At 49.5% G+C, this 114013-nt stretch carries 120 protein-coding genes and 1 riboswitch (2 of these 121 running past the window's edge); of the genes, 39 read left to right on the top strand and 81 right to left on the bottom strand.

Annotated elements, in window-relative coordinates; genetic code table 11:
• The 8 genes from pyk to BO53_RS0101015 form a co-directional block, all read right to left on the bottom strand.
• Positions 1–170: the beginning of a pyruvate kinase gene (pyk, locus tag BO53_RS0101050; RefSeq protein ID WP_031544524.1), read on the bottom strand. 1591 nt of this gene lie to the left of the window's left edge; 170 of the gene's 1761 nt are visible here — the first part of the coding sequence; its start codon is at positions 168–170; the stop codon falls past the left edge of the window.
• Positions 171–181: 11 nt separating this feature from the next.
• Positions 182–1141 carry a 6-phosphofructokinase gene (gene pfkA / locus BO53_RS0101045; RefSeq protein WP_031544522.1) on the bottom strand — a complete coding sequence of 320 codons (960 nt, stop codon included), beginning with the start codon at positions 1139–1141 and terminating at the stop codon, positions 182–184.
• A gap of 110 nt (positions 1142–1251) precedes the next feature.
• The gene (locus BO53_RS0101040; RefSeq protein WP_031544520.1) at positions 1252–2205 is read right to left on the bottom strand and encodes an acetyl-CoA carboxylase carboxyltransferase subunit alpha; all 954 of its coding nucleotides are present in this window, start codon (positions 2203–2205) and stop codon (positions 1252–1254) included.
• A gap of 2 nt (positions 2206–2207) precedes the next feature.
• Positions 2208–3059, bottom strand: coding sequence for an acetyl-CoA carboxylase, carboxyltransferase subunit beta (accD, locus tag BO53_RS0101035; RefSeq protein WP_031544518.1), 852 nt, complete (start codon positions 3057–3059; stop codon positions 2208–2210).
• A gap of 18 nt (positions 3060–3077) precedes the next feature.
• Positions 3078–3503 (bottom strand): FadR/GntR family transcriptional regulator, encoded by a 426-nt coding sequence (locus BO53_RS13270; protein ID WP_031544517.1) that lies wholly within the window; start codon positions 3501–3503, stop codon positions 3078–3080.
• A gap of 11 nt (positions 3504–3514) precedes the next feature.
• Positions 3515–4738, bottom strand: a complete 1224-nt coding sequence (gene ystJ / locus BO53_RS0101025) for an NADP-dependent malic enzyme (protein ID WP_031544516.1) — start codon at positions 4736–4738, stop codon at positions 3515–3517.
• Positions 4739–4809: 71 nt separating this feature from the next.
• Positions 4810–7950, bottom strand: a complete 3141-nt coding sequence (locus tag BO53_RS0101020; protein ID WP_031544514.1) for a DNA polymerase III subunit alpha — start codon at positions 7948–7950, stop codon at positions 4810–4812.
• Positions 7951–7964: 14 nt separating this feature from the next.
• Positions 7965–8927: a DHH family phosphoesterase gene (locus BO53_RS0101015; RefSeq protein ID WP_051682960.1), complete on the bottom strand. Its 963-nt coding sequence runs from the start codon at positions 8925–8927 to the stop codon at positions 7965–7967.
• Between the two features lie 77 nt (positions 8928–9004).
• On the opposite strand from BO53_RS0101015, the gene BO53_RS0101010 reads away from it, so the two are divergent.
• Complete coding sequence (locus tag BO53_RS0101010; protein ID WP_031544510.1) at positions 9005–9352, top strand: YtpI family protein; 348 nt, start codon at positions 9005–9007, stop codon at positions 9350–9352.
• A gap of 19 nt (positions 9353–9371) precedes the next feature.
• On the opposite strand, the gene BO53_RS0101005 is transcribed toward BO53_RS0101010, so the two are convergent.
• Both BO53_RS0101005 and BO53_RS0101000 read right to left on the bottom strand, forming a co-directional pair.
• On the bottom strand, positions 9372–10637 hold the full coding sequence (locus BO53_RS0101005) for a DRTGG domain-containing protein (RefSeq protein WP_031544508.1): 1266 nt from the start codon (positions 10635–10637) through the stop codon (positions 9372–9374).
• A gap of 79 nt (positions 10638–10716) precedes the next feature.
• Positions 10717–11403, bottom strand: coding sequence for a metal-dependent hydrolase (locus BO53_RS0101000; RefSeq protein ID WP_031544506.1), 687 nt, complete (start codon positions 11401–11403; stop codon positions 10717–10719).
• Between the two features lie 99 nt (positions 11404–11502).
• Here BO53_RS0101000 and BO53_RS0100995 point away from each other — a divergent pair, with 99 nt between their 5' ends.
• Positions 11503–12081 carry a hypothetical protein gene (locus tag BO53_RS0100995; RefSeq protein WP_031544505.1) on the top strand — a complete coding sequence of 193 codons (579 nt, stop codon included), beginning with the start codon at positions 11503–11505 and terminating at the stop codon, positions 12079–12081.
• A 62-nt stretch (positions 12082–12143) separates the two neighbouring features.
• Positions 12144–13274: an alcohol dehydrogenase catalytic domain-containing protein gene (locus BO53_RS0100990; RefSeq protein WP_031544503.1), complete on the top strand. Its 1131-nt coding sequence runs from the start codon at positions 12144–12146 to the stop codon at positions 13272–13274.
• 67 nt (positions 13275–13341) lie between these two features.
• Here BO53_RS0100990 and ald read toward each other — a convergent pair whose 3' ends face one another.
• Positions 13342–14454: an alanine dehydrogenase gene (ald, locus tag BO53_RS0100985; protein ID WP_031544501.1), complete on the bottom strand. Its 1113-nt coding sequence runs from the start codon at positions 14452–14454 to the stop codon at positions 13342–13344.
• A 156-nt stretch (positions 14455–14610) separates the two neighbouring features.
• Between ald and BO53_RS0100980 the strand changes: the two genes are divergently transcribed.
• Positions 14611–15108, top strand: coding sequence for a universal stress protein (locus BO53_RS0100980; RefSeq protein WP_031544499.1), 498 nt, complete (start codon positions 14611–14613; stop codon positions 15106–15108).
• Positions 15109–15172: 64 nt separating this feature from the next.
• Here BO53_RS0100980 and BO53_RS14095 read toward each other — a convergent pair whose 3' ends face one another.
• The 6 genes from BO53_RS14095 to sppA form a co-directional block, all read right to left on the bottom strand.
• Complete coding sequence (locus BO53_RS14095; RefSeq protein ID WP_245608166.1) at positions 15173–15946, bottom strand: Ltp family lipoprotein; 774 nt, start codon at positions 15944–15946, stop codon at positions 15173–15175.
• A gap of 211 nt (positions 15947–16157) precedes the next feature.
• Positions 16158–17348, bottom strand: coding sequence for an acetate kinase (locus BO53_RS0100970; protein WP_031544495.1), 1191 nt, complete (start codon positions 17346–17348; stop codon positions 16158–16160).
• A gap of 17 nt (positions 17349–17365) precedes the next feature.
• Positions 17366–18262, bottom strand: a complete 897-nt coding sequence (locus BO53_RS0100965; RefSeq protein ID WP_031544493.1) for a class I SAM-dependent methyltransferase — start codon at positions 18260–18262, stop codon at positions 17366–17368.
• 69 nt (positions 18263–18331) lie between these two features.
• Positions 18332–18829 carry a thiol peroxidase gene (gene tpx / locus BO53_RS0100960; protein WP_031544491.1) on the bottom strand — a complete coding sequence of 166 codons (498 nt, stop codon included), beginning with the start codon at positions 18827–18829 and terminating at the stop codon, positions 18332–18334.
• Positions 18830–18852: 23 nt separating this feature from the next.
• Positions 18853–19392, bottom strand: coding sequence for an RDD family protein (locus BO53_RS0100955; protein WP_031544489.1), 540 nt, complete (start codon positions 19390–19392; stop codon positions 18853–18855).
• Between the two features lie 12 nt (positions 19393–19404).
• Positions 19405–20403, bottom strand: coding sequence for a signal peptide peptidase SppA (gene sppA, locus BO53_RS0100950; RefSeq protein WP_031544487.1), 999 nt, complete (start codon positions 20401–20403; stop codon positions 19405–19407).
• 83 nt (positions 20404–20486) lie between these two features.
• Between sppA and BO53_RS0100945 the strand changes: the two genes are divergently transcribed.
• Complete coding sequence (locus tag BO53_RS0100945; RefSeq protein ID WP_031544484.1) at positions 20487–21287, top strand: NAD kinase; 801 nt, start codon at positions 20487–20489, stop codon at positions 21285–21287.
• An 18-nt stretch (positions 21288–21305) separates the two neighbouring features.
• Here the strand turns inward: BO53_RS0100945 and BO53_RS0100940 are convergent, their stop codons facing one another.
• From BO53_RS0100940 to BO53_RS0100925, 4 genes are all read right to left on the bottom strand, one after another.
• On the bottom strand, positions 21306–22079 hold the full coding sequence (locus tag BO53_RS0100940; protein ID WP_031544482.1) for a TSUP family transporter: 774 nt from the start codon (positions 22077–22079) through the stop codon (positions 21306–21308).
• Between the two features lie 5 nt (positions 22080–22084).
• Complete coding sequence (gene thiI, locus BO53_RS0100935) at positions 22085–23284, bottom strand: tRNA uracil 4-sulfurtransferase ThiI (protein ID WP_031544480.1); 1200 nt, start codon at positions 23282–23284, stop codon at positions 22085–22087.
• Positions 23281–24399, bottom strand: coding sequence for a cysteine desulfurase family protein (locus BO53_RS0100930; protein WP_245608175.1), 1119 nt, complete (start codon positions 24397–24399; stop codon positions 23281–23283). Before BO53_RS0100930 ends, thiI begins: the two co-directional genes overlap by 4 nt.
• 64 nt (positions 24400–24463) lie before the next feature.
• Complete coding sequence (locus BO53_RS0100925; RefSeq protein ID WP_031544477.1) at positions 24464–26158, bottom strand: septation ring formation regulator EzrA; 1695 nt, start codon at positions 26156–26158, stop codon at positions 24464–24466.
• A 103-nt stretch (positions 26159–26261) separates the two neighbouring features.
• Here BO53_RS0100925 and BO53_RS0100920 point away from each other — a divergent pair, with 103 nt between their 5' ends.
• Both BO53_RS0100920 and rpsD read left to right on the top strand, forming a co-directional pair.
• Entirely contained in the window at positions 26262–26732 is a 471-nt protein-coding gene (locus tag BO53_RS0100920) for a GAF domain-containing protein (protein ID WP_031544475.1), read from the top strand.
• Between the two features lie 225 nt (positions 26733–26957).
• Entirely contained in the window at positions 26958–27560 is a 603-nt protein-coding gene (gene rpsD, locus BO53_RS0100915) for a 30S ribosomal protein S4 (RefSeq protein WP_031544473.1), read from the top strand.
• Positions 27561–27789: 229 nt separating this feature from the next.
• Here the strand turns inward: rpsD and BO53_RS13530 are convergent, their stop codons facing one another.
• The 9 genes from BO53_RS13530 to BO53_RS0100865 form a co-directional block, all read right to left on the bottom strand.
• Entirely contained in the window at positions 27790–28671 is an 882-nt protein-coding gene (locus tag BO53_RS13530) for an N-acetylmuramoyl-L-alanine amidase (protein ID WP_051682959.1), read from the bottom strand.
• Positions 28672–28724: 53 nt separating this feature from the next.
• On the bottom strand, positions 28725–28976 hold the full coding sequence (locus BO53_RS0100905; protein WP_031544469.1) for a phage holin: 252 nt from the start codon (positions 28974–28976) through the stop codon (positions 28725–28727).
• 16 nt (positions 28977–28992) lie between these two features.
• On the bottom strand, positions 28993–29250 hold the full coding sequence (locus tag BO53_RS0100900; RefSeq protein WP_169738718.1) for a hemolysin XhlA family protein: 258 nt from the start codon (positions 29248–29250) through the stop codon (positions 28993–28995).
• 259 nt (positions 29251–29509) lie between these two features.
• Positions 29510–29962 carry an ArpU family phage packaging/lysis transcriptional regulator gene (locus BO53_RS0100895; protein ID WP_031544465.1) on the bottom strand — a complete coding sequence of 151 codons (453 nt, stop codon included), beginning with the start codon at positions 29960–29962 and terminating at the stop codon, positions 29510–29512.
• Positions 29963–30086: 124 nt separating this feature from the next.
• On the bottom strand, positions 30087–30386 hold the full coding sequence (locus tag BO53_RS0100885; RefSeq protein ID WP_031544463.1) for a hypothetical protein: 300 nt from the start codon (positions 30384–30386) through the stop codon (positions 30087–30089).
• Between the two features lie 4 nt (positions 30387–30390).
• Entirely contained in the window at positions 30391–31659 is a 1269-nt protein-coding gene (locus BO53_RS13525; RefSeq protein ID WP_051682958.1) for a DnaB-like helicase C-terminal domain-containing protein, read from the bottom strand.
• The gene (locus BO53_RS13985) at positions 31652–31996 is read right to left on the bottom strand and encodes a hypothetical protein (RefSeq protein WP_031544459.1); all 345 of its coding nucleotides are present in this window, start codon (positions 31994–31996) and stop codon (positions 31652–31654) included. Before BO53_RS13985 ends, BO53_RS13525 begins: the two co-directional genes overlap by 8 nt.
• A gap of 8 nt (positions 31997–32004) precedes the next feature.
• Positions 32005–32709, bottom strand: coding sequence for a helix-turn-helix domain-containing protein (locus tag BO53_RS0100870; protein ID WP_031544457.1), 705 nt, complete (start codon positions 32707–32709; stop codon positions 32005–32007).
• Positions 32710–32838: 129 nt separating this feature from the next.
• Positions 32839–33048 (bottom strand): helix-turn-helix domain-containing protein, encoded by a 210-nt coding sequence (locus BO53_RS0100865; RefSeq protein WP_031544454.1) that lies wholly within the window; start codon positions 33046–33048, stop codon positions 32839–32841.
• A gap of 173 nt (positions 33049–33221) precedes the next feature.
• Here BO53_RS0100865 and BO53_RS0100860 point away from each other — a divergent pair, with 173 nt between their 5' ends.
• From BO53_RS0100860 to BO53_RS0100850, 3 genes are all read left to right on the top strand, one after another.
• On the top strand, positions 33222–33551 hold the full coding sequence (locus BO53_RS0100860) for a helix-turn-helix domain-containing protein (RefSeq protein WP_051682957.1): 330 nt from the start codon (positions 33222–33224) through the stop codon (positions 33549–33551).
• A 57-nt stretch (positions 33552–33608) separates the two neighbouring features.
• On the top strand, positions 33609–34016 hold the full coding sequence (locus tag BO53_RS0100855) for an ImmA/IrrE family metallo-endopeptidase (protein ID WP_245608165.1): 408 nt from the start codon (positions 33609–33611) through the stop codon (positions 34014–34016).
• Between the two features lie 297 nt (positions 34017–34313).
• Positions 34314–34970: a potassium channel family protein gene (locus BO53_RS0100850; protein ID WP_031544448.1), complete on the top strand. Its 657-nt coding sequence runs from the start codon at positions 34314–34316 to the stop codon at positions 34968–34970.
• 505 nt (positions 34971–35475) lie between these two features.
• Here the strand turns inward: BO53_RS0100850 and BO53_RS0100845 are convergent.
• From BO53_RS0100845 to BO53_RS0100835, 3 genes are all read right to left on the bottom strand, one after another.
• Positions 35476–36654 (bottom strand): M20 metallopeptidase family protein, encoded by a 1179-nt coding sequence (locus tag BO53_RS0100845; RefSeq protein WP_031544446.1) that lies wholly within the window; start codon positions 36652–36654, stop codon positions 35476–35478.
• Between the two features lie 87 nt (positions 36655–36741).
• On the bottom strand, positions 36742–37431 hold the full coding sequence (locus BO53_RS0100840) for a DUF421 domain-containing protein (protein ID WP_031544444.1): 690 nt from the start codon (positions 37429–37431) through the stop codon (positions 36742–36744).
• Between the two features lie 113 nt (positions 37432–37544).
• The gene (locus BO53_RS0100835; RefSeq protein ID WP_031544442.1) at positions 37545–37925 is read right to left on the bottom strand and encodes a YndM family protein; all 381 of its coding nucleotides are present in this window, start codon (positions 37923–37925) and stop codon (positions 37545–37547) included.
• A 124-nt stretch (positions 37926–38049) separates the two neighbouring features.
• Here BO53_RS0100835 and BO53_RS0100830 point away from each other — a divergent pair, with 124 nt between their 5' ends.
• Positions 38050–38802, top strand: a complete 753-nt coding sequence (locus BO53_RS0100830; protein ID WP_031544440.1) for a YqjF family protein — start codon at positions 38050–38052, stop codon at positions 38800–38802.
• Here BO53_RS0100830 and BO53_RS0100825 read toward each other — a convergent pair.
• The gene (locus tag BO53_RS0100825; RefSeq protein ID WP_031544438.1) at positions 38793–39149 is read right to left on the bottom strand and encodes a SpoIIAA family protein; all 357 of its coding nucleotides are present in this window, start codon (positions 39147–39149) and stop codon (positions 38793–38795) included. The two genes, BO53_RS0100830 and BO53_RS0100825, sit on opposite strands and share 10 nt — an antisense overlap.
• A gap of 153 nt (positions 39150–39302) precedes the next feature.
• On the opposite strand from BO53_RS0100825, the gene BO53_RS0100820 reads away from it, so the two are divergent.
• Positions 39303–40835, top strand: coding sequence for a BCCT family transporter (locus BO53_RS0100820; protein WP_245608164.1), 1533 nt, complete (start codon positions 39303–39305; stop codon positions 40833–40835).
• Positions 40836–40858: 23 nt separating this feature from the next.
• Here the strand turns inward: BO53_RS0100820 and BO53_RS0100815 are convergent, their stop codons facing one another.
• Positions 40859–41485 (bottom strand): GNAT family N-acetyltransferase, encoded by a 627-nt coding sequence (locus BO53_RS0100815; RefSeq protein ID WP_031544432.1) that lies wholly within the window; start codon positions 41483–41485, stop codon positions 40859–40861.
• Between the two features lie 90 nt (positions 41486–41575).
• On the opposite strand from BO53_RS0100815, the gene BO53_RS0100810 reads away from it, so the two are divergent.
• The gene (locus BO53_RS0100810) at positions 41576–41782 is read left to right on the top strand and encodes a hypothetical protein (protein WP_031544430.1); all 207 of its coding nucleotides are present in this window, start codon (positions 41576–41578) and stop codon (positions 41780–41782) included.
• 12 nt (positions 41783–41794) lie between these two features.
• Here BO53_RS0100810 and BO53_RS0100805 read toward each other — a convergent pair whose 3' ends face one another.
• The 3 genes from BO53_RS0100805 to BO53_RS0100795 are packed head-to-tail and all read right to left on the bottom strand — an operon-like array spanning position 41795 to position 43953.
• Positions 41795–42715 (bottom strand): alpha/beta hydrolase, encoded by a 921-nt coding sequence (locus BO53_RS0100805; RefSeq protein WP_051682956.1) that lies wholly within the window; start codon positions 42713–42715, stop codon positions 41795–41797.
• A gap of 17 nt (positions 42716–42732) precedes the next feature.
• Positions 42733–43227, bottom strand: coding sequence for a GNAT family N-acetyltransferase (locus tag BO53_RS0100800; RefSeq protein ID WP_156956069.1), 495 nt, complete (start codon positions 43225–43227; stop codon positions 42733–42735).
• Between the two features lie 3 nt (positions 43228–43230).
• A complete protein-coding gene (locus BO53_RS0100795) occupies positions 43231–43953 on the bottom strand; it encodes a metallophosphoesterase family protein (RefSeq protein WP_031544425.1) in 723 nt (240 codons plus the stop codon).
• A 116-nt stretch (positions 43954–44069) separates the two neighbouring features.
• On the opposite strand from BO53_RS0100795, the gene BO53_RS0100790 reads away from it, so the two are divergent.
• From BO53_RS0100790 to BO53_RS0100780, 3 genes are all read left to right on the top strand, one after another.
• Positions 44070–44660, top strand: a complete 591-nt coding sequence (locus tag BO53_RS0100790) for a histidine phosphatase family protein (protein WP_031544423.1) — start codon at positions 44070–44072, stop codon at positions 44658–44660.
• Between the two features lie 15 nt (positions 44661–44675).
• Positions 44676–45728 (top strand): C45 family autoproteolytic acyltransferase/hydrolase, encoded by a 1053-nt coding sequence (locus tag BO53_RS0100785; protein ID WP_031544421.1) that lies wholly within the window; start codon positions 44676–44678, stop codon positions 45726–45728.
• An 88-nt stretch (positions 45729–45816) separates the two neighbouring features.
• Positions 45817–46278 carry a DUF421 domain-containing protein gene (locus BO53_RS0100780; RefSeq protein WP_051682955.1) on the top strand — a complete coding sequence of 154 codons (462 nt, stop codon included), beginning with the start codon at positions 45817–45819 and terminating at the stop codon, positions 46276–46278.
• A gap of 13 nt (positions 46279–46291) precedes the next feature.
• Here the strand turns inward: BO53_RS0100780 and BO53_RS0100775 are convergent, their stop codons facing one another.
• On the bottom strand, positions 46292–47482 hold the full coding sequence (locus BO53_RS0100775) for a DUF418 domain-containing protein (protein ID WP_031544417.1): 1191 nt from the start codon (positions 47480–47482) through the stop codon (positions 46292–46294).
• A 160-nt stretch (positions 47483–47642) separates the two neighbouring features.
• Positions 47643–49088, bottom strand: coding sequence for a cardiolipin synthase (gene cls, locus BO53_RS0100770; protein WP_031544415.1), 1446 nt, complete (start codon positions 49086–49088; stop codon positions 47643–47645).
• A 187-nt stretch (positions 49089–49275) separates the two neighbouring features.
• Between cls and BO53_RS0100765 the strand changes: the two genes are divergently transcribed.
• The gene (locus BO53_RS0100765; protein ID WP_031544413.1) at positions 49276–49632 is read left to right on the top strand and encodes a hypothetical protein; all 357 of its coding nucleotides are present in this window, start codon (positions 49276–49278) and stop codon (positions 49630–49632) included.
• Entirely contained in the window at positions 49629–50015 is a 387-nt protein-coding gene (locus tag BO53_RS0100760; protein WP_031544411.1) for a hypothetical protein, read from the top strand. The genes BO53_RS0100765 and BO53_RS0100760 overlap by 4 nt, the downstream gene beginning before the upstream one ends.
• 52 nt (positions 50016–50067) lie before the next feature.
• On the opposite strand, the gene BO53_RS0100755 is transcribed toward BO53_RS0100760, so the two are convergent.
• Together BO53_RS0100755 and BO53_RS0100750 are read right to left on the bottom strand one after the other, a co-directional pair.
• A complete protein-coding gene (locus BO53_RS0100755) occupies positions 50068–50367 on the bottom strand; it encodes a hypothetical protein (RefSeq protein WP_031544409.1) in 300 nt (99 codons plus the stop codon).
• Between the two features lie 31 nt (positions 50368–50398).
• Entirely contained in the window at positions 50399–51538 is a 1140-nt protein-coding gene (locus BO53_RS0100750) for an MFS transporter (RefSeq protein ID WP_031544407.1), read from the bottom strand.
• A gap of 95 nt (positions 51539–51633) precedes the next feature.
• On the opposite strand from BO53_RS0100750, the gene BO53_RS0100745 reads away from it, so the two are divergent.
• Complete coding sequence (locus tag BO53_RS0100745) at positions 51634–52128, top strand: hypothetical protein (RefSeq protein ID WP_031544405.1); 495 nt, start codon at positions 51634–51636, stop codon at positions 52126–52128.
• Between the two features lie 17 nt (positions 52129–52145).
• Here the strand turns inward: BO53_RS0100745 and BO53_RS0100740 are convergent, their stop codons facing one another.
• Positions 52146–53096, bottom strand: a complete 951-nt coding sequence (locus BO53_RS0100740; RefSeq protein WP_031544403.1) for a dipeptidase — start codon at positions 53094–53096, stop codon at positions 52146–52148.
• Positions 53097–53283: 187 nt separating this feature from the next.
• Between BO53_RS0100740 and BO53_RS0100735 the strand changes: the two genes are divergently transcribed.
• Positions 53284–54612 (top strand): YjiH family protein, encoded by a 1329-nt coding sequence (locus tag BO53_RS0100735; protein WP_031544401.1) that lies wholly within the window; start codon positions 53284–53286, stop codon positions 54610–54612.
• 67 nt (positions 54613–54679) lie between these two features.
• On the opposite strand, the gene BO53_RS0100730 is transcribed toward BO53_RS0100735, so the two are convergent.
• From BO53_RS0100730 to tyrS, 3 genes are all read right to left on the bottom strand, one after another.
• Positions 54680–55546, bottom strand: a complete 867-nt coding sequence (locus tag BO53_RS0100730; protein ID WP_051682954.1) for a TPM domain-containing protein — start codon at positions 55544–55546, stop codon at positions 54680–54682.
• Positions 55546–56130: a LemA family protein gene (locus BO53_RS0100725; RefSeq protein WP_031544397.1), complete on the bottom strand. Its 585-nt coding sequence runs from the start codon at positions 56128–56130 to the stop codon at positions 55546–55548. The genes BO53_RS0100730 and BO53_RS0100725 overlap by 1 nt, the downstream gene beginning before the upstream one ends.
• Positions 56131–56241: 111 nt before the next feature.
• Positions 56242–57501: a tyrosine--tRNA ligase gene (gene tyrS, locus BO53_RS0100720; protein WP_031544395.1), complete on the bottom strand. Its 1260-nt coding sequence runs from the start codon at positions 57499–57501 to the stop codon at positions 56242–56244.
• A gap of 414 nt (positions 57502–57915) precedes the next feature.
• On the opposite strand from tyrS, the gene BO53_RS0100715 reads away from it, so the two are divergent.
• A complete protein-coding gene (locus BO53_RS0100715) occupies positions 57916–60465 on the top strand; it encodes a transglycosylase domain-containing protein (protein WP_031544393.1) in 2550 nt (849 codons plus the stop codon).
• Between the two features lie 60 nt (positions 60466–60525).
• On the opposite strand, the gene BO53_RS0100710 is transcribed toward BO53_RS0100715, so the two are convergent.
• Together BO53_RS0100710 and acsA are read right to left on the bottom strand one after the other, a co-directional pair.
• The gene (locus BO53_RS0100710) at positions 60526–62193 is read right to left on the bottom strand and encodes a formate--tetrahydrofolate ligase (protein ID WP_031544390.1); all 1668 of its coding nucleotides are present in this window, start codon (positions 62191–62193) and stop codon (positions 60526–60528) included.
• Positions 62194–62290: 97 nt separating this feature from the next.
• Positions 62291–64003 carry an acetate--CoA ligase gene (acsA, locus tag BO53_RS0100705; RefSeq protein ID WP_031544388.1) on the bottom strand — a complete coding sequence of 571 codons (1713 nt, stop codon included), beginning with the start codon at positions 64001–64003 and terminating at the stop codon, positions 62291–62293.
• A 104-nt stretch (positions 64004–64107) separates the two neighbouring features.
• Between acsA and BO53_RS0100700 the strand changes: the two genes are divergently transcribed.
• The 3 genes from BO53_RS0100700 to BO53_RS0100690 are packed head-to-tail and all read left to right on the top strand — an operon-like array spanning position 64108 to position 66540.
• Positions 64108–64740, top strand: coding sequence for a GNAT family N-acetyltransferase (locus BO53_RS0100700; RefSeq protein ID WP_031544386.1), 633 nt, complete (start codon positions 64108–64110; stop codon positions 64738–64740).
• Between the two features lie 10 nt (positions 64741–64750).
• Entirely contained in the window at positions 64751–65392 is a 642-nt protein-coding gene (locus tag BO53_RS0100695) for a CBS and ACT domain-containing protein (protein WP_031544384.1), read from the top strand.
• Entirely contained in the window at positions 65389–66540 is a 1152-nt protein-coding gene (locus tag BO53_RS0100690) for an acetoin utilization protein AcuC (RefSeq protein WP_031544381.1), read from the top strand. Before BO53_RS0100695 ends, BO53_RS0100690 begins: the two co-directional genes overlap by 4 nt.
• A gap of 53 nt (positions 66541–66593) precedes the next feature.
• Here the strand turns inward: BO53_RS0100690 and ccpA are convergent, their stop codons facing one another.
• From ccpA to BO53_RS0100640, 10 genes are all read right to left on the bottom strand, one after another.
• Entirely contained in the window at positions 66594–67583 is a 990-nt protein-coding gene (gene ccpA, locus BO53_RS0100685) for a catabolite control protein A (protein ID WP_031544380.1), read from the bottom strand.
• A gap of 70 nt (positions 67584–67653) precedes the next feature.
• On the bottom strand, positions 67654–68673 hold the full coding sequence (locus tag BO53_RS0100680) for a bifunctional 3-deoxy-7-phosphoheptulonate synthase/chorismate mutase (RefSeq protein ID WP_156956068.1): 1020 nt from the start codon (positions 68671–68673) through the stop codon (positions 67654–67656).
• Positions 68674–68742: 69 nt separating this feature from the next.
• Positions 68743–69219, bottom strand: a complete 477-nt coding sequence (locus tag BO53_RS0100675) for a YtxH domain-containing protein (RefSeq protein WP_031544376.1) — start codon at positions 69217–69219, stop codon at positions 68743–68745.
• 14 nt (positions 69220–69233) lie between these two features.
• On the bottom strand, positions 69234–69797 hold the full coding sequence (locus tag BO53_RS0100670) for a DUF948 domain-containing protein (RefSeq protein WP_031544374.1): 564 nt from the start codon (positions 69795–69797) through the stop codon (positions 69234–69236).
• A gap of 77 nt (positions 69798–69874) precedes the next feature.
• Positions 69875–71173: a UDP-N-acetylmuramate--L-alanine ligase gene (gene murC / locus BO53_RS0100665; protein WP_031544372.1), complete on the bottom strand. Its 1299-nt coding sequence runs from the start codon at positions 71171–71173 to the stop codon at positions 69875–69877.
• Between the two features lie 28 nt (positions 71174–71201).
• On the bottom strand, positions 71202–72935 hold the full coding sequence (locus BO53_RS0100660) for a DNA translocase FtsK (protein ID WP_031544370.1): 1734 nt from the start codon (positions 72933–72935) through the stop codon (positions 71202–71204).
• An 11-nt stretch (positions 72936–72946) separates the two neighbouring features.
• Positions 72947–73537: a YtpR family tRNA-binding protein gene (ytpR, locus tag BO53_RS0100655; protein WP_031544368.1), complete on the bottom strand. Its 591-nt coding sequence runs from the start codon at positions 73535–73537 to the stop codon at positions 72947–72949.
• Positions 73534–74346 (bottom strand): DUF1444 family protein, encoded by an 813-nt coding sequence (locus BO53_RS0100650; protein WP_031544366.1) that lies wholly within the window; start codon positions 74344–74346, stop codon positions 73534–73536. The genes ytpR and BO53_RS0100650 overlap by 4 nt, the downstream gene beginning before the upstream one ends.
• 16 nt (positions 74347–74362) lie before the next feature.
• Positions 74363–75358 carry a PTS sugar transporter subunit IIC gene (locus BO53_RS0100645; protein ID WP_031544365.1) on the bottom strand — a complete coding sequence of 332 codons (996 nt, stop codon included), beginning with the start codon at positions 75356–75358 and terminating at the stop codon, positions 74363–74365.
• Complete coding sequence (locus BO53_RS0100640; RefSeq protein ID WP_031544363.1) at positions 75358–76440, bottom strand: M42 family metallopeptidase; 1083 nt, start codon at positions 76438–76440, stop codon at positions 75358–75360. The genes BO53_RS0100645 and BO53_RS0100640 overlap by 1 nt, the downstream gene beginning before the upstream one ends.
• Positions 76441–76511: 71 nt before the next feature.
• Here BO53_RS0100640 and BO53_RS0100635 point away from each other — a divergent pair, with 71 nt between their 5' ends.
• Positions 76512–76811 carry a hypothetical protein gene (locus BO53_RS0100635; protein WP_031544361.1) on the top strand — a complete coding sequence of 100 codons (300 nt, stop codon included), beginning with the start codon at positions 76512–76514 and terminating at the stop codon, positions 76809–76811.
• Here BO53_RS0100635 and BO53_RS0100630 read toward each other — a convergent pair.
• The 8 genes from BO53_RS0100630 to BO53_RS0100595 form a co-directional block, all read right to left on the bottom strand.
• On the bottom strand, positions 76798–78000 hold the full coding sequence (locus BO53_RS0100630) for a MalY/PatB family protein (RefSeq protein ID WP_031544359.1): 1203 nt from the start codon (positions 77998–78000) through the stop codon (positions 76798–76800). The genes BO53_RS0100635 and BO53_RS0100630 overlap by 14 nt on opposite strands.
• Positions 78001–78092: 92 nt before the next feature.
• Entirely contained in the window at positions 78093–78725 is a 633-nt protein-coding gene (gene trmB, locus BO53_RS0100625) for a tRNA (guanosine(46)-N7)-methyltransferase TrmB (RefSeq protein ID WP_031544357.1), read from the bottom strand.
• Between the two features lie 43 nt (positions 78726–78768).
• A complete protein-coding gene (locus BO53_RS0100620; protein ID WP_031544355.1) occupies positions 78769–79560 on the bottom strand; it encodes a phosphotransferase family protein in 792 nt (263 codons plus the stop codon).
• A 222-nt stretch (positions 79561–79782) separates the two neighbouring features.
• Positions 79783–80631, bottom strand: a complete 849-nt coding sequence (gene dat / locus BO53_RS0100615) for a D-amino-acid transaminase (protein WP_031544353.1) — start codon at positions 80629–80631, stop codon at positions 79783–79785.
• The gene (gene pepV / locus BO53_RS0100610) at positions 80612–82042 is read right to left on the bottom strand and encodes a dipeptidase PepV (protein ID WP_031544351.1); all 1431 of its coding nucleotides are present in this window, start codon (positions 82040–82042) and stop codon (positions 80612–80614) included. Before pepV ends, dat begins: the two co-directional genes overlap by 20 nt.
• A gap of 112 nt (positions 82043–82154) precedes the next feature.
• Positions 82155–82916: a hypothetical protein gene (locus BO53_RS13520; protein WP_156956067.1), complete on the bottom strand. Its 762-nt coding sequence runs from the start codon at positions 82914–82916 to the stop codon at positions 82155–82157.
• Positions 82917–82982: 66 nt separating this feature from the next.
• Complete coding sequence (locus BO53_RS0100600) at positions 82983–83675, bottom strand: pseudouridine synthase (RefSeq protein WP_031544346.1); 693 nt, start codon at positions 83673–83675, stop codon at positions 82983–82985.
• On the bottom strand, positions 83676–85310 hold the full coding sequence (locus BO53_RS0100595) for a putative polysaccharide biosynthesis protein (protein WP_031544344.1): 1635 nt from the start codon (positions 85308–85310) through the stop codon (positions 83676–83678). It abuts the gene before it with no gap.
• Positions 85311–85389: 79 nt separating this feature from the next.
• On the opposite strand from BO53_RS0100595, the gene BO53_RS0100590 reads away from it, so the two are divergent.
• A complete protein-coding gene (locus tag BO53_RS0100590; RefSeq protein WP_031544342.1) occupies positions 85390–86640 on the top strand; it encodes a BaiN/RdsA family NAD(P)/FAD-dependent oxidoreductase in 1251 nt (416 codons plus the stop codon).
• A 57-nt stretch (positions 86641–86697) separates the two neighbouring features.
• Here BO53_RS0100590 and leuS read toward each other — a convergent pair whose 3' ends face one another.
• From leuS to BO53_RS0100570, 4 genes are all read right to left on the bottom strand, one after another.
• Positions 86698–89109 (bottom strand): leucine--tRNA ligase, encoded by a 2412-nt coding sequence (leuS, locus tag BO53_RS0100585; protein ID WP_031544340.1) that lies wholly within the window; start codon positions 89107–89109, stop codon positions 86698–86700.
• A 257-nt stretch (positions 89110–89366) separates the two neighbouring features.
• Positions 89367–89867 (bottom strand): methylated-DNA--[protein]-cysteine S-methyltransferase, encoded by a 501-nt coding sequence (locus BO53_RS0100580; protein WP_031544338.1) that lies wholly within the window; start codon positions 89865–89867, stop codon positions 89367–89369.
• A gap of 5 nt (positions 89868–89872) precedes the next feature.
• Positions 89873–91417 (bottom strand): hypothetical protein, encoded by a 1545-nt coding sequence (locus tag BO53_RS0100575; protein WP_031544336.1) that lies wholly within the window; start codon positions 91415–91417, stop codon positions 89873–89875.
• Positions 91418–91419: 2 nt separating this feature from the next.
• Positions 91420–92145 (bottom strand): ABC transporter ATP-binding protein, encoded by a 726-nt coding sequence (locus BO53_RS0100570; protein WP_031544334.1) that lies wholly within the window; start codon positions 92143–92145, stop codon positions 91420–91422.
• Positions 92146–92305: 160 nt separating this feature from the next.
• Between BO53_RS0100570 and mnmL the strand changes: the two genes are divergently transcribed.
• Together mnmL and mnmM are read left to right on the top strand one after the other, a co-directional pair.
• Entirely contained in the window at positions 92306–93259 is a 954-nt protein-coding gene (gene mnmL / locus BO53_RS0100565; RefSeq protein WP_031544332.1) for a tRNA modification radical SAM protein MnmL/YtqA, read from the top strand.
• A complete protein-coding gene (gene mnmM / locus BO53_RS0100560; protein WP_031544330.1) occupies positions 93252–93812 on the top strand; it encodes a tRNA 5-(aminomethyl)-2-thiouridylate-methyltransferase MnmM in 561 nt (186 codons plus the stop codon). Before mnmL ends, mnmM begins: the two co-directional genes overlap by 8 nt.
• A gap of 16 nt (positions 93813–93828) precedes the next feature.
• Here mnmM and BO53_RS0100555 read toward each other — a convergent pair whose 3' ends face one another.
• The gene (locus BO53_RS0100555) at positions 93829–94632 is read right to left on the bottom strand and encodes an alpha/beta fold hydrolase (RefSeq protein ID WP_031544328.1); all 804 of its coding nucleotides are present in this window, start codon (positions 94630–94632) and stop codon (positions 93829–93831) included.
• Between the two features lie 81 nt (positions 94633–94713).
• Here BO53_RS0100555 and BO53_RS0100550 point away from each other — a divergent pair, with 81 nt between their 5' ends.
• From BO53_RS0100550 to BO53_RS0100535, 4 genes are all read left to right on the top strand, one after another.
• Positions 94714–95214 carry a gamma carbonic anhydrase gene (locus tag BO53_RS0100550; protein ID WP_031544326.1) on the top strand — a complete coding sequence of 167 codons (501 nt, stop codon included), beginning with the start codon at positions 94714–94716 and terminating at the stop codon, positions 95212–95214.
• A gap of 85 nt (positions 95215–95299) precedes the next feature.
• Entirely contained in the window at positions 95300–96289 is a 990-nt protein-coding gene (locus tag BO53_RS0100545; protein ID WP_031544324.1) for a proline dehydrogenase family protein, read from the top strand.
• Positions 96290–96657: 368 nt separating this feature from the next.
• Positions 96658–97023, top strand: a complete 366-nt coding sequence (locus tag BO53_RS13515) for a fluoride efflux transporter FluC (protein WP_051682952.1) — start codon at positions 96658–96660, stop codon at positions 97021–97023.
• Entirely contained in the window at positions 97020–97379 is a 360-nt protein-coding gene (locus tag BO53_RS0100535; RefSeq protein ID WP_031544320.1) for a fluoride efflux transporter FluC, read from the top strand. The genes BO53_RS13515 and BO53_RS0100535 overlap by 4 nt, the downstream gene beginning before the upstream one ends.
• A 48-nt stretch (positions 97380–97427) precedes the next feature.
• On the opposite strand, the gene BO53_RS0100530 is transcribed toward BO53_RS0100535, so the two are convergent.
• On the bottom strand, positions 97428–98807 hold the full coding sequence (locus BO53_RS0100530) for an NAD-dependent succinate-semialdehyde dehydrogenase (protein WP_031544318.1): 1380 nt from the start codon (positions 98805–98807) through the stop codon (positions 97428–97430).
• A gap of 79 nt (positions 98808–98886) precedes the next feature.
• Positions 98887–99795 (bottom strand): nuclease-related domain-containing protein, encoded by a 909-nt coding sequence (locus BO53_RS0100525; RefSeq protein WP_031544316.1) that lies wholly within the window; start codon positions 99793–99795, stop codon positions 98887–98889.
• 316 nt (positions 99796–100111) lie between these two features.
• On the opposite strand from BO53_RS0100525, the gene BO53_RS13980 reads away from it, so the two are divergent.
• Entirely contained in the window at positions 100112–100264 is a 153-nt protein-coding gene (locus BO53_RS13980) for a hypothetical protein (RefSeq protein ID WP_169738717.1), read from the top strand.
• A 64-nt stretch (positions 100265–100328) separates the two neighbouring features.
• Here BO53_RS13980 and metK read toward each other — a convergent pair whose 3' ends face one another.
• Entirely contained in the window at positions 100329–101522 is a 1194-nt protein-coding gene (metK, locus tag BO53_RS0100515) for a methionine adenosyltransferase (RefSeq protein WP_031544314.1), read from the bottom strand.
• 91 nt (positions 101523–101613) lie between these two features.
• A riboswitch (SAM riboswitch) is annotated at positions 101614–101719 on the bottom strand.
• A gap of 151 nt (positions 101720–101870) precedes the next feature.
• Between metK and pckA the strand changes: the two genes are divergently transcribed.
• The gene (gene pckA, locus BO53_RS0100510; RefSeq protein WP_031544312.1) at positions 101871–103451 is read left to right on the top strand and encodes a phosphoenolpyruvate carboxykinase (ATP); all 1581 of its coding nucleotides are present in this window, start codon (positions 101871–101873) and stop codon (positions 103449–103451) included.
• A gap of 48 nt (positions 103452–103499) precedes the next feature.
• Here the strand turns inward: pckA and ytkD are convergent, their stop codons facing one another.
• Complete coding sequence (gene ytkD / locus BO53_RS0100505; protein ID WP_031544310.1) at positions 103500–103961, bottom strand: RNA deprotection pyrophosphohydrolase; 462 nt, start codon at positions 103959–103961, stop codon at positions 103500–103502.
• 76 nt (positions 103962–104037) lie between these two features.
• On the opposite strand from ytkD, the gene yidD reads away from it, so the two are divergent.
• Entirely contained in the window at positions 104038–104280 is a 243-nt protein-coding gene (gene yidD / locus BO53_RS14080) for a membrane protein insertion efficiency factor YidD (RefSeq protein ID WP_031544308.1), read from the top strand.
• 1 nt (position 104281) lies between these two features.
• Here yidD and menE read toward each other — a convergent pair whose 3' ends face one another.
• Genes menE through BO53_RS0100475 form a run of 5 tightly spaced genes read right to left on the bottom strand, consistent with a single transcriptional unit; the run spans position 104282 to position 110370 of the window.
• Positions 104282–105685, bottom strand: coding sequence for an o-succinylbenzoate--CoA ligase (menE, locus tag BO53_RS0100495; RefSeq protein ID WP_031544306.1), 1404 nt, complete (start codon positions 105683–105685; stop codon positions 104282–104284).
• Positions 105686–105735: 50 nt separating this feature from the next.
• Positions 105736–106554, bottom strand: coding sequence for a 1,4-dihydroxy-2-naphthoyl-CoA synthase (gene menB, locus BO53_RS0100490; RefSeq protein WP_031544303.1), 819 nt, complete (start codon positions 106552–106554; stop codon positions 105736–105738).
• A gap of 3 nt (positions 106555–106557) precedes the next feature.
• Positions 106558–107343 (bottom strand): 2-succinyl-6-hydroxy-2,4-cyclohexadiene-1-carboxylate synthase, encoded by a 786-nt coding sequence (gene menH, locus BO53_RS0100485; protein ID WP_031544301.1) that lies wholly within the window; start codon positions 107341–107343, stop codon positions 106558–106560.
• Positions 107333–109009: a 2-succinyl-5-enolpyruvyl-6-hydroxy-3-cyclohexene-1-carboxylic-acid synthase gene (gene menD, locus BO53_RS0100480; protein ID WP_031544299.1), complete on the bottom strand. Its 1677-nt coding sequence runs from the start codon at positions 109007–109009 to the stop codon at positions 107333–107335. Before menD ends, menH begins: the two co-directional genes overlap by 11 nt.
• A complete protein-coding gene (locus BO53_RS0100475) occupies positions 109006–110370 on the bottom strand; it encodes an isochorismate synthase (protein WP_031544297.1) in 1365 nt (454 codons plus the stop codon). The genes menD and BO53_RS0100475 overlap by 4 nt, the downstream gene beginning before the upstream one ends.
• A 119-nt stretch (positions 110371–110489) precedes the next feature.
• Between BO53_RS0100475 and BO53_RS0100470 the strand changes: the two genes are divergently transcribed.
• On the top strand, positions 110490–111407 hold the full coding sequence (locus BO53_RS0100470) for a 1,4-dihydroxy-2-naphthoate polyprenyltransferase (RefSeq protein ID WP_031544295.1): 918 nt from the start codon (positions 110490–110492) through the stop codon (positions 111405–111407).
• A gap of 29 nt (positions 111408–111436) precedes the next feature.
• Here the strand turns inward: BO53_RS0100470 and BO53_RS0100465 are convergent, their stop codons facing one another.
• On the bottom strand, positions 111437–111946 hold the full coding sequence (locus BO53_RS0100465) for a hypothetical protein (protein ID WP_031544293.1): 510 nt from the start codon (positions 111944–111946) through the stop codon (positions 111437–111439).
• A gap of 162 nt (positions 111947–112108) precedes the next feature.
• Here BO53_RS0100465 and BO53_RS0100460 point away from each other — a divergent pair, with 162 nt between their 5' ends.
• The 3 genes from BO53_RS0100460 to BO53_RS0100450 all read left to right on the top strand — a co-directional run.
• On the top strand, positions 112109–112831 hold the full coding sequence (locus BO53_RS0100460; RefSeq protein WP_031544291.1) for a hypothetical protein: 723 nt from the start codon (positions 112109–112111) through the stop codon (positions 112829–112831).
• Positions 112832–112888: 57 nt separating this feature from the next.
• Positions 112889–113668: a class I SAM-dependent methyltransferase gene (locus BO53_RS0100455; protein WP_031544288.1), complete on the top strand. Its 780-nt coding sequence runs from the start codon at positions 112889–112891 to the stop codon at positions 113666–113668.
• A gap of 91 nt (positions 113669–113759) precedes the next feature.
• Positions 113760–114013, top strand: partial view of a four-helix bundle copper-binding protein gene (locus BO53_RS0100450; protein WP_031544286.1) — the 5' portion only. The gene runs 73 nt beyond the window's last position; the window shows 254 of its 327 coding nt (coding positions 1–254); it begins with the start codon at positions 113760–113762; its stop codon lies beyond the right edge, outside the window.

Here is a 114013-nt window from a genome sequence, read left to right as displayed (position 1 = left end):
AGCTTGTCCGCTGCTTTCCTTATATTGGTGATTCTTGCCCGATGTTCTTCATGATCACCATGGGAAAAGTTCAGACGGGCGATATTCATGCCTGCATCCATCAGCTTTTCCAGCATTTCAGGTGATTCGGAAGCCGGTCCTATCGTACATACTATCTTAGTGTTGCGCATGTCAATTCCTCCTATATGGATAGCTCTCTTGAGAGCCTGTATAGACCTTCGTCTATTTTGTGGGTTTCTTCGAAAACCTTGTCGAAACTCGTCTTCGTCATGCGGTTGTTTTCAATGCCGACCGCGTGTCCGTGAATGTCATTCAGGAGCAGTTCGACTGCATACGCCCCCAGGCGGGAGGCCAGGACACGGTCGCTGCCCGTCGGTTTTCCGCCACGCTGCATATGCCCAAGTACACTCTCACGCGTATCTACATTGATGTATTTCCGCAGTTCCTCAGCACACTCCGCGGCGCTCATCACACCTTCTGCAACAATGATGATGGAGTGCTTCTTGCCGCGCTTCATGCCGGTTTCAATCCTTTCGGCAACCTCTTTGATATCGGAAGGGGCTTCCGGGATGAGGATCGTCTCAGCCCCTCCTGCCACCCCGGCCCACAGTGCCAGGTCACCGGCGTCCCGGCCCATGACCTCGATGATGAAGGTCCGTTCGTGGCTCGTTGCGGTATCCCTAATCCTGTCGACCGCGTCAATGATGGTGTTGAGGGCCGTATCGAATCCGATCGTATAGTCAGTACCGTTGATGTCGTTATCTATCGTACCCGGAACACCGACTGTATGGATTCCCTCTTCATTCAGCCGCTGGGCGCCTCTATAGGAACCGTCCCCGCCGATGACCACGAGGGAATCAATTCCGCGCTTCTGAAGGTTTTCAATCGCCTTTTTCCTGACGTCGGGCTCTATGAATTCCGGGCACCTTGCAGAATAGAGCTTTGTACCCCCCCGCTGGATGATGTCGCCCACATCCCCCAGTTCGAGTCTCTTTATATTGTCGGTGACGAGGCCCTGGTAGCCCTGGTATACACCATAGACTTCTATGCCTTCATATATGCTTTTTCTTACTACGGCTCTTACTGCGGCATTCATGCCGGGAGAATCGCCTCCGCTAGTCAGTACTGCAATTTTCTTCATAGTTCCCTCCGTTAAAACATGATCTTATCTTTAAAATAGCACAACTGCTTATCCTTAGCCATAATTTGAATGGTTGAAACCGTTTTAAAGCCAAAAAAGAACAGTCGGAATCAGGACTGTTCGGTAAACACGCCAATATTCATGTATTTGTCGTAACGGTCATCCATCAATGTCTGGCCATCCATGGACTGGAGTTCATCCAGATGCCTCTTGACTGCTTCGTCAAGGGAGGAGATGACCGCTTCCCTGTCATTATGGGCGCCCCCTTTGGGCTCCATGATGACTTCATCTGCAATGCCGAAAGACTTCAGGTCCGCAGCAGTAATCTTCAGGGACTCCGCCGCAATCTCCTTGAGGGAGGCATCCTTGAACAGTATGCTCGCTGCACCTTCTGGAGAAATGACGGAATATGTCGCATTCTCAAGCATCAGGAGGCGGTTGCATACACCAAGGGCCAAAGCCCCCCCAGAGCCGCCTTCCCCAATGACGATGCTGATCACGGGCACTTTGAGCCCAGCCATCTCCACAAGGTTCCTGGCAATGGACTCGCTCTGGCCGCGCTCTTCTGCCGCTTTCCCCGGATATGCACCCTTCGTATCGATGAAGCATATGACCGGACGGTTGAATTTATCCGCCTGCTTCATCAGGCGCAGTGCCTTTCGGTAGCCATCCGGATGCGCCATGCCGAAGTTCCGGTGGATGTTGCCCTTCGTATCCCGGCCCCGCTGATGGCCGATGACCGTAACAGGAGTGCCATGATATGATGCGATTCCGCCTACGATGGCGGCATCATCACTATGGACACGGTCCCCGAAGAATTCGATGAAATCCTCGAAGATTTCTTCAATATATTCCAATGTCGTCGGGCGTTTGGCATACCTGGCAATTTCCACACGCTGCCATGGTGTCAGGTTGCTGTAGACCTCGTCTTTCTTATCATTGACCTTCTTCTCCAGGAAACTGATTTCCTTCGTCAGATCAAGCTTGTTCTTCGCAGCATATTTCTCGAGTTCTCCAATTTTGTCTTCGAGCTCATATATCGGCTTTTCAAATTCAAACGCCATGGTCACACCCCACTATGCAGTTTCAGTATTCTTCCGAGATAGTTTTTCATATCCCTGCGGTTGACGACCTCATCCAGCTGTCCATGCTTCAGCAGGAATTCGGCTGTCTGGAAATCGTCCGGCAGTTTTTCCTTGATGGTCTCCTCTATCACACGTCTGCCGGCAAAGCCGATGAGCGCACCCCGTTCAGCAAGGTTGATATCCCCGACGGATGCGAAGCTTGCAGACACCCCGCCCGTCGTCGGGTTTGTCATATAGGCGATATAGAGGAGCCCGGCCTGGTTATGGCGCTCAATGGCCACGCTCACTTTTGCCATCTGCATCAGTGAGATGATTCCCTCCTGCATGCGTGCCCCGCCGCTTGCCGTAAAGACGATTACGGGCAGACGGCGTTCGGTCGCATATTCGAAGGTTCTTGCCAGCTTTTCGCCGACGGCAGAACCCATGCTGCCCATTCTGAAGCGCGAATCCATGATGGCCACCACAGCGGGGGTATCATCTATGGTGCCTTCTGCACAGATGACTGCCTCATTCAATCCCGTCTTCTCCCTGTCCTTGTTCAGCTTCGCTTCATAGTTCGGGAAGTTCAGGGGATTGGCCGATGTGATATTTTCCAGGATCGGTTTGACCGTGCCTTCATCCATGAGTGCCTCCATCCGGTCCGGCGCAGTTATGGGCAGATGGTGCTCGCAGTTCGTGCAGACATTCAATCTTTTATAGAGTTCCTTGGAATACAGTATTTTCTTGCAGTTCGGGCACTTTGTCATGATTGACTCGCTGTTTTCAAAAGTGCCGTCATTGCGGTTGGTTTCATTGACTTTTTTATTCAGTTTGGAGAACAAGTCTTTTAGCATAATAAACCCCTTGCTTCTTTACGATTTGAAAGCTTTTGAATATTTGTCTAGCAGGACATATATCTTCTTCATGATCTGATTGTCGTCATCCAGGACAGTCATTTTGTCATCATGATGCTTTGATTTCACATATGCCTCGATCATCTGTTTTATTTCTACTATTTCATTCTGTTGTCTTTCGGTTCTGATCAGATATCTGCCGATGAGCTGGAAGAGCTGGTGACTGTCGATGTCAGCCAAAAAGGTTCCTTCTCCACGGCGGACATAGATGATACCGAGCAGTTCAAGTGCCCGCAGCGCCTCTCTCACACTCTGCCTGCTTACATTCAGCTTTTCTTTCAGATACCTCTCACTCGGCAATTTTTCGCCGACCTGGATATTTTCAGATTCGATGAGATTGTGGATTTCTTCAACGATATTTTCCAGACCTTTTTTTTCCGTCATTTCATCTGACACTATAACGTCAACCTGCGCGCTTTCTCGTAGACTTCATCCGGGTCCACCTTGATGCGGCTGACACCCGTCTGCATCGCAGCTTTCGCCACCGCCCTCGCCACATTGGGCGCCACTTCCTTATTGAATGGTTCGGGGATGACATAGTCGCTGTTCAGGTCACTCTCATCGATCAGGTCGGCAATCGCAAGGACAGCAGCCTTCTTCATCTCATCATTGATATGCGTCGCCCTGACATCGAGCGCCCCTCTGAAAATGCCCGGGAAGGCCAGTACATTGTTGATCTGGTTCGGAAAGTCACTGCGTCCCGTACCGACTACGAGCGCGCCCGCAGCTTTCGCATCTTCCGGCATGATTTCAGGGTTGGGGTTGGCCATGGCGAATATGATCGGATCATCTGCCATGCTTTCCACCATCTCGCCTGTCAATGCGCCTGCAACGGATACACCGATGAATACATCGGCATCTTTGATGACATCACCGAGTTCCCCTTCCTTGCGGGCGTGATTGGTGAAGCGGCTGACCTCATTCTTTACAGCGTTCATGCCGTTGGGCCTGCCTTCATAGATGGCGCCTCTTGAGTCGCACATGATCATCTCTTTGACACCGAAACTGTGCAGCAGCTTCACGATTGCCACACCTGCAGCGCCGGCACCATTCAGGACCACCTTGATCTGGTTGAGGGATTTGCCGGTCAGTTTCAAGGCATTCATCAGACCACTTAGAGTGACGATTGCTGTGCCGTGCTGATCATCGTGGAAGACGGGTATGTCGGTCTCACGGCCAAGACGCTCTTCAATCTCGAAACATCTTGGGGCGGATATGTCCTCCAAGTTGATGCCCCCGAAGACAGGTGTGAGCAGCTTCACAGTCCTCACGATTTCATCCACGTCATTCGTGTCCAGTGCGAGCGGGAAGGAATCCACTCCGGCGAAGTTTTTGAACAGGGCGCTTTTGCCTTCCATTACAGGCAGACTCGCCATCGCACCGATATTGCCCAGGCCGAGCACAGCAGAGCCATCGGTGATGACTCCGACAGTATTGCTCTTGATTGTATAGTCGAAGACGGTGCGTTCATCCTCATAGATCTCCTTGCAGGGTTCAGCGACCCCCGGGGAATAGGCGAGGCTCAGCGCCTCCTTGTCTTTTATCTCCACTTTGGAGTTTACGGAAAGTTTTCCTTGCTTTTCTCTGTGCATTTCTAGTGCATCATCTCTTAGGGACAATATGATCTTCCTTTCTTAAGTGGTCATACCACCAATTATATTAACATTATCCAATTTCCATGACAACAGATTCACCCAAGCAGACGGATATCAGTCAGGCTGATGTGCTGCAGCAGCTTATGGATATTCGATGTTTCAATATTACCAAGCTTTTCCTTCCTGTCAAAATCATGGACGGGGATGCCTGATGCCTCGAGGAGCCCTGAGAGGTCATAATTCTGGGAGTTGCGGATGACGACACGCTTGGCCGAACGGATGCCATTCTCCCGGAACGTCTCCACGTCATCCACTGCATCTATGATCAGTTGCGGCTGCGACTTCCTCGTTTCCATCCTTCCTGTCACCGCAACGATTTTGCGGGACAGTTTCGGGTGTACATTGAAATAGACTTTCGGGAAGATCACACCTTCCATCTCCTGGTATCCATCGGATATTCTGACGAAGGCCATATTCTGTCCCTTTTTTGTCCGTATCGTCTTGATATTTTCAAAAAAGACGAGATACGTCCCCTGCTTCCTCTGATGGAGCAGGGAAAAAGGGATGTACTGCAGGGATTTCTGCAATGAGATGATGGGATGGTCCGACAGATGGAAACCGAAGACTTCCTTTTCCCCTTCCATCTTTTCAATCTCATCCATTTCATCCACATAGTGGTATTCCTTTTTTATATTGAATCCCAATGTGCTCAAAAATGAATCGTGGGCGTACTCTTCCGAATTCAGTTCATCAAGCATGGGCAGTGATTGAAGCATCGTCTTCCTGTTTTCCTCAAACCCGTCCAGGGCACCGGAGAGGATGAGCTGTGTCAGCACCTTCCTGCCCAGCACCACATCCTTCACCCGCGTCTTCAGATCGTATATATCCTCAAACGGCCCTTCTTTCCGCGCTTCGATTATCGCTTCCGACATCCGGTATGTCACCCCCCGGATCATTGAAAAACCGAGCTGGATGCCATCCACGCTTCTATTGCTCCATACCGAGCGGTTGATATCCGGCGGATGCATTCTGATGTGCCTCTGCTTCACTTCGTTGATGACCTGCTTGGTTTTCGTATCGTTGCCGAAATGATGGGACAGGATGACCGAGTAGAAGATCTCCGGAAACTTCGTCTTGATGTAGGAGAGCATATAGGAGATCCTGCTGTAGGCGACGGCATGGCTTTTCGGGAATCCATAATCAGCAAATTCGAGGATCAGATTGAAGATATGGTGTCCGACATTGCTGCTGTATCCGCGCTCTGCCGCGCCCTTCTCGAAATGTCCACGTTCCCGCTCCAGTGTTTCCCTGTCCTTCTTGCTCATCGCCCGCCTCAGAATATCCGCTTCTGCATAGGAATATCCCGCAATTTTGGAGGCGATCTGCATGATCTGCTCCTGATAGACGATGACGCCGTAAGTTTCCTTGAGGATATCCTTTATATCGGAATGGGGGTATTTGACGGAGGAGGGATTCCTTTTGCCGGCGATGAAATTGGGGATCTCCTTCATCGGACCCGGGCGATAGAGGGCATTGACGGCTACGATATCCAGAAACTGTTCGGGCTTCATTTCCCGTATGACTTTCCGGATGCCGTCCGACTCCAACTGGAACACGCCCAGGGTCATTCCGCGGCCGAGCAACCGGTATACATCGGGGTCGTCCGGGATGCCGCCCAGAGTGAATGCATCGTCCAATCTCTTTATCTGGTTCACCATATTTTTGAGCAGTGACAGGTTTCTCAGGCCGAGGATATCAATCTTAAGCAGCCCCGACCCCTCCACTTCGTTCATCGGCCACTGGCTCAGGGTATGCCCTTCACTGAAGATGACCGGCACATTGTCCGTCAGCCTTTCCTCACTGAGCAGCACCCCTGCTGCATGGGTGGAAGTATGGCGTGGCAGCCCTTCAATCTTCCGGCACATCGTGGCGTAGACGCTGTACCTTTCATCTGCCTCTACGAGTGACTGGAATGCTTCCGTGGCAAACGCCTCTTCCAATTTCGTCCCCGGGGCATCGGGGATGATGCCGGAAATCATTTTCAATTCATCGTCGCTGAATCCCAGCACCCGTCCCACATCACGTGCCGCCATCTTGGCGCTCAGCGTCCCGTAGGTGACGATATGGGCGACATTCATCTCTCCATATTTTTCAATGAGGTATTCAACCACTTCGTCCCTTCTCGTATCCTCGAAGTCAATGTCGATATCCGGCATCGTGACACGCTCCGGGTTCAGGAAACGTTCGAACAGCAAGTTGTATTTCAACGGGTCAATTTCAGTGATGTTCAGCAGGAAGGAAACGAGGCTTGCACTCGAAGATCCCCTGCCCGGACCGACATATATCCCCTGCTGCTTCGCATGGTTTACTGCATCCTGCACAATGAGGAAATAGTCTTCATAGCCCATTTCCACGATGATTTCGTATTCATATTCAAGCCTTTCCACATATGCATCGCTGCCATCGGTCTTCACTTCAAGCTGTTCCTGCAGCATGTTCCATAAAAATACTTTCGAGTCATGATTATCTGCATGTGGATAATGCGGCAGCGTCCGCTCGGCCCGGGGCAGTGTGACATCACACTTTCCGACCAGTGCCCTGTTATTTTCCAGGTGACGCCTCTCCGCCTCATCCAAATCTTCAGACGTCCTTACGAAATCCGCTCCCCGTGCATCCCGTATATCTGCCGGGTCGATCCTCCCATTGTCGCGGATGGCGTTCAGCACTTCTTTTGCAGGCAGATCTTCCGGGGATATGTAGTTGGCCTGCTTCATGAATACGCTCTGGTACGGTGAATCCTGTACTTCATGGCTTGTGTATTTGTCCGCTTCATCAACGGCCATCGTCTCCAGCACCCCGACGCCGGAATCATCTTTGGCGATCATCAGGCAGTGATGGATATTTTTGGCCAGGAAGTTCTGTGGTGTATAGTGGAGGTCCTTATAGGAGAGCATGGCTGAAAGCCGGATCAGCTCCCGGTATCCCGATGTGTTTTTTGCAATCAGGACCACCGGGATGCCGTTCAGCTGGTTGTCGACGGATATTTCCATGCCGATCAGCGGCTTCACACCGAAATGCTCTGCCCGCCTGACGAAGTGGTAGATGCCGTGGAGACGGTTGAAATCAGTCAGTGCTACAGCCTCCTGCCCATCCGAAGACACCTTTTTAAGCAGCTGATCAATTCTGATATTGCTATTCAGAAATTCATAACAGCTGTGCACATTCAAATTGATCATAGGGCTGCCCCCCTTTAAAGTTTGCTGTCCAACGCTTTGACCAAAGCATCCAGTTCATCACGCGAGGCGACGCTCACGCCGCTCGCCAGAGGATGCCCACCGCCGCCGAACCTTTCTGCCACATCATTGATGACGGTTTTTCTGGAACGCAGCCTGACTCGGATTTCATCCTCCTCCTCGACCGCCATGAGCCATATGGCCGCTTCCTCTATCTCCCTGTAGAGGTTGACATGCATGCTCGCCTCGTTGCTGTTGATATCATATTCTTCGAGGACATCTTTTGGCACCCATACGGAAAGGACGCCCTTCTCCGTCATCTCGAAATTGTCGATGAGGTAGCCTTTGAACTTGAACTGCCTGATGGACTGCCTGTTCATGTCGCTCATGTCCTTTGTTGCGTCAAAATTGAACTTCTTCAGTTCAGATGCCACCAGATGCGTCATGCTGCTCGTGTTGTCGAACAGGAACCTGCCGGTGTCGCCCACGATGCCGGCAAACAGCAGTCTGGCTGAAACATCATTGATGTAGTCATTGTCGAAGCCCCAGACAAAGGACAGCAGGAAGATCAGCTCCGAGGTGGATGATACGCCGTTCTCCACAATATTGAGGTCCCCGAACGGATCGTGGTTCGGATGATGGTCTATTTTGACGACCTTGTCCCCGAGGGACAGGTCTCCATCAATCCGGTCCACGCCTGCAGTATCCACTACGATGAGAAGCGGTTTTTCGACTGAGGCTGCGGTATCCATTTCCCCGAGGAATGCCAATGAAGGTTCCGTTTCCCCAAGTGCCGTCACTTTCTTGTTCGGAAAGATCGATTTCAATATCGCCTTGAGCCCCAACTGGGCGCCGATGGCATCTGGGTCAGGCCTCACGTGCCTCAATATGATGATTTCATCGTATTCGTTGATCATGTTGAGAAGTGCTTTATGGTTGCGTTTTAATGTTGGAAATCTATTTATATATTCTGTGAACAATTGAAAATCTCCCTCTGTTTGGATTTACTTGGTCAGTATAATAAATTATACTACAATATGGAATGGAGTTGTATCCGATGGAAATGATGTATCAGATTGCTGTCTCCTTTCTCGTCACCGTGCTCCTACTCAGTTTTTTCATGTTCATCCTCTATAAAGTAAGGATGGTCAGGAGCGGCCGTGATGTCAGAAAGGCATACTACAACAGCATATCAAGAATCTGGCTTGGTGTATTGATCCTGTCGTTCGGCCTTAACACAATGTTCCAGTTTCCTACAGCCGTTTCATATATTATTGGCGTACTGTTCATTGTGGTCGGTGCATATAATATATGGCATTTCAATGCTGCAAGGAAATACTTCAAAGGCAATCTGCCAATTGAAGACAAGGCATGGGCAGACTTCAATCGCAAGTCCGGAAAATAGACAAGTGGATTCCACTTGTCTATTTTTCTTTATAATGCTGGATGAGCAGCATCGCCTTCGAATATGTCTCCCCATTTGACAGCGCCTCAATTTCAAGCCTCAGGAACTGATCCCCCAAATCCAATATATGCCCTTCTATGATCAGTTCCTGATTCATCTGGACCAGTTTGATGTTCATCACATTGAGCGTGTCGATATGATAGCTGTGGATGCCGTTGTTATTGAGCACCACTTCTGCGAGGCGTTCGATGAGCCGCATGAATTCGGACTGTGCGATACTGCCATATTCATCCGTCATGAAGGGCATGACCTTGATGTGGATGCTGTTCTCCCCAATCCTCATCTCCCGATCCATCAGCGTATCCGAGGAAAGGCCGCTGCCAAGCTTGCTTGACTCCCTTTGCTTGAATACATCCCGACGGTGCACGATGCCCACCAGTGTGCCGTCCTCTTCCACGACAGGGACGATATTCAGCTGGTGCCAGCTCATCAGCTGCCTTAGGCGCTGCAGTGTGCTGGAAGTGGTCGCAACTATGTCGGAAGCGATGGCATCCATCCCTCTTTCAGTAAGCCCCGGCAGTTCGGACGACTTCATCACACCCTTGTATTTTCCATCTGCCGTAACTATTGTAGTCTTATCCGCCGGAAAATACTCCTTCCCGGCATCCCTCCTGATATCATAGACGTACTCGTCCTGCCTGATGACGAGGTCGCCTGCAGTGATGACACTCGTCATCATGAGCATGCTGTAGAGTTCCCTTTGGATGATCGAAGCAACCGAGAATGTATCTGCTGTGGTCGATATGACCGGCAGCTCCAGGGCGTCGGCTTTCTGGAGTATGGCAGCATCTGCTCCGAAACCGCCGGTGATCAGTATGCCGGAGTGGTTTTCGAGCGCACGCCACTGGGCATCCTCCCGATTCCCGACGATCAGAAGCGCCCCCTCCTCCAGATAGGTTTCCAGGGCGTCCGTACGCATCGCACCGATGATGAATTTGCTGATTTCACGACTGAGCCCTTCCGCCCCGGCCAGCACCTTGCCCTCTATCACCCGGTTCACCTGCTCAAAACTCAGATTGCCTTCTATGTATTGTTCCTTCGGGGCGACCCTGATGGTGCCGACCCTTTCTATTGTTTTGACCAGCCCTTCTGTTTCTGCATCCTTTATCGCCCTATAGCTCGTTCCGTCCGAAACACCAAGATGGGCGGATATCTGCCTGACCGAAATCTTCGCTCCTTCTGGAAGGCTGTATATATATTCAATAATTTCATCATGTTTTGACATCCAATCACCTGCGATTCCTTTTATAAAAATGAGGAACACCATTCCTGGTGTCCCCCACCTGCCATTATATTCAGAACTGCTACTGGAAATCCACCGTTTCTCCCGGTTTCAGCACCTGAACCTGTGTCTTCGCCCTGTTTTTGAATGCTTCCGCATCCTGTTTAATCGGTGGGAAAGTATCGTAGTGCACCGGCACGGCAACTTTTGGACGAATCAGTTCGTCTGTTGCGTAGGCCGCATCCTCTATGCCCATCGTGAAGTGGTCGCCGATCGGTACAAATGCGACATCAAACGGCCCATTAAGGTTGGAAATGAGCTTCATGTCGCCGAAGATGCCTGTGTCGCCGGCATGATAGATCTTCTTCTCCCCCGCTTCGATGATGATGCCAGTCGGCATTCCGGTATAGTGTACATTACCGTCATCATCCGTGAAGCTGGAACTGTGGAAGGCATGTACGAATTTTACAGTCCCGAAATCAAATGACTTGCTGCCGCCGATATTCATTCCTATCGTCTCAAGGCCCTGGCCTTCGAGGTAGCCGGCAAGCTCGACAGGGGCGACGACTGTTGCATTATTGTTTTTCGCAATCTCGACTGTATCCCCCACATGGTCGTTGTGTCCGTGTGTCAGCAGGATATAGTCCGCCTTGACTTCACCTGCATCGAGATCCGTCAGTTCATTGCCATTGATGAATGGATCCACAATGACTTTTGAATCATTATTTTCGAGTTGGATGATTGAATGGCCGTGATAGCTTAGTTTCATGAAACCCTTCCTTCCTTAATGATTATTGCATGTTACTACTTTACCCGAAGCACTTCGATTCATTCATTATTATGATACAATTTTTATGAGGTGAAATATATGAAAACGATTCATCTGAATCATGAACTTTCCAAAGACTACACATCTGAAATATTGGCTAAACCGGATTTCAGCACGCCAAACCTGGCGCTCCCGGGCATGAAGAAGGCGCTGTATCCAGGCAGTGAACATTTCGTTTCCATCAACCACTGGGAGGAAACGGATTCCTTCCTCCAGAAGAACATCATCATTGAAACCGTGCGCATGCTGGAGGACGCCGACGGCTTCATCATCGATCAGATCTTCGAAGACCGGCATCACCATATCAACCTCCAGTTTGTCGGCGAACTCTCCAACATCATCGGCAGCCGCCATTTTATTGCCGGTCCGAGCTTCAGCAGCGTGCCGCCCTTCCTTCAGAGCCGCCTGCTCGACGAACTCGTTTCACAAGATGTATCAGGCGTGATGTATGACGTAAGGGATATCGACCCGGATGACTTCAATGCCCTGCAGCCCTTGGCGAAACTGAAGATCCATGCTAAAAAACGCATTGTCCTCATACCGCTCGTAAAGGATGAGGCGCAGAAGAAGGCGTTGATGCGCAACATCCCTTTTGAGGTCGTCTGTGTTGCCGGGTGATGTTTATAATCACCTTATAGGGGAATAAAGTATGCAACACTCACGCAAAGGATGTGTCAATATTGCAAGCTGTTACTGTACAGGGAAAAAACAAAGTCAAGGTCAAGAAGATGAAAGCGCCCGAAATCCAGGAAGGAACGGACATGATTATCAGAGTGACGTCAACAGCCATCTGTGGCTCGGATCTGCACCTTTATAGAAAAAGCATGCCGATATCAAATGACTACATCATCGGCCATGAACCGATGGGCATCGTCGAGGAAGTCGGACCAGGCGTCCAGAAGATCAAAAAAGGAGACCGTGTAGTCGTTCCATTCAACGTCAGCTGCGGAGAATGCCACTTCTGCCAAAATCAGATGGAAAGCCAGTGTGATAATGCCAACCCGCACTTCGATGCAGGCGCATACTTCGGCTATACCGAGATGTTCGGCAACTATCCGGGTGGACAGGCGGAATATTTAAGAGTACCCTATGCCGACTTCACTTCATTCGTCGTTCCTGAAGAAAGCGAACTCGAAGATGAAAGTCTGCTGTTCCTCTCCGATGTCATGCCTACAGCATACTGGAGCGTCGAGCACAGCGGCGTCAAACAGGGAGATACTGTGGCGATACTGGGGTCCGGCCCCATCGGTCTGATGACCCAGAAATTCGCCTGGATGAAAGGTGCAAAACGGGTCATCGCCGTAGACCACGACCAGGTGAGACTGAATCATGCAAAACGTACAAACAATGTTGAAATATTCAACTATAAGGAGTATGGTGACATTGGTGATCATCTGCATGAAATCACAAAAGGCGGCGCTGATGTCGTCATCGACTGTGTCGGCATGGACGGGGAAAATACAGCCAAGGACCGCATAAAGACACTGGGTGGACAGATTGGCACCATTGATCCGATTATCACGGCTGCCCATGCTGTCAGAAAATTCGGTACCATCCAATTGACAGGTGTGTATGGTGCGCCGGCCAACGGTTACCCGCTCCATAGAATCTTCTCCAGAAACGTGACGGTCAAAAGTGGGCAGGCACCAGTCATCCACTACATGCCTGAACTCTACCGAATGGTGGAGAATGGAAAGATCGATCCGACGGATATCATCACGCATAATGTTCCGCTTAAAAAGGCGGAGAAAATGTATAAGATTTTCGATGGCCATGAAGATGACTGCATAAAAGTCGTCATGAAGCCTTAGGCCTAATGTCAAAAAAGTCCTGAAGGGCACTTTGCCCTTCAGGACTTTTCTATGGGTCATCGCCACTTTACAAAAGTTCGTTCACATCTTTGTATTCAAGATTCTGCGCTTCCGCCACTGCCTTATAGGTTACATGACCACCCAGCGTGTTGAAACCGCTGAGCAGTGATGGATTGGATTTCGCTGCTTCCCTGTAGCCTTTGTTTGCGATCTGGAGACCGTATGCCATCGTCGCATTCGTCAGAGCGATTGTGGAAGTACGTGGTACGGCGCCCGGCATGTTTGCTACGGCGTAGTGGACAACGTCATGCTTGAAATAGATTGGATCATCATGCGTCGTCACCTTGTCGGTCGTCTCGAAAATGCCGCCCTGATCGATGGCAATATCCACAATTACCGACCCGGCATTCATGGACCTGATCATCTCTTCAGTGACGAGACGGGGTGCACGTGCACCCGGGATAAGTACCGCTCCAATGACAAGATCACTGTTTTTGACCGCCTGGGCGATGTTCAACGGAGAGGACATGAGCGTCTGGACACTTGTACCGAACAGATCATCCAGTTCCCTCAGACGTTTTGGATTAAGATCCAATATCGTCACATCAGCTCCCAGTCCGACAGCCATCTTGGCTGCATTGGTTCCAGCCATGCCGCCGCCGATGATCGTCACCTTACCGCGGGAAACACCCGGTACGCCACTCAGCAGGATACCTTTCCCGCCGTTGATCTTCTGCAGGTATTCTGCACCAATCTGGGTCGCCATCCGCCCCGCCACTTCACTCATCGGTGACAGTAATGGAAGGGAGCCATCCGGCAGCTGTATCGTTTCGTAGGCGATGGCAGTAACCTTCTTCTCAAGAAGCGCTTGTGTCAGCTCTTTTTCAGGAGCGAGGTGAAGATATGTAAACAGGATCATTTCTTCCTTGAAATATCCATATTCTTCAGCCAGCGGTTCTTTGACCTTGACTACCATTTCCACATCCCACGCTTCAGCGGCAGTATCTACAATCTCTGCACCCGCATCAGTGTAGTCCACATCCTCAAAATAGGAGTCTGCCCCTGCATTCTTCTCCACCAGCACAGTATGGCCTGCTTCAACAAAAGCATGCACCCCACCTGGCGTCAGACCAACTCTGCTCTCATTGTTCTTGATTTCCCTAGGCACACCAATTTTCATTACTGAAACCCCTTTCATTTATAAACTTAGCAACGTGACAATTATATCATAGAGTTAACAAATTAGTCATGAACTTCCTTTGCAAAAAGTTATAATTTTCTCAAAATGTGGTATAGTATATATGAAAGCGATACAGCAAGGAAAGGGGTACTTAAAATGCTCAAGTATGATAATATTCTTATCGCAGTAGACGGATCCAGAGAAGCTGAATGGGCGTTCCACAAAGCAATCGACATCGCAAAGCGTAACAACTCCAAGCTTTCCATCATCAACGTAATCGATACGCGCTCCTTCGCTTCAGTAGAAGCCTATGACCGGACCATTTCCCAACGTGCCAATGATTTCGCCCAGAAACTGCTTGATGGCTACGAAGCACTTGCTCTGGACAGGGGCGTCGAGGAAGTCGATAAGATCATCGACTACGGCTCTCCAAAGTCCATCATCCCGAAAAAAGCAGTCAAGAAGACAGGCGCCGACCTGATCGCCTGTGGTGCCACGGGTCTCAATGCTGTTGAACGCTTCATCATCGGCTCCGTGTCAGAAGCCATCGTCCGTCATGCACCTTGTGATGTACTCGTCGTCAGAACTGAGACACTGCCGGATGATTTCGAACCTGTTGTCGCAACGGAAGAATTCATGAACGAAAACAAATAACTGGCATTGAAAACACCCCTGGAATGCTGGGCATTCCAGGGGTGTTAAATTTGCATAGGCCGGTCTACTCCAAATTTTCTACGGCATAGGCCGCCTCCTCCTCTGTAAACTTGTCCCCATAGTCGGAAATCAGTTGATCATAGATGGCGGCGTGCGACATATCCATCAGGTCCTGGTAGGACCTTGCAGATTCCAAAGCATTATTTTTCCAGTCATATTCGATATTATCAATCGCATATTGTGCAGCTTCTTCAGGGAAGTTCTCTCCATATTCGGAAACCAGCTGGTCATATATCCCGGCTTTGGACATATGCATGATCTCAGCATAGCTATAGGCACTGTTCAAAGCAGATTCCCATTCCCTCGGAACATCATCCCCTTCTGCAGCCTCCTTTTCAGCCGGTTCCTCGAGAACCGCTTCTGTGGATTCCTCAGCCGTATTGTCTTCATATTCTTCCTGTGCCGAAGCCAGATCTTCTTCAGCCTGGACGAGTTCAGATTCAAGCGTTTCATTCTCTTCTTTCAACGCCATGACTTCCTCTTCCTGCTCCTCTGCACTGGACAGTTTTTCTTCCAGTTCTGAGACCCGATTATTCAGCTGTTCATTTTCCTCCTCCAGTTCCGCCACCTCAGCATCAGCAGTTTCCGAATCCCCAGTTCTATCAAATGCTTCCAGTTCATCTTCCAGCTCTGAGACCCTTTCTTTGAGCGCTTCATTCTCATCCTGTACAATTTTCATCTCATCTGTATCTGCAGTCTCGGAACTCACCTCTTCTTCACCACAGGCAGACAAAAGAATTGCGGCTGCCATGCCGATCATAAACAAGTATTTCTTCATTGCTCCCTCTCCTTCCACCACTGTAATCTTAAAATGGAGATTGTCCCTAGATAATCCATTATCTATAATTTTCTGTATATTCAGTCTATATTATAATTTAGTAAACTTCTACCAGTTATCCATTATTTATACAAAATAAAAACCACCTTCTATTATGAAATGATAGAAGGTGGTTACACGTTTTTAACGCATTAAATATAGATTTGACCCGCTACAGCCCGGCTATCCTCATGACATCCCTTGCAATCATGACTTCCTCATCTGTAGGAATGATGATGATTTTGACCGGTGAATACGGGTGGTTGATGAACTTCTCCTGCCCTCGTACATTGTTCATTGAAGGGTCGAAATAGACGCCCATGAATTCGAGTCCTTCAATGACCTTTTCGCGGACGATATTCGAATTTTCCCCGACACCGGCTGTAAAGATGATGGCATCGAGTCCGCCCATACGGGTGGCGTATGAACCCATATACTTGTGGATCCTTTCACCAAAGACTTCGAGCGCCAGAATGGCTCTTTCGTTGCCCTTCTGCGCCTCGCTTTCTATATCACGAAGGTCGCTTGAGAAACCACTCACACCGAGGAGACCGGATTCCTTATTGAGGACGTTCAGTACTTCCACTGCCGATTTACCGGTCTTCTCCATGATGTAGGGGATCAGCGCCGGGTCGATGTTGCCGGAGCGTGTCCCCATCGTCACACCCGCAAGTGGTGTAAAGCCCATGGAGGTATCCACCGATTTGCCGCCTTTGACTGCAGCGATGCTTGCGCCATTGCCGAGATGGCAGCTGATCAGCCTCAGCTCCTCGAGTGGTCTGCCGAGGAGTTCGCTGGCACGCTGCGTCACATATTTATGGCTCGTGCCGTGGAAACCGTATTTTCTGATGCCGTAATCCTTGTAATAGTGATACGGCAGACTGTACAGATAGGAGCTCTCAGGCATGGTCTGGTGGAATGAAGTATCGAATACCGCCACATGCGGCACATCCGGGAGCAGCTCCCTGAATGCATTAATTCCCATCAGGTTTGCCGGGTTGTGCAGAGGCGCGAGCTCACTGAGTTCCTGGATATGATGGACCACTTCATCGTCTATCAGCACGGAATCATCGAATGTTTCGCCGCCATGGACCACTCTGTGGCCACTTGCTTCAATATCATTGATGTCCTTGATGACACCGTATTCCACAAGCTTCTTCAGCATGAGGTTCACGGCTTCTTCGTGGTCTTTGAAATCCTGTTCCAGTTTATGCTTCTCTCCATCGATGGTGATGGAGAAGATGCCATTTTCAAGGCCGATGCGTTCGACAAGGCCCTTCGCGATTTCTTTCTCTTCGGGCATTTCAAACAATTGGAATTTAAAAGATGAACTGCCCGCATTTATAGCAATAATCTTAGACATAACTTCCTCCCGATATATTAATTCCTAGCATAACTATCATACCATGACTCCGTCTGTTCCAAGAAGTGTTTGAATTGTGATGCATTCTTGAAGTCCGGGACATCCCCGATGAGCACTTCGTTGTTTTTAAGCGGTGAGAAGTTCTTCTTAATAACGATGATGGACTTCCGCTGATTTTCAGTCTTGAAAATGCTCTTCGGCAGGTTGAGGAACATGAGCAGTGTCGCACTTTCCGACAGGTACTGCTTGATTGTTTCATTGTCCTTCTCCAGCATATCAGATGGTACGACGAATACACCGATGCCATCATCCTTGACGTAGGTCATGGCACTCTCAAGCATCAGGAGGTGTGCAAAACTTCTCCCCTTTTTGAAAGCGGTGGTGAATCCATCAACTTCCAGTGGGTAATAGCCGATCGGCAGATCCCCGATTGCTGCATCCATCTGGTTTATACGTGCAGGCTCGATGATATCCTGCGGGTAGATGTTCATTGGGACTTCCAGGAATTCGCACAGATTTGCATTCAGACGCGCCAGCACAGGATCCACTTCGATGCCATTCAATCGGGCTTCATCCACCTGCTCCTTCACTGTCATGGAAAGGTGTCCCGTACCGCTTCCTGCATCAACGATCTCCACCGATTTTCCGTTGAAGAGCTGAACCAGGTGCGCCACCATGTAGCCGATCGAGTCGGGAGTCAGCTGGTGGTTCGGCTGGATTTGTTCCTTCTGCGCCTGATAGAGATAGGCGAACTGGAACGCTTTCCTCCGTTCATCGAATGACCCTTCGCCTTCGACATACAAAAGCGCTTCTCCGAGCGCTTCCAGCCTCGAGGCATCAGGATTTTCAGCTATCAGCTGGTCTGCTTCCTGTACGATTTTCTGATACGTTTTTTCCATATTTGTCTGTTCCATAAAATCTCCTCATTGCCATAAAATATGGACTGCCAAGGAGCGGCAGTCCAGTGTCTTTTTACTATTATATTACATTGATTGCAATGCTTCAATTGCTTTGTCGTAATTCGGATGATCTGTGCCTTCAGGCACATATTCGACATATACTACTTTGTTATTTTCATCCAAGATGAATACGCTGCGGGCGAGAAGCCTCAGCTCCTCCATCACAACCCCGTAGTTTTCACCGAAGGAGAGGTCTCTATGGTCACTCAGCGTAACTGCGTTTTCCAACCCTTCATCCGCCGTCCATCTCTTCTGTGCAAATGGCAGGTCATTGGAGATTGTCAGAACTTCGACATTGTCAACACCAGCTGCCCTTTCATTGAACGTCTTCGTCTGTGTGCTGCAGACGCCTGTATCAATTGAAGGAATCACGCTGATAAGCTTTCTCTTTCCTTCATAATCACTGAGGTTGACTTCTTCCAAGCTTGTGTTGAGTACCTTGAAATCCGGCGCCTGGTCCCCGACTTTCAATTCTTTTCCTGTCAGGGTCATAGGATTTCCTTTAAATGTTACGTTTGCCATGTCCAATCATCCTCCTGGTATTATTACTGTCCATCATATGTTTCCCTCAAATAGCGGGCTTTAATCATGTTCTTATAACTTTGGTAGTTGTTCTTGACGACATACGTGTCAGCAAAGAAGTCATGCAGCCCGATTCGATTCTCCGTGAAAATGACCATCAGGTATGGCAGGTAGAAGAGCTGGTTGTTGATGAACCGTCCAACCAGTTCACGATAGACCACTTGTGCAAAAGTCAATCTTCTGCCGTCCTGGGAGATTACGCTGATGCCGGTGATCATCTTGCCGAGCGTCTGCTGGAAGAAATGCGTCATCAACACAAAATAGGAGAAATATATGAGTGCTGTCATAATGTTATCAATACTGAAGAATGGTATCCACAAATATGCATCCCTGATTTCAAAAACATTCAGGATGGGATAGACGAGGATCTGTGACACCGCCCACAGTATGATGATATCGATGATATAGCTGACGAACCTTGTGAAAAAATGCGCCGTGGTCATATAGTCCAGCTTATCTGACAGTGTATCATGTTCTGGTCCATACCTTTCATCATGTTCCAAGCAGATCCCCCCTTACTGTTCATACAGGTACATCGGTTGGACGCCCTGTCTGTTCTTGAGTAGTGACTCTATCTGTGCAATTTCCGTATCTCCAATGAACCCATTGATGAATTCCTTCGCCTTATAGCTGAAGGAGAGCTGATTGCTCCCCCCGCGTCCGTATTCTATGACTTCGGGGTTGCCTCCGATATTCTCCTTGAGTCCGGCCAGCGCATCTTCAAGATACCCCATCTGGTCGACGAGACCATTCTCCATTGCATCCTCACCAAGGTAGATCCGGCCGTCTGCAAGGTTCTCGACCTCACCTTCACTCATGTCCCTGCCTTCTGCAACGACATTGACGAAGTCCTGATACATGCTGTCGACCATGCCCTGGACATATTGCTCCTCCTCTTCAGTCGGGTCCCTATGGCCACCAAGCATCTCCTTCATATCCCCGCTTGCATATGTTTCAAATTCAATGCCGTAATCCTCTGCAAGCTGGCTGTAGTTGATGCTCTGCATAATGACGCCGATCGACCCGGTGAGTGTCTCGTCAGAAGCATAGATCTGGTCGGCGGGTGCTGATACGTAGTATCCGCCCGATGCCGCCATCCCTGCCATGGAACTGTAGATGGTCTTGCCCGCTTCCTTCGCCTCCACCAGATACTTATGTATCTCGGCACTTTCGTAGACACCACCACCCGGGGAGTCGACGTTAAGAAGCACACCTTTGATGCTGTCGTCACCTATTATTTCCTTGAGGGCCTCCACCGTCATCGTGTGATCATATGCTTCAGTGTTGAACATGTTCGTCGAACCTGAATCCATGATCGTTCCTTCGATGTTGAGGATGGCAATCCTGTTGTTCGCGTCCCCTGCTTCCACTACGAAGGAAGGTGGAAATTCACTGCCTGCATACTCTTCGAATACATCTTCCCAATTGCTTGCCCACATGGCGTTGAAAATGGATGCGATGACACCGGAGACAAGCAGGGCCAGCGCAATAACAACTGCAATTATTCTTTTCACATTAACATCCCTTTCTGATTATGTTATATACTGCTATTATGATACCATATACTTATTATTAACAGGAAACGGGAGTGAACTGCTTGATCAATTATAAAACCGTCTACTTCTATGCTCCTCATGGAGAAGAAACACAGGAAATCAGAGAAGAGCTTTCAGAGCTGTTCAACAGGCTCGGCATCAGCACTGTCGAATCCGATCAGGAAGCGGACATAATTGCCTCACTCGGTGGCGATGGCGCCTTCCTACAGGCAGTCAGACGCAGCAATTTCAGGGAGGATTGCGTCTACCTGGGTATCGCAATCGACAACGCCAGATACTTCTATGTGGATTTTCATTATCAGGATATCAGGAGCCTTGAAGAGGCTTTTGAAAAAGATGACATCGATGTCAGGAACTACCCAGCTCTGGAAGTTAAAGTGAATGACAACAAACCGAGCTATTGCCTGAATGAATTCACACTCCGCTCAAGCATTGTCAGAACGATAAAGATGGATGTATACATCAATGACTTCCTCTTTGAACAGTTCAATGGGGATGGCATACTCGTCTCCACTCCGACCGGTTCGACCGGCTACAACAAATCAATCGGCGGCGCGGTCGTCGACCCGCTGATCCATGCCATGCAGGTGACGGAACTGGCAAGTGTCAACAACAATACCCACCGTACACTCGGCACAAGCTTCCTCCTGAACAGGGAGCGTCCGCTGACCCTGCTGATCGACAAGAATACCGACTACTATCCGGTCATGTCCCTGGATAATGAGGCGCTGAGCGTGCGCAATACTGAAAAAGTTGAGCTGAAGATGAGCGATAAGCTGATCAAGACGCTGAAACTGAAGAACAATACATTCTGGCATAAGACACAAAGAAACTTCCTCTGATGAATCAGAGGAAGTTTCTTATATGTTCGACTGGAAAAAGTCATATAGGTTGGCAAGGATAAGTACCGATGTAACGATGATGAACAGTGCCTTCACATAGCCGACACCTTTGGAAATTGCCATATGGGCACCGGCATACGAACCGAGGACCATGCTTGCTCCCATGGCGAGGCCATATGTGTAATTCACTTCGCCCATAATAATGAAGAGCAGCAGTGCACCGATGTTGCTGCCGAAGTTCAGTACTTTGGCGTTCCCGGCAGACCTCAGAAAATCGAAGCCGGAAAAGAGCATCAGAAACATCAGAAACGATCCTGTACCTCCGCCCATGAACCCATCATAGAATCCGATGAGAATGACGAAAAGCACGAGAAAAACAATTTTTTTCGGGGTGAATACCGCCTTCTTCTCAATACCCCCCCAATCTTTCTTAACCAATGTATAGATGAGCACGAAAATAAGCATGATCAAAACGAGAGGCTTCAGTATCTCCCCCGGCATTCTCACCGCCAGCAGAGCCCCACATACAGAAAGCAGGAAACTGAGCGGGAAAAGTTTCATCACCATGCGAAAGTCGACATGCCGCGCCCTCAGAAACTTAAGTGAACTCGTCAATGATCCGAACGATGAGGCGAGCTTGTTTGTACCAAGTGCAGTGGCTGGACTCATTCCAGTTGCCAGCAAGGCCGGGATTGAAACCAGCCCGCCTCCGCCGACCACAGCATCGATGAACGCCGCGAGAAAACCAAGGGCGATGACAAGCAGCAGGGCAGAAAGTTCGATATCCGGCATCTGTCCTACAGCAAGGATTTGAATGCTTCATTTTCTTCTGCATCATTCACAGAATAGCATTCAATACCAGCCAGCGCCTTTTCGATCATCGGTTCGAAATCAACCTTGGATTCGAACTTCTCGACCTTCTCCACTACAGGCTTCGTCTTCGGCGATTTGGGCTTGAATATTGTACAGCAGTCTTCATAAGGCAGTACGGATGTCTCGTAGGTTCCGTACTTGCGTGCCATTGCTACAATTTCATTCTTCTCCAGTGTCAATAATGGCCGGAGGACCGGGAAATTTGTAACTGCGTTGATTGCATGCATGCTGGCCAGCGTCTGCGAAGCGACCTGCCCGAGGTTTTCACCATTGACGATTGCCTTCGCATCGAGCTGTTCGGCCAGACGCTCTGCGATGATGAGCATGATCCGCCGTGTCGTCGTCATGGACATGTTGTCCGGAATCCAGTCATATATCTTCGTCTGCAGTTCAGTGAACGGCACAATATGGAGTTTTATGTCTGCCCCCGTCCGTTTCGACATGATGTCGATCAGCTGCTTGACCTTTTCCGTCGCCTGTGGGCTCGTATAAGGTGGGGAGTGGAAATGGACTGCTTCAATCTCGACACCCTTTTTCATCACTTCCAGCCCCGCAACCGGCGAATCGATGCCGCCCGAGAGCATCAGCAGTGCCCGGCCGCCTGTTCCAATCGGCAGCCCGCCGATGCACGGCCTCACCTCATGATACATATATATGCCGTCAATCCTTACCTCCACCATGATCTGATGGTCCGGATGTTTTACATCGACATCCAGCTTCGGTACATTATCCAGCACATGGCCGCCGAGCATCTGCTGGATATCGAACGTCTTCAGATGATAGCTCTTATCTGCACGCTTGACTTCAATCTTGAAGGTATCCCCTTCGTCGAACCCGTCTGCGAAATGCACGGCCGTGTCCTTCATCGCCGCTTCGGACCGTTCGAGCTTCGCCACTGGGGATACGCTCAGTATTCCGTTTACATTCTCCAAAGCATCCATCACTGCATCAGGTGCCTCGTCACCCAAAGTAATATAGGCACGGTCCCAATGTGCATTGAGTTCGACGTCAAAATCCGACAATGCGCGCTTCATATTTTGTCTCAATGCGTTGATGAACATTTTCCTGTTTCTCGTCTTCAGGGTGATTTCACCGTATCTCACCAGAATATGATCATAAATCATTTCAATACATCTCCTATTTCATTATGCACCGCATGCAGTGCGGTGATCAGTCTTTCCACTTCCATATCTTCAGTCTGGCTGCTGAAGGAAATTCTTATGCTGCCTTCTATCACCGGTTGTGCATTCCCCATTGCCAGCAGTGTCTCGTTCAGCTTCTTCAGCTTCGATGCACAGGCACTCGTTGTTGAAACGAAAATATCGTGGCTGCCAAGCGCATTGACCACGACTTCCCCCTTCGCACCAGTAAATGAGATATTCATGATATGCGGTACACCGGAAGGCTGGACCTGAATCGCATGGAGCCCGTCCAATGCGGCTCTGACTCTTCTATTATAGGCAGTCACCCGTGTATATGATCCGTCCAGCTCCTCATCACTTATCCTCAGTGCCCGGGCCATCGCCGCAGCACCCGGCAGGTTGACGGTGCCGCTCCTGATGTTCCCTTCATGCCCACCCCCATATGTGATGGCGGACAGTGTCTTCACTTCCTTCACCATGAGTGCCCCAATACCTTTCACACCATGGAATTTATGGGCACTGATGCTGATGGAATCCACTTCACTGTAGTCCATCCGGATCTTTCCGACAGCCTGGGTGGCGTCGACATGGAAGTGCACCCTCGGGTATTGACGCAGCGCTTCACAGATCTCTTCAATCGGCTGGATGCTGCCGACGATATTGTTGACTGCCATTACAGTGACGAAGACGACGTCATCATCGAGCAGCTCCGCGAAATGCCTCATATCCACCGTTCCATCAGGCAGGGTGCGGATATACCGCACGTTGAACCCCTCGTCTTTCATCGCTTCCGCCACATTGATGACACTCGGGTGTTCAAGTTCACTGATGAGCATCGTCCTGCCGAAGGGCTTCTTATGACGGAGTACGCTCTGTATTGCGATATTGTTGCTTTCCGTTGCACCAGAAGTGAATATGCACTCATGATTCCCGAGACCCATCAGGTCGAGGACCTGTCTTCTTGATGCTTCCAGCAGCTTTGCCGCTTCGCGCCCCGCCTGGTGGATGCTTGCTGTATTGAAATAGTACGACCTGTTGACGTTCATATATGTGTCGAGCACGTCCTCATACGGACGCGTCGTTGCTGCGTTATCCATGTATATCAAAATATCACTCCTTACACAAAAGGGACTCGGGATCTGTCATCCCAAGTCTCCTATTCTACCGCTTATCAAATTCTTTCTCAATACGTTCCGCTGCACCCGGCTCCACTTTATCGAGGGCCATTCTGACGATCTCCAGTGCACGCTTGTAGCGATTTTCCCTGAAGAGGCGTTCCGCTTCATTCAGCTTATGGCTGAAATCCGGGTCGTCCCTTCTGTAGCGGTTGCCATATTGGATCATCACTTCCGTCAGGCGGGCTTCCTGGAGTATTTCATATGCTTCCTGCTCATATTTATTCATCAGGACTACGGTGCGGTTCACCTTGTCCTTGATGTACTGGACATTCAGAGGTCGCCGCTTGAAATACTTGTTGATCTCTTTGACATCTATGTCGAGTTCATTCTTCATGACCAGGAACTTCTCAGGAACGCTTGTAAGGTTGGATCCGAGGAGCTCCCTGTAGATTTCTTCCTTGCGGTCCTGTACCAGCAGGGCATTCTCCCGGGCCTCCGCTTCGTCTTCACGCAGGTTGATCAGGTACTGCTGGATCTGCTGCTGCTCTTCGTTGATGGAGCCGATATTGTCCTTAATGTACTCCAGGTTATCCAGGACCTCGCTGTATCGCGCCATCGATTTGGAAGTTTCGGAAATGATCTCATCGTAGACTTCAATCATGCTTTCGATTTCATGCTCGTACTTCTGGACCTGATGGATGTCCGTTTCATTGATATGGAACTGCTCTTTGACATAATCAATCTCCGTGCGCAGCGTATAGTTCATATCCTTTGCATGGAAGAGATTGTCCGTAATGATATCCTTTTCGTGGTCGACCTTCGTCTTCGCCATGACTTCATGCTCCACGAGTTCGAGCATGTCATCGAGCTGGGTATTGATGTCATCCAGGATATCCCTCGCCTCATCGAGCTCAAGGCGTGTGATCAGCGGCTCCACAAGGTTCAGCTTTCCTTTGAGTGTGGCCAGCTTGCCCTCCACTTTGATGTGCTCAAGGTCATATCCCTCCGCTTTCAGATCACGGCATCCGAAGCGCACTTCCTGGAACTGCTGGGGCAGATCCTTCTGGACCTCTTTGATCAGTAGCGGAATCTCATCCATGTTCTCCTTGAGGATGGAGAGCTCCTCATGCACTTCATCGATCTCCTTGTTTGCAGTGACATAGTTGCCCTGGTTCACCTGCTTTTCGTACGCTTTCAGTTCGGGTTCATATGTCTCTATCAACTTTTCGAGATGGGGCTGTGCATCACCAAACTGATGTCCGTTCGCAAGTACGTCACGCTTCGCTTCGCGATAGAGCCGCTCCGCTTCATTGTACTTCCTCTCGCCCTCCTTGTTTGCGTCGATCAGTTCATGGATTTCACCAGAGAGTTCCTTGTACTTCTCCTCGACGCTCTCAAGCTTTGCATTTGCGCTTTCAGTCTTGGCACGGCTGTCATTGAAACGAAATTTCTCAACATCTTCAGTAGCCTGATCCAGGTCATTTTGGGCCTCTACCAGAGAATGTTTAAGAACGTTCTGCCAGTCCGACTGCCAAGTCTTGTACAGTGACCGCGCTTCGCCATGGAGATTGTAGTCCTTGACTTTGACAAGCTCGTCCTGAAACGGCAGATTCCGCATTCCCTCGAGTTTTACATATTGCGTTTTTATGTCATCTTTTCTGATATTACGCATATATAATAGCGTGCCGATCGCAATTACGACGGCAAGTATGACAACGATTAAAACATAGACCCACATACAGCTACCTCCTAAGTATATAATTAGATTATAGCTTAAAAAATTGAAAGAAAAAACATATAAATGTATAATTCATTAATATTTATATAGACAGGGTGATTAAATGTTTACAGAAACCAAAATCAAAGACTACACACAACTGAACCAGATGCTCAAAGGCCTGATTGAAGATGAGACGGACCGCATCGCCAATCTATCCAATGCGTCCAGTCTGCTCAACGTATTCCTCGAAGACATCAACTGGGTCGGCTTCTATCTGTATGAAGAAGAAACAGACGAGCTCGTGCTCGGCCCGTTCCAGGGACTCCCCGCCTGCGTGAGGATACAGAATGGAAAAGGCGTCTGCGGCCTTGCCTTCAGGGGGAATGACATCTTCATCGTCGATGACGTCACACAATTCCCCGGACATATCGCCTGTGATGCAAACAGCCGCTCCGAAATCGTTGTGCCGATCTATAGGGATGGTACACCGATCGGCGTACTCGATATCGACTCCCCCATTTTCGACCGTTTCACAGAAGAGGACCGCAAGGGCCTCAGTGACTTCGTAGAAGTATTGAAACAGTATATCTAGAAGAACGTCCATTGACAAGCGTCAACCATTTGTGTATAATCATTAATTGTGTAAATGAACGGATTAAGTAGCGGATGACCATTACATGTCAGCATGCGGTTCCCTTGGTGGTGTGCTGCGTAACTGATGCTATAAGGCGAAGGCACTTAAAATCGCATGCCCATGTAAGTGGTTATCACCCTTATGATGTCTTTTGCATAGACAAAACAATAAGGAGGAGTCAAAATGGCTCGTTTTACAGGTTCAACTTGGAAAAAGTCCCGCCGTCTCGGAATCTCACTGAGTGGCACAGGCAAAGAACTCGAACGCCGTCCGTACGCCCCTGGTGACCACGGCCCAACACAAAGAAGAAAGCTTTCCGAATATGGAATGCAGCTTCAGGAGAAGCAGAAGCTCCGTTTCATGTATGGAATCACTGAGCGCCAGTTCCGTACAATCTTCGACCGTTCTGCAAAAATGAAAGGTGTTCATGGTGAAAACTTCATGATCCTTCTCGCTTCCCGTCTGGATGCAGTCGTATACCAGCTCGGACTTGCAAGAACACGCCGTCAGGCACGTCAGCTCGTCAACCACGGTCACGTGACTGTAGATGGCAAACGTGTGGATATCCCATCCTACACACTCAAAGCTGGCCAGACTATCGGCCTGCGTGAGAAATCCCGCAACCTCGATATCGTCAAAGAAGCGATCGAGTACAACAACTTCGTTCCTGAATACCTTACATTCGACGAAGAAAAAATGGAAGGTACTTTCGTACGTCAGCCAGAGCGTTCTGAGCTCGCTGCTGAAATCAACGAACAGCTTATCGTCGAGTACTACTCCAGATAATAGGTTGAAACAGTATCTGAAGGCTTCAAATCCTCATATGAGGATTTGGAGTTTTTTTATTATCATGTATAATCCGGTCCTGGTAAGAACCGATATGTTTTATCATTATATAGATTGTCCAATATTCTAATCAGCAGCTTCGCTGCTCTTCCCAATGCTGCCTTTTCATTGGTTATGTATCCTCCCCTTTTAGGGGGAGGTGATATATTATATTCATTCCTAGTTGGCTTTAGCTGAACGTACCCCAGTCTGCTCCGACGATGCCGGTTGTGGGATTCCACGTCTTGACGGGCAGCGTCTTATACCTGCCGTTGACGTAGTAGCCGATCCAGACGTGGCCATCCTGGCGCATGAGTTCCACATATTCCGTGGACCATCCCGGATTGGCATATCCACCCTCCGGTGCTGACAGGAATGGACTGCCGAAGCGTGACATGATGCGCGTGCCGCCTACAGTGAACGTACCGCGTGCTTCGATCCATTGCGTGCCATATGCGTTTGTCTTCCATTCTCCAATTGTATAAGGGGTTGCTTTTGGCGCAGGTGCGGAAATCATATTGAGTCCAAAGTATTCCGCCACACCGCGTGCGACGGCTTCGCCCTGTGCTTTGAGTTTGTTTTTGTCCCTCATTGCCACAATATCCTGGTTTGAATCCATGAATCCACCTTCGACGAGTATCGCAAGCTGATGGGGCTCGCGTGTTTCGTGAAGATTGGTGACTTTCACACCCCGATTCGTGATGCCCATCGCTTTTGAAACCAATGGTGCGACAATCGAAGCAAGCTCGTATGACTGCGGTGCATATGGTCTGACATGCACCTCTGATCCGCCACCATTGAACCATACCCCCTGGTAGGCATTGTGGTGAAATGCGATATATACATCGACCTTATTTTGGTTCGCAAAGTCGGTGCGTGTTGTCAGTGGCGTATCCACTTCGCCTATCGGGTCTGATACTTCGATGATTTCCACATCATCATAATTTCCCATCATCTCCATAAACGCATCCGCCACTGGATCATTAAAATACCATTCTCTTTCTCCTGCCGGTGAACGCTTGCCTGCCGTGTACTTTCCGTGTCCTCTTGAAACTCCAATTTTCAATGTCATAAATAATCCTCTCCTTTTTCATAATAAAAAGACCCCTCAATTTTTGAGACGTCCTACTTCAAACCCTGCTTATTCAATTCTTCTTCCTGCCTGCGTGCTTTTCTGGTGACGATGAAAGTATTCTTCCAGATGCCATAGAATGCGAAAGCGAGTGGTATCGCTGTCATCAACACCTGCATCCATAGGTCGATCATTTCCTGATTGAACCAGTCAAGATGAATCCCCATCCCTTGAAGTGCAAGGAAGAGGGCACCCAAAAATCCACCAATCATTGCCACCAGCTGCTTAACTTTGTTCTGTGTCATTTCCCGCCTCCTTTCATCACATGAATATGAATCCCAATACGAATATGATGAAAGGCACGAGAATTCCTGATGCAAAGCCGGCAACCCACTTCAATGTTGTCTTCAGGTCTTTGAGATTTTCCTCTGTAGCTTCTGCCATGCCGAAAGCCGTATTCGATTTGTCATAGGCGTCATCAGCACGCTGCCTGATCTGTTCCAATCCGCTTAATTTGCCGTCAATCTGACCAAGCCTGTCAAAAATCCGTATTGCGATATCCTTGTCCTCATTCGGCATTGCATCCCTCCCCTCTTCCATGTCTGTGATATATCCTCCCTCCTTCCAATAGAAAAGGCCGGCCTGCGGCCGACCTCAGTTACTATGTGATGTTTCATCCCCTTTATCGGTAGAAGGATGAGTATGTGCAGCAACCTATCTATAGATTCCTACAATACAATTGTAATGCCTTACGAGGCTGAATGTGTCCATCTGCCGTACATGAATGGTACGGATGAAGTTCGGAAAAGGTACACACTCATTACGGTTTCGACAAAATTCACGTCTCTCCGCCGCCTTTCCTGTAGACTTCGAGTCCCAGGAAGAAGGCCAGCCTCACAATGGCATCGTTCTTCAGCTCGTAGTACTTCGTCCGGCTGATGCCGAGTTCCGTATAGAGCTCCACATCCATCATCTTCTCCTCCTGAAGGTATTTGTATACGATAATATACCGCTCATTCGGCTTCAGGCATTCCACTGCTTCATGCATCCGATCCATGACCTCTTCCCGTCTTTCCATCAGCTCCTGCCGCTTGATGTTCCTGCTGGCTGCCTGTTCGACATTGTTCAGGCTGCGGTTGGTCGTCGGTGGAATGAAGCTGAAGGATTGTGTTACGGACGGCTCTTCCCTCAAAGGGGACAGGTGGAGCAGCTGGTGGTACTCATTAATGAAATTATGGACAGCATTGCGTGTCGCATTGGTATCCAGATCCTCAATTTTTATCAGTGACATCTATAACCCTCCATTTATTTGTTCAACAATGTTTTCACTTTCTGCAGAATATTCTTATGGTCCTGTGGATCAGGATCCATTCGCGGTTCTTTCCGATTCATTTTCAAACGCCCCCCTCGCCTTATTAATCATTCAAGGTATCCTCTTTGATATGGAATACCGGTTGCCCGTACCCCAATACCGGCTGCCCATGCTTTTTACGATGGTATCTGGCCACCCTGTAGAGTGCCCCGGGTGTATAGTTTTTGACATAGTCCCAAAACTGTTCAAAATCGTCAGTAATCTCCAGTCTGTTGGTCTCCAGAAGATAGAGCAGAACCTCCCTGTACACTGTAAACAGCCTGACTGCAGCTTCTCCGCCAAATGCTTGGGACGCTTCGTCTATTGTCTTCTCAAAGACTTCAAGCTGATCGATAATTTCCATCAGTCTAATTCCCGGAGATCGTCTGATTGTGGCGTTGGAATGTGGTGAGTGCCGTGCCCGTCGGTCCATCCTTGTTCTTGGCAACAATGATTTCCATCCGGCTGCCTTCTGAAGGATTTCCTCCATTCCGGATATAGTAGTCCTCCCTATGGCAGAAGAACACCATGTCTGCATCCTGTTCCAACTGTCCGGTCTCCCTGAGGTCGCTCAGTACCGGCCGCTTATCCTGTCTGGCATCATTCGCACGGGAGAGCTGGGACAAGGCAATGATGGTCACATCCATGTCTTTTGCGATAATCTTCAGTTCCCTCGAAACCTCTTCGAGTTCCGCCCGGCGGTCACGCAACCTGACATCTGATTGCATAAGCTGGATATAATCGATGAAGATGATCCCCCGCCTCCCTTCCGGTATGTTATTGGCGGCAGTCTTCACCCTGTTCGTTGTGACACTCGCATCATCCATTATTTTGATGTTCGAGGCTTGATAGCATTTGATGCCGTCAATGACTTTGTCGATCTCTTCATTGGTCATCATCCTGCTCGGTTCCTTGAATTTGGTGAGATTGACCCCTGTCGATGCTGCAAGGATGCGCTGCGTTACACTGATCTCTGTTGTCTCTGCAGAGAAGAATATGATTTCATTCTGTTCACTCTGCATATTTTGGGCCATCTGAAGTGCCAGGGCCGTCTTGCCCATTGACGGTCTTGCACCCACCAGAATCAATTGCTTTGATGAAACTCCGGATATGAGGCTGTCCAGGGATGCCAGGCCCGTCTTGATGATGGACGCTGAATCTTCGTTGTACAGGCTGTCGAATATGTTCTTCAGTGTGTCGCACTTCCTATCCTCCTGCACCAGGTCGATCTTCTCCAACTTGTCGATCCGGTTGCGGATATACATGCGGCCGGCAAGGCCCGGTTCATTCGTATACTGCTTTATGGCTTTATCGAGTTCCCGATGCTTGTAGTGTTCTGCCACCTGCTCCTGATCGAACATGAAGCCCTTGTCGGTGGGCACATCCATGTAGACAATCTGTTTCACGAATTCGTAGTCCCCATATACTTCTGGAGATTTCACCGACTCACTGATGAGCTGCTGTTTATCAAATTCAGGATCACTGAGCAGCCGGGTGGCCAATGCACCATGCTTTTCATTTTCGAAGTATTCCGGCTCCAGTCTCAGCCGTCTTCTGAGAGCCGGGAAATGGAGTGCTTTGGCGAGCACGGTCTTCTCGAAGTATTCCACCTCGGTAAATCGTGAGAAATCATTCATTACCAGCACCTCCCTTGAGCATTGCCTGGAGTTTTTCCAATTTTTCCTTCCGTTCACGCGCCAGCCTTGGGTCTGCCTTTTCACGCTCGACCCGTTCAATATCTGCCTGCATATGGTCATCACTGTGCATTTCCCTGATGTACACAATGTGTGCCAGTTTTGGCGGAAAAACTTCTTTGGTCGCGTAATCATCAAGCTTGGCCACCGTCATGTGGCGGTCGCCTTTCATGATCTGGTACACCCATGCCTGCTTCGTTATGATATCTGCATCATTGAGGAAGGATGGATAATAGGATTTGATGCGGCCCAGCACTTCTTTTGCTTCTTCATAATTCATGGAATCACCTACAATCCACTCAGAAAGGCGTCTTCACCTTCTGAAGCTTTTTTGCCGTCCGCTTCATACAGATTGCCTTTGACATATTCGTGATCATCCAGGAACCGCTCTTCATTCAGGAAGGTGGCGGGATATGCCTGGAATCGTCCATCCTCCGCTTTGATGCTCTTGAGGTAGGCGATGGTCCCGGTCCTGATGGTCTCCCAATCATGATTCCTGATGGCCCTCCCAAACGCCTTGGAAGCTTTTGGCCTCGCCTTCTTCTTGTCGTAGAGGGTATAGAAGTCTTCAAAGCGCGCATGTTCTTTATTGTTTATACTATTCCTGGTTATATTATTATCAGTTATACTATTCTCTTTAACCGTTCCGTTAACGGCCGGTGCCCCGTCTGATAACGGTCCATTATCAGGATGATCAACAGCCGTTGCCGTCTGCGTCAACGGGTATATCTTCCTGTTCGTTACAACAGTGCCATTTCTTTTATAGATGATGCTGATGTACCCCCTTTTCTTCAATCTCTTCAGCCGCCGGGAAACGGTAACGTCCGTTACGCTGAAGAGATTGGAAAAGTAGTCATTGGTTGCGTAGCAGTAGCCGTGCTTATTCGATAGTGCAGTGATTTCTGCATATAATATCTTTTCATCACCAGTAAGGTCTGGATCATACCGCACATCGGCAGTAATGAAACCAAAATAGCTTGGATGGTTCTCCATATTGAATGCCTCCGATTCATGCTCAATTTGTCTTGGAATATTCCTTGTCACACCGGTCTATTCCAGAACGTTCTTGCCCTTGCCTCTCTTTCATTGTCTTCATAAGTTCATATAATCGCGTTTATGCGACTATAATGTTAAAAAAATAGATGCTGCCTCCTCCTTCGACAAAGGAATTGTCTCCACCATCTTTTGGATCTTCCCAATGGTGAATAAATCTCCCCTATTATCCAATTTTCTGGAGAATGTAGAGCAATCCATTCCAATGGCTGCAGCCACTTTTTCCTGCGTCATATTTTTCTCGATCAGAAGTTCTTTAAGCTTTAATGTATCCACCATTTTTTATACCTCCCCTTTAATCGCGTTTATGCGACTTAATGATTAAATAGTAACATAACATGAAGTGATGTCAATAAATAAATTGCATAAATGCGACGTATGTAGTTGCGTAACTGCAACAATATATATATAATACAAGTATAAATTAAGGGTAATCCGGGGAGGATAAAACCATGGATGTAGGGGAAAGAATTAGACATCGACGGAAAGAGTTGGACGTTTCTGCTGATGCGCTTGCGAACTTTGTGGGGGTCTCGAGGGCAACAATCTTCAGATATGAAAGGGGCGATATAGAAAAGATGCCTGCAGTTACACTGAAGAAGATTGCTGAGAAGTTGAGAACCACCCCAGCATTCCTGATGGGATGGACTGAAGAAAAAGAAACTGAAACAGCCCCCATCAACACCATCGCCGCGCACATTGACGACGATGTTACCGAAGAAGAGATGGATGATATCGTAAAGTATATCGAGTTTATCAAATCCCAGCATAAAGGCAAGTAAGGTGATAAGGTGCAACAGCTTGAAAGATTGATTTCACGTGTTCCGGAAGTAAATATTATGCATGACCATCTCATGCCCAAAAGTCTGGATGGTCTATACTACGATGACAATATACGGCTTAACGCAAATAATGACTACTACAAAAATGTAGCGGTGCTCGCCGAAGAGATCGGACACTACTATACATCGAGTGGGCATATCACCAACTATAAGGACATCAACAACATGAGGCAGGAAATCCGTGCGCGCCGCGTCGGAATAAAACTCGTCCTGCCTCTGGAGAGTCTGATCGACTGCTATGAAAAAGGACACTGGGGAGACCTGTATGCGATGTGTCTGCACCTTGAGATTGACAGAAGCTACTTTGAGGAAGCGATTGAGGATTACAAGCGGCAGTTTGGATCCTATGTAAAATATGACGGCTATCTCATAGAATTCGAGCCATTAAAAATTAAAAAGAGCTAAATCTGTATCGCTCGGTGGAGGTTCTTATCCACCATTTCCAGAAATGATATAGAATAGTCGTCCTGTGTCTAGGCAGATGCATATTCTGCAAAATGGAACATATTGCTGACGATAAGGAAGTATACCTGGACAGTTGTAGATCTCAAAAACCGTTGGCCAAAAATTATTTTTCAGAAGCCTTTTATTTATATTTTTCACTTAGCGACCGCATCATGAAATTTTCCTTTACAAAAGCACATGGTGGGAGTAAGATGACTGTCGAATAGGGAAACCAATATGAGAACTGGAGGAGAAGGCATGGAAAAATCTTTTGCGGTGTTCGGCCTGGGACGATTCGGCGGCACACTTGTTAAAGCGTTCCACGATAGTGGGATAGAGGTCATCGCTGTCGATAAGGATGAGGACAAGGTCAAGGCATATTCCGACCTGGCAACTTACGCGGTGCGCATTTCCCAGATTGACGAAACGACTTTGAATGATATGGGGGTCAGAAATGTCAATCATGCTTTTGTTTCCTTCGGTGACGACCTTCAGGCGAGCATACTGACCTCCCTCCTTCTAAAGGATATGGGGGTTCCCAAAGTATGGACGAAATCCCAGAATGCCCACCATACCAAAGTTCTGGAAAAGATCGGCGTGGACCGGGTGATACAGCCCTCCCATGATGTGGCCAAGCGGATTGCAAAGCACATCGTCTCCGATAAGATGATTGATTTCATAGAACTGTCGGATCAGTACAGTATTGTAGAGATTGAGGCGACTCCCAAGATTGATGGCATTACCCTCCAGAAACTTAATCTCCGGGTCAGGTATGGCTGCACGATTGTCGGCATCCAGAGGGGAGCAGAATTCAATATCTCTCCCCCCATAGATGAAATCATACATGAAGGGGACACTCTGATCATCATTGGCCGGAACGAAGATATAGACCGTTTTGAAAAAGAAGGGATGTAGCTTCTCATCATCATCAAGCCGCTTCTGCGGCTTTTTTATTTGAAAAAAAGATGTAATAAAACATAAAAAGCACAAAGGGGGTCTGGATGAATGGCAAGAGGGATCAGTTTGATGATAAGGAATAAACTGGGATGATGACCGGAGCATTTATGACAACCAGGACGAAGAGTCGATAAAGGAAGATAAGAAGACCAGGCGGCAGACGGGGGCAAAAGGCCAACATGAGGCAACTAAAAAATCAGACATCCATAGATGCCTGATTCTCATCGCTTTCATTGCCATACTCGTTTTTTTATATCATGTCAGGTCAGGCCTCTTCTTCGGTGATGAGCAGGACGAAGAGATTACTGAATATGAGGCGCCTGGAACGGAGAATGAGGAAGTGGATGACGATTCTTCCAACCTTACACCAGACCAGGAGATTAAAAGATAAGCTGGTTTTTAACTATAGTGCAAGTCATGGTCTAAATCAGTGCAGAATAACATTGGAAGCGACAATGTAGAGCTAGCTTTTATTCTTGAGTGTCTGCAGCGTATCGATCGCAACTTGCGTCATGGCTTCGATGCCGTAGGGAATCGCCTCTTCATTGAACCTGAATGAAGGATTGTGCAACGGTTTCTGCCCTTCTCCAACAGAGCTGCCGAGCCAGTAGTAGACACCCGGGTATTTCTGCAGGAACCTGCTGAAATCCTCTCCACCGAGACTTGGTGTCAATGTTGGCAGGGCCGTCTCCCCATACATGCTGCTTACTGTGGAATGAACCTGTTCCGCCCATTCGGCGTCATTGACGGTCGCAGGATATCCATCCAGATAAGTAATATCGACTTTGGCATCCATCGCTTCGGCGACATTCTCCACAATCTCGAAGAACCGCCTCTTCAGCTTCTGCTTCATTTCGTCACTCTGTGTGCGGATGGTGCCTTCCAGTTCTGCCGTTTCCGCAATGACATTGTACTGAAATCCTGCATTGAACTTCCCTACCGTGACCACTGCCGGGTCGAATGGATTGGCATTCCGGCTGGCGATGGTCTGCAGGCTGGTCACAATCTGGTTGGCGGCGACGATGGCGTCAATGGTGTCGTGCGGCATGGAGGCATGGCCGCCGGACCCTGTCACTTTGATTTTAAAGCGGTCTGAGTTTCCCATAATCGGCCCGGCCATCACCCCGAACTGGCCAACAGGCAGCTGAGGCCATACATGCTGGGCAATCAGCACCTCCGGCTCGTGTTCATCGAATACGCCATCCTCCATCATCTGCTTCGACCCGCCTGTCGGCGACTGCTCTTCAGCCGGCTGGAAAACGAGCAGAACTTTACCTTCGATTTCATCACGGCGCTGCAACAGATACTTCGCAGTACCGAAGAGCATCGCGGTGTGCGCATCATGGCCACATGCATGCATCACACCATCCTTTTCAGAGGAAAATGCCTCACCAGAACTTTCCATGATCGGCAACGCGTCAATGTCAGCCCTGAGCCCGATGGTCGGCCCTGGTTTCTCTCCTTCGATGATTCCAAGGACGCCGGTTCCTGCGAATCCGGTCTCATAAGGCACACCAAGCGCATCCAGTTTTTCCTGGATGCGCTGTGAGGTCTTCTGTTCCTCTCCGCTCAGTTCAGGATTCCTATGCAGCTGCCTTCTGAATTCAACAACTTCTTCCACTATATGAGAGTCAAGCGTCATATTAAAAACACCTTTCACTTTTATTCTCAAGAAAATCCTTTTAATATAGTAACACAATAGACTCAATTATTTTGGAATTTTCACATATCATTTATCTTTGGCCTGAGCAAAAAATCCTGTGTTCCTGTTCCATTCTGCAAAATATACCTCATCGACATCATAATCGGTATCCTTTTCAAGCTTCTCCCGGAGCCACTCCTCATCAAATCCAGCCCGCTTCAGCTCTTCATGTTCTATTTTTCCGGCATCGACGAACAGATGGGTGACTTCGTTCTCGTCATATTCATCATCACCCTTCAGGTCCCTCCTGACTGCGGGCTCTTCACTCGCATATTGTATGACAGACAGCATGCCGCTGTTCTCAAGCACTGCATACTTGACACTTTTCAATGAAAAGATCTTCTGCATCCGCAACAGTTCACGCACTTCATCCACATCCATGTTATTCTTATCCATCACTTTAACATCGATGATGCCATCATTGATCAATAGTTCAGGTTTGCCTTTCATCACTCTTCTGAAACGCTCGTTCTTCAATGCAAATTTTTCTATCACGTATATCAGCAGTGCCCAATAAGCGAGCGCAAAAAGCATTTCATAGAATGGCATTGTCGTTTCGTACAGGGCCTCTTCGACGACGCTGCCGAGAATCAACGCATAAACAAAATCAAGGGGTGTAATCTGGGCCATTTCCTTCTTGCCGAGCAGCCTGATCACGATGATGACGCCGATCAGACCGGTCGTGAGCTTGACCACATAAGTAAGCATATCTTCCATGGTTTCACCTTTTTCCTGATATATTTTTTAAATGAATACGTAGCAAGAAAACCCCGGTGCTGTTCTATCAGCCACACGGGGTTAATATGGCAACCTTTAAAATGCGGTACTCATCAAACTTTAGTGTTTGCTCTTTCATGTGCCACGGGGCCGCTTTTCAGCATATACATGTGGAACAGATACTCTCCGACGGCAATGACAACCGCAGAAATAAGAGCTGCCATTGCAACTGTGCCGCCTGATATATCAGTCATCAACAGGCCAAGCAGCCATACTACAAGAAAAGTAAGAACGAGGTCGGAAATTGTAGCGACCATGTTGCCTGCTGCCGGCAGTATGCCAAGATCGCCTGCAAAGTAGGAAATGACTCCAAGAACAACAGTCGTAATCAGAATCATTGGCCAGAAGTCCATGCCGTATCCGGCGCCAAGTACAATCCATAAGACAGCAAGTGTCATAACAGCTTTAATCAGTAACGCCTTTACATGTTCCATCTCTTTCGCCTCCATTCTATTAATCTTAGTCTATTCCATCTCTACCCGGCATCATAAGGGTGAAACATATGGTTTGAACAGAAGGATTCAAGGCTATACAAATAGAAAAGGACGGAGGGAAAACATGAAACAGGAATTGCTGAACTTCACCGAACATAGGAACGCACCATTGCCCCATGGTCCCTGGACACTGTATCAGCGATGGGAAAAACTATTATGCATGCACATTCCGGTGGATCCGGATGAACTTTCACCCCATGTGCCCAAGGAGCTTGAACTTGATATATATGACGGCTATGCCTGGCTCTCCGTCTTCCCCTTTCAGGTACGGGATATGCAGTTCAGGGGCCTGCCGAAATTTCCATACTTCGACGATTTCCTTGAACTCAATGTCAGGACATATGTGAGACACAAAAACATACCCGGAATATATTTCTTCAGTCTGGATGCAGAAAAGGCCATTCCTGTGATTGGTGCCCGCATGGGCACACTGCCCTACTATAAAGCGCGTATGAAAGCGGAAGAAAGGAATGGATGGATCCATTACCACAGCCAGCGTCAACACGGAGCACCCGCCTACTTCAAAGGGAAATACAAATCCATTTCAAAGCCCGAAAAACCGATGCTTGCCACACTCGACTACTGGCTCCTGGAGCGCTACTACCTCTTCAACACGGTGGGTGATACCGTCGTCCACGTCGGCATCCACCATCTGCCCTGGAACCCGTCCCGTGCATCTGCGGTGTATGAAATCGGAGGGATCAACTCACTTCTGCCAGGTGATATTGAAGGCGACCCGGTGCTCGCACACTATGTCGAAGCACTCGATGTCATCTTTTGGCCGCTGCAACGTACAGTACCTGACCCCTACTCCTGAAGCCATTCCCAGGCATTATCAATCTGGGCCTTATCGAAATGCCGCACTTCTATACCGGGCATGAGATCGGCAACAGTCGAGCCCCCTTCAATCCAGGCAGGGTTCGCAATCAGTGCAAACTTCCCATATTGTTCCCAATGCTTGACATCAATGACACTGCCCTTCAGGACGGCGCCAATATCTGCACCTTCCATATCTTTAATATAGACCAGTGCATTGAGCTTCTTTTCATTTCCATAGTGCTCTTTGATGAAGGCTTCTGATTTCTCAGCGTCCTCCTCAGTCACTTTACCATCCACTTCGACATATACTACATTTGGATATTCACTTTCCTCAAGTTTCATCATGATACTCACTCCTTGATCTGTTTTTACAATCCGCTACCCTTTTTAAGCGAATGGAAACATCTGCAGGGGCTCTCCAGGCGCTGTAATAGTTTTAGTTTCCAGCAGCGGCGGGTAACATATATTTAAAATGCGAAAAATGACAGGAGGGATTCTGTGGCTGGAATCGTCAGGCTGCTCAAAGATAATGCTGTACTCTCTATTTCAGCAATCATAGTACTGGCTGTAGTGATCTGGGGCGTCTTCATGCCGGACAGTATGATTGCCACTACCGGCAACATCATGGATTTCATTACGGCAGAATTGGGATGGTTCTATGTCCTGTCCACCGCCCTGTTCATCATCTTCTGCCTTTATCTCGGGGTCGGCCCTTTCCGCAATATGAAACTTGGGAAACGGGATGAGGAAGCCGAGTATACTTATTTTCAGTGGATCGGCATGCTTTTCGCTGCCGGCATGGGTGTAGGGCTCGTATTCTGGGGGACTGCAGAACCCCTTTCCCACTTTGCAAACCCGCCTGCCGGTCTTGAACCCGAATCCCAGGCAGCAGCGGAACAGAGCCTGGTGCTCAGCGTATTCCATTGGGGGATACATCCATGGGCAATATACTCCATCGTTGCGCTCAGTCTTGCCTTCGCCAAATTCAGAAAGGATCTTCCCGGCCTCATCAGTTCAACTTTCTATCCACTGATTGGATCCTACATCTCAAAGTGGCCTGGTAAAACTATCGATATCATCGCCGTACTTGCTACGACTGTAGGCATCGCCACCTCATTTGGGCTGAGTGCAATGCAATTCGGCGTAGGTCTTGAACACGTATTCGGTCTTCCCAACAACAATGTCAGCCAGCTTATCATCATCGGGGGAGTCACCGTAATCTTTCTCCTATCGGTGGTTACAGGCATCAGCAAAGGCATGAAATACCTGAGTGTAACAAACCTTGCCATCGCTGCGGTTCTACTATCCATTGTACTCATCCTGGGCCCCACCACCTATCTGATTGAACATGTTTCAAAAACCATTGGGGGATACGGCAGCGGTCTTTTTGGAATGACATTCAACACCACCCCCTATAGTGAAGATAATACCTGGATGAGCAATTGGACCCTTTTCTATTGGGCATGGCTCATTTCATGGAGCCCGTTCGTTGGCACATTCATCGCCCGTGTTTCAAAGGGGCGTACATTGGGTGAATTCATGTTTGGGGTGCTCATCATCCCCACGCTTGGTACACTGGTATGGTTCGTGGTTTTCGGCGGCTCCGGGTTGTTCATGGAGCTCGACGGCCAGACTTCAATGTCGGATACAGTCACGCAGACGCCTGAAGTGGGACTGTTCCTGCTGCTTGACCAGTTCCCTGGTGCAATCCTCCTCAATATCATGGCCCTTGTACTGATTGCGATATTCTTCATCACATCTGCAAATTCAGCGACCTATGTACTGGGAGTGTTCACATCTGAAGGCAACCTCAACCCTTCAAATAAAGTGCTGATTACATGGGGTATCCTACTCTCATCCATTGCTTCTGTACTGCTTCTGAGCGGCGGCCTGGATGGACTCCAATCGATTGCAACAATCACAGCCCTGCCGTTTGGCGTCATAATGATCTTCATGATGATCGCCCTCTACAGGAATCTGCGCACCGAAGGACGGAGCAACCAGAAAATCAAAGATGAGGAGCACTGGTAGTCTCCTACCGGCTCCTCATCTTTTCATTTCCTGTAATAGGATATATATTCTCCATCAAACGCATTGCCTACATAATCATCTCCATTTTCAAGCATCCAGTCGGTATCCGTATAGTGGACCCATGTCGCCTCGCCGGACCGTACATACGGCTGCGAAAGGTTCAGATGCATTACATGGCGCTTTTTTCCGTTATATTTGTATGTAGTCTTTCTTATCTTGAAACCGAGTCTGAATTTATCCTTGAGGCTCGGCACGTTCTCCGGCATTACTGTCGTCAGGACATCCTGGAATCTGCCATCCGCCCGGACCATTTCAATCAGCTGCCTGCCCATCCTTGTCTGGAGGCCTTCGCCTCTGTGCGAAGGGGCAATGAAGCTGATTTCGGAGTATATTACACTTTTCTTGTCTTTAATGCCTACATCGTCCGCCAGATGCTCCTCCTCATCAGGTGTCGGGATATACATGGAGCGGGAAGCCACGAGTTCCCCATCATCAACGGCCCCGATTATGAAGCCCTGTGCAATAATCTCCTTGAATTCCCGCTCTGTCAGTGTCTGCAGCACTTCCTTGTCTTCCAGGCTTTCATATACTTTGTTCTGAAGAAAGAGCAATTCCGGCAGATCTCCGAGATGCAGCGTCTTAAAATCCATCAAATCATCCTTTTTATTTATAATATGCTCAATATGTCACGTTTGAGTCCAGGGTACTGCGGATATATACATAATGAGGAGTTGGTGCATATGGCAATCTTGGTAAAGGTTAAGGACAGCACGAACGACAGGACGGATTTCAAGTATATCCGGAATGATAAAGTGAATGAATTTGATAAATCAGACTACATTTTTCAGGAAATAACTTCAGAAGATGACAAATTCATACAGTTCATCTACCCCGGGCATACCGAAACATTCACACAATTCAAGATCAACTATACCAGAGGACGCTGAAAGCAGCGTCCTCTAATTTTTGTTCAGCACTTCATCAAGCCAGCTGAACATGAGGCCTGTCCACTGGGAAGCACGTGCGTCCTCCCTGCCGGTCACTTCTGTGGCAAGACTCAGGCCATGGCTGCCGCTCTTGAATGTATGGAGCTCCCACGGTACCTGAAATTTCTCGAGCGCCTTCGCAAAATCCAGTGTATTCTGTACAAAGACGAGTCTGTCTTCAACGGTGTGCCAGAGGAAGGTGGGCGGTGTATCTTTTGACACATGGGCCTTGAGGTCAGCACGTTCGAGGGTTTCATCCTCGATAGTGTGGCCGAATACCATTCTGGAAGCCGTTGACATATACCTTGGATCCCCGATCCCCCGTTCCTCGGCTATATCCCTATTCAGCATATAGTCCAGAATCGGATAGGCCAGCACCTGGAAATTCGGCCTGTACCACCTTGGCTCCTGTCCTGTGAGTGCACTGAGCCATGCCGAATTCCAATGTACGCCAAGGCTCGCCGCCAGATGGCCGCCCGCAGAGAATCCGACTGTGCCGATCTGATCCGGATTCACATTAAACTCATGGCAGTTTTCCCGGATGAAGGTGATCGTCTGTGCCAGTTCCACCAGCGGTCCCGGAAACTCGGATCCGAGGACCTCGTCCTCTCCGACCATGGAAGCGATCTGATAAAGTTCGTCCCTGTTCGCCTGCCTGTTCTCCCTCCTCATCGCCGTACCGATGGTCGAGTACCTGAGTATGAACACATGGTATCCTTTCGCCAGAAACTCATACCCGACAGGTTCTGCTTCCCTTTCGGATACATACATGTAGCTTCCACCCGGACAGATGACGACCGCAGGCCTGCCCTCCTTCTCATGTACTGCGCTTTCCCCAAGCATCATCGTCACTTCGGCATGTTTATCACCAATATAAAAACTTTGCAGATTCATATGTCTCCCCCACCATTTCAGTTGATCAGTCTATATAAATATATTTCATTCCTGTATTCTCCATCTATGAACAGTGCGTCGATCCGTTCGCCTTCCTTTTTGAATCCGAGCGCAGTATACAGCTCGATCTCTTCTTCAAAATCATCGCGGATGGAAAGCTCAAGGCGGTGGATCCGGTTTCCTTCCGCCCAGTGGATGGCCGCATTCAACAGATTCCTTCCTATGCTGTTCTGCTGTTCCGTCTGCAGAACACCAAGGGATACATTGGCCCGGTGCACCGTCATTTCATTATGATTCCCCGAAAGGCTGATATAGCCCATCATCCTCTGCTGATCGATGGCGACAAAAATCTGCCGTTTTGCATTCTGCAATACAGACGACAGGAGTGACTCCGTATTAGAGATATTGAGTGGCTGCTCCTCATACAGATCATCTTTGCTGTTTGCCTCCAGTGTCAGCAGTAGATTGAGGAATTGTTCAATATCCCGCATTTCTATCGGACGTATTTCCATGATCTAACCTCTTTCCTTAAGCAGCACATTCAATATGAAATCAAGCGCTGGTGGATTTTCTTTCCTGAGTCCATCAATGAAGGCACCGCGGTCGTAATGGATGTTCCTGTGCATGATATGGATGGCCCCATCATCTTCGATTTCCATGATGGCATAGGGTGCGTACGGTTTCGATGTGACGCCCAATGGTCCCGGATTCAGGAAGATTTGATGGTCCATTTCAAATTGATATCTCATATGGTCGTGGCCAAAAAGGATAAGGTCGTGCGTCCCCTCCTGATAGATGTGCGTGAGACTTTCTACAGACGGGTCCGGATCGATCGGGATGTAGCCGGCATCCGCATCCAGGTGGTAATGGGTGAGGAGGATGCTGCGGCCTTCCACTTTCATCTCCAAAGTGAGGGGCAGCTCCTCAAGAAACTGATGATAATCTGAATCCAGATGCTCCGCCACCCATAAATGATGGTCATGCTCAGGGCCAGTGACTTCAGAAGGCACATTCCGCAACGCCTTCACCACCTCTTCATCATGGTTGCCCCGGATGACGGAAAGGTTATCCATCCTTTCAAGCAGCTCCAGCACTTCATTGGTCTGGTGCCCCAGGGAAACGATATCCCCCAGGCAGTAGACCGCATCAATATCGAACTTTTCCATATCCTCGATCACGCTGGATAACGCATGGTGGTTGCCATGGATATCGGAAATGACCGCTATCTTTCTGTTCAATGTCCACACCCTCCATCACTTTTCACTCTTATGCTCCATTTTAACAAAAGTTTCTTGGTTCACCTATCATTTCATTCTCATGTTATCATATATGTAAAATACTAATGAGGTGTAATATGACCAGAATTTGCCTAGTCAGACACGGCCTGACAGAATACAATCATTTGAGGAAGCTCCAGGGTTCTTCAGACATCCCTCTGAACGCTGAAGGGGAATACCAGGCGGAATGTGCCGCCGAAAAATTGAAGGATGAACCCTTCGATGCAATCGTTTCAAGTCCGCTTGGGCGCGCCTACCGGACAGCGGAAATCATCAACCGGCACCATCAGCTGCCGATCCATACGATGGATGAGCTGAAAGAGCAGCACTTCGGGACGCTTGAAGGCAGCCACATTGATGACATCATAGAAAAGTATCCGAATGGCGAACTGCCCGGAGCTGAAACGTTCGAAGCACTATCCGCCCGCGTGGAGAAAGCTTTAAGACATATCCATGGACAGTATGAAGGACAATATGTGCTGCTGACCGCACACTCCAGGACAATCAAATCCATATTGTCGTTGTACAGCGATGAAATCGATATGCTCCGGACAAAGCTCGACAACTGCAGCCTGAGTCATATTCAATTCATCGATTCCAAATGGCATGTACATGAGTACAATGTTCCAACATACACAGAAACCGTCCAGGAAAAGCATAATAAATAGAGGAGCATCAATCATATGCAGAAGATAAACGCTTTGGTCCAGCCATTCAGAGGGCGCCATTTCGACTATGGCATCCAGCAGGGCAGATGGCTGAAGGAGACCCACTACATGCAGAACAGAAACTACGAGTGGATAAAGCGCCGACCGAAATTCGACCTCGACTACAACGAAACAAAGCAGCTCTACATCCACTTTGCCCCCCATATCTGGGAGGAAATCATGGGGCTTCAGGAGGCGCTTGAAATCACCGACCATGAGGTGCTGCTCAATCTTGCCCACTACAGGGTTTCTCCGCGTGATAATGGATGCAGTGTCTATATGGATGATGAATTATTCATCAGAAATTATGATTACCATCCAAATACTTACGATGGAATGTACAAACTGTTTCAGCCGGATCACGGATACGCGCATATTGGGCCTGCATCCAGGGTAACGGGTAGAATGGACGGCATGAACGAACATGGCCTTGTCATGGCCTATAATTTCATGAACAGGAAGCAGCCGTTCGATGGTTTTACATGCTTCATCATCGGCCGCTTCATCCTTGAACTGTGCCGCACTGCAGATGAGGCGAAGGCATTACTTCAGGCGCTTCCCCACCGTGGCGGCTTCAGCTATATCATCCAGGACAGGAATAATGACTCCTTCATTGCAGAAACTTCCGCCCGTGGCATGGAATTCCGCGAAGCCCACATATGTACGAACCATTACGAGAAGCTTGCACACGAAAACAGGAGATACCTTGTCGACTCAAAGGAGCGTCTTGATATCCTTCACGATATACACTCCGCTTCCAGGGAAGAACTGCTCGCCCTCTTCACTGATCCGGCCCATGGCCTTTTCGTGGACAACTACAGAAGCTGGGCTGGCACCATCCATACATCCATATATGACAGGAAGAACCTGAAAGCCGGCATACGCCTCGGTGGAGAGGGACAGATGCATGAATTTGATTTCGCAGACTGGCTTGACGGCAATGACAGTACACAGGATCAGATTTTCGGAAAGATCGATACGGATCTCAGCTTCACCAGTGCCGACTGGCAGTTGAAATCCAGAACATAAACCCAGGGAGGCGGATATTATCCTCGAATTCGATAAAGTCATATTCAGTAACTTTGATGTCATTATACGGACTGTGCTGGTCGGAGTCATGGCCTACCTTTCTCTTGTGGTCCTCCTCCGGGTGAGCGGCAAGCGGACCCTGACCAAGATGAACGCCTTTGATTTTATCGTAACGATCGCACTCGGATCCATCCTTGCCAGCATCATCACGAGCAAGGACATCACCCTCGCCCAGGGCATCACTGCTTTTCTTGTGCTCGTCATCATGCAGTACATCTTCACCAAAATTTCTGTAAAAAGCCGGGCATTCAGCAATCTCATCAAATCACAGCCCGCCCTGCTCTACTATAATGGGGAATTCCTGGCACATAACATGAAGAAGGAACGGGTGCTGGAAATTGAAATCAGGCAGGCGGCCCGCTCAAGCGGCAAGGATGACATGTCCGAAGTCATGGCAGTCGTCCTTGAGACCGACGGCAGCATTTCCGTCATCAGCAATCAATCCGATGAGCCGAGCTTGGACAGACTGTTCAAAGAGGTAAAAAAATAAGACCTGTGAGGTCTTATTTTTTAATCGGCAATATTCTGCCATATGTCAATATGCGCCAGATCCACTCCAGTGGACCATAGCTGAAGGCCTTCATCCACATATGACTGAGAACAATCTGAAGCATGAATGTTGTGAGTACAATCAGAGGGAACCACACTGCCCCGATCGTATTGAACAAATCGAATCCAAAGAACACGATGATCATAACAATACTCTGCAGAATGTAGTTCGTCAGTGCCATCTGCCCTACCGGCTGAAGCAGTCTGGTGAGCCCTTTGAACCGCATCAGTATGAGCAGCAGCACCGCTATATAGCCAAGTGACATCAACGGCCCACCCAGAGTATAGGCAAGCATGGTTGCGATCGACCATGCGGGATCATCCATGCCGTATGTCATTCCGTATCCGGTGACGAGCTTTATCGGCAGACCGATTCCAATTCCGAAAATCACCACTTTCCACAGCAGTCCACGAATCGAATCCAGCCTATCGAAATAGCCCTTCTGGCCAACGTACAGGCCAATCAGGAAGACTGCCAGTACAAGCGGCACCATCACTATGTTATTCGTCATCATCAGCCCTAATATCGACATATTCAATGAAATGATGTCTCCGTAGGAGCCGGAAGCTGCCGCCATCATATCCACGCCATAACTGGAAGCGGAAACCGCACCCATGTCCACATCCCGTATCGAAAACATCAGGAGTGTAAGCAGCAGTACAAATACGGTGCCGAGCAGAAGAATCACTCCCGAGATGGCAAGGTTGAACTTCGGAGGCAGCCGGTAGAAGAAAAGCAGCAGCAGTCCTGTAATTGCATAGACGGTAAGGATATCACCATACCAGAGGAATACCGCGTGGATGATGCCGATGACGAGCAGTATGAGCATTCTTCGAATGAAAAGCAGGTAGGTGGAACCCTGCTTCATTTCGGCTCTGGAGAGGAAGATATAGAAACCAAGTCCAAAAAGGAAAGAAAACATCGTGTAGAAATTGGAAGTTACAAGCGTATTGATTAAAAAGATGACGATTGAATTGGTGCCTGAATAGATGGCACTCGTGTTCATCGTCAACTGATCCTCCATATGGGGACCGGCAAAACTCATGATATTCATCATCAGAATGCCAAAAAGTGCAAATCCGCGTACCGCATCAATTTCAAGGACTCTGGATGATGACTGTACGGGAACGTGGGATTGTTGCATGGCCGACCTCCTAAAGTAAAGTTTTCTCAATTATATCGTATCACATCCAAAAGATGGAATAAGAATCAATCCTTTTGAAAAACCGATAACCAATATAACCAAGAATCCCTGCACATAAAAGTGTCCCGGATCATGGTCTGGGACACCTGACAATAATTCTTTAGAGCAATGGAGAAAGCAGCCGGAAGACGGATTCCTTCGCTTTTTGATAGAAGGAGCGGTCATTGTACGTCTCTTCGGTAAGCTGTGTTGAAGAAGCCATATCCTTGTGGAAGATTTCCTTCATCTCTTGTGCAAATCTTCTGTGATAGATGAAAGTATTCAATTCAAAATTCAGCTCGGCACTCCTCATGTCGACATTCGAAGTACCGACTGAAGAGACTTTATCATCGACCACCATCGATTTGGCATGGAGAAAGCCATGTTCGTATATATAGATCTTTGCTCCTGCCCTCATCATCTCAGCCACGAAGGAGAATGTCACCGGGTAGACAAACGGATGGTCCGGCTTGTTGGGTATCATAATCCGGACGTCCACATCGCTCAAAGCTGCAACACGAAGGGAAGCAAGAAAACCCGGTGTTGGGATGAAATAGGGACTCTGTATATAGATATAATCTTCAGCTTCCTGGATGATTTTGATGAAACCATGCAAAATTTCCCCACCACGTGCGTCAGGTCCACTGGAAACAATCTGCAGCGGCACGTCTCCATCTGAAGCGGGATCAGGGAAATAGCTGTCATCAAAATTAATGCCATTATCCCGATTGGCCTTGGTCCAGTCCAAGATGAAACGTTCCTGGAGCAGATGAACGGAGATTCCTTCCATGCGAAGGTGTGTGTCCCTCCAGTAGCCGAGCGCCTCGTTTTGTCCAAGATATTCATCTCCAACGTTAAAACCGCCCATATAGCCAACCCGGCCATCGATGACGGCCAGCTTGCGGTGGTTTCTGAAATTCAGTCTTAATTTCAGCAGAGATGACACGATGGGAAAGGAAGACTTTGCCTCTCCCCCCTGTCTATGAAGTTCAGAAAAGAACTTTCTTCCGATTTTTCGTGAACCGAAGCCATCGTACAGGAAGAGTACTTTTACACCTTCCTTGGCTTTTTGTATAAGCAAGTCGCGCAATTGGCTGCCGAGCCTATCTTCCCGCACTATGTAGTACTGCAGATGAATATGCTGTTTGGCTGCCTGTATATCATCAAAAAGAGCTTCGAATTTCTCCTGGCCATCCGTGTACACACTCACCTTGTTCTCCTGCGAAAGTGCGGAGTCATCATTTTTGAGCAGCATACCGACCAAAGATCGAAGCTGTCCAGGAAGCGAGTCGGGCAGGAACAGACGATTATCGGCAAATGATTCTTTTTGGCATTCCAGCATCCCGCCTATTGATGGGAGCGTATTGTTGGACCACTCCTTTTTTCCGGCCGACCTGCCAAGGAGCAGATAAAGGAAGAAGCCGAGCACCGGAAGGAAGAATAGAACCATCAGCCATGCCCATAAGGACGTCGCATCCTTTTTTCCAAAAATGACCATAAAGGCTGCCAAAATAATATTTATTATCAGAGCGATATTGCTCACTGTATTCCACCATTGCCAATCCATCCAGAACATACTGCCACCTACTCCCTGAGCTTTTTCTGCTATATCAGTAGTGTACTGTTTCCTTTTTTAATTCTTCTTAAAACCCCGATACCCATGAAATATACTGAATAGAATTCGATATTCCGGTTATAACTACCAAACAGTACATGCTTGGAAATTCCATTCATAAATAGTAAGGGGGAGTATTATGTCAACCACTCACTGGTTGAGTCTTTTATTTGTCGTCGGCTTCATAGCTGTACATTTCACTTCGAAATATGTAAAACTCTCGACCTCTTCTCCGAGGAGTCTCTGGTTCTCGACGTTTGGGGGCGCTGCACTTGCCTATGTATTCCTCATTCTCTTGCCTGAATTGAACAAGTATCTCGAGAGGGTCAAAACGGCAGTGGAAAGCTGGACAATATACCTGGACAACTATACGTATCTGCTCGCCCTTTTTGGGCTGCTCTTGTACTACGGGATGGATATGCTGGCAAAGAGCAAGGATGAGGTAGAAGATGACAGCCCCCCTCCCGTTCGTTTCCGGTACTGCTCGTCCATATGACTGCTTTCTTTCTGTACAATGTCACAATTGGCTACCTGCTGGTACGGGAAGAATTTTCAAGTTATATGGGCATGGTGACCTATTTCATCGCTTTATCGGCCCACTTCATTGCTACGGATTTTACACTTAAGGAAATTCATGAGAAAGACTATGAAAAGTATGGCAGATGGGTTCTGAGTGCAGCCATACTGATTGGATGGCTGATAGGCATCACATTAAAGGTGCATGAAGTGGCAGTAAGCATTGCCGTCTCCCTTCTTGCCGGGGGCATCATCTTCAATGTGTTCAAAGATGAATTGAAGGAAGGCACTTTCAAAAATTACTTCGCCTTCCTCGGAGGTGCATTCATTATTGCAGCACTGGTTACACTGTTCAGATCCTGAATCTGCTCAGCGGCTGTCACAATGTGGACTTTCAGGCACTAAAAAAAGGAACTCAAAACCATTGAGTTCCTTTTCCTATCCAGTCCATATCAATTGTCTCCACCGGCGTGCCTGTGACGTATGAATAGAGGTAATATATGAGCAGCGCCACAAGGGGCAGAAATACGAATATGAATAGAAAAACTTTCAGGAATTTCGTAAAGACGCGATAAAGCAGTCCGAGGACAATCAAGGTGATGGCAGTGACTGCTACAGATTGGAAGCTGTAGCCGATGTCTGCCAGATCCAGATAGTTGAGTCCATATATGACGAAAAATGATAGCGCAATAATTAGTATCAATCTGATGAACATTTATCCTCACACCCTTTTTACTGGCTTATTATTATGTCTGCTCCGGTTCTTTGACGAATACCGCACATACAAGTCCCAATGCAATGATGAATACACTGAGCCATGGTGCATATCCGATGTCGAACTGGCTGATGTAGATGCCGCCGATGACGGCGCCGATGCCGATGCCGAGGTTGAGTCCCGACATGTTCCAGCTGAAGACGACAGCGGCAGAACCCTGCACATTCTCGACCAGTCCGCTTTGGACGGCCGGACTTGTGCTCCACTGGAAGAGGCTCCATAGGAAGAGGTTGATATAGAATAAAACTGGTATACCATATATCAGCGGCATAATCGCCATCGATATGATGAACAGCGACAGCATGATCATCAGGGTGCGGCGTGTACCGATCCGATCGACCAGATTGCCGCCGAGGATCGTCCCGAACATTCCGCCTACACCGGCAATCAGCAGTGCAATGGAGACGTTTTCTAGGCTGTAGCCATTGGTGGTCATCAGCGGTGAAATGTAGCCGAGGACAATATAGTTGCCGATCAGTACAGACATCGTCACCCCTATGTAGAGTACGATGTTCCTTCTGTCCAGTATCTTGTCCGGAACAGGATCTCCCAGATCCTCGCCCCTTTTATTCGGGGCCAGGGCAATGATGCCTAATCCTACTATAACTGCAATGGCAATAACAAGCCAGAAAATGACCCGCCAGCCGAACTGCTGTCCGATGATTGTTCCGATTGGAATGCCGAAGACATTTGCTGCACTGAAGCCCATATAAACCAGTGCAATCATACGTCCGCGTATGGCCGGTTCCGAAAGCAGCACAGTCATATCCATAATCTTGACGATGAACACTGCTGCTGCAAGTGCTGTGATGACCCGACCCAATGCCAGCATTATGAATGTACTGGACAATCCGAAGATTATATTCCCGAGAATGAAGACAATCAGGGAAACAAGGATGACGGGTTTGGGCCTTAATTTTTCAGTTGCTTTGACGAGTATGGGACCAAAAACCGCAAAGCTCACTGCATATACTGTAATCAGCTGTCCTGTCAGGGCATTCGAAATGCCGAGATCCGAACTCATCAGCTCCAATATACCCGAAATGATGAGTTCCATCATGCCAAGAAGAAAGACGCCCACAGTAAATGTTATTAATAGTTTTCTATTCATTATAATCACCTATTCAGAAAGTCAACTTGGCTATTATACAACATAACACGATCCAATCAAACCAATACATGTTAAAATATATGTGAGGTGGTATTATGAAAAAATTGCTTCCACTGTTGCTATTTCTGCTTCTCACAGGATGTACACAGGCCGATCAGGAGGCGCTGGATGAACTATACGATGCTTTTGAAAGGAATCACGATGAGCTTGAAAGTGAGTTTTCAGATATGCTCAGTGAGGTGGAGGACGGCGGTGACCGTGAAGCCCAACTCAAGGTAATATATGATGAGATGCTGCCGAGGATCGAAGATTTTAGGCGGACCATCCATAATTATACGGTCACCGGAACAGAACACGAGCAGCTTAAGGAAGAGATGCTCACCTATATCGATTCCCTTGAAACACTGGTCGAGCTTAATGGTGAGTTCAACCGTACCGTCATCAGCTATAATCCGCTTGGGGGCACTGAGTTCAAAGAAGAGGTCGATGACCTCCTTGCTGAAATAGAATCCCAGGAGAACCTGGTGGAGGAGCGCTATAACCAGATTCAGGAAAAGTATGAATCGCTTAATTCAGGTGAAGGATCTTAAAAAGACTAGTCATAGGACTAGTCTTTTTCCATGAATTTTTCCTTGAAGTTCAGATGAGTGATTCTTTCAGTGAATGCCTCTCCGTATCTCTGGACAAGCGCCTCTACAAGACTCTGATATTCGCCTGCATCTTCAAGTCCCCCTACATATGAGCCGATGCCATCAAAATCCGATCCAAGTCCGATGGCACTTTCTCCACCAAGCTCTATGATGCGGTCTATATGAGGAAAAAGATCTTCTATGCCGGGATTCCCTTCCTTGATGAATGGCGGATTGAATACGATGTTCACCATGCCGCCTTTGTTGATCAGCGCCCTGATCTGCTCATCGTAGAGATTTCTCCTATGGTCGAATACCTCCCTTGCATTGGAATGTGTCGCGATGACCCGGTCCGCATTTCTGATTACATCATCCACACCTTCGGGATTAAGGTGGCTCACATCCACCAGGACATCATGGTTGTTGCAGCATTCTACAAGCTCGAGACCGAATTTGGACAGTCCGGCGCCCCTCTGTTCTCCAACCCCATCAGCAGCAAGGTTGGCGTCATTCCATGTGAGGCCGACAGACAACACACCCAGTCTGAATAAGGTCCTCAGTTTCATCAGGTCGTTTCCTACAGCATCCGCACCTTCAAGCGCAAGTACCGCTCCGATCTCCCCTTCTTCCAAACGGTCGATCTCATCGAAGTTCCTGATATGCACAAAGCCCTCCTCGGCCAACACTTCATTATAGAAGCAATCCACCTGTTCGAGTGCATGCTGCCATTTCTCATTATCCGGCAGCATCGGTGGGATGAAGATGGCAAAGAACTGGACCTTGACGCCACCCTTCCTCAGCTTCTCCGCACTCGTATCGAGATTTTCCCCATCCTTGAAATCAAGGCTACGTTCCTTGGTACGGTAGCCCTCTCTGTAGTCGGATTGAAGTTTCAGCAGTGCATCACAATGTGTATCGATGATTTCCATTCCATCTCCTCCTTTTCTGCGAGTATAACAATAATCATGGATGTCTTGAATCAATAAGAAAAGAATTAGATTGCATAACTATTACTAGTTGTATAAAATAAATTCAGTATGTGAAAACGTTTTCTTTTTCTTTGAGATTTACAAGTTCAAATTGCTATGTATAATTATTTAATAAGGAGGCTTTATTATGCATAAACGTGCAACTTTATTTAAATTCATTATTCCTTCTCTGATTGGGGTATTCATGTTCCTCTTCCCCCTGAATATCGATGGGGAGACGACGATACCCGTCGCCTATCTTGCAAATGCACTCAATGAACTGATTGGCTATGACAATGTTGTTCTCATCGTCGTCATACTGATAAATCTTTCTGCATTGCTGACCATCCTGTTCAGTTGGATGGTCAATCCGGGTTACGAATTCCTCAGGAACCTGTTCCGGATGAATGCTATCTGGGTTATCCTGCGTATACTGGGTGCAGTATTCTCGCTGATGGCATATTTCGTCTTCGGCCCAGAGTTCATAAATTCTGAAGTCACCGGCGGGCTGATGCTCTATGACCTGCTGCCGACACTGTTTGCCATATTCCTGTTTGCCGGAATCCTGCTGCCGCTCCTGCTCAATTATGGTCTGCTCGAATTCGTCGGCACCATGTTCGCCAAGGTTATGCGCCCACTATTCACCCTGCCGGGCCGTTCCACAGTCGATAACCTGGCCTCATGGGTTGGAGATGGCACAGTAGGCGTCCTGCTGACGAGCAATCAGTATGAGAAGGGCTACTACTCCAAAAGGGAAGCTGCGGTCATTGCGACGACTTTCTCTGTCGTATCGATCACCTTCTCCATCGTCATACTCGATCTGATCGGTCTGATGGACCGTTTCTTCCTGTTCTACATGACCATCATCATTGCAGGTGTCATCGCTGCACTGATCATGCCGAGGATTCCGCCACTCTCCCGCATCAAGGATGACTACTATGTAGAAGGAAGATCCATAGACGAAACGGTTCCTTCCGGATACAATCCCCTCTCGTGGGGCTATAAGAAGGCGCTTGACAGGGCGGACGAAGCTGAAGGATTCGGTGGTTTCCTGAAGGATGGAGTGAAAACAGTCGGAGACATGTGGTTTGCGGTACTGCCCATTGTCATGGCAATCGGTACTCTCGGTACGATATTCGCCGAGTATACCCCAGTATTCACATGGATTGGCGCGCCTTTCGTTCCGATTCTGGAACTGATGAATGTACCGGAAGCCCAGGCTGCATCAGAGTCGCTATTCATCGGCTTCACCGATATGTTCCTTCCAGCCATACTGATCGAGGGTGTCTCTTCAGATATGACCCGCTTCATCATCGGTACACTGAGCATCACGCAGCTCATCTACCTTTCCGAAGTCGGTGGGGTCATACTCGGCTCCAAAATACCGGTCGGAATCGGAAAGCTGTTCATCATCTTCCTGCTCCGTACCGCGATTACACTGCCGGTCATCGTAGTGATTGCCCATATATTCTTCTAAGGATGCAAAAAAGCTTCCGGATTCAAATCAATTTGAATCCGGAAGCTTTTACTGTTTATATGAAACTCTAGAAGCCGCGTCCGGCACCGCCGCCGCCGCCGGAGCCGCCACCGAAACCACCGAAGCCACCGCCACCAAATCCTCCGCCGCGTCCACCGCCGCCGGATGGTGGGAAGAATACTACGGGTCCCCGTCTGCGTCCACGACGGCCGCCGCCTCTTGGGGGATTGCCTCCGCCTCCCATGAGCTTGAACAGCAGGTAGATGACGACCATCGCGAAGATGAGCCTGAAGATGGACTCGCCAGCACCGAGAGTCTGGCCGCCTGTTGCCCCCATAGCGGTATCTGCCTCAGGCGTATCGCGGGTAAACTCCCCTTCTTCGTATCCGTACGCCTCAAGCGATTCCTGATAAAGTGCCTGATAGAGGTTCGAGAGCCCCTGCTCATAATTCGCAGCGGCTGCTTCAGAACCTTCTTCCGCTTCAGACGCCGCCACGAAATGCTCCATGGCCACGTCATCGATGATCCTGCCGATCTTCGCATCGTTCAGATATCCTTCAATGCCATAGCCGACCTGGACCTCGACGCCCCGGTTGTTGTATTCATTGCCGTTATCCAGGTTGAGGAGGATCACAATGCCATTGTCCTCCTCCTGTTTGCCGACGCCGTATTCACGCAGCGCCTTGAGTGCATAATCCTGTCTATGCTCCTGCCCGGTTGAAGGCATGGTGAGCAGCAGCATTTCAACGCCTGTGCCCTCTTCCAGATGCGTCCCCATCTGATTGAGTTCCTCAATCGTCGCTTCGCTCAGCACTTCAGCATTATCCTGGACGAAATAGTGGGAAGTGTCGAGAGACGGAAGCGCCACCCGTGCCTCAGCAGGAAGACTGGAGAATACAAACATGATCAGCATAAGCATGACCAGGCGCTTCATCATTCTCCATCCTGATCGGTGTTGAATTCAACTTCAGGGACGTCCCTGCTCGTTTCATCCGCTTCGAAATATGGCTTCTCGGAGAAGCCGAACAGTCCGGCCACCATATTGCCCGGGAAGGTCCTGGTGTTCCTATTGTATTCCTGCACGGCTGTATTGTAGTCCTGGCGGGCGACCGCAATGCGGTTTTCGGCCCCTGCAAGCTCATCGCGCAGCCCTGTAAACTGCTCGCTCGCCTGGAGATCCGGATAGTTTTCCGATATGGCCAGAAGCCTTGACAGTGCCGATGTCACTTCGTTGTTCGCCTCGGCCATTTCTTCCACATTCTCTGCACCGGATAGACGGCTTCTCGCATCGGCAATGTCCGTGAAGATCTCCTCTTCATGGGAAGCATATCCCTGAACTGTGCTGACAAGGTTCGGAATGAGGTCTCCCCTTCTCTGCAGCTGTGTTTCAATCTGGGATTCCTTCTGGTTCACTTCCTCCTCGAGGTTGACGAACTGGTTGTATTTCGGTGCGAATATGATTGCCAGAATGATGAAGAATCCGACAATGACGCCCAATGGAATAAGTAGTTTTTTCATTTTTCTTCTCCTGTTCTGCACTTTGTTATACCTTTATCTTACCATTAATCCTATCATTTCAAACCTCGGCACATGACAAAAGAGACCGGTGCAGTGCACCAGTCCCGGCTGTTATGAATACTTGACCATATGGTATTTCTTCTTGCCTCTTCTGATGACGGTGAAGGCACCATCAAGCCTGTCATCTTCCTTGATTTCATAGTCGACATCCTGCTGGCGCTCCCCATTGATGTAGATGGCACCATTCTTGATGTCCTCCCTCGCCTGTCTGCGGGAGGAGGAGATGCCCGTCTCCACCAGCACTTTGACGAGATTCATGTCGTCATCCGTATAGCTTGCCGACGGCACATCCTTGAAGGCATCCCTGATCTGGTCGACCGACAGGGATTTGATATCCCCGCTGAAGAGCGCTTCAGTAATACGCTGTGCCTCGGCCAAAGCATCCTCGCCGTGGATGAAGGCCGTGATATCCTCGGCCAGGCGCTTCTGTGCCTTCCTCAGATGCGGTTCCGTCATGACGGATTCCTCCAGTGCCTCTATCTCCTCCCTCTCCAGGAAAGTGAAGAGTTTGATGAACCTGATCACATCCGCATCACTCTGGTTGATCCAGAACTGATAGAACTCATATGGGGAAGTGCGATTCGGGTCGAGCCATATGTTGCCGGACTCCGTTTTGCCGAATTTCTTGCCATCCGCTTTCGTCACGAGTGGAATCGTCATGCCTTCTGCTTCCGTTTCACCATATACACGTCTCATCAGGTCGAGGCCGCTTGTGATGTTGCCCCATTGGTCGGAACCGCCGATCTGCATCTTGCAGTCATATTGACGGTTCAGGTGGCCGAAATCAATGGCCTGGAGGATCGTATATGTGAACTCGGTATATGAAATGCCCGTCTCAAGTCTGGATTGGATGGCATCCTTTGCGAGCATGTAGTTCAGGCTGACATGCTTCCCGTAGTCCCTCAGGAAGCTGATCAGACTGATTTCCTGAAGCCAGTCCTTGTTGTTGACCAGCAATGCACTGTTTTCATCAGAGAAGTCGAAGATGCGCTCCATCTGCTTCTTTATGCCACGGACGTTGTCATCGATCTGATCCTCCGTCTGAAGCTTCCGCTCCTCGCTTTTGAAGGAAGGGTCCCCGATCATGCCTGTGCCACCGCCGATTAGGACGATTGGACGGTGTCCATGATCCTGGAACCGTCTGAGTGTCAGGAATGGCACCAGGTGGCCGATGTGGAGGCTGTCCGCCGTCGGGTCAGCCCCGCAGTATAATGAGAGTTGCCCGCGGTCGAGCAGTTCTGTAATCTTTTCCTCATCCGTCATCTGATAGATGATTCCCCTGTATTTCAAATCTTCCAGTAGTTCATTCATGTCTTTTCCTCCTAATGTCATATGTAATTTCTACAAATTAAAAAGCACCCCTACAAGAGTAAGGGTGCTTGAGTACACGGTACCACCATACAGTTTCACTTTATGGGCAGGAACGTCCACCCCGACGATCGAATATCTGATGCAGTGTATTCGTTGGACGCGTGCACTGATTCCCACCTGCCATCAGCTCTCTGAATTCCGCCAAACCAACTACTTCTCTGCCATTCGAATAATATCAATTTATAGGAATGATATATTCTTGTCGGCAAAAAGTCAAGAGCCTTTCTTTCTATACCGTCAAGAACTCCTGTGGACCAGGCTTGCACCCTGCTGGCACAGGACGTCATATTCACCTTTTATCACTAACTCTCTTTGTTTTTTCTGTGTTATAATGACCGATGATAGGAGGTAGCAATGAAGAATAATGACTTTGTAAATTATATTAAAAACCTATTTTCTCGCAGAGATACAGGGAAGGCTTCCATTCAGGGATCCACCTTCAAAGAGAAATACAATAGTGTCACCTCGCGCTTTAAAAAAGCCGGTTCTCCACTCAGGATATCATTTTTTACTGCCTATGACACAATCTGGAACATAATTCTCTTTACAGTGCTTGCAGCCACCCTGGTGGGCATACTCGCATTCAGCATCGGCGTGGGCTATTTTGCAGCACTCGTAAATGATGAGGAAATCCAGCCGGCGGAAGAAGTGAAGACCGCCCTGACTGAAATGACGGAAAGCACCACCGTCGCTTTCGGTTCCGGTGAGGCACTCGGCACTTTGAGGGCAGACCTAATACGGGAGCGTGTAGATTATGAAAATATTTCCCCACACGTCGTCGAAGCCCTCATAGCCACTGAGGATGAGTATTTCTATGAACATAACGGTGTCGTGCCGAAAGCCTTCATGAGAGCCGCACTCCAGCAGGTAGCGGGGGCGGAATCCGGTACAGGCGGCAGTACACTGACACAGCAGCTGGTCAAAAATCAGCTGCTGACGAATGAAACGACATTCGACCGCAAGGCAACGGAGCTCCTGCTTGCTTTCCGCGTTGAAAAACTTCTGTCCAAGGAAGAGATTCTGGAAGCCTATCTGAATGCCGTATCCTTCGGCCGTAATGCCAACGGCCAGAATATCGCCGGGGTACAGGCGGCTGCAGAAGGAATTTTCGGAAAGAATGCAGATGAATTGAACCTCGCAGAAAGTGCCTTCATTGCCGGTATTCCGCAGAACCCTTACGCGTATACCCCATTCCTGCAGGGCGGGGCAGTCAAAGATGAGGATCTGCGACAGGTAGGACTGAACAGGCAGCGCTTCGTTTTGGAAAGGATGCTTATTGAAGACAAGATCACCCAGGAGGAGTACGATGAAGCTGTCGAGTATGATCTGTATGCCAATCTGACCGACAGTGTAACTGTACCGAACCAGAACTATCCATTCCTGACTGACGAAGTGGAAAGGCGCAGTATAGACATACTTAAGTATCACCTTGCTGAAGAAGATGGCCTGACGCGTGAGGATGTCGACTCCACTCCGTTGATCAACCAGGAGTATACAGGCATGGCGAACACTGCACTGAGAAACCAGGGTTATCATATCGAAACGACCATCGATAAGACGATCTATGACACCATGCAGGATGTGAAGGACAATTCCAGCTACTACTATGGATCCAGGAGCATTGAGGATGCAGAAGATGCCTCTGAGGAGGAGCAGGAAGCGAGCGATGAAGTGTTCGAACACGAACTTGGTGCCATGCTGAAGGACAACCAGACCGGCAAGATTCTTGGCTTCATAGGCGGACGGGATCATGACCGTTCTTCAATCAACCATGCAACCCAGACAACCCGGATGGCCGGTTCCACCATGAAGCCGCTGATCACCTATGGTCCGGCACTCGATAAAGGGCTGATTGCTCCGGATACAGTGCTGCTGGATGAAATCTTCACAATACCCAATCCTTTCGGTGAGGACTACAGCCCCCGGAACTATGATGTGGACGAAGAATTCGGACTTGTGTCCGCCAAGCATGCGCTCAGCAATTCATACAACCTGAGTACATTGAGACTATGGGCGGATGTGAGACAGCATAATCCACAGGAATATTTCGAGAAGATGGGAATGCCACTGGCAGACGCCCATTATGCTGATGAAGATACCCTGGGAGTTTCGCTCCCACTCGGCTCCAACGACATGTCGGTCGAGGACAATGCAAATGCATTCTCCACTTTTGCAAATAATGGTGAACTGGTCGACAGTTATATGATCGAATCGATCACCAGCCCAACCGGTGAGGTCATATATGAGCATGAAAGTGAATCCACCCAAATATTCAAGGATTCTACAGCCTATCTCATGACCGACATACTCAAGGAAACCTTCCAGACGGGTTCCGCCTACTATATCCAGGACTACTACAACAGTGTCAGCGACACATATGATTGGGCAGCGAAGACCGGTACGTCCAATGCGTTCATCGACTCCTGGTTCATGGGCTATAATCCTAAAGTTACATTAGGGGTGTGGATGGGTTACGACCGCAACATTCCACAGGTGGCCAACCAGGATAGCGAACAGCACCTGCACATCTATAACTGGCGTAACATTGCGCAGGCCCTCAGCGAAGTTGCTCCTGAGCAGATGGGAGCCAATGAACGGTTCAGCCGACCTTCTTCTGTAAGGGAAGTCGAATACTGTGCACTCACCATGGAAACAGAGGAGGACTGTGAGAAGAATCTGGATAAAGTGCGTGAAGGCTTGATTGCCGAAGATACACGGCTTACCGACAAGGACAGCCTGAGCGACTCCGAAATCATGGAGAGGATGGGAGAGGACTTCGACTCCGGGCTCAGCACTTCGGATCTCCGTGGTACAGTGACACATTCATATGATGACCGTTATCGTGTCGGAGGCAGCGCCTCAAGTTCTGACGATGATGAAGACGAAGACGAGGAAGAGGAGTAACAAAAAATCGCCCCTATCAATTGATAGGGGCGATTTTTCTATTTCTGTATTCTTTTGATTTTAGAAGAGACCTTTGGAGTTGCCGTCGGCATCCACGTCCATGTGTACAGCTGAAGGTACTTTAGGAAGGCCTGGCATCGTCATGATGTCTCCTGTCAATGCAACGACGAATCCTGCCCCCGCCTTGGCGACGACTTCCCTTACAGTGACCTTGAAGCCTGTCGGACGGCCCAGCAGTGTCGGATCATCACTCAGGGAGTACTGCGACTTCGCCATACATACCGGGAACTCTCCCCAACCGTGGCGATCGATTTCAGCAAGTTGTTTCTTAGCCTTGTCTGTAAAGATGACGCCTTCTCCACCATAGACTTCAGTAACGATCTTTTCGATCTTCTGGTCGATTGGCAGTGAATTTTCATAAAGATGTTTGAAATTTTGTGGTTCATCAAGCACTTCAAGGACCTGCTTGGCAAGATCCGTGCCACCTGAACCGCCATGCTCCCATACTTTGGTCAGGGAGACCCTTACATTCTGCTCCTTGCACCAGCTGAGGACATAGTCCCTCTCTTCATCCGTATCCGTTACGAAATCATTGAGTGCAACAACCGGCTCGATGCCGAATTTGCGTGCATTTTCGATATGCTTTTCAAGGTTTTTAATACCTTCCTTCAATGCATCGACATTCGCTTCACCGAGGTCCTTTTTGGCCACGCCGCCATTCATCTTGAGCGCGCGGATTGTCGCCACAAGCACAATCGCATCGGGTGCAAATTCACCTTTTCTTGCTTTGATGTTCATGAACTTCTCCCCACCAAGGTCGGAGCCGAATCCACATTCTGTAACAACGATGTCCGCAAGCTTTCTTGCAGTGTTCGTTGCGATGAGCGAGTTGCATCCGTGTGCAATGTTGGCGAAAGGTCCACCATGGATGAGTGCCGGAGTCCCTTCCATCGTCTGTACGAGGTTCGGCTTGATGGCCTCTTTCAGCAGAAGCGCAAGTGCCCCTTCAACTTCAAGCTGTCCGACTGTAACCGGCTCCCTGTCATAAGTGTATCCGATGACGATGTCTGCAAGCTTTTTCTTGAGATCGATTATGTCACTTGCGAGACACAGCACCGCCATGATTTCACTTGCTACTGTAATGTCAAATCCATCTTCTCTTGGAACGCCGCGTGTCGGTCCACCAAGCCCCACTACCACCTGACGCAGTGCGCGGTCGTTCATGTCCAGCACGCGCTTCCAGGTTACACGTCTTGGATCGATATTCAGTTTATTGCCGTGATGGATATGGTTATCGATGAATGCTGAAAGTGCATTGTTGGCTGTTGTGATAGCGTGAAGGTCTCCGTTGAAGTGGAGATTGATCTCTTCCATCGGAAGTACCTGTGCACGTCCACCGCCTGTCGCACCACCCTTGATGCCCATTACCGGACCCAGGGATGGTTCGCGGAGAGCCACCATAACATTCTTCTCAAGCTGGTTGAACGCGTCTGCGAGTCCCACGGTACAAGTGGACTTCCCTTCTCCTGCCGGTGTCGGGTTCATTGCGGATACGAGTACGACTTTGGATTGCTTTTCGTTGCCTTCAATCTTATGTATGTCGACTTTTGCCTTGTATTTTCCATACATCTCCAAAGCATCATGAGGAATGCCCGCCTTTTGTGCAATCTCCTCAATAGGTTTGATGTCTGCTTTCGCAGCAGTTTCCTGGTCTGTCAAATGTGCCACCTTGTCATCTCCTTTTTATTATTAGGATTCCACCCTTCCATTATGCCATAATAAACAGAAAATTGCCCCTAATATTTATTAGGGGCAATCAAGTTTTTTAATCGTCATCCATGGATGACAGGTCGCCTGTCGGCAAGTCAAGTTCCCATGCTTTCAGCACGCGGCGCATGATCTTACCACTTCTTGTCTTAGGCAGTTTATCCTTGAATTCGATCTCTCTTGGGGCAGCATGTGCTGCAAGACCTTCCTTGACATACTTGCGGATCTCTTCTTTCAGTTCATCCGTCGGCTCGTTGCCTTCCCTGAGCGCGATGAATGCCTTGACGATTTCACCCCGTACTGGATCCGGCTTGCCGATCACCCCTGCTTCCTGAACAGCTGGGTGCTCCACGAGCTTGGATTCTATTTCGAATGGTCCCACACGTTCACCGGCGGTCATGATGACATCATCCACACGGCCCTGGAACCAGTAGTAGCCATCTTCATCCTTATAAGCGGAGTCACCGGATACATACCAGTCGCCGATGAAGTAGGAATCGTACTTGGCATCATTCTTCCAGATCTTGCGCATCATCGCAGGCCATCCACGTTTCATGGCCAGGTTGCCCATGCGGTTTGGCGGCAGTTCGTTGCCTTCATCATCTATGATTGCCGCTTCGACGCCAGGCAGCGGTTTGCCCATGGAACCACCCTTGATATCCATTGCAGGCATGTTGACGATCATATGTGCCCCTGTCTCGGTCATCCACCAAGTATCATGTATTCTCAGGTTGAACACCTTCATTCCCCATTTGACCACTTCCGGATTGAGTGGCTCACCGACGGACAGTACATGGCGGAGTGAAGACAGATCATAGTCGTTTACGATTTCGTCCCCCGCCCCCATGAGCATACGGAATGCCGTCGGCGCACTGTACCAGATTGTGATGTTCAGATCCTGAATGGCTCCATACCATGATTCAGGGGAGAAGCGGCCACCCACTACAACATTCGTTGCCCCGTTCAGCCATGGTGCGAATATACCATATGATGTACCCGTCACCCAGCCTGGGTCCGCTGTACACCAGTAGACATCGTCCTCTTTGAGGTCGAGCACATATTTCCCTGAGATATAGTGCTGGACCATGGCATGCTGGACATGCAGAACCCCTTTCGGCTGACCTGTCGATCCACTCGTATAGTGCAGGATCAGGCCGTCTTCCTTGTCCAGCCACTCTATATCGAATTCATCACTTGCCTTCTCATAGCTCGCGTCGAAATCGATATACCTTTCATCGGAACCATCTCCGACGACGACGACTTTTTCAAGATTTGGCAGATCATCCACCGGAATCCTCGGCAGCAGCTCAGGCGTCGTAATGATGACTTTGGCATCACTGTTCTCCAGACGATCCCTTACCGCCTTCTCCATGAATGCTTCAAACAGCGGACCGACGATTGCACCAATCTTCAGTGCACCGAGCAGTGAAAAATAGAGTTCAGGGCTTCTTGCCATGAAAATGAATACGCGGTCCCCTTTGACGACTCCTGCTTCATCCTTGAGCACGTTGGCGGCTTTATTGGATGCTTTCTTCAAGTCCTCAAATGTATAGGAGAGTTTCTTATCTCCGTTCTTATAGTGAAGTGCGACTTTATCACCACGACCATCCTCAACATGCCTGTCTATGCACTCATAGGCCATGTTGTATTTCCCGGTCTCATACCAGGAGAATTGCTTCTCCACTTCTGTCCAATCGTGGTTTTTCACCGCCTCGTCATAATCCTTCAAGTTAGGATTCTGATCCGTTGCTTCGTAAAGTTCTACCTTCATAATAATAACTCCCCTTTTGTGTTTTCTCTTTTACACTTCTTATTATATAATAGAATAGAACCATTTTTCAAAATAATTAAAATAAAATCCAGGAGGGCTTCTTTTTGCATCACACAAAGACTTATTATAAAGAAGAGTACGAGACGGAAAATCACTCATTTATACTTGAAGGACCCCTGACCGCCAAAGAGCTTTCCGCCTTCACATTTGATGATGGTCTTGATGCTTTCCGCCCACCGATTGAGCAGTTCGAAGCGATAAAGGAAATCGCCGAACTGGAAGAAGGTCGGATCCTGATTATCAGGGAGGGGAATCACATTATCGGCTATGTGACCTACCTCCACCCGGATCCCATGGAACGCTGGTCTGATGGCAATCTCCCCTATATCATGGAGCTCGGTGCCATTGAGATCAGTCTGGACTACCGCAGTTTCGGTCTCGGCAAACGCCTGCTGAGCCTTTCCATGCAGGATGCATTCATGGAAAATTACATCATTATCACAACAGAATACTACTGGCATTGGGATCTTAAGAACAGCGGTCTCGATGTGTATGAATATAAAGATCTGATGATCAGGCTGATGGCAAGCGTCGGATTCGAGGTCTTTCAGACGAACGACCCGGAAATCACCGGCCACCCCGCCAATACGCTCATGGCACGTGTAGGGAAAAATATCAAAGAGGAACAGATGATGGCTTTTGATAAGCTGAGATTCAAAAACCGCTTTTTTTTCTAGGAGGAGAGAAATGCTAGTTGAAAGAATTATGACCAGTCCGGTCAGGACATTGACGCCCGAGCACACGATTGAAGATGCATTGAATATGATGAGTGCCTACTCATTCCGTCACATCCCACTCGTTGATGAGGAGGAGAATCTCGTGGGCATCGTCTCCGACAGGGACATAAAACTGACACTGCCCTCGGTCCTTTCAGATGACGATCCGGATTTTACACTGAAAGTGCCCATATCGAGGATAATGCGCAAACGGGTCACCTATTGTCATCCGCTGGATTTCGTCGAGGAGATTGCGCTCGATTTCTACCACTATGCAATCGGGGCGATACCTGTCCTCAGAAATGGCAGGATTGTAGGCATCATCACCCAAAAGGATATGCTCAATACCTATCTGGAACTGACGGGAATTACTGAGCCCGGCTCCATAATAGAAGTCGAGGTGGAGGACCGCACCGGCGTCATCTATGATATCGGCAAGGTATTCAAGGACCTCAACATAAAGATAGTAAGCATCTCCGTCTATAAAAACAAGGAGAAGAAGGGGTACAAAACAATTGTGCTGCGGGTACAGGCAATGAATCCGAGAAAAGCCATCGATACACTCAAAGACAGAGGGTTCACCGTCCTTGAACCCTCACAGATGGGCCAATGACAAGACCACTTTATGTATATGATGATGCATTGCTCAAGTACCGCTTCCACTCTACCCACCCCTTCAATCAGATGAGGCTGAAGATGACGACCGATCTATTGATGGCGTCGGGTCATCTCAGCCCCTCGGATATCATCAGGCCGCGTGAAGCGACTGACAAAGAGCTCGAACTGGTGCACAAGAAGGATTTTATCGAAGCGGTGAAGCTTGCAGGTGAAGGGAAACTGCCTGAAGACAAGATGGAAAGCTATGGCCTCAACACGGAGGATACCCCAAGTTTCGAAGGCATGCATGAGAAGAGCCGCATGCTTGTAGGCGCCACATTGAGCGCTGTGGAGGCTGTAATGGACGGCAGGACGGATAAGGCCCTCAGCCTTGCTGGAGGCCTGCATCATGGCTTCAGTGGACGGGCAAGCGGCTTCTGCGTCTATAATGATTCGGCGGTCGCCATAGAATACATCAGAAAAAAGTATGGCAAACGTGTACTCTACATCGATACCGATGCCCATCATGGTGACGGTGTGCAATGGATATTCTATGATACAAACGAAGTCATGACCTATTCCATCCACGAAACAGGACGCTACCTGTTTCCGGGGACCGGCAGTCTGACGGAACGGGGTACGGAAGAGGGATTCGGTTTTGCCGTCAATCTGCCCATAGATGCGTTTACCGAAGATGATTCCTTCCTGGAAATATTCAAGGAAACGCTCGAGGCGGCAATCAAAAAATTCCAGCCGGATGTGATATTCAGCCAGAATGGTGTCGATGCACATTTCAGGGATCCGATGACCCACCTGGCACTGACTTCCAGAACCTTCGAGGAAATCCCCCGGTTTGTCAATCAGATGGCCGACAAGTATACGGATGGCAAATGGATCGCTGTCGGTGGCGGCGGCTACAACATTTGGCAGGTCGTCCCCCGCATGTGGGCCCAAATATGGCTCAGCATGACCGGCATCCCCGCTCCGCGCGGTCCGCTGCCGGAGGCATTCATGGAGCAGTACCGTTCGAAGAGCCCGGTCGACTTCCCTGAAAAATGGGAGGACGTGCTGACCGACTACAACGATATCCCGCGTCGCGAAGAAATCAGTGAAAAGAACCGCAGCATGCTCAGCAGGGCCATGCTCCACCTGGAGGAGCAATAATCAATGCAGGGTTTGGCGAAATAGAAAAGACGGACTCTCGGAGTCCGTCTTTTCTATTTCGTTGTTGCCCGGTATTCGATTTTATAGGGAAGGATGACGTTCGCCTCTTCCACAGTTTCTTCATTCATGTATTTGGTGAGCAGACGCATTCCGACAGCCCCGATATCATACAATGGCAGCGCCACACTCGACAGCGGCGGCCTTACCATATTCACCAGGCGTGTATTGCTGCAGCTCATAATCTGTATTTCATCCGGTACCGCAATGTTGTTGTCCATCGCACCGTGGAGCACCCCGATGGCTGTTTCATCACTCATTGTAATCACAACATCGGCTTTCAGCTCCTGTATCTCGTCAAACAGGGATTTTCCGGATTGGTAGTCTTCAGCTGCGGAAAGGATGTACTGATCATCGAAGTCCTTCCCCTGCTCCTTATAGGCCGCTTTTATGCCTTCTTCAATGTGACGCTCCAGCTGTTCGGAATAGGCCGCTTTGACAAATGCAATCTGTCCGGCGCCTTCATCAAGGAACTTTGAAGCAGCCTCCTTGATGGCTTCATAGTAGTCTATATTGACTGATGGCATGTTTTCGTCCTTTTCGCTGGTGCCGCATATGACGACTGGGAGATGGGAACTCTTTATGTCATTGAGCGTCTCCTCGTTCAATGCACCGCCCAGGAAGACGATACCATCGACCTGCTTGCTGACAAGACCAAGGAAGGCGTCCCTTTCCTTTTCCGGATCGTTGTCTGTGTTCGTAATGATGATCTGATAGTTATACATCTCGGCAATATCATCCAGACCACGTGCCAGAGATGAATAGTACAAGTTTGAAATATCCGGTATGATGACACCGACAGTCGTCGTCTTCTTGCTTGCCAGACCGCGTGCCACAGCATTTGGACGATAGTCCAGCCTTTCAATAACATCTTTAACCTTTTTTCTTGTTTCTGGCTTGACGTTGGGATTCCCGTTAAGCACTCTGGAAACTGTTGCCATCGACACTTTGGCCTCTCTGGCAACATCATATATGGTAACCGTCATATTGCACCCCCGCACGCTTTTGAAAGCGCTTTTTGTACTATAATAACATGACTGTAAAGTTTCGTCATGGTTAAATAAGACTAAAATGAAAATTATCGAATTCCTCAAGAGACATCTGCTGCGCCCTGTCACTCAGAGCAATAGCTGGATTTGGATGGACTTCGGCCATTATGCCATCGGCGCCTGCTGCAAGTGCCGCTTTGGCACAATCTGACATGATTTCCTTCCTCCCTGTGGAATGTGTGACATCCACTAGGACAGGCAGGTGGCTCGCCTGCTTGAGCAGAGGGACAGCCGATATATCCAGCGTGTTCCTTGTGCTCTTTTCGAATGTCCGTATACCCCGTTCGCAGAAGACGACATTTCCATTGCCTTCAGCCAATATATATTCGGCGGCATAGAGGAACTCTTCTATCGTAGCACTCATGCCCCTTTTCAGTATCACAGGCTTCTGGGAACGCCCCACTGCTTTGAGCAGTTCGAAATTCTGCATGTTGCGTGCCCCGATCTGGAACGCATCCAGATGGTCCTCAGCCATGGTGACATGCTCTGGAGCTACAATTTCGCTGACCACTGCGAGGCCATGCGTTTCTTTTATCTCCTTCAGTATTTCGAGGCCTTCCTGCCCCAGACCCTGAAAGTCATATGGTGAAGTGCGGGGTTTGAATGCCCCACCCCTGATCATCTTCAGGCCTTTCTGTTTGAGGGCCGATGCCACTTCTGCAACCTGTCTGTAGGATTCAACTGCACAGGGGCCGAATATATGGGCAGGTGCATCTCCGCCTATTTCAGCATCACCAATCCTGACGATCGTATCCGCACTCTGATGAGCCCTCGAGACGAGCAGGGGCGGCGGGTCTTCCGCACTTGCCTGCCTGGAGGATGCATCGGTCAGGTTTTCGAGCAGATCCTGTACAAAAGCGGCATCATACATGCCTTCATAATTGGCCAGCAGTCTGCTGTAATGGCCCGCGCCATCGATTCTGTCCCCGGAATGGCCGGTTATTGCGGCCCTTTCGTCCAACAGATCCAATAGGGCCATATCGATCTCCATCAATTTTTCCCTGTCCAAAGCATCATCCTGATTCATATTGTCCACCTCATAAAATCAACCACATGCCGAAACATGTGGTTGAAAAATAATGATATCATGTTATTACTATTTTTTGTCTTCGTCAAGCTTTTCAGCGTATTTCGACATATCCACTGTCCTCGGATCATCAGTATGCGGTTCATTCACTTCTTCCTGAATCGCATCCTTCTGTGCCTTGACTGCAGATTCATCGAGGGATTTCACCCTCTTCTTCTCATCCATTTCGCTTTTCTTGGCTGAGATGTCGCCTTTCTTGTCTTCCATCTTGTCACGCAGTTGATTTGTCTTGTCCTGTACTTTCTCTTTGAAGTCTGCACCTTCCCCACTGCCGCTCTCCTTGGTTTTGGAAAACTTCTGGGTCTGCTCGGAAATGTCATCCCTTAATGCATCCCCGGATTTTGGTGCAAGCAGCAGTCCACCGATCGTTCCAACGAGAAGACCGACGGCAAGACCGATGGAGAAATCCCTTCCGGTCGTCTGGTTGAGCTGCTCCTCATATTCTTCGACACCATGAAGGTGCCGGTCACGGTTATAGGTTTCCATATAAGAACCTCCCATTATTTGCTGTCGTTATCAAGCCCAGCATTCACACGGTCTTCATCGAGATTGTCATTTGTTGTCACTGACTGGTTTACAGCCACCGGCAGATTATCCGGATCGTCTTCAGCCGTAGTTGAATATTTCGTGTTGAAAGCACTATTGCGCTTCTGTCTCATCTGCCATTTGTCTGCAACTTCCATTGCGACATTGGACCATTGTACGACTTGGGAAATCTTATCTTCATTCTGTGATATGTTGTGAGTGATTGAGTTCGTCACCCGGTCAACCGAAGAATTCAGGTTATTCATGGATTGCCCGATACCTTGTACGGCATCCACTACAGAATTGAGTTTAGCAGATTTACCCTGTACATCCTCTGCCAGACGGTTCGTCTTGTGCAGCAGGTCAGTTGATTCCCGTGTAATGCCCTGAATCTGTCCTTCTACTCCATCAAGTGTCTTTGCTACATGATCCAGATTCTTCTTGACTGAGAACAGTACGACTGCCAAAGCAATACAAAGAATCAGGAAGGCAATAGCAGCAACACCTGCGGCAATATATAAAATTATTTGCCAATCCATCATAACGCCTCCATCTATATCTTTATTTGTTATTCATTCTTTAACTTATCCCAAATGGTAATGGTATAAACATTTTATTAGGATAATAACTCAGTGAATCTTTTTTCGTATTTTTGGATGTCCCCCGCCCCCATGAAGATGATGACGGCTTCCTTATGAGAATTGAGCCTATCGATTTCCCCTTCTGCCAAAAGTTCGGCCCCCGGGATCAGATCGACAAGGTCCCGGCTCGACAGATCGCCCTCCTGCTCCCTTGCCGAACCGAAAATATCCACAATGTAGGATTTGTCGGAGGCGGACAGGGCTTCTGCAAACTCGTTCAGGAACTTTTCCGTCCGGGAAAAGGTGTGGGGCTGGAAAACTGTGACGATTTCCCTCCCACTATATTTCTTCCTTGCCGTCTCAAGGGTGGCCTGTATTTCTTTGGGGTGATGTGCATAATCATCGACGATGACCATACCATTCCTGAACGTTTCACTGAAACGCCGCTTCACTCCACCGAAAGTCATGAATGCCTTTTTGATGTTCTCCATATCCAGCTTCTCCAGGTAGCCGACTGTGATCACAGCGAGGGAATTCAGAACATGGTGGTCTCCGTACATCGGAATCGTAAACCTGTCCAGAAACTCGCCTTCCACATGGACATTGAAGCGCGTCCCGTTGGGAAGAACTTCAATGTCGGTGGCACTGATGTCGAAGTTGTCACCAATACCGTAGAAGTAGACGGGGACATCATAGGACATGCTTCTTGTATGGCTGTCCCCCCCGTAGGCGATCACAGCTTTTTTGACCTGGCTTGCCATTTCGGAAAATGCATCGATGACATCCTGCAGATCCTTGAAATAGTCCGGGTGATCGAAATCTATGTTGGTGATGATGGCATAATCAGGATGATAGCTTAAAAAATGCCGCTTGTATTCACAGGATTCGAAAGTGAAGTATTTGCTGTCCTCAAGACCAAAACCTGTGCCATCGCCTATGAGGAATGTCGTATCCACATCCCCATTCATCACATGGCTGAGCAGACCAGTGGTGGAAGTCTTGCCGTGGGCCCCAGTGACCGCTATCGAGGTGAACTGGTTCATGAATTGCGACAGGAACTCATGGTAGCGTATGACCGGATATCCTTTTTTTCTTGCGGCGCTGATTTCGGGATGATCATCCCCAAAGGCGTTGCCTGCAATGTAGGTGAAGCCCTCAACGATGTTCGATTCATTAAAGGGCAGGATTCTTATGCCCTTGTCCCTGAGCTGGTGCTCAGTAAAAACTTCCTTTTCTATATCTGCCCCCTGGACCTCATGACCTAGGTCATGAAGTACCTGGGCCAACGCACTCATGCCTGCGCCCTTGATTCCTATAAAATGATATTTTTCCATGAGCTCACCATACTTTCATAAAATGGATTCATTGGGATATCCCTTTCAGATGAGAGAGAACATCTTCCTTGATTTCTTGGGACAGCACTCCGGCATTTACGCGGAGCGGTTTATTGGATGTGGGAATCTGAATCAGCATATCATTGCCTTCAGTGAGCTCTTTCGCCCCTTCGACAACCTTGGATTTTTCATCCTTGAATGATATGCGTGTCTGCATCATCTGGAGCAGTTCAAAACGGATTCCCACATCGTTTCTTGAATGATTCATGATGAGGTGTATTCCGAGCGGCTTCCCTTTTTTCAGGATTTGTACGATAGCCCGTATGGCCTCGGGATTATTGTGTTCGAACAGCTCTGCCAGATCGTCGATGACGACCACGAGGACACTTTTCTTGGCTTCATTGCTGACCCGCTGATTGAAGCTGTCCAGGTTGCGCACATGTGCCCTCCTGAATTGGTTATGTCTATTGTTCAGCTCTTCCAATACATCCTGCAGTACATGTTTACCGGTGATGGACCTCGGCGTACTGAACATATGCGGTAGGCCTTCATAATCCTTGTAATGGGCCTTGTCGGAAGCGATCATGACCTGAAGTTCCCTTGGGTTATGATTCATCATGAGGGAAACGAGGATGTTATCGACCACTGCAGATGAATGGGCGGCTTCCCCCCCATGGATCAATACCTGGCCTGCCTTCTTCAACGGAAAACTGAAGATCTGGTCATCCACTGTCTTCCCCACTACAAATTTGAAGTCATTCTTTCTGAGTCTGAGGCTGCTGGAGGAAAACAGCGTACTGAAAGGTATCGGATACGGCTCCGGCAGAATGAACTCGACGCCTATATTACTTGTTCCCGCAATGGGAACGATCAGTTTAAAGTCATCGAACGGCAACTCGGAAAGCAGGTGCTCCTTAAGCTTTCCGACAACATTCAGCTTGAAGTTCCTTTCCATCGAAAGCTCATAGCGGCCGACGATGCCATTGGTTCTGTAGGCAGCAACTTTAACAGGCACACCAATAGCGTCAAAAGCAGCAACTATTTCCTCGGAGAGCGCTTCATCCACGCTGTCGTAGCTGCTGTTCTGACCTTCGCCCAATATATGTAGGGGTGGCAAAGTGTTTTTCGGGCCACTCCGTTTTGCCTGATTCTGATTTTTGGATCTGTATTTATTCTTGTCATAAGGTGTCATCATGACATTGAAAGGAGAAACGGATTTCTTGTCGGTGGTATCCTCTCTGGCAGTGGTTTTTTCAGCCGCTTCCTCCCCAGTCTTTGATTGGCCGGACTGACCGGTCACAACGCCGATGGATCGCTCAGCCTCTGCCTTTTTCGCCCTTTCCTCCATACGCTTCTGCTGTTTTCTTTCACGCTCTTGCCTTTCCCTTTTCAGTCCTTCAACAATCGGGGATGAGTATCCGGATTTCTGATCTTCAGGCGAAGTCTCTGTCTCATCCTGTTTTACAGCCTTCGGATTCCCTTTCGAGCCATGGATTGCAGAAGGCACTGGCCGTGCTTTGCTGATCGTATTTTTCCTTGGTCTCTTCCTGGAATAGCGGCTTTCACCCAACAGCGATTTCTGCTGTTCTTTCCTTATGGGATCGCTGTTCTCCTGTGTCTCCCCTGGCGCCTCAGGACGTTTTTTTATGGCTTCATCGCCATCCTTATCATCCATATCCAGGGGGAACCGGAAACGTTCCCTGTCGGAATGACCTTCTTCAAGCCTATGATTGAATTGTCTTCTCCTTCTTGATCTATCCATCCGCCTCACCCTTATTTCACTTCAAATGGTTGCGCTACTTCATAGCTATCGTCCAGTACATAGATGCCTTTCACTCCGTCATCTTCGAGGTTCAGTTCCTTCCTGGAACAGATCATACCCTTCGATTCGACACCCCTCAGTTTTGAAGGTTTGATATAGAGCCCATCAGGCATGATTGCACCTACTTTTGCCACAACGACCTGCTGGCCGGAATCGACGTTCGGAGCGCCACAGACGATCTGCAGCTCTTCGTCCCCGACATCCACCTTGCATACATTCAGCTTGTCTGCGTCCGGGTGCTTTGATTTTTCGGTTACTTTTCCGACAACGAACTTCGGAGAGAGATCCGGATTGATTTTCTGGATCCCTCTGCTCTCAAGCAGGGTATTGATGCTTCCAAGTATCGCTTCATCCGCCTCGATGTTCACTTCATTCGGGAGCGCAATGTGATTGGATGCATTAAAAATATTCAGGCCGATGATTTCATCCCCGTTCCTGATCACTGTCACATCTTCATGGAATTCATACGTCGGATTTTCCGCCTTCTTCAAAGTGACGAGCAGTACATCTCCAACGTACTGGTAATTATAAGTCAGTTTCATTCATCTCTACCTCTTTTATGATTCTTTTGTTTGCCCAGTATGAACACTGGTTCCAGTTTCTTTTCACGATAGGAGAACGAGAGGGAAGTAATCGGCGTCAGCCCTTCAGCGAAGTACTGCATCATCATCTGTGCCATGATGTCGTAGCCGACACTGTTCCTCACGTTGGCGATGATCAGCACATCCTGGTGCGGAAGGCCGACCATCATTTCTCCATCGAAGTTTTCGTGCATGTCATCGAGAAGCTGTGTGTTCAGTATGCGCGTCGCATCATATCCATCGTTATGGTTGATGAAATAGAAGTCGTTCTCCTGGATCGTCTCCTTCTTGTGTGAGACGGGCAGACGCTTCATATTTTTATCAGCCAGCTTCCTCAACGCTTCCTTGTCCAGCCCCAAAGTCTTCAGGAGGGGCTCATCAATCAGCCGATAGCTGTTTTTGAAATCTACTGCGTAATATATTTTCGTTTCATTCGTATGGTCATCCACAACAAACGGGTCACCATTCTTGTTCTTCCTCTGGAAGCTTGAAGAACGGATTACGGGATAGACGCCCGATTCATCCAGGGTGATTGCTTCCTCTTTCATGCGTTCAAGCGTCTCATTAATATAATAGACGATTTCCTCTATGAAGTTCTCGTCCTTCTTCACTTTATCCACCGCTTTTGAAAGTGCAATGTCCAGGCCCTTGCCATTATCATTGCGCTCCACCCTGAGCATCTCCTCTTCCCTGTCGAAGGAAGTCTGAAAATCACTCCGTTTTTCATTGAGCTTCTCTATAATTCTATTTTTAAGCTGGAAAATATTCATCAGATTGCCTCCAGTTCTATTCTTTCGCACCAATTCTTAGTTTCTGATCTCCATCCTTGATCAGTCCTGCGCGTTTCAGCAATGTATAGAATAACAGAGTTACCAGGGCAGGTAAAACGATTTGGAACACGAGGATGAGCAGCCACACCTCCATGGAAGGCCCCATCGTCTCTATCGTCATAATCTGCCCGACGAGGCCACTGGTGCCCATTCCGGCCCCGGCAGCATTGTTTTCCATCGGGAAGAAGACCGTCATTACAGGAGCAATGACCGCACTCGCCAGAACAGGGGGCAGGATGATGAACGGATTCAGAAGTACATTCGGCACCTGCAGCATGGATGTCCCGATTCCAATGGATATCAGGCCTGAGAATCCATTATCCCTATACCCCGTCACAGCCAATCCTACCATATGGCAGCAGCAGCCGATGACCGCGGCCCCGGCGGCAAGGCCGCTCAGGTCGAGCATCAGTGCAAGCGCAGCACTGGAGAGCGGCGCAGTCAATGTGATCCCGAAGATGACTGCCACGAGCATGCCCATCACGAAGGGCCTCTGTTCGGTGGCGAACACGATCACTTCGCCCATGCTTGTCATGAAATCGCCGATCACAGGTCCGATGAACCGGGCAACGAGGTAACCCAGTACAATTGTCAGAAATGGTGTGACGATGATGTCTATCTTCGTTCTTCCTGAATACAGGCGGGCCACTTCAATTGCGATGATGCTCGCGATATAGCTGCCTGCCGCACCGCCCATGTCATAGGCGGCATAACTCACGACGACCACTGAAAATATTACCAGCGGAGAAGCCTTCAGGCCATAGGCGATGGCAGCACCGATTGCGGCGCCGGTCATGCCCATCGCCACCGCCCCGATCTCCTTCAGGCTTTCAAGATAGGGAACATAGGTCCCGATCGTGTCGATGATCAGCCCGATGATGAGGGAGGAGAACAGGCCGAGGGCCATGAAGCTCATGCCATCGATGAACCACCTTCTCAGAAGGCTTCTCATCAGCGTCCCCTCAACTGCTCGACCCTGTCTTCATCGATGCCCCTGACAAGCTCCGTCAGCATTTTCTTCGCGTGGAGATAGTCGTCCGAATTGATGATGGAGTGGCTCGTATGGATATAGCGGGCCACGATGCCCACGACGGCACTGATCACGCCTTCATTGGAGACGTGGATGCTGCCCGCGTCCGTACCGCCCGGAGACTGGTAGTACTGGAATTTGACGTCGTGCCGGTCGGCCGTCTCGAGCATATAGTCGCGCATCGGTTTGGACAGGATCATCGTCCGGTCCATGATGCGTACCAGTGTCCCTTCACCAATCCTGCCCATGTCATCCTTCTTGCCCAGCATATCATTCGCCGGGGAACAGTCCACTGCAAAAGCAACGTCCGGATCTATCAGGTTGGAGCTGACTTTCGCGCCCCTGAGACCGACTTCCTCCTGGACATTGGCACCGACATACAGATCGCATTCGAGATCGACATCAGCCAGTGCCTCGAGCGTCTCTATGGCGATCAGACAGCCATAGCGGTTGTCCCAGGCTTTTGCCAGCAGTTTGTTCTCCTGTTCCATCACTTCGAAATCGACATCAGGCACTATGGAGTCTCCCGGACGGATACCCATGGATTCCAGCTCTTCCCTGCTGTCTGCACCGACGTCAAGGAGCATATCATCCAGTTCGACGGCCTTGTTCTTGCCCTCACCTTTTCTGAAGTGTACAGGCACACTCCCGATGATACCGGTGATCTGCCTGTCTTCTGCCGTCCTGACCTTGAACTTATGGCTCAGCAGGACATCGTTCGACCAGCCGCCGAGTGGAGTGAACTTGATCATTCCATTCTCAGTCAACTGCGTGACCATGAAGCCCACTTCGTCCATGTGACCGGCGATCATGACTTTCGGGGCATTTTCATTCTTCGATTTTTTGAGCGCAAAAATGCCTCCGAGCCCATCCTGCAGAATTTCATCCGCAAAAGGCTCCATCTCCTTCCTCATATAGTCGCGTACCTGGTCCTCAAAGCCGGGAGCCCCGTGAAGCTCCGTCAATGCTTTCATTCTTTCCAGTGTCCTGTTTTCAATTTTCATTCGAATCCTCCTTTTAGTAATCCTCCAACTGATAAATATGTTAAACTTATGGCGATAAGGAGGTCATATACATGCGATCCAAAACCGCCAGACTACTGCTTTTCGCTTCAGTCATTCTATTGCCGGTGTTCATCTGGATCAGATTGAACAGGCATATCCACCCCCAGACGGTCATCAACCGGCTGCACAGGCAGTATGAAGACATTTCATTCGTATCGATTGACTATCATTCCAACAAAAACAAATTCCTCGGAATTGATCGTGAAGTCTTTACAGGCCGCTTCCACGCACTGACCGACGATGGAAAGAAACGCTATCAATTCACCGCCGATGCATATACTGGAGAAATCATGGAAGCTACTGAACTGTAGATTTCATGATTTTTTTGAATGTGCGGTGTATCCTTTCCAGACCGTCTTCGATCCTGTACCGGCTCGAAGCGACATTGAACCGGAAATGCTGATTCTCCTTCACATCATAGATGTGTCCGGGGGACACCGCAATCCCCCCGATATCAATCAATGCCTTATGTACTTCCTCGTCTTCCAGCCCACTCTTTTCAAAGCTGATCCATGCCAGGTAGGTCGCGTCCGGCTTTTTGAAATCCAGCCATTCGGACATGTGCTCAGCGATGTAGTCTTCGACCAGCTGCAGATTTTCCTCAATGTGGCTGTTCAGCTCATCCACCCATGGCCCGCATTCCGTATATGCTGCATGTACCGCTTCCAGCGCCACGCTGTTCGCAGCGCCCATGCCATACTTTGAGGCGATGTTGCGGCCGATTTTAAGACGCAGATGCCTATTTCTGGTAATGAAATAGGAATGTGGGATGCTGGCAAGGTTGAAGGTCTTCCCAAGGCCTGTCGTCACCAGGATCGGGTCCCCTTCCTCCATCAGCTCCACCATCGAAACGAACCGCCCTTTCGGACGCACAAAATCCATATGGATTTCGTCACTGATGAGAAAGACATCCGTTCTGAGACAGATGTCCCGGATCTTTGCCAGCTCCTCCCGCGTCCACACCTTCCCTGTCGGATTGTGCGGACTGCAGTGGATGTAGGCCTTCACATCCTCTCTCCTGCACAGCGCTTCAAATTGATCGAAATCAAACTCGTAGGTATGCTGGTTTCTGATCAGGGGGCAGTCGACGATCTTTCTGCCATTCCCTTTCAGCATCCCGATGAACGCGTTATAGGATGGCATGGTGAGGATGACACCATCCCCTTCTTCGGAAAATTGTCTGACCACCTCACCGATTGTAAACATCACAGAGGGCGCATAATGGATCTCCTCATCCTGGAGGGTGATGCCGAACCTCTCGTGCCACCAGCCTTTCACTGCCCCATAGAACTTCGGATTCTGCCACTTAGTGTAACCGAAGATGCCGTTGTCGATGCGCTTCTTCATTGCATCCGAGACCGCTTCCGGCGTTTCGATGTCCATGTCCGCAATCCAGAATGGTTCGAGCCCGTCCGTCCCGAAAAGCTTTTCGGTCCCCTCGTACTGGACGCTGTATGTACCTTCCCTTGTCGTCTGCCTATTGAAGTCAAAAGTGCTCAAGTGATCTCCTCCAAACTGACCAGAATTTATATTGTCCAAGTATATTTTATCATTCTTTCACGGTGAAATACACGACATTAAAAAAAGCATCTTCAGAAAGATGCTTTGAGTCTGTATATTTTATTTCCCTTGGCTGAAAACTTGTCTTCATATTCCGTCCTTATATTGTCCTCCGGCTCGTCTGCATGAAGATCGAGCTTCACTTCATGGAATGCCATGCCGAAGTTGTTCAGGCTCTGGAGGCTGTATTCGAACAGCCCCCGATTGTCCGTCTTGAACTGGATGAGACCGTCTTCTGCCAGGATGGAGCGGTACTTCTCAAGGAATGCCCCATGGGTCAGGCGGCGCTTTTCATGCCGGTTCTTCGGCCACGGGTCGGAGAAATTAAGGTAGATCCGCTCCACTTCACCCTTCTGGAAGTACTCATCAATCCCGCGTGCATCCAGCAGCAGAAGCCGGACATTTTCAAGCCCCGCCTCCTGCACCTTTTCCACTACGCGTATCATGACATTCTTATCCAGTTCTATACCGACATAATTGATATGCGGATTGCGGGCAGCCAGTTCCGTTATAAATGTGCCCATTCCCGTTCCGACTTCTATATGGAGCGGTTTTCTGTCGGGAAAGAAATTGCCTATCTTTCCGGAGTGGCTGCCATCCGTATCCACAATATTGCTGTTTTCATTCAGAAATTCCATCGCCCAGGGCTTATTGCGCATTCTCATTTAAGTTTCCCACCTGTTACTCATATCTCTCGAATATTTAATATTATATAAAACGGTCTCTCTGTATTACTTTATTGAGGAAGATGATCCAATCATTCATATCCTTGAAACGCTTATGATCTTCATACCATTGGATCATTGTAATCGCCTGCACGAGTGTATACCACTTCATGCGTTTCATCAAAGTCCTGTCCAACGGCTTGCCGTAGACTTCCAGCCATTCCTTCCAGTCATCCGGTTCCACATAAGTGTAGAGGATCATACCGAGATCTATCGCAGGATCCGCAATCATTGCACCTTCCCAGTCCACCAGATACAGCTCATCCTGGTCAGAGAGGAGCCAATTGTTGTGATTGACGTCTCCATGGCATACTGTACAAAATGCTTCATCGATCAGGGGCATCTCATTTTCCAGGTATTGGATTGCAGAACGGACGGTATGGTGGGCATTGACTTTCGGGGATAATGAGGTCTGTATCTTGTTAAGCAACAGATCCGGCAGCATGGGTTTCATGCCGAGCTTTTTCAGCATAGTGAGAAGAGGACCTGATGTATGGATTTTCTTCATCAGTGAGGCTACCCTCTCCGAATGCATCTCTTCACGGGTCAGCTCCCGGCCATTTTTCCAATGCTGTGCTGTCACTACTTCTCCGGTCTCTATTCTTTTGGTCCAGACCAGTTTCGGTACAATACCTTCAGCGGACAGCGCTGCAAGGAAAGGGCTGGCATTGCGTTTCAGGAACAGCTTCCTGCCATCTTGCTCTGCCTTATAGGCTTCGCCAGATGCTCCACCAACGGGGTCAAGTGTCCAGCCGAGCTGATAGAAATGCTCCAAATTCCACACCTCTTTTCATCATCAAAGAAAAAAGCGCTAAATATTTAAGAATAAGATAGCGCCAGCTTCTGTTCGTGTTATAAATTTTATAGGGTTTTATGGTTTATTTCAAGGACTATTATCCACAGATTTCATGACAACCGGGCGTTACGTGCCCACAAAACCATACAGTGTAAGCGTTGAGGCCCCCAAAATTTATTAGGGTAATTTTTCAGGTTAACATTATTTAACCAGGTTTAATTTGTGGATTTTCTGGTCGAATCCTTCCTGTATCACCTGTGTGATTTTGCCTTTCGAACCGTCAGCAACCTTTTGGCCATCGACGTGTGACACAGGCGTGACTTCCTGGGTCGTACTCGTGATGAATACTTCTTCCGCCGATTTCAGTTCATCAAGGGTGAATGCCTTCTCCTGATATTCTATTTCCCGCTCCTGTGCAATCTTCAGCACTTCCTGCCTCGTGATGCCATTCAATATCAGGTGGTTTGCCGGATGGGTCCTGAGCACTCCATCACTGACGATGAATACATTCGTGGAGGACCCTTCAGTCACCACTCCATCACGATGCAGTACTGTTTCATGGGCGCCGGCGCGCACTGCACGCTCCTTTTCCATGACATTTGCCAGCAGATTCAGGCTTTTGACATGGCATTTCAACCATCTGTAGTCATTTGCCGTAATGATTTCCACGCCCTCCTCCATCTGGAGGGAAGGTCGTACCATGGCATTCATATAGGCGAGGATGACAGGTTCGGCCCCTGCAGGATAGGCATGGTTTCTCGGGTCTATGCCCCTCGATACCTGGATGTAGATGGATCCGTTTTCGATGCTGTTGCGCTCCTTCAACTGGGTGATGATTTCAATGAGCTTCTCCCGCTCGAGGCCGTTGATTTCGATTTCTGATGCACTTCTGACCAGACGGTCCATGTGCTCCTCAAGTGTAAAGAACTCATTGTCATATACTCTTACCACTTCATATACACCATCACCAAAATAGAAAGCGCGGTCGTTATAGTCTACTGAAATTTCGTTGTCCCTTTTGAATTCTCCATTATAGTAGCTTATTTTCATCCATCTCACCCTTTATACAGATTCTATGCAGTGCTTCGAGGTAAATCTCCGTTGCCTTAAGCAGCTCATCAACCTTCATGCGTTCGTTTTTCTGGTGCATCGTATCTACAGTATCCTTGAACATCGCCCCAAAGGCAACACCCTTTTTCAAGGTGCGGGCATACGTCCCCCCTCCGATGGTGAATGGCTCCGTGTCATCATCCACATGGTTGCGGTAGGCATCTGTCAATATTGCCACCAGCGGGTCCTCCCTGTCCACATAATGGGGAGGCTGATACTCAAGATCTTCGATGGTGAAGCCCTGTGCATATACCTCTTCCTTCAGACTGGCCATACCGCCTTCGAAATCGATGCCTTTCGGATACCTCAGGTTGACTCCGAATATGCCGCCATCCACTTCCGTATAGTTGATCATGCCCACATTTACGGTCGTGTCCCCCATTTCAGGGTGCGAGAAGTCCATTCCAAGCAATGAGCCGTCCGTGCTGCCGACCAGCCGCGCCATCGCAAATTCAGTAAAGGCTGCAGCATTGTTGTCCAGTGCCAGGCTATCCAGGAAGCGGAGGAGAATCAGGCCGGCGTTCACGCCGACTTCCGGAGTCGAGCCATGGGCGCTTCTTCCCTGTATGCTCAGTTTCAAAAATCCATTGTCCACTTCGTAGGCGCCATCCGCCTCGACTTCCCGCAGGAAGTCTTCGTATGACTGGATCACCTCACTCATATTCTGCTGAACCTTCAGTTTCGCTTCAGCGTCTTCCGGCACCATATTATACCGCTCGCCGGAAATCAGCACCTTCAGCTCAATCTTCGGCTCCTTCTCATCCAACGGCATCGGTTTCTGCACGAAATTGAATGTGGAGATGCCTTTTTCTCCATGAATCAATGGAAATGCCGCATCCGGCGCAAAGCCGGCATCGGGCATCTGTTCCGAGTTGAAGTACGCATCCGTACACTGCCAATCCGATTCCTCATCGGTCCCTACAATCAGACGCGTGCGATATTTGAACGGCAGCCCCTGTTCATGAAGGATCTTCATTGCATAGTAGGCTGCAATGGTCGGGCCTTTGTCATCCTGAACGCCGCGCGCCACTATCTCATCATCGATGATTTCAGGGACGAACGGATCCGTATTCCAGCCTTTTCCGGGAGGTACAACATCCACGTGCCCAAGTATGCCGAAGAGCTTATCCCCTTCACCGGCTTCGATATGGCCCGCAACATTCTCCACATCCAGGGTGGACATGCCATCACGGGTCCCCAGTTCCAGCATGTAATCCAGTGCCGCCTTTGGTCCTGTGCCCACCGGTGCTCCACTGGAAGCTTCCCCTTTCACACTTTCAATTTTCAAAAGCCCCATCAGATCGTCTATCAGACTCTCCCTATAGTCATCCACCAGCGCTTTATAATCCATGAACGTACTCTCCCATCATATGTAACAGAATCTTTTCGTCAATAATAAAGAAAAAAATATGTAAAAACAAGAGAACAGGGCAATAAATGCGCCTGCTCTCCATTATTATAGACTATTTCTTTTTGTTTGAATCTTCATCATCATCTGTAACAACATGGATATTATGATTGTCGTCCTTTTCTCCCTGGTCGTCCACAACATCTACATCTGTTGCATTGTCTTTGTTCAGACCGCCGAAGGAGACATCATCCTGCAAATGCTCCTCCGGATGAATGCCGCCTTCTGATACCCACTCATTGTTCATCTGTTCTGCAGTGAGCTGGCCTTCAGCATCCATTCTGTCAGGTTTCGTATAATGCTCATCATCACCGCTTACACTGCTTTTTCCCTGAGTCGGTGAAATCTTGTCATTCTGGTTGTTTTCATCATTTTCATCATTCGGCACCTGGTCGGCTTCGTCCCTGTCCATTCTGGATCTGACCTTATCCTGTGCACTCTGTGCATAGCCTTTCGGGTCTTCCTTGGCCTTGCTGAACTCAGATTTTGCCTTCTCCTGATATTCGCCGGCCTGCTTCGTCACTTTTTCCTGATATTCGCTTGCCTGTTTGGTGACCTTCTCCTGGACATTCTGCGCGTAGCCCTTAGGATCCTGCTTCACCCTGTCATATTCACTCTTGGCCTTTTCCTGATATTCCCCGGCCTGCTGGGACAACTTCTCCTGAACATTCTGGGCATAGCTTTTAGGATCTTCCTTCACTTTATTGTATTCATTCTTCACAACATCGCGGTTCTCTTTTTTGGACAATTGCTTTGCAGCAACTGCGAGCCCGAGCATTGCCGCGACTTTCAGTAGTCCTCCTGTTTTTCTAGCCATTTCCAACACCTCTTATTAAGTATTTTGTTTTGATATCTGATTCATATTTACCCCATCAGAATACCCTTAAACCTTTTTAATCAACTTGATTTCATTTTCACGTAATCTTCGATGGCTCCCTGCTGTGAGGTGTTCATCCAGCATCAGATCACCGAACCCGATGCGATGAAGTGCAGTGACTTCATTCCCCAGATAATGGAACATCCTTTTGACCTGATGGAATTTGCCTTCTGTAATCGTCAGCTCCACCGCGTGGGAGGACAATTTTTCCGCAGCTGCCGGTGCCGTTGTGAAGTCTTTCAGGGGAATGCCGGCCTCAAGCTGCGAAATGTCATCCTCCGTGACCTCAGATTCGAGCTGTGCGACATAGGTCTTGCCTATTTTGCTTCTGGGACTCAAAAGCTCATGGGCGAGCTTCCCATCGTTGGTGATGAGCAGCAGGCCGGTAGTATCCTTATCCAGTCTGCCAACCGGGAACAACTGGTCCTTCTGTGGATGGTCGATCAAGTCGATCACCGTCGGCGTCGGCCCTTTTTCAGTCGATGAAATGACACCAGTTGGCTTGTTGAGCATGATGTAGATTTCTTCTTCCAGTACTACAGGCCCGCCGTCCAGCAGTACCCCATCGTCTGGGGAGACTCTGGATTTCGGATCTGTGACGATTTCACCTTCCACTGTGATCCGCTTCTTCTTTATCATATTCTTCACTTCACTGCGGCTGCCGATGCCGGCATTTGCCAAATACTTGTCCAGTCTCATCTAAAGCACCTTCAATTTCTTCCTGATTTTGTCCGCCCGGCTGCCGAGTATTTCATCTGCCAGCCCGGTCTTGAACGACAGCAGCATGTACACCAGCCCACCGATCGGTACAGCCACTGCCATGATGAGGACGGAGTTCAATTTTTCCGATACATCCACACTGAAAATGAAGGCATAATAGATGAGCTCCACCACCAGCAGCATGACCAGGCTGTAGACCACAATTTCAGCCAGTGGCCTGAGGAGCGGCCTGAAGCGGAATTTACCATACTTCCGGATGATCACAAAATTGATGAGGACGCCGGCGCTGAGTGCGATGCCCGTCCCCATCACGGCACCGACCGTCTGGAACTGCATGATGAGCGGAATGTTGATGGCCGCCTTGATCGCCAGCATGATCAGAACCACATACAGCGTCAGGTTCTGCTTATCGATGCCCTGCACGATTGAGCACGTGATCGTAAACAGTGAAATCGCGATGCTCACCGGTGCATAGAAGAGCAGGATCTTTATCCCCATTTCATTATAGCTGTAGAATGACGTATAGAGCGGTGCCGATAGGATCATCATTCCGATTGCTGCCGGGATGACGAAGAAGAGCAGCATGAGCACCATCATCCTGATCTGCTCGTGCACATCCTCCATCTTGCCGCGCTGGTAGTTCTTTGTGATGAATGGCAGTATTGTGATGGCGAATGCAGAAGCGAAGGCCGTCGGGATCATGACCAGCTTGTGTGTCGTCAGGTTCAGCATGCCGAACCACGCATCATGGTACTGCTCAGGCACACCGCCGAGTGCAAGCCCGTTGTTATGGGTCAGCTGATCGATGAACAGTGTCAGCGGGATGCTGATGCTCACGATGATGAATGGGATGCCATAGCGGATGATTTCCGAATACATCTCACGATAGGAAAAATCGTAGTCGGTGTCATCGGTCGCAACCATGCGATCGATATGGACCTTCCTTTTCCTCCAGAAATACCAGAGCGTCACCATGGAGGCCAGCACACCGACGAATGCAGCGAATACTGCAATTTCATTTGCCGTCTGCACGGAACCACCCAGAACATAGATGACAAGAAAGGCGCCGCCAAGCAGAAAGGCGATCCTGATCAGTTGTTCGATGACTGCAGAGACACTGGTCGGGCCGAACGATTCGAATCCCTGGAAGATGCCGCGCCATGTCGCCATGAACGGTACGACGATGACGGCCACACTGACGACCCGAATGATGCGTGTGACATCCTCAGTGGACCAGCGATGGGCGCCATCCCCGGCTGCCAGCATCTGCAGTTCTGCGATGAACGGTGCAGCCATGAAGAGAATGAGAAAAGCGATGACTCCGGAGCCCAGCATGACGAGCAGACTCGAACGGTAGAGCTTCTGGCTGGTCGCGTACGCGCCAAGCGCATTGTACTTCGATACATATTTGGATACGGCCCCCGGCACACCCGCTGCCGCAAGCGAGAGCATGATGGTGTACGGTGTATAGGCGTATCCATACAGGGCAAGGTTTTCCTCCCCGCCCATTATGCTGTAAAATGGAATGAGGTAGAGCATTCCCAATAACTTCGTGATGAATGTTGCCATGGTCAACAGGAATGTGCCCCGCACCAGATTATTTGAATCAGACATTTTATAACCCTCTTACTTTAAGAATAATATCCATTATAATCGAAAGAATACCAGTTTTAAACAAAAAGGAGAACAGCCCATGTATCAAACGATAGTAGTCGGCGGTGGTGTAAGCGGGCTCATGGCCGCCTATGCCGCCTCCGAGAACGGCAATCGCGTATTGCTCATAGAAAAGAACAAAGCCCTTGGAAAGAAGCTGCTGATTTCAGGCGGTGGCCGGTGCAATGTCACCAACAGGCTCCCCTATGAGGAGATCATCCGGCATATTCCGGGCAATGGCAAATTCCTCTACGGTCCCTTCAGCACTTTTGACAATGAAAGCATCATCCGGTTTGTCGAGTCCCGCGGCGTCTCCCTCAAGGAGGAGGACCATGGCCGAATGTTTCCGATCACGGACCGGGCGCAGGACATCCTCCAAGTATTCCTGGACGCACTCGAGAAGAACAGTGTTGAAATCAGGACAGAGACGATCGTCAGGCAGGTACTGGTCGAGGAAGGCCACGCAATGGGCGTAGAGCTGGCGGATGGTACCATAATCCATTCGGACAGCATCATCATCACCACAGGCGGCCGGAGTGTCCCCCAGACCGGCTCGACAGGCGACGGCCACCGTTTTGCCGAATCCGCCGGCCATACGATTACGGAGCTGTTCCCGACCGAAGTGCCCATCACTTCACCCGAACCCTTCATCAGGGAAGGCCGCCTCAAGGGCCTGAGCCTGTCTGATGTCGCCCTTTCCGTCCTGAAGAAGAACAGGAAACCGAGGGTGACCCACCAGATGGACATGATCTTCACCCATTTTGGCATCAGCGGTCCGGCAGCCCTACGCTGCAGCCAATTCGTCCATAAGGAAAAGCAGAAGCAGAAAAGCGGAACCATCCTCATGTCCCTTGATTTCTTTCCGGAAAAAAGCGCAGGCGCCCTCAGGGCGATGATGGAGGAAATTATTGCCGCCAACCGGGACCGTTCCCTGAAAAATACGATGAAGACATTCCTTCAGGAACGCCTCGTCCTCTTCATGCTGGACTTCCTCGACATTGACGGTGCAACAAGCGGTCATCATGTATCCAAGGAGAATATCGAAAAGATCGTCCAGTTCCTCAAAGCTTTCGAATTCCGTGTTGACGGCACCCAATCGATTGAAAAGGCGTTCGTCACCGGCGGCGGTGTGAAACTTGCAGAAATCACGCCTCAGACGATGGAGAGCCGCAAGGTGGCAGGCCTCTATTTTGCCGGGGAAGTGCTTGATATCCACGGGTACACGGGCGGCTACAACATCACGAGCGCCCTGGTCACCGGCTATGTGGCAGGACACAGCACCACCCTGTAGCATATGACAAAGAACACCTCCCGTCAGGCTGATGGCCGGCCCGCGGGAGGTGTTCTTCTAGTTTGCTACGATATTTACAAGTTTATTCGGTACAACGATGACTTTCCTGACCGTCTTCTCCCGGATTGCTTCCTGAACCCTGTCGGATTCAATGGCAATGCGCTCAAGATCTTCCTTTGTCGCTTCTGTCGGCACGTTCATCTTTTCCTTCACCTTGCCGTTGACCTGGATGACGATTTCAATTTCATTCTCGACCAGCTTGGATTCATCGAACTGCGGCCACGCTTCATAGGCGATCGTGTCCGCATGCCCCAGCTTCTCCCACAGTTCTTCTGCGACATGGGGCGCCACAGGGGCGAGGAGTTTGACGAATCCTTCGATATGGGCCCTGCCGAGTTCCTCCTGCTTATAGCATTCATTGATGAACACCATAAGCTGGGAAATGGCCGTATTGAAGTTCAGTGATTCGAAGTCCTCAGTCACCTTTTTGACGGTTTCATGGTATACCTTATCAAGATCCGGCGTCTCCCGTGCAACCACATTTCCTCTCAACTGTCCTTCCTCATCAACGAGGAGTCTCCATACGCGGTCGAGGAAACGGCGCGCACCATCAAGTCCATTGTCGTTCCATGCGACCGATGCCTCGAGCGGCCCCATGAACATCTCATATAGGCGCAGCGTATCTGCCCCATGGGAACGGACGATATCATCCGGATTGATGACATTGCCTTTGGACTTGCTCATCTTTTCATTGCCTTCCCCAAGAATCATGCCCTGGTTGAAGAGTTTCTGGAAAGGCTCCTTCGTGTGGACCACGCCGATATCATAGAGCACCTTGTGCCAGAATCTTGCATAGAGCAGGTGGAGTACCGCATGTTCCGCTCCGCCAATGTAGAGATCCACCGGCATCCAGTGTTCAATCTTCTCTTTTGAGGCAAGGGCTTCCGTATTGTGCGGGTCGATGAACCTCAGATAATACCAGCAGCTTCCTGCCCATTGCGGCATCGTGTTGGTCTCCCTGCGGCCCTTCACGCCATCCTCCCTGACGACCGTTATCCAGTCCTCGTTGTTGGCGAGTGGGGATTCGCCAGTGCCGGAAGGCTTGATCTGATCCATTTCAGGCAGCATCAGCGGCAGTTCCGATTCCTCCACGGCACTCATCGTGCCATCTTCCCAGTGGATGACCGGAATCGGCTCTCCCCAGTAGCGCTGGCGGGAGAACAGCCAGTCACGCAGCTTGTATGTCGTCTTCTGCTCCCCTGCGCCCTTCTCTTCCAGAATGCGGATCGACTTCTCGATTGCCGCCTCCTTGCCGAGGCCATCCAGTTCTCCGGAATTGACATGCTCTCCGTCACCCGTATAGGCCTCTTTTGAAATGTCTCCGCCTGCAACCACTTCCTTGATCGGCAGGTCGTATTCCCGAGCAAATTCATAGTCCCGCTCGTCGTGTGCCGGCACTGCCATGATTGCTCCTGTACCGTAGGAAGCCAGGACATAGTCCGCTATCCATATCGGCATTTTTTCACCCGACAATGGATTGACGGCATAGGCACCTGTGAATACACCCGTCTTCTCCTTGGCCAGGTCGGTACGCTCAAGCTCACTCTTTCTGGCTGCCTTTTCCTGATAGGCTTTGATTTCAGAACGGTGGTCATCCGTCGTGATGACATCAATCAGTTCATGCTCCGGAGACAGCACCGCATAGGTCGCACCGTGGATCGTATCGGGACGGGTCGTGAATGCCGTGAACGATTCCCCTGTGCCTTCTATTTCAAAGCGGATGTTCGCACCTTCAGACTTGCCGATCCAGTTCCTCTGCATATCCTTCAGAGATTCGGGCCAGTCGAGGTCATCCAGATCCTCAAGCAGGCGGTCCGCATATTCAGTGATTCTGAGCATCCACTGCTTCATTGGTTTTCTGACGACCGGGTGTCCGCCACGCTCGGAGAGCCCGTCGATGACCTCCTCATTGGCCAGCACCGTACCGAGTGCTTCACACCAGTTCACCGGCACTTCATCAATATATGCGAGGCCCTTATTGTACAGCTGGATGAAGATCCACTGCGTCCACTTGTAGTAGTCCGGGTCGGTCGTATTGATTTCACGGTCCCAGTCATAGCTGAATCCGAGCTCCTTGATCTGGCGGCGGAAATTGTCGATGTTCTTTTCATTGAATGCTTTGATGTCATTGCCGGTATCGATGGCATACTGCTCGGCCGGCAGACCGAATGCATCCCAGCCCATCGGGTGCAGTACATTGTAGCCCTGCATCCTCTTCATGCGTGAGATGATATCCGTGGCCGTGTAGCCTTCCGGGTGTCCGACATGGAGCCCCGCACCTGAAGGATAAGGGAACATGTCCAGTGCATAGAATTTCTTCTTGCCGAGTTCGTCCTCCGTCTTGAATACCTTTTCATTTTCCCAGTGGGATTGCCATTTTCTTTCGATGTCCATATGATTGAACGCCATAAAAATCCTCCTTGAATATAAATAATCCCATGCCTGTATAAGCATGGGACGATCATATATGTATACGACCGCGGTACCACCCGCATTCACTGTTAAGTGCAACTTCGTTCGATGGGATTCAGTTCAGTCCGGATGAGTTCATATGGATCCACTACTGGTTCACAGCACCCACCAGCTCTCTTGGAATGGAGTCGCATACTACTATTTCCAACACTTATAAATATAGAATATATTCAGGCAATAAGCAAGCTGTATATTTATTTCGGCCGGATATCGAGCCCTTCGCGCTCAAGCAGCCGGCGTTTCTTCCCTACACCGCCGGTATAGCCGCCGAGCGTGCCGTCTGAAGCGATCACCCGGTGGCAGGGCACGATGATGGAAATCGGATTCCTGCCATTCGCATTCGCCACAGCACGCGAGTGGTTCGGCCCGCCGCAGTCGGCAGCGAGCGCCTTATAGCTGAGCGTCTCCCCGTACGGAATCTCTCTGAGTCTGCGCCATACCTTCTGCTGGAATTCCGTTCCTTTGTGCCCGAAGCTGACCGGCACCTCGAAAGTCGTGCGGCTGCCGGCGAAGTATTCCTCAAGTTCCCGAACGCACTGGCGGATGACTCCGGAAGCCCCCTCCAGATCATTGCGGCCATCCTCCCCTTCCACAACATCCGCTTCATCAGCATAATCCAGTGCGATGATGGTGTCTGCTTCAGAAACGATCTTGAGCCAGCCGATCGGCGTCTCCATAAAATAGGTTTCCTTCATATTAATCAGTCCTTATAGGTGATTTTGAATCCTTGATCATAGCGTGCTCCGACTTTCCTGAGCATCCACAGTGATGAGAGTGCCAGCACAAGCAGTACGCCCCCTGCTGTAAGCAGCTGGACGGGTGATGCACCATCGTCGCCGAGCACGCCCAGGATGATGGCCGTGAGCACAAGGGCAGCGAAGATCGCGACGGTGATCACGATATTGCTTGCAGTATCCAGCCTTTTCACCGGATTCTTGCTGCTGACGACCGGATTGGCACTGCCGATGTACATGCCGACAGGCACAGCGGCCATCGAAACAAGGGTGATGAAGACCAGCAGCTGGAGCAGGACCCCGATGCCTGCGGATGAAAAAAGCCAGACGACAGCAAAGGCCGCCATTACAACGGGGACTGTCGTGAGGAGGGTGAAGCCATACTTTGCCCCGGCAATATGCCTGCCGGAGAGCGGCAATGCCTTCAGCATCGCAAAATGCTCCGCATCCCGGGCAGTATTGTACGCTCCGATGAAGAGGGAGATGACGAGCGTGCCCCCTATCGCCGTAACAAGAAGCTGGCTTGCCCCGATCGCCTCCGGCGCCGATCCGGCATCCACCGATGTGGAAAAGTAGATGAAGAGCAGCGGCATCAGGTAATACGGCAGCAATGCGGCAATCTCCTTGAAGTTCCGGGTCGTGAGCCTCAAGTCCTTCTCCATGAGTGAGCCGATGGGATGGCGCACACGGCCATCCGCTGTCCTGTGCTTTCTGACCGTCCGGCCGCCTGCTTCCCACCCACGGGAGAGTGCACGTACCGATATCAGTTCGGCTGCCTTGAAGGCGAGCACGGCAGCTGCAATGAGTAACAGGACAGCGAGGCTGCCGGAGAGCACTTCATAGTCATACAGAAACCCGCTGAATGAAACGGGCATATCGGACAGGCGTGCCGTCATGCCGGTGAAGGCATCCCCGATGAGGAACAGGACAAGATACACCAGGATGAAGGAAATCGCCCCAAGAAAAGAAAGTATTTCGCTGATCTTCCTGATGGGAAGAATATTGGCCGTCAGAAAGATGAACGCATATGCCAAGGATACAATGAAGATACTGAGTACGGAAAAATAGACCAGGCTGTCAGCCAGCAGCATCCATTGCCCGAACCGCATGGAAAGTGCGGTGCCGAGCACCGCCCCCAAAGGCAGGAGGATGGATGCGGCATAAATGAGTACATGCTTGATGAATTTGGCAAAAAACAGTTCAGCAGCTGATATGGGAAATGACAGATACAGCTGCACACTTCTGTCCAGAATCATATCCTTGATGATGAAATGCAGCGACAGCAGGGTCAGGACGGCAGCACTGGTGATCGAGAGCAGCAGTATATAGCCATCCAGCACACTTTCGTTAAAGGAGAGGGTCAGCGAAAATATCACTGAAACAAGCATTGGCAGTGGAAAAAGCAGCAGAAGGAGTCCGAGAATGATGTAGAGCACCATCTTCGTCTCCCCGAGCGACTTCCAGTAGTTGAAGAGGGACCGCAGCTCTGTCTTTAGTATCAGGCGGACCATAATCAGCTTCCCCCGGTCAATTTCAGGAAGATGTCCTCAAGCGTCGCATCCGGTTCTTCAATGCGGCTCCTCAGCTCCCCCAGGGAGCCGTGCGCCAGATTCTCTCCATTATATATGATCAGGATATCCGTCGCGATCTCTTCAGCAAGCGCAAGGTTGTGCGTGGTCAGGAAGACCGTCTTCCCCTGCTTGATGTAATCCCGCAAATAATTTTTCAGGTTCCTGTTGCTTTTGGGATCGAGCCCCACCGTCGGTTCATCGAGAAACAGAATATCCGGGCGGTGCACCAGGGCACCGATGAGCGCCACCTTCTGTCTCATGCCATGGGAATATTCCTCAACCAGCGTGTCGAGCTTCCCCTCGAGATCGAACAGGTCCACGAGCTTCTGCTGCTCTTCCCTGAAATCCGTCTCATCCATCCGGTAGGCACTGGAGATGAAGTTGAGGTATTCCCTCCCGGTGAGCTTGCCGATGAGGTCCGGCGTGTCAGGGACGAAGCTGATCCGCTTTTTCAGGTGGACCCTGTCCATCCCCATCTCCTCCCCGAACAGCTCAACCGACCCTGATGTGGCCTTGAGCAGCCCTGTAATCATCTGTATAGTCGTGGACTTCCCCGAGCCGTTCGGTCCGATGAAGGCGAACAATTCCCCTTCCCCCACCGAGAAATCAAGGTTCTTCACTGCGTCGTGTGTCCCGTATCTCTTGCCCAACCGGTCCACTTTAATCATATTATCCCCTGCCTCCCCTGAACTTCTTTTTCATACCTCCATCATACATCAAACAGCACCCGGCAGAAAACCTCACAAAACCGCATCGTCCATCAAATCGACATGCGATTCCCCCGCTCCGGTATGGTACAATGCCAAATATGAACAAGAGGTGAAGAATATGACGGATTTCAAATACAGTTTTGATGATAAGCGGTACCATACCCTCAACTATCATCTTAAGAACAAATTCAATGAAAAGATTTTCAAAGTGGCACTGGATGCCGGGTTCGACTGCCCCAACAGGGACGGCACCGTCGCTTATGGCGGATGCACATTCTGTTCGGTTGCGGGCAGCGGCGATTTTGCCGGTGACCGCGTCGACCCAATCCCCGTACAGTTTGAAAAGATCAGGTCCAGGATGCAGGATAGGAAGTGGAAGAACGGCAGGTACATCGCCTATTTCCAATCCTTCACCAATACACATGCCCCCCTTGAAGTACTGCAGGAAAAATTCGAAGCGGCACTCGACATAGAGGGTGTCGTCGGCCTCTCCATCGGCACGCGCCCGGACTGCCTGCCGGATGACGTCGTGGAATACCTGGCCGAACTGAACACCCGTACCTACCTTTGGGTCGAACTCGGACTCCAGACCGTCCATGACAGCACCTCGAAGCTGATCAACCGTGCCCATGACCTGGACTGCTACCTTGAAGGTGTACAGAAGCTCAGAAGGCATGGCATCAATGTCTGCAGCCATATCATCAACGGCCTTCCCCAGGAGGACCGCAGCATGATGATGGAAACAGCCGAAGCCGTAGCAGCCATGGATGTACAGGGCATCAAGATCCATCTGCTCCACCTCCTGAAGGGCACACCCATGGTCAAACAGTATGAAAAGGGGCTTGTTTCCTTCCTGAACCAGGAGGACTATGTAAACCTCGTTTGCGATCAGCTCGAAATCCTGCCCGAGGAAATGATCGTCCACCGCATTACAGGCGATGGCCCCATCGACCAACTCATCGGGCCGATGTGGAGCACGGACAAATGGAATGTACTCAACAGCATCGATGAGGAACTGAAAAGAAGGGACACCCATCAGGGAATCAGCTACAAGGAGAAGATCAATGCTTAGACGTGTACTGCCCCAGGCAAAAACCCTTGCACAGGATATCATACAGGCGGGAGACGCTGTTGTGGATGCCACATGCGGCAACGGCCATGACACGAAGTTCCTTTCGGAACTCGTGGGCGCGGCCGGCAAAGTGTACAGCTTCGACATCCAGGCCGAGGCGATCGAGAACGCCCGGTCGCTGTGCGGCAGCCATAAGAATATAGAGTTCATCCTGGATTCACATGAGCATGTCGACCGTTATGTCGACAGCCGCCCCCTGAAGGCCGCCATGTTCAACCTCGGATATCTTCCGAGAGGCGACAAATCGATTACGACAACCCCCGCCTCCACCATGCTTGCCATCCAGAAGCTTTTCGACCGGCTCGCAGATGGCGGCCGCATCATCATCGTCGTCTACCATGGCCATCCAGGCGGCAAGACTGAAAGGGATGTGCTTATGGAACAGCTTTCCCAGTGGCCCCAAAAGGAAGCACAGATACTCAAGTACCAGTTCATCAATCAGAAGAACGACGCCCCGTTCCTATTGTGCATAGAAAAAAACAGACACGCCTGACCCCAGGCGTGTCTTTCTATTTGATGAGACCGATCCGAAACAGCTGGGCGCTTAGGAAACGTTCCATATGATAATAGGGAACGGAAGTGTCCCCCCTCTGGAAGATGCTGTGTTCGATGCCATTCAACATATGGATGGACAGCTCCCTCGTATTCATACGTTTAATGTATTTGGCGGTGAGATAGGGTTCGATGATGTCATTCTCCCGGCTGAGCATCGCCGACACTGGCACATCAGGGAAGTCATCCATAAACTCCGTCGTGGATTTCATCTGATTGATCACCGTCCGGTACCAGTGGTAGCTCACCTTCCTGACCAGCAGTTCGTCATTTTCATACTGGCTCAGAAACTTCCTGTCTTCGGTGAAATAGCTGAAATGGATGCCCGGGTCAAAACGCGTCGTATCACTTGATGTCCTGACACTTGTCCGTATTGTGTTCTTCCTGTTTATGAAGGACTGCTTGAATGCCAGCAGTGGATTGAGGAGAATCAGGCCATCTGCGATGATGAGGTTCTGTCGGATGGCTTCGATTGCAATCAGCCCGCCGAGCCCCTGGCCAAGCATAAAGGTCGGCAGCCGGTATGCCCGCGCTACTTCATGCCATTCATGAACGCGGTCCAGATATTGTGTGAAATCGTTGATATGCCCCTTGTTCATGCGTGTGGTCTGGCCATGGCCCGGCAGGTCTCCGGTTATGACATGATAGCCTGAATTCCTCAGCTGTGATATCACCTGTGCGTAGTATTCATGATGCTCCATCATGTCATGTATGACAACAATTACACCCTTGGCCTGCTTGTCGGTTTCCCATTTCCACATTGCAATGCTCCTAACATACTGTAATTCATTCTTATATGATAAACTTATTATAACAATCCAATAGAAGAAAGGACATGAGAAATGATACTCGATTACAAAGGAGATACTCCAAAAATTAATGAAAGCGCTTTTATTGCTCCGAATGCTACAGTGATAGGAGACGTGGAAATCGGGGGCCAGTCGTCCGTATGGTTCGGGACTGTCCTGCGGGGGGATATTGCACCGATCCGGATCGGCAGCCGTACGAATATACAGGACCTCTCCATCCTGCATGAAACGCCGGACATGCCCCTTGTCATAGAAGACAATGTGACTGTCGGACACAAGGTGACGCTCCATAGCTGCACCATCAGAAAAAATGCATTGATCGGCATGGATTCTACAGTACTTGATGGTGCAGTCATCGGAGAGAATGCCTTCATCGGGGCAGGCAGCCTTGTGACGCCAGGGACCGAAATCCCACCCAATACACTGGCATTCGGACGACCGGCCAGGGTTGTGAGGGATCTGACTGATGAAGATCTGGAAGAGATGAAGCGGATCAACGAAACATATGTCAATCATATCCCCCACTACAAATAAAATATAATTTTGACATATTTTTGATGTCTAAAAATTTCAATTAAGGGTAGAATATAAACTGTTACGAAGACTCGGGAGGTAAATTATGCCATTATTAAGAGATGTATTCATCGCACTATCAGAAAACAAGGTAATGAACGAGGCAAGCAAGAAAATGGGTCTGAAGTTCGGGGCCAACAAAGTTGTAGGCGGCATCACAGTAGATGAGACGATTGAGCGTATCAAGGATATCAATTCCCAAGGGATGAGTGTCAGCTTTGACAACCTTGGTGAATTCGTCACCAATAAAACGGATGCGACAAAGGAAAAGGACCTCATCCTGAAAATGATACAGGCCATCGGCGAGGAAGGCGTGGATGCTTCTGCATCGGTCAAACTGTCGCAGATTGGCCTCAACATCGACTATGACTTCTGCCTGGACAATGTCAGGGAAATCATGGATGCTGCAAAAGCGAATGATATGTTCGTCAACATCGACATGGAGAACCATGCTGCCTATGACGATACCATCCGTATCGTCGACCAGCTTATGGAGGAGTATGACAACATTGGCACTGTACTGCAGTCCTATCTATACAGTGCAAAGGACGATGTCTACAAATATAAGGACAACAGGATCCGTTTTGTTAAAGGTGCCTACAAGGAGTCGCCGCAGGTTGCCCTGCAGTCCAAGGAGGACATTGACAAGGCATTGGAGCTTCTGATCAGGCTCCACCTGACCAAGGGGGAAGGTTTCACTTCCATCGCTACCCATGATCACAATATCATCGAAAATATGATAGATTTCATCAAGGAGAACGATATACCGAACGACCGATTCGAATTCCAGATGCTTTTCGGCTTCCGCAAAGAGCTCCAGAGGGAGCTCGTGGAGAGGGGCTATAACGTATGTGTCTACATTCCGTTCGGCACCGACTGGTACGCCTACTTCATGAGGAGACTTGCAGAGCGCCCGCAGAACATCAACCTGGTGGTCAAATCACTCAGCAAAGACCACACGTTCAAGACTGCCTCTGCAGCAGCAGGTGCCGTGGCCATCGGGTTCGCCGCCCTGAAAATCTTTAAAAGGAAATAGATGTACCAATATTAAAAGCGCAACTTTTAGAGTTGCGCTTTTTTCATTTATCCGAAGCCATCTCCCCTGTCGGTGCATCCATCAGCCTATGGCTGCTGTCCACCTGATGGGCCACCCGCTTCCCCTCATTGCCACAGTACTCTGCATGTCTACTTCCATATTTTCATTAAAACCTGCATTACAGATTATGTAATTCAATACTGAGGTCCCGAAGAAAATCCACCATCGATGATTGATGTATTCTGCCCTTTCTTCATCCGTCCACACTCTCTTCTGAACTTTTCTTGTGTTAATATTATATAGGCATTATCCGTGTTCTGCACTTCACCCTAATTACCAACTATCCAACTATCGAGGGAGGATATATATTGAAAAGATACCTATTCATATCATTGGGTGCCATGATCGGTGCACTCCTGAGATTTTTCATCTCCTTTGCGACGGTATCCGGCACATCACCCTTCTTTATGGGCACGCTGATTGTGAACATGAGCGGTGCCTTCGTCGCCGGTGTCCTGCTCAGAAAATTCCATGACAGGGAGGGCCATATGCGTGACTTTCTCATCACCGGCCTTTTGGGAAGCTTCACTACATTCTCCATGCTGACATATGAGCAGTACCTCCTTCTCTCCTACGGGGAATACTTCATTTTTCTCATCTATCTTGGAGTGAACATGGTCGGCGGCTTCTGCCTTGCCCTCATGGGCTGGAAGGCAGGTGGTATGGGACGATGATCGAGCTGATTCTCCTTGCCCTCAGTGCCGCGCTCGGTGCTGTCATAAGGGCCTATATCATTTCTTTGAAACTGTTCGACCGCTTCAGCCTGCCATACGGCACTTTCACCGTCAACGTTCTCGGTGCATTCATGATGGGGCTGAGCATTCCGCTCGTTGCACAGGGAAGCCTGATCTATTTCATGGTGATATTCGGCTTTCTTGGCGGATTGACCACCTATTCCGCTTTCACCCTCGATCAGCTTCGGCTGTTCGAGACGAAGGCATTCAAGGCACTCGTCAGATACACCTTCACCATGATGTTCTTCTGCCTCGTCGCCCTGGCGCTTGGACTTCTGATCGGCGTCTCTTTCTGATTCCATAGAAATGGCCTGCATCCAGTGGATGCAGGCCATTTCTATAATCTATATCCTCATTGAAGTGATTTTTGTTTCCAGATACGGTTCGATGCCTTCCGGTCCACCTTCGCGTCCGATGCCGCTCTCTTTCAAACCGCCGAATGGAATGTGTGCCGCACTCGGCTTGCCGTTGTTCCAGCCTATCACGCCGAAATCAAGGCCTTCCTGCAGCTTGATGCCATCCCGGTAACTTTCGGTGAAGAAGTATGCCGCAAGACCGTATTCCGTGTCGTTGGCCTTCTCTATTGCCTCATCCAGGGTGGAGAATGTCTGAATCGGGGCGACTGGGCCGAATGTCTCTTCATTCATGATCAGCATGTCGTCTGTAGCACCCGTAATGACCGTCGGTTCGATGAAGTATCCGGCGTCCTTGCTGCCTTCACCCCCGGCAGTGATCTGTCCGCCTTTATCCTTTGCATCACTGATGTGCTGCATAACCTTGTCATATCCATCCTCATTGATCATTGGTCCCACTTCGACACCTTCATCGAGGCCATTTCCGACCTTAAGCTTCTTCACCCGCTCGGCAAATTTCTGGCTGAATGCTTCTGCAACATCTTCATGTACATAGAATCTGTTGGCACATACGCATGTCTGGCCGGAGTTTCTGAATTTCGTCGCTACCGCATGTTCCACAGCGGTATCCAAATCCGCATCCTTATGCACTACAAGCGGTGCATGGCCGCCAAGCTCCATCGTGATGTTCTTGACCGTGGATGCAGCCCCTTCCATCAGCGTCTTGCCGACGGCAGTGGAGCCCGTGAAGGTCAGTTTCATGATCTTTTCGGATTGTGAGAATACTTCTCCGACATCCTTGCCGGAAGCCGTAACGTACTGGATGACGCCCTCCTCGAATCCGGCCTCCAGGGCGAGGTCTAGGAACCTGATTGCAGACAGCGGTGTTTCACTCGCTGGTTTTACGAGGAAAGTACAACCCGCAGCCACTGCCGGCGCTGCTTTCCTTGCCATCATCGCCACCGGGAAGTTCCACGGTGTAATCGCAGCAACCACCCCGATCGGCTGTTTGGTCACGACCAGGCGCACATCATCTTCATGCTGTGGTATCGTCCGGCCGTATACCCTTTTTCCCTCTTCGGCATAGTAGTCGATGTAGCTGCATGCATATTCCACTTCACCGGCTGCTTCCTTGAGCGGCTTGCCATTCTCTTTAGTGATCAGCTCTGCAATTTCGTCCTTATTTTCCCTTATGAGCTCAGCCCATCTGACCATCAGTGCACTGCGATCATGCGCATTTTTCTTCCTGAACTGCTTGAACATCTCGTGTGCCTTGTCGATCTTCTGTTCAATGTCCGCTCTGCTTTCCTTTTTGACCCTGTCAACCTCTTCCCCGGTAGCCGGGTTCAATACGATTATTTCTTCAGACATTGCTACGCCTCCTTTGGAATAAATAAAAGCCCTATAAAAAAATTATAGGACTTTTTCATACCCAAGACAAAGGATACGATTATGGGTTCAATTGGAAGATTGCTTCTGCGATTTCATCCAGGTCCTTCACTGTATACTGGAATCTGCCATGGAAGACGTATTTCAGGAAGAAGTTCTCCAGTTCCTCTTCTCCGACGAGGACTTTTATGGATGGGTCCGTAGAGTAGTTGCTGATGGAGTAGTTTCCATTGTCCTGCGGGTTGAAGTAGAGCATCGGCACGACATCATATTGGAGCTTGAAGACGTTCTTCAGCTTCTCGGCCGATATCTTCGTCTCCTCTATCGTGTCATTGTAGTAGTTGACTGATACATTCTTATCATCCGACTTTTCGAAGATCAGGGTCTGTTCCTTGGATTTGTCCAGATCCAGCAGATCGAAGAAGGATTCGATATACGGCAGCTCTTCAAAATTGCTTTCATCCACCCCGTGCAGTATATGACCCTTCCAGTACTTGGAATCAATCAGGTATATACCTGTGCGTGTGAGCACCAGATGGTCGATTTTGCGTGTATTTGTATAGTTTCTCGAAGGCAGATAGACATTGGATAGTATATACATGTCCGTTTCCCTGATCTTTTCATCACGTACAAGACGCTCTTTCAACTGGATCAGCGAGAGATCGGTCAGATATTCACCCTTGTCCACTGTAAACTGGCGCAGGCTTGAAAGTTTGTTGTTGAGCAGGGTTGTATCATTATGATATTTCTCGTTCAGTGATGATACTTCCTTCTTATATTCCAGGCGCTGCTCTTCATTGTCGGATTCATACTTCTCTACCAGGCTTTCCTTCTCTTTGCCGTATTCGTCCTTGAGCGCATTGACCCTGTTCCTATGTTTGAGATAATAGACCAGGAAAGCGATGGCAATGGCCAGCAGCAGCACCAGCAGTGCAATGACGATTGGATTAGTGAAAATTTCCGTATTCATAGCTCCTTCTCAATTCCCTTCCATATTGTAATTTCTGTCGTCTTGCCTAAGACTTTGTTCATTATATCAAAATAATATCTGTTTACGGTCAAAAACGGATATTTTCATAAAAATCTATTTACCATCCATCATATCTGTGTGAATCTACCATTTTAAATGAATGTCCCTTCAGCCAAAGGCTCAGAATTTCATCCGGCTCAGAATCTTTTATGTTTTAACACCCCCGCCCCGGGTACCTGTATACTGACTTGCTAGGCAGAGAGAGAATTAGCAAGCAGCTTAGTATGCAGACTATTAGAAAGCAGGAGGGTTGATTATGGAACTCAGAAAGTATCTAATGGCCGGCGGACTTGCTTCAGTTCTCGTGCTCGGCGCTTGTGGCGGAGATACTGCCGAAGAAGACACTACCGAAGAAGAGACGATGGAAGAGGACACAATGGAAGAAGAGACAATGGAGGACGATATGTAGCAGCAAAAGGTGCATCGTCTACAAAAGCGAAGGCTCCGGGATACTCCGGAGCCTTTTTCCATATTTAATTCACCTTGAGGCTCGAGAGCTCCTCTTTGAGCTGTGCGGCCTTATCCAGCTTCTCCCATGGGAAATCCTGGTCTTCCCGTCCAAAGTGGCCGTAGCTTGCCGTATTTTTATATATCGGGCGGCGCAGGTCGAGCATGTCTATGATGCCATCCGGAGAAAGGTTGAAAATCTTTCTGATGACTGCGACGATATCCGCCTCGCTGTAGGATGAAGTGCCGAATGTATCCACGGATATGGATACGGGCTCGCTGACTCCGATTGCATATGCCAGCTGGATTTCACACTTCGAAGCGATGCCTGCAGCAACAATATTTTTTGCGATGTAGCGTGCGGCATAAGCTGCGGAGCGGTCGACCTTGGTCGGATCCTTGCCGCTGAAGGCACCGCCCCCATGGCGTGCGTAGCCCCCATAGGTATCGACGATGATCTTGCGTCCGGTCAGTCCGGCGTCGCCCTGCGGGCCGCCGATGACGAAGCGTCCCGTCGGATTGATGATATATTTCGTTTCCTCATCAAGCAGTTCGGCCGGCACCACTTCACGGATGACGTGCGTAAGCAGATCCCGCTGGATCGTCTCCTTTTCAACCTCTTCGTGGTGCTGTGTCGAGATGACGATGGTATCCACCCGCTTCACCTGGTCATTCTCATCATACTCGACAGTGACCTGCGTCTTGCCGTCGGGTCTCAAGTAGTCGATGATATTCTCCTTGCGTGCCTCGGTCAGGCGCCTCGACAACTTGTGCGCCAGTGCAATCGGCAGAGGCATCAGTTCTTCAGTCTCATCGCATGCAAAACCGAACATCAGCCCCTGGTCTCCAGCTCCTGTGGAAACGGCATCCGTCTCCCTTGTCTCAACAGCGTTGTTGACCCCCTGGGCGATGTCGGAGGACTGCTCGTCTATTCCGGTGAGGACGGACATCGTCTTGTAGTCGTAGCCGTACTTGGCGAGCACATAGCCGATATCCTTCACCGTCTCCCTCACTATTTTCGGAATGTCCACGTATGTGTTTGTGCTTATTTCTCCGACGATCAGCGCCATGCCGGTATTCACTACGGTCTCACAGGCGACCCGGGCATGCGGATCCCCTTTCAGTATTTCGTCCAGAATTGCATCCGATATCTGATCCGCAATTTTATCAGGATGTCCCTCCGTCACGGATTCGGAAGTAAAAAGTCTACGCTCTGCCATTAAAAATATCTCCTTTATGATTATTAGCTATCTCCCAGTAGCAAAAAATAAAGCCTTTTCTCCAATAATACGAGAAAAGGCTCCGCTCTTCCCCTTATCGATCAGAATAACTTCTGCATCCTTTAGCACCTTTCTTTGTTGAAAAGAGGTTGCTGGGTTTCATCGGGTATGTTCCCTCCACCGGCTCTTGATAAGAGATAACTTAACATATAATATACTAGATGATGGGAATCAAATCAAGGTAATAATATTTTACAATTATTATGTCACATCAATTATCAATGTGTTATACTAATTCGTGAAAGTACCTGATTACTTTGTAAACTACATAAAACGGGGGCAATAATTATGGTAAACCATTCCGAAAGCATTCAAAATCTGGTGGCTAAGGATACTTCGCATGTACAGCTTTCCACATCCAAGCTGGTCGAAAAGTCTTTGAAAAGAAGAGAAGGCAGACTGACGGAGACAGGTGCACTCCGTGCTGAGACGGGCAAATATACCGGACGCAGCCCGAAGGACCGCTTCATCGTCGAAGATGGTGTATCAAAGGACAAGGTGGACTGGGGTGAGGTCAACCAGCCCATCTCTGAAGAAGTCTTCGACAACCTCTTCTCCAAGGTCGTCGACTACCTCGATGAGAAGGAGGAAGTCTTCGTCTTCAACGGCTATGCAGGTGCTGATGAAAAGACGCGCCTCAACCTCAGCGTGGTGACCGAGTTCAGCTGGCACAGCATGTTTGCACGCACGATGTTCATCCGTCCCGAAACGAAGGAAGAAGCCCTCGGCATGGATCCACAATTCACGATCGTTTCCGCACCGACCTTCAAGGCCGATCCTGAGACCGATGGAACCAAGTCGGAAGCGTTCGTCATCGTCTCCCTCGAAAAAGGCATCATTCTGATCGGCGGTACGGAATACGCAGGGGAGATGAAGAAGTCCATCTTCTCCATCATGAACTACCTGCTGCCCGAACAGGGTGTGATGAGCATGCACTGCTCTGCCAATGTAGGGGAAAACAAGGATGTCGCCCTCTTCTTCGGCCTCTCCGGCACAGGCAAGACGACGCTGTCCGCGGATGCCCAGCGCGAACTCATCGGCGACGATGAGCATGGCTGGAATGAAGACGGTGTATTCAACATCGAAGGCGGCTGCTACGCGAAGACGATCAACCTCTCCCCTGAGAAGGAGCCTGAGATCTTCAAGGCGATCAAGTTCGGCTCGGTGCTCGAGAATGTTGTCCTCGATGAAGATGGAAACCCGGACTACGATGATGGGGCACTGACCGAGAATACACGTGCCGCCTACCCGCTTGATCATATCGACAATGCACGCATCCCATCCGTGGCAGGACATCCGAATACAATCATATTCCTGACTGCAGATGCCTTCGGTGTACTGCCTCCGATCTCCAAATTGACGAAGGAACAGGCAATGTACCACTTCCTGAGCGGATTCACATCAAAACTCGCAGGCACGGAACGCGGAATCACTACGCCGCAGCCGGTATTCTCGACATGCTTCGGCTCACCTTTCCTGCCATTGCATGCCAAGACCTATGCGGATATGCTCGGCGGCCTGATCGACAAGCATAACGTGGATGTATACTTGGTCAACACCGGCTGGAGCGGCGGTGAATACGGTGTCGGCAAGCGCATGGACCTCAAATATACACGGTCCATGGTGAGGCGTGCCATCAGCGGTGAACTCGCACTCAATGCCTTTGAGGAGGATTCCGTATTCGGCCTCAGCATCCCGGCTTCAGTGGCAGGTGTACCGAAAGAGATACTCAACCCCCGCAATACATGGGTTTCCGAGGAAGCCTACGATGAGAAGGCCAATGAGCTTAAAAAATCTTTCATCGAAAACTTCAAAAAGTTCGGGACCGAATCAGAATACATCGCCAAAGAAGGCGGCTTCACACTATAATGGAATAGAATTGAAGAAGCCGGGATATCAGATGATATCCCGGCTTCTTCATGTGGATTGGTCATCATTCCGGATTTTCCGATACAGGTAGTCGATGCATGGGTCTTTGAGCAGAAAGCTCCTCCGCTCCTCAGGTATGCCTTCGACTGACGGGTACAGCACCGGCCCATAAGTCTCCATGTACTCGCACTTGAAAAACATGTCCTCGACTTCTGCAAGATAGACGCCTTTGACGAAAGGCCTGGTCTCATCATGGACGGTGTAGACACCGACGAACTGCATATTCCCGATACTTGCGCCCGTCTCTTCGAACACTTCCCTGTGCACCGCTTCCTCCGCACTCTCCCCCGGCTCTATCTTGCCGCCCGGAAATTCTATGCCGCGCACCTTATGGTCTGTGAACAGATATTTCCCATCCATCACACAGATGGCAAGAATATGGTCCATATCACTGGTATGTTCGAATTTGAGCGTCACTCTCCGGCCACTCTGGTCTTTAAATTCAAGCATCGTATCATCTCCAAATTTGCTTAAATCCAGTGTACCCTATATCATTACAGTTATAAATGCTATAGTGGTGATTAAAATGAAAACAGTGATTCTATATATGATGCGGTTCTATCAGAAGGCCATCTCCCCCATGTTTCCCCCGAGCTGCCGCTTCAATCCGACATGTTCAAACTACGGCATCGAGGCAGTCCAGGAGCATGGTGCCCTGAAAGGGAGCTATCTGGCGGTGAAGCGGATCCTCAAGTGCCATCCCTTCCATCCGGGCGGCTATGACCCCGTGCCACTAAATCCGAAGAACTATGAGAAAAAGGAGCAGTAACCTAACGGTTGCTGCTCCTTTTGATGTTGTACGCCTGCTGGTTCTGGGCTCTCGACACCTTGCCCGTCGAAGTCATGATGATGTTCCCGACGCGATGTATCTCCTTTGGCAGCTTGTATCTCGCGAGATGCCGCTCAAGATGGGCCATGATTCCCCCATTATCGACGCCCATGCCTTCAGCCAGTTCAACGAGCAGGACCGGGACCTCCCCCCACTCGCTGTCCTTCCTTTTGACGACCGCAGCATTCACGACCCCGGGATGGGCAGTCGCCACATCCTCTATCTCTTTCGGATAGATGTTCTCGCCTCCGCTGATGATCAGATCTTTCCGCCTATCCAGAATATGGAGGTATCCCGCTTCATCGATGTATCCCATGTCCCCGGTCCTGAAGTATCCCTCGGAAACTTCCATAGCGGCATTCAGGTACCCCCCTGTAACCGGTCCGCCGCGTACGAGGAGTTCACCATCATTGTCATGATCGATCACGATATCGATGTTATCGAGCGGCTTCCCCACCGTACCTTCAAGGATTTTTGGATCATCCGGTGCAATGGAGACGATCTGTGAGCATGTTTCGGTCATGCCGAAGGAGTTGTAGACCGGCAGCCCCAAGGAAAGTGCACGGCCCAGTATATCCCTGGTGACTCCGGCACCGCCGAGGAGTATGCCTTCCAGCCCATGTTCGCGCACCCCATGGTCCATCAGCCGCTTCAGCATGATCGGCACCATGCTGGTATGGGTCACACCATACTCCGATATGGTCCGCCATATCTTCGCCTCTTCAAACTTTTCGATGAGCACCATGGTGCAGCCCCGGATCACCGACCTCAACAGGACGGAGAATCCTGAAATATGGTAGATGGGATTGATGTTCATCCACATGCTGTCCTCCGTATAGCCGAAACGGTTCTCACAACCGATGGCTGAAGCGTAGTGGTTGTCATATGTCTGGGTCACGGCCTTCGCCCTGCCCGTCGTTCCTGATGTGAACATGATCGACAGTATATCACTGCCGGATGCGCGCCTGCTCTCTCCGGCCTCGGACGCCCTGTTCCGGAGATCCGTCCATCCATATACCCTGTATCCCTCAAGTTCGAAGGGTTCAGTCGTCACGATTGTATCCACATCGATGTCATCCAGCTGGACTGAAATCTCGCGTCCCGTCAGCCGGGTATTGATCATCACAATTTCAATGTTGGCAAGCATGGCCGCATGGATGGCATACACCGCATCCAGCGTATTGCCGATGAAAAATGCAATGCGCGTGCGGCCGAGTGATTCGAGGCAACCCTTCATTTCCCCTGCCGTTTCATACAGTTCCGAGAAGGTGACCTCAGCCCCCTCGAATATGACGGCCGGCTTGTCCGGCATCTCCCGGGCACGCGTTTCCAACCAATTGTACATAGTCTCTTCCACCTTTAAAAAAGCCCATCATATGATGGGCTGATAAATGCTTATGGGAATCTTGGGAACTGTCCGAAGTCAGGCTTTCTTTTTTCCTTGAAAGCTTCCCTGCCTTCTTTCGCTTCGTCTGTAGTGTAGTAGAGCAGCGTCGCATCCCCTGCCATCTGCTGCAGGCCTGCAAGACCATCCGTGTCCGCATTCATGCCCGCTTTCAGCATACGCAGTGCCGTTGGTGAATGCTGCATCATCTCTTCGCACCATTGAACCGTCTCGTCCTCCAGTTCTTCAAGCGGCACCACTGTATTTACGAGGCCCATATCCAGTGCTTCCTCTGCATTGTACTGTCTGCACAGGTACCAGATTTCACGCGCCTTCTTGTGTCCGACGATGCGTGCGAGATAGCCGGCACCATAGCCTGCATCGAATGAACCGACTTTGGGACCGGTCTGGCCGAAGCGTGCGTTGTCTGCAGCGATTGTCAGGTCGCACACCACATGGAGTACGTGGCCGCCGCCGATTGCATATCCGGATACCATGGCTACCACAGGCTTCGGAATGACACGGATCAGACGTTGAAGATCCAGTACGTTCAGTCTAGGGACATCATCTTCCCCGACATATCCGCCATGACCGCGCACCTTCTGGTCTCCACCGGAGCAGAACGCCATATCCCCTTCACCGGCCAGGACGATGACCCCGACATTCTGGTCGTCGCGCGCGCGCGTGAAGGCATCAATCATTTCAGTGACCGTGAGCGGAGTGAATGCATTCCGAACTTCCGGACGGTTGATCGTCACTTTGGCGATGCCGTTGTAGAACTCATACTTGATCTCTCTATATTCTTTGAGTGTTTCCCATTTTCTTGCCATTCTTTATCCTCCTAGTAGAAAATCTATCACTATTGTACCAAATTTTTGTGGTGCTTCCATATGAATGTTGTGCCCGGCCCCATCGATGATTTCAAGACGGGCATCCGGGAGCAGTTGTGACATTCTGGAATTGACTGCTATGAACTTCTCATCCTGCGCGCCTGCCAGGAGCAGTACGGGGCGGTCGATATCCCCAAGCTTTTCCCAATAGGAAGGCTGGACGCCCGTGCCGTACTTCATCAGGCTGTCCGCTGCTTCTGCCGGCTGCTGGGAGAGGCGGTTCTGCCGCTGCTGCTCCTGCGTCTTTTCAGGCAGCGTCCGCTGGCTGCTGAACAGCCCCATTTCCTCCCAGCCGGCGATGAATGCAGTGAAGTCCTCGTTGATGCGTGCAGCCCGCCCGGCATCTGTATGCCGGCGGGACTCCCGCTCCTCATCCGATGCGATCCCAGGGGAACCGCTCTCCAATACGGCACGCCCGACATATTCGGGGTGGCCGGCAATGAAGGACAGGGCAACCCTGCCCCCCATCGAATATCCGAGTATATCCACCTTCTGGATATCGAGGGATATGAGGAGCCGGCGGAGTCCCTCCGCAATATCCTCCATGCCGTAGTCGATGCCGGTGCTTGGCGTGCCGCCGAAACCCGGAAGGTCGACTGTGAGCATGTTGAAATGTGGCGCCAGCTCGCCGGCCACCCCCTCCATGCTCGCCATATCAGACAGAAATCCATGCAGCAGCAGGATCGTCCGGCTTTTGCCGTTATCTCTGAATCGATGGTTAAATTTCAACGGATTTCACCACATCTTCGATCTGCCGACGCAGATCCTGGTGGGATGCGGCATTCGTCACCCTGTCCGTCTTTATTTCTATAATGTTCCGGCCCTTTTGGTTCATGAGCCCGTTCGTGATGTCCGCGATCTTGTCCGTATGCATGTAGTTGAAATTGTACAGCTCGGCAGTGTGTCTGAAATCGAGATCCAGCGGGGTGCCGAAGAGCCGCTCGAAATGTTCCTGGTTGTCATTCTGGGGCAGGAAGCTGAATATGCCGCCCCCATTGTTGTTGAACACGATGATATTGATGTCGATGTCCTCGAGCTTCGACATGATGAGCCCATTCATATCATGATAGAGCGCAATGTCGCCGATGACGAGGGTGAGCGGCGTCTTTACAGCCATGCCGAGTGCAGTGGACACCACGCCATCTATGCCATTGGCGCCCCGGTTCGCATATATCCGCTGGGTATTGTCCAGGTCGTACCGCTCCCCATCCCTGATCGGCATGCTGTTGGAGAGGAATACTGCACGGTGCGCCGGTGTGTGCCTGATAATTTCATACATGAAGCGCCCTTCATCATCATAATCGGCGATGTACTTTTCGATCCTTTTGCTGATGCGGGCATCGAGCGCCGTCAGCCAGGCCTTGGGACCTGTCCCGCCGGATGAGAATTCGATCGACTTCAAAATTTCACTGATTGTGCCCACAAAGGCTTCCTTCGGTGCTACCGGGAATGTCTTCAGTATCTGGTGCTCACTGATCAGATACTGCGGAACACCAGACTGGGCCAGGAATTTGTTGGTCGCTTTTGATGTAAGCGGTTCTCCAATACGTACGATGAAGTCGACTTCACGCTCAAGCCGTTCGAATTGCTCGGGATGCATGCTGTTGAAGATGAGATCCTGGTGGGTGATGGCACCTGCCAGGTTCCGCCGGATATGCTGGCGTGGATCCGTAATCACTGTCAGGTTGTCCCTGTCCAGGATCGGCGCTACCGCATCCAGTTCCTCGACCGTCTCCCCGATCAGTACAATGCCGTGCCCATCCAGACGAATGCCTGCCTCGGGAACGGTTCTGTACTGGGTCAGCGCCTTCGGCGTCCTGAAGAAGAGATCGGTCCGTGTCATATCCGGCATCAGCGGTTCCCTGATCGGTATATTGATATGCACCGGTCCCATTTCCAGACCCCTGAGATACTGTGCACACTGCATGACTTTCGTCTCAAGCAGGTTCGGGAGGGATTCATGCACATCCGCAATCGGCAGCTCCGTATAATACCGCACGTAATTCCGGTACATGTCCCTCTGGTTGATCGCCTGCGGCGCCCCAACATCCCGCAGTTCATGCGGACGGTCTGCCGTCAGTGCGAGGAGCGGGATATGACTGAGGTCCGCTTCGGCGATTGCCGGCAGATAGTTTGCCGCCGCCGTACCCGACGTGCATATGAGCCCCACGGGGGAATGCTCCAGCTTGGCCAGTCCAAGCGCAAAGAAAGCCGCACTCCTTTCATCCGGGTGAATATGGGTGTGGATGTCCGGGTGAAGCTCTGCTGCCAGGGCCAGTGGTGTCGAACGTGAACCTGGACTGATGACGATCTCCTGTACACCGTGGGACTGCAGCAGATCCATGAGCGTGAACACCTGGTACGTCAATGCATTCTGATGGTCTGATGGATTCATTTGTTCTCTACCCCCAGTACATTAAGCATTGGTGTGAATTTGACACGTGTCTCTTCAAATTCCTTTTCGCTGGAAGACCCTTTGACGATGCCGCATCCTGCGAACAGTGTTGCACTGTTGGCATGCAGCAGCATGGATCTTATGGCCACGACGAACTCGCTCTCATTGTCTTCGTGGATGAGGCCGATCGGCGCTGCATAGAGTCCTCTTGTGCCGTATTCCTCTTCCATGATGTACTGCCGGGCCCGATCCTTCGGCATGCCGCCGACAGCCGGTGTGGGATGGATGGCATCCAACAGCTCGAATATGCCGGTCTCTTCCGCCAGTTCCGCCCTGATCGGCGTGTGGAGATGATAGATATATCTGTTTTCCAGTATATTGGGCTCGGGGCCGAATTCCACCCAGTCCGTGAATGGTTCGAGATCGCTGACGATGGACTCCCGCACAAGCTCATGCTCATACCGGTTCTTCTCATCGTTCAGAAGGAATGACTTCTGCATTTCATCCTTCTCTTCGTCCCCGGTGCGCTCCGACGATCCTGCTATCGCATTCGTCCGCAGCGTATTCCCCTGGATATCAAAGAGCTTTTCAGGCGATTTGGACACAAAGAGCGACTTCCCTTTTTCATAATAGATCGTATATGTGCCTGTTTCGTCATTCAATCTTTTCAATAAAAAAAGAGGATCGATCGTTGATTTGAATGTCAGCAGACGCTGTCTCGCCAGCACCACTTTCCTGAAGGCCGTTTCATCCAGTACACTCACGGCCTGGTCGACGAGTGACTTCCATTCCTCCGGAAAGATGTCCTTTTCCATATTGATCTGTGGCGCTTCGAACGCTTCGATTTCGACTGCTGCAATGTTTTCAAGCTCTCCTGAAATGCTGCCCAGAACAGAAGCCATGTCCACATCCGCAAGCGGAACCGAATAGAACAGTTCCCTGTTGACCAGGTCGAACTGCCACTTCGGAAGGTGGAATTCCACCATGGTAAAATCGTTCCATTCATCAGAAGTGTCCTTATTATCAAAGCGCGTGCCGCCAAAAAGGCTGAGGGAGGATTTCATATCCTCTTCAAGCGCCACTTTCTGGACCTTGTCATATAATGTGGATTTCTGGACGGCCAGTGCCCTGGAGGAATACTTGTCCCTCTTGATGCTCTCAAGGTATTCAATACCGACAGTGTTATATCTGTCGTCTTTGGAACGGAACCAGTACCTTGCCCCCTGCGATTGACGGAAATATGAAAATATCTTCTGTTCATCTATATCATATCCATCAATGGGCAACTGCAGGCTGAGGTAGGCTCTGTCTGAATCCAGCCTGACGTCATCCAGAATGTTTTGATATGCTTCCAAATTCATTAATACACACTTCTTTCCGCATAATTAATACTATTTTATCATTTATTCATTTACCTGTGTATGATATATAATCAAATGTGCTAAAATTGTTATCATCATTATTAAAAAGGAAGATCGCCATGCAAGGAACAGATACACATACAGGTATCAAAAAATATATCAGCCTGACCCGTCCACATACACTCACTGCCGGATTCGTACCAGTGCTCGTCGGTACAGCGAGTGTACTTCTATTTTCGTCCATCAGATGGGATATGTTTTTTGCGATGCTGATCGCCACCCTGCTCATCCAGTCTGCAACCAACATGTTCAATGAGTACTTTGATTATAAGAAGGGGCTCGACAGCCGCGAATCGGTGGGAATCGCCGGAGCGATCGTGCGAAACGGCATGTCCCCGCGGGCTGTGCTCAGCATCGCAGTGGTCTTCTATATCCTCGCGGCCCTGATCGGCATCTACATCACAGTGAACAGCTCATTCTGGGTACTCGTGGCCGGCATCATTTCCATGGCCGTGGGTTACCTTTATACAGGTGGACCCTACCCGATTTCATGGACGCCCTTCGGTGAAGTTTTTGCCGGCTTCTTCATGGGTACCGTCATCATCATGATCACATTCTTCATCCATACGGGCACACTGCACTACTTTCCGCTTCTGATGTCGATTCCTGTCGCCATAACAATCGGACTTCTGAATATGGCCAACAATATCCGGGACCGCAAAAAGGATAAGGAGAGCGGCAGGAAGACATTCGTCATACTCGTAGGGAAACCGGTTGCCGTAATCACAACCACCGTGCTGCTTGCATTCTCCTACATCTTCATCGGATGGGTGGCGTTTTTCAAACCGTACGGATCTGTATTCATGATCCTGACCTTCCTCTCCCTGCCTATATTCATAAGGACCATCAAACTGATGTGGAAGGGCAGCACACCCCAGGAACTCATCCCAGCCATGGCCTCGATGGGCAAATTGAATACGATTTTCGGCCTCCTCCTGACCATAGGCCTCCTCCTGTATGGAATGACAGGAATTTAAAAGCTCTGGCGATAATCGCCAGAGCTTTTTCAAACCATTTTATTCTGCTGCATATTTGTATAGAAATCACGGAAGCACTGGAAATGATTCGGGTTCAGATTGCGCAATGTACGATTCCGTACAGCGCCCCTCTCGTTCAGGATCTTCAAGAAAAGCACTCCTGTTTCATATCTGGATGAGTCCGAGTCGTCATGGTCGAAATCCATATTCTTGATTTCATCGATACGGAATTGGGTGATGGTCCAGTCCGCCTCCTCGTTGAAGTCCTTAAGAATGGACTTATGTACACTGATGATCTCATCCTCAAGCAGGAAATAGAGTGCCGTACGCGTGAGGTTGATCTTGCATGTACCGATGCAGTGGACCTGCTTGAAGCGGTAGCTTTCAAAATCGATGTTCTCCCTCAAAAAACGTTTCGCGACTTCAAGGAATTCCTTCTCCCTGCCGTCAAGTTCATGTTCCACTGTGAAAATTTCTTCTATGCTCTGCGGCAGTTCAACATTATCCAGATATTCATTTACTTCATGATAGGCTATCATATGCATTCTCCATAGGGTTTTCTTTTATTCTATATAAGAAAATGCACAAATTCAACAAATATGCGTGACATATAATATTTCGAAAATGGAAATAATATTGATTATTCCCTAAATTGTATTATAATTGACATGTATCTTTATATTTATAGGGGGAAATTTCACATGACGTTAAGAAAATATCTGCTCGCCGGTGGCCTTTCAACTGTGCTCGTTTTGGGCGCATGCGGTGGAGATGGCGGTTCAGAAGAGGAAACATCCGAGGAAGAGACGGCCCAGGAAGGGGCTGAAGACACAGGTGAGGAGACAACTACTGAGGAAGAAACTTCTGAAGGGTCAGACAGCGGATCCTCCGAAGATGGTGAAGTCACACATTCCGGTGAATATGGAGACTATACTGTGACGGAATTCAGCCAGTATACAATCGAGCCGGAAGAAGTGGAAGAGGAAACAAGTGAAGAAGAGACAGAAGAAGGTGCGGAAGCACCTCAGCCGACTGAAGTCGTGACCATCGAATTCGAATTCACGAACAACTCCGATGTCGCCACTGCGCCGCAGGAAGCATTCGGTCTCGACCTCGCCGTCAGACAGATCATGGAAGGTGGAGAAACAACACTTGAAAATCTGACAATGGATCTGCCTGAGGATTATGAAAAGAGTGAGGAAGCAGCTGCAGCCGGCGAAATGATCGAACCTGGTGAAACGGCGACGGCAGTCGTTGCATACGGTCCGGTGGATACGGAACTTGAAACTGTCCTCCAGAGCCGTGACAATCCGATGGCCGAAGAGGAGATCGAACCACTCGATTACACGATTGAACTCGAAGAATCCGGGTCTTCCGAAGAGGAAACGACTGAAGAAGAAACCGAGGAAGATTCCGAGGCATAATATCAACACCATGACCCTGACACACTGTTCAGGGTCATTTCATTTAAGGAGCATATCATGATAGTCACAACAGGCGGGAGAACCGATCAGCAGACCATAATGCATGCCCGGTCGCTCTCCAAAAAATACAATTCCCCCTATATAGACAGGTCAAAGCAGTCCATATACAGACTGAAGAAACGATACCAGCAGGACATCATCACAGTCAGCAGAAACGGCATTGCCATCCATCCCCTGGCCCAGGAAGAATCCATTACATTCCATCCGAGTATGGCGATGGTGCGTGCCAAACGCATCCTGAATGGAGAAACAGATCCATTCACTGAAACTGCGGGACTCGCCTCTGGCATGAGTGTACTTGACTGCACCATGGGCCTCGCGGCAGACAGTATCATCGCAAGTCTCGCTGCCGGCCCTGATGGCCGGGTCACCGCCCTCGAAGCCGATCCCTTGCTCCATCTGCTCGCAGCAGAGGGGCTGCAGACATTCACTGCCACAAACCGGACAATCAATGAAGCCATGCGCCGGATAAAAACAATGAATGCAGAGCATCATGAGTTCCTCGCAGCAGAGCCCGAAGACTCATACGACATCGTCTACTTCGATCCCATGTTCAGCGAGGCCATCGACAACGCAAACGCCATCCGAAACATCCATCAGCAGACAAACCAGTCCGAACTCCGGATGGAGACCATCAACGAAGCCCGGCGCGTCGCCAGAAGACGCGTGGTGCTGAAGGACCATTGGAAGAGCACGAAATTCAATGAATTGGGATTCATCCAGCTGAAGCGTAAGAGCAGCCGCTTCCATTATGGATATATCGATGTACAGTATTAGAATGGGCACCATGATGACCGCCCATGTTTAGGGAGGACCATACCGGGAAATTACAAGGTGTATAAAACAATATTTCTAGGAGTGATTGTGAATGGCACATGAACAGCATCAACAACTGCTCGATACTTTGCATGAATGTATGGAAGAATGCAACCATTGCTTCGATGCCTGTCTCAAGGAAGATGACGTCAAGATGATGGCCGAATGCATACGCCTCGACAGAGAATGTGCGGACATCTGCGGTTATCTGGAACAGGCGATTTCCAGAAATTCACCATTCGTAAAAGAGCTCGCCCAAGTATGTGCGACAATCTGTGAAGCATGTGGCAAGGAATGTGAAAAGCA

Source organism: Salinicoccus luteus DSM 17002 (assembly GCF_000712035.1).
In the GTDB taxonomy this organism is placed as follows: Bacteria; Bacillota; Bacilli; order Staphylococcales; family Salinicoccaceae; genus Salinicoccus; species Salinicoccus luteus.
The sequence above is the reverse complement of the archived record's forward strand: the minus strand, read 5'-3'. Positions and strand labels throughout refer to the sequence as shown.

What these genes read in the sequence shown, in the direction of transcription:
- pfkA (WP_031544522.1), bottom strand. Translation starts at nt 1,141, where the DNA reads ATGAAGAAAATTGCAGTACTGACTAGCGGAGGCGATTCTCCCGGCATG.
- BO53_RS0101040 (WP_031544520.1), bottom strand. Translation starts at nt 2,205, where the DNA reads ATGGCGTTTGAATTTGAAAAGCCGATATATGAGCTCGAAGACAAAATT.
- accD (WP_031544518.1), bottom strand. Translation starts at nt 3,059, where the DNA reads ATGCTAAAAGACTTGTTCTCCAAACTGAATAAAAAAGTCAATGAAACC.
- BO53_RS13270 (WP_031544517.1), bottom strand. Translation starts at nt 3,503, where the DNA reads ATGACGGAAAAAAAAGGTCTGGAAAATATCGTTGAAGAAATCCACAAT.
- BO53_RS0101020 (WP_031544514.1), bottom strand. Translation starts at nt 7,950, where the DNA reads ATGATCAATTTGAATGTGCACAGCTGTTATGAATTTCTGAATAGCAAT.
- BO53_RS0101010 (WP_031544510.1), top strand. Translation starts at nt 9,005, where the DNA reads ATGGAAATGATGTATCAGATTGCTGTCTCCTTTCTCGTCACCGTGCTC.
- BO53_RS0101005 (WP_031544508.1), bottom strand. Translation starts at nt 10,637, where the DNA reads ATGTCAAAACATGATGAAATTATTGAATATATATACAGCCTTCCAGAA.
- BO53_RS0101000 (WP_031544506.1), bottom strand. Translation starts at nt 11,403, where the DNA reads ATGAAACTAAGCTATCACGGCCATTCAATCATCCAACTCGAAAATAAT.
- BO53_RS0100995 (WP_031544505.1), top strand. Translation starts at nt 11,503, where the DNA reads ATGAAAACGATTCATCTGAATCATGAACTTTCCAAAGACTACACATCT.
- ald (WP_031544501.1), bottom strand. Translation starts at nt 14,454, where the DNA reads ATGAAAATTGGTGTGCCTAGGGAAATCAAGAACAATGAGAGCAGAGTT.
- BO53_RS0100980 (WP_031544499.1), top strand. Translation starts at nt 14,611, where the DNA reads ATGCTCAAGTATGATAATATTCTTATCGCAGTAGACGGATCCAGAGAA.
- BO53_RS14095 (WP_245608166.1), bottom strand. Translation starts at nt 15,946, where the DNA reads ATGAAGAAATACTTGTTTATGATCGGCATGGCAGCCGCAATTCTTTTG.
- BO53_RS0100970 (WP_031544495.1), bottom strand. Translation starts at nt 17,348, where the DNA reads ATGTCTAAGATTATTGCTATAAATGCGGGCAGTTCATCTTTTAAATTC.
- BO53_RS0100965 (WP_031544493.1), bottom strand. Translation starts at nt 18,262, where the DNA reads ATGGAACAGACAAATATGGAAAAAACGTATCAGAAAATCGTACAGGAA.
- tpx (WP_031544491.1), bottom strand. Translation starts at nt 18,829, where the DNA reads ATGGCAAACGTAACATTTAAAGGAAATCCTATGACCCTGACAGGAAAA.
- BO53_RS0100940 (WP_031544482.1), bottom strand. Translation starts at nt 22,079, where the DNA reads ATGCCGGATATCGAACTTTCTGCCCTGCTGCTTGTCATCGCCCTTGGT.
- thiI (WP_031544480.1), bottom strand. Translation starts at nt 23,284, where the DNA reads ATGATTTATGATCATATTCTGGTGAGATACGGTGAAATCACCCTGAAG.
- BO53_RS0100930 (WP_245608175.1), bottom strand. Translation starts at nt 24,399, where the DNA reads ATGGATAACGCAGCAACGACGCGTCCGTATGAGGACGTGCTCGACACA.
- BO53_RS0100925 (WP_031544477.1), bottom strand. Translation starts at nt 26,158, where the DNA reads ATGTGGGTCTATGTTTTAATCGTTGTCATACTTGCCGTCGTAATTGCG.
- BO53_RS0100920 (WP_031544475.1), top strand. Translation starts at nt 26,262, where the DNA reads ATGTTTACAGAAACCAAAATCAAAGACTACACACAACTGAACCAGATG.
- rpsD (WP_031544473.1), top strand. Translation starts at nt 26,958, where the DNA reads ATGGCTCGTTTTACAGGTTCAACTTGGAAAAAGTCCCGCCGTCTCGGA.
- BO53_RS13530 (WP_051682959.1), bottom strand. Translation starts at nt 28,671, where the DNA reads ATGACATTGAAAATTGGAGTTTCAAGAGGACACGGAAAGTACACGGCA.
- BO53_RS0100905 (WP_031544469.1), bottom strand. Translation starts at nt 28,976, where the DNA reads ATGACACAGAACAAAGTTAAGCAGCTGGTGGCAATGATTGGTGGATTT.
- BO53_RS0100900 (WP_169738718.1), bottom strand. Translation starts at nt 29,250, where the DNA reads ATGCCGAATGAGGACAAGGATATCGCAATACGGATTTTTGACAGGCTT.
- BO53_RS0100895 (WP_031544465.1), bottom strand. Translation starts at nt 29,962, where the DNA reads ATGTCACTGATAAAAATTGAGGATCTGGATACCAATGCGACACGCAAT.
- BO53_RS0100885 (WP_031544463.1), bottom strand. Translation starts at nt 30,386, where the DNA reads ATGGAAATTATCGATCAGCTTGAAGTCTTTGAGAAGACAATAGACGAA.
- BO53_RS13525 (WP_051682958.1), bottom strand. Translation starts at nt 31,659, where the DNA reads ATGAATGATTTCTCACGATTTACCGAGGTGGAATACTTCGAGAAGACC.
- BO53_RS13985 (WP_031544459.1), bottom strand. Translation starts at nt 31,996, where the DNA reads ATGAATTATGAAGAAGCAAAAGAAGTGCTGGGCCGCATCAAATCCTAT.
- BO53_RS0100870 (WP_031544457.1), bottom strand. Translation starts at nt 32,709, where the DNA reads ATGGAGAACCATCCAAGCTATTTTGGTTTCATTACTGCCGATGTGCGG.
- BO53_RS0100865 (WP_031544454.1), bottom strand. Translation starts at nt 33,048, where the DNA reads ATGGTGGATACATTAAAGCTTAAAGAACTTCTGATCGAGAAAAATATG.
- BO53_RS0100860 (WP_051682957.1), top strand. Translation starts at nt 33,222, where the DNA reads ATGGATGTAGGGGAAAGAATTAGACATCGACGGAAAGAGTTGGACGTT.
- BO53_RS0100855 (WP_245608165.1), top strand. Translation starts at nt 33,609, where the DNA reads ATGCATGACCATCTCATGCCCAAAAGTCTGGATGGTCTATACTACGAT.
- BO53_RS0100850 (WP_031544448.1), top strand. Translation starts at nt 34,314, where the DNA reads ATGGAAAAATCTTTTGCGGTGTTCGGCCTGGGACGATTCGGCGGCACA.
- BO53_RS0100845 (WP_031544446.1), bottom strand. Translation starts at nt 36,654, where the DNA reads ATGACGCTTGACTCTCATATAGTGGAAGAAGTTGTTGAATTCAGAAGG.
- BO53_RS0100840 (WP_031544444.1), bottom strand. Translation starts at nt 37,431, where the DNA reads ATGGAAGATATGCTTACTTATGTGGTCAAGCTCACGACCGGTCTGATC.
- BO53_RS0100835 (WP_031544442.1), bottom strand. Translation starts at nt 37,925, where the DNA reads ATGGAACATGTAAAGGCGTTACTGATTAAAGCTGTTATGACACTTGCT.
- BO53_RS0100830 (WP_031544440.1), top strand. Translation starts at nt 38,050, where the DNA reads ATGAAACAGGAATTGCTGAACTTCACCGAACATAGGAACGCACCATTG.
- BO53_RS0100825 (WP_031544438.1), bottom strand. Translation starts at nt 39,149, where the DNA reads ATGATGAAACTTGAGGAAAGTGAATATCCAAATGTAGTATATGTCGAA.
- BO53_RS0100815 (WP_031544432.1), bottom strand. Translation starts at nt 41,485, where the DNA reads ATGGATTTTAAGACGCTGCATCTCGGAGATCTGCCGGAATTGCTCTTT.
- BO53_RS0100810 (WP_031544430.1), top strand. Translation starts at nt 41,576, where the DNA reads ATGGCAATCTTGGTAAAGGTTAAGGACAGCACGAACGACAGGACGGAT.
- BO53_RS0100805 (WP_051682956.1), bottom strand. Translation starts at nt 42,715, where the DNA reads ATGAATCTGCAAAGTTTTTATATTGGTGATAAACATGCCGAAGTGACG.
- BO53_RS0100800 (WP_156956069.1), bottom strand. Translation starts at nt 43,227, where the DNA reads ATGGAAATACGTCCGATAGAAATGCGGGATATTGAACAATTCCTCAAT.
- BO53_RS0100790 (WP_031544423.1), top strand. Translation starts at nt 44,070, where the DNA reads ATGACCAGAATTTGCCTAGTCAGACACGGCCTGACAGAATACAATCAT.
- BO53_RS0100785 (WP_031544421.1), top strand. Translation starts at nt 44,676, where the DNA reads ATGCAGAAGATAAACGCTTTGGTCCAGCCATTCAGAGGGCGCCATTTC.
- BO53_RS0100780 (WP_051682955.1), top strand. Translation starts at nt 45,817, where the DNA reads ATGGCCTACCTTTCTCTTGTGGTCCTCCTCCGGGTGAGCGGCAAGCGG.
- BO53_RS0100775 (WP_031544417.1), bottom strand. Translation starts at nt 47,482, where the DNA reads ATGCAACAATCCCACGTTCCCGTACAGTCATCATCCAGAGTCCTTGAA.
- cls (WP_031544415.1), bottom strand. Translation starts at nt 49,088, where the DNA reads ATGGATTGGCAATGGTGGAATACAGTGAGCAATATCGCTCTGATAATA.
- BO53_RS0100765 (WP_031544413.1), top strand. Translation starts at nt 49,276, where the DNA reads ATGTCAACCACTCACTGGTTGAGTCTTTTATTTGTCGTCGGCTTCATA.
- BO53_RS0100760 (WP_031544411.1), top strand. Translation starts at nt 49,629, where the DNA reads ATGACTGCTTTCTTTCTGTACAATGTCACAATTGGCTACCTGCTGGTA.
- BO53_RS0100755 (WP_031544409.1), bottom strand. Translation starts at nt 50,367, where the DNA reads ATGTTCATCAGATTGATACTAATTATTGCGCTATCATTTTTCGTCATA.
- BO53_RS0100750 (WP_031544407.1), bottom strand. Translation starts at nt 51,538, where the DNA reads ATGAATAGAAAACTATTAATAACATTTACTGTGGGCGTCTTTCTTCTT.
- BO53_RS0100745 (WP_031544405.1), top strand. Translation starts at nt 51,634, where the DNA reads ATGAAAAAATTGCTTCCACTGTTGCTATTTCTGCTTCTCACAGGATGT.
- BO53_RS0100740 (WP_031544403.1), bottom strand. Translation starts at nt 53,096, where the DNA reads ATGGAAATCATCGATACACATTGTGATGCACTGCTGAAACTTCAATCC.
- BO53_RS0100735 (WP_031544401.1), top strand. Translation starts at nt 53,284, where the DNA reads ATGCATAAACGTGCAACTTTATTTAAATTCATTATTCCTTCTCTGATT.
- BO53_RS0100730 (WP_051682954.1), bottom strand. Translation starts at nt 55,546, where the DNA reads ATGAAGCGCCTGGTCATGCTTATGCTGATCATGTTTGTATTCTCCAGT.
- BO53_RS0100725 (WP_031544397.1), bottom strand. Translation starts at nt 56,130, where the DNA reads ATGAAAAAACTACTTATTCCATTGGGCGTCATTGTCGGATTCTTCATC.
- tyrS (WP_031544395.1), bottom strand. Translation starts at nt 57,501, where the DNA reads ATGAATGAACTACTGGAAGATTTGAAATACAGGGGAATCATCTATCAG.
- BO53_RS0100715 (WP_031544393.1), top strand. Translation starts at nt 57,916, where the DNA reads ATGAAGAATAATGACTTTGTAAATTATATTAAAAACCTATTTTCTCGC.
- acsA (WP_031544388.1), bottom strand. Translation starts at nt 64,003, where the DNA reads ATGAAGGTAGAACTTTACGAAGCAACGGATCAGAATCCTAACTTGAAG.
- BO53_RS0100695 (WP_031544384.1), top strand. Translation starts at nt 64,751, where the DNA reads ATGCTAGTTGAAAGAATTATGACCAGTCCGGTCAGGACATTGACGCCC.
- BO53_RS0100690 (WP_031544381.1), top strand. Translation starts at nt 65,389, where the DNA reads ATGACAAGACCACTTTATGTATATGATGATGCATTGCTCAAGTACCGC.
- ccpA (WP_031544380.1), bottom strand. Translation starts at nt 67,583, where the DNA reads ATGACGGTTACCATATATGATGTTGCCAGAGAGGCCAAAGTGTCGATG.
- BO53_RS0100680 (WP_156956068.1), bottom strand. Translation starts at nt 68,673, where the DNA reads ATGAATCAGGATGATGCTTTGGACAGGGAAAAATTGATGGAGATCGAT.
- BO53_RS0100675 (WP_031544376.1), bottom strand. Translation starts at nt 69,219, where the DNA reads ATGGAAACCTATAACCGTGACCGGCACCTTCATGGTGTCGAAGAATAT.
- BO53_RS0100670 (WP_031544374.1), bottom strand. Translation starts at nt 69,797, where the DNA reads ATGGATTGGCAAATAATTTTATATATTGCCGCAGGTGTTGCTGCTATT.
- murC (WP_031544372.1), bottom strand. Translation starts at nt 71,173, where the DNA reads ATGGAAAAATATCATTTTATAGGAATCAAGGGCGCAGGCATGAGTGCG.
- BO53_RS0100660 (WP_031544370.1), bottom strand. Translation starts at nt 72,935, where the DNA reads ATGGATAGATCAAGAAGGAGAAGACAATTCAATCATAGGCTTGAAGAA.
- ytpR (WP_031544368.1), bottom strand. Translation starts at nt 73,537, where the DNA reads ATGAAACTGACTTATAATTACCAGTACGTTGGAGATGTACTGCTCGTC.
- BO53_RS0100650 (WP_031544366.1), bottom strand. Translation starts at nt 74,346, where the DNA reads ATGAATATTTTCCAGCTTAAAAATAGAATTATAGAGAAGCTCAATGAA.
- BO53_RS0100645 (WP_031544365.1), bottom strand. Translation starts at nt 75,358, where the DNA reads ATGAGAAGCCTTCTGAGAAGGTGGTTCATCGATGGCATGAGCTTCATG.
- BO53_RS0100640 (WP_031544363.1), bottom strand. Translation starts at nt 76,440, where the DNA reads ATGAAAATTGAAAACAGGACACTGGAAAGAATGAAAGCATTGACGGAG.
- BO53_RS0100635 (WP_031544361.1), top strand. Translation starts at nt 76,512, where the DNA reads ATGCGATCCAAAACCGCCAGACTACTGCTTTTCGCTTCAGTCATTCTA.
- trmB (WP_031544357.1), bottom strand. Translation starts at nt 78,725, where the DNA reads ATGAGAATGCGCAATAAGCCCTGGGCGATGGAATTTCTGAATGAAAAC.
- dat (WP_031544353.1), bottom strand. Translation starts at nt 80,631, where the DNA reads ATGAAAATAAGCTACTATAATGGAGAATTCAAAAGGGACAACGAAATT.
- pepV (WP_031544351.1), bottom strand. Translation starts at nt 82,042, where the DNA reads ATGGATTATAAAGCGCTGGTGGATGACTATAGGGAGAGTCTGATAGAC.
- BO53_RS13520 (WP_156956067.1), bottom strand. Translation starts at nt 82,916, where the DNA reads ATGGCTAGAAAAACAGGAGGACTACTGAAAGTCGCGGCAATGCTCGGG.
- BO53_RS0100600 (WP_031544346.1), bottom strand. Translation starts at nt 83,675, where the DNA reads ATGAGACTGGACAAGTATTTGGCAAATGCCGGCATCGGCAGCCGCAGT.
- BO53_RS0100595 (WP_031544344.1), bottom strand. Translation starts at nt 85,310, where the DNA reads ATGTCTGATTCAAATAATCTGGTGCGGGGCACATTCCTGTTGACCATG.
- BO53_RS0100590 (WP_031544342.1), top strand. Translation starts at nt 85,390, where the DNA reads ATGTATCAAACGATAGTAGTCGGCGGTGGTGTAAGCGGGCTCATGGCC.
- leuS (WP_031544340.1), bottom strand. Translation starts at nt 89,109, where the DNA reads ATGGCGTTCAATCATATGGACATCGAAAGAAAATGGCAATCCCACTGG.
- BO53_RS0100580 (WP_031544338.1), bottom strand. Translation starts at nt 89,867, where the DNA reads ATGAAGGAAACCTATTTTATGGAGACGCCGATCGGCTGGCTCAAGATC.
- BO53_RS0100575 (WP_031544336.1), bottom strand. Translation starts at nt 91,417, where the DNA reads ATGGTCCGCCTGATACTAAAGACAGAGCTGCGGTCCCTCTTCAACTAC.
- BO53_RS0100570 (WP_031544334.1), bottom strand. Translation starts at nt 92,145, where the DNA reads ATGATTAAAGTGGACCGGTTGGGCAAGAGATACGGGACACACGACGCA.
- mnmL (WP_031544332.1), top strand. Translation starts at nt 92,306, where the DNA reads ATGACGGATTTCAAATACAGTTTTGATGATAAGCGGTACCATACCCTC.
- mnmM (WP_031544330.1), top strand. Translation starts at nt 93,252, where the DNA reads ATGCTTAGACGTGTACTGCCCCAGGCAAAAACCCTTGCACAGGATATC.
- BO53_RS0100555 (WP_031544328.1), bottom strand. Translation starts at nt 94,632, where the DNA reads ATGTGGAAATGGGAAACCGACAAGCAGGCCAAGGGTGTAATTGTTGTC.
- BO53_RS0100550 (WP_031544326.1), top strand. Translation starts at nt 94,714, where the DNA reads ATGATACTCGATTACAAAGGAGATACTCCAAAAATTAATGAAAGCGCT.
- BO53_RS0100545 (WP_031544324.1), top strand. Translation starts at nt 95,300, where the DNA reads ATGCCATTATTAAGAGATGTATTCATCGCACTATCAGAAAACAAGGTA.
- BO53_RS0100535 (WP_031544320.1), top strand. Translation starts at nt 97,020, where the DNA reads ATGATCGAGCTGATTCTCCTTGCCCTCAGTGCCGCGCTCGGTGCTGTC.
- BO53_RS0100530 (WP_031544318.1), bottom strand. Translation starts at nt 98,807, where the DNA reads ATGTCTGAAGAAATAATCGTATTGAACCCGGCTACCGGGGAAGAGGTT.
- BO53_RS0100525 (WP_031544316.1), bottom strand. Translation starts at nt 99,795, where the DNA reads ATGAATACGGAAATTTTCACTAATCCAATCGTCATTGCACTGCTGGTG.
- BO53_RS13980 (WP_169738717.1), top strand. Translation starts at nt 100,112, where the DNA reads ATGGAACTCAGAAAGTATCTAATGGCCGGCGGACTTGCTTCAGTTCTC.
- metK (WP_031544314.1), bottom strand. Translation starts at nt 101,522, where the DNA reads ATGGCAGAGCGTAGACTTTTTACTTCCGAATCCGTGACGGAGGGACAT.
- pckA (WP_031544312.1), top strand. Translation starts at nt 101,871, where the DNA reads ATGGTAAACCATTCCGAAAGCATTCAAAATCTGGTGGCTAAGGATACT.
- ytkD (WP_031544310.1), bottom strand. Translation starts at nt 103,961, where the DNA reads ATGCTTGAATTTAAAGACCAGAGTGGCCGGAGAGTGACGCTCAAATTC.
- yidD (WP_031544308.1), top strand. Translation starts at nt 104,038, where the DNA reads ATGAAAACAGTGATTCTATATATGATGCGGTTCTATCAGAAGGCCATC.
- menE (WP_031544306.1), bottom strand. Translation starts at nt 105,685, where the DNA reads ATGTACAATTGGTTGGAAACGCGTGCCCGGGAGATGCCGGACAAGCCG.
- menB (WP_031544303.1), bottom strand. Translation starts at nt 106,554, where the DNA reads ATGGCAAGAAAATGGGAAACACTCAAAGAATATAGAGAGATCAAGTAT.
- menD (WP_031544299.1), bottom strand. Translation starts at nt 109,009, where the DNA reads ATGAATCCATCAGACCATCAGAATGCATTGACGTACCAGGTGTTCACG.
- BO53_RS0100475 (WP_031544297.1), bottom strand. Translation starts at nt 110,370, where the DNA reads ATGAATTTGGAAGCATATCAAAACATTCTGGATGACGTCAGGCTGGAT.
- BO53_RS0100470 (WP_031544295.1), top strand. Translation starts at nt 110,490, where the DNA reads ATGCAAGGAACAGATACACATACAGGTATCAAAAAATATATCAGCCTG.
- BO53_RS0100465 (WP_031544293.1), bottom strand. Translation starts at nt 111,946, where the DNA reads ATGATAGCCTATCATGAAGTAAATGAATATCTGGATAATGTTGAACTG.
- BO53_RS0100460 (WP_031544291.1), top strand. Translation starts at nt 112,109, where the DNA reads ATGACGTTAAGAAAATATCTGCTCGCCGGTGGCCTTTCAACTGTGCTC.
- BO53_RS0100455 (WP_031544288.1), top strand. Translation starts at nt 112,889, where the DNA reads ATGATAGTCACAACAGGCGGGAGAACCGATCAGCAGACCATAATGCAT.